Below are 115,343 nucleotides of genomic sequence, written 5' to 3'. Positions count from 1 at the left end.
GGTGTCCACGCGGGAGGAGGTGGGGCTGAACATCATGGCACCCACGGGCACCAGGACCACGATGGCGAGCAGGATCCAGAAGAACGGACCCTTGAAGAAACTGGTGGGTTTTTTTGCCGTGGCCAAGCCGATGATCCTCCCGTGGACGTGACACCTTGCCTCACGGCCCGCTCCCCTGCGGGTGGCCCTCCGGGCGGAGGGCCGGGGATCCGGCGGCCGTGGCGCGTATGGCACAATCTATCGTTTCGTGCGGCGCCTGTTCGCCTCGAGTGCGCGCCGTTTCTTTCTCAGCGCACACGGTCGGGTCACGCTACCGCGCCCGCCCCGGCGTTCACTGGGAGATCCGGGCGCACCGCCCGGCCCGCGCGCGGCGTCGTCGTCAGTGGCGTCGTCGTCGTTTCCGAGCGGGACGCCGACGCGCTCACGAGTAGACGTGCGGCGCGAGCGTGGCGATGCAGTCCAGCGTGCGGTACTGCTCCGCGAAGTCCAGGCCGTAGCCCACCACGAACTCGTTGGGGATGTCCCAGCCCATGTAGCGGACGTCGATGCTCGTCTTCATGGCCTCGGGCTTGCGCAGCAGGGTGCAGATCTCCACGGAGTTCGGGCCGCGGGACTCCAGGTTGGTGCGCAGCCACGAGAGCGTGAGACCGGAGTCGATGATGTCCTCCACGATCAGCACGTCCTTGCCGTGCAGGTCCGTGTCCAGGTCCTTGAGGATGCGCACCACGCCGGAGGACTTGGTGCCGGAGCCGTAGGAGGACACCGCCATCCAGTCCATGGGGTACTGCCCCTCGAGCTCGCGCATGAGGTCCGCCATGACCATCACCGCACCCTTGAGCACGCCCACGAGCAGGACCTCACGGCCCTCGTAGTCGCGGTCGATCTGCTGCGCGAGGTCGTGGACCTTCTGCGCGATCTGCTCCTTGGTGAACAGGATGCTGCTGAGGTCGTCGCTGACGTGTTCCGGCTTCACTGGGCACTCCCCGGGTTGTTCTGGGTGGGCGTGGTCTCGTGGGTGACGGTCCTGGACCCGCCCCGCAACTCCAGGCACCCCCGCGCGTGTGCCGCGTCCGGGCGGTGCCGCCACGCAGCCACCTTACCCGCCATCTGGACGGGTCCGGCGGCGCCGTGGCCGAGCGCGAAGTCCTCGAGGGCGGTGAGGCGCTCGAAGCTCGAGGTCTCGCCGCCGGCCAGCACGCAGGCGCGCGCGAGCACGCGGCGTCGCAGGGCCGGCGGGGTGCCCTGCACGGCCGCGGAGTCCAGCACCACGGACGACGACGCCGCGGCCGCGGCACTGCGGGTCGGCCCGGGTTCTCCCGGGGTCACCAGGGCGGCGTGAAGCGCGAGCTCCGCCTGCTCGTCCAGGTAGTCGGCGTCCGCCCCGAGCACGGACGCGGTGCGGGCCAGGGCCTTGGCCACACCCGGTCCGAGCTGCGCGTCCAGGTAGGGCAGCACCTCGTGACGGATGCGCGAGCGCGTGAGGCTGGTGTCCCGGTTGGTGGGATCCCACCACGGGTCCAGGCCCTCCGCCGCGCAGACCGTCTCCGTCTCCGCGCGCGTGAGCCACAGGAAGGGGCGCAGGTACGTCACGCCATCCAGCACGTGGTGCTCGGACATCCCGGCGAGCGAGCGTGTGCCCGAACCCCGGGTGAGGCCGAGCAGCACGGTCTCCGCCTGGTCGTCGCGCGTGTGGCCCAGGAGGACGGCCGCCGCACCGGTGTCCTGCACGGCCCGGGCGAAGGCGCCGTAGCGGGCGAGCCGGGCCGCCATCTCGGGCCCGTGGCGCTCACGGGAGACGCTCACGCGCTCCACGAGCACGGGATCCGCACCCATCGCTCGCAGCGTGGCGGCGGTCTCCCGTGCGACGTCCGCCGAGCCCTCCTGGAGCTGGTGGTCCACGACCACCGCCCCCACGCGCAGCGTCCCCCGACGCTGCAGGTGCAGGGTGGCCGCGGCGAGCGCGAGCGAGTCCGCCCCGCCGCTGCACCCCACCAGGACGAGGGGCGGCTCCCCGGCCGTCCCCTCAAGAGTGGAGACGGTCCGGCCGACCGCGCGCCGCGCACGCGCGACCACGGGATGCAGCCGACCGGAGCGTCCGTGCTGCACGGCTCAGCCCTGTGCGGGCTTGGCGCGCTGGGCGGTCTCCTCCGCCATCGCCAGCACCTTGGAGAGCACGGGGGTGTTCTCCCCGAGCATCACCAGGGCACGTTCCAGTTCCCCCACCGGAACCACGGTGGCCAGCGCGGACACGGCATCCGTGTCCGTGGCGATCCCCGTGCGGATCTGGGAGGTGGACAGCACCGGTTGCGACGCCTCCACCCTTGTCAGGACGGCTTCCCGGTCCGAGGCGCCCGCGCTGTCCTCGAGCATGACCAGGCGTTCGTAGACCGCCGGATTTCCGATTTTGATGCGTCTGCCGCTGATGAGTTGGGAGAGCATGGGCGCCGACAGACCCAGGACCTGGGCGAGTCGACGCTGAGTAATACCGTAGGCCCCCACCACGGCGCCAAAACGCTCTGACAACGGCTGACCGTACAGCCGGATCTGTTGTTCTATGTTTTCAGAGCTCACGGGGGTCATCTTGACACACCCTTCTGGATGATTCCCCGTGAGGGTCCTCTCAGGCGAGCACGCGGTCCATCCAGGCCTGGGGGTCGTGGATCTCCGCCTCCGTGGGGAGCGTCTCGGGAGAGCTCCACACCGTGTTGAAACGGTCCATGCCCGCACGCTCCACGATGTGCTCCACGAACTTCTGGCCGTTGCTGTACTGGCGCATCTTGGCGTCCATGCCCAGCACGGAGCGGATGAAGCGGTCCACCACCCCGTGGTTCGCGGAGCGGTTGTCGAAGCGGCGCCGAATGGTCTTCACCGAGGGGACGATGCTCGCGTCCACGGCGTCCATCACGGCGTTCGCGTGGCCCTCCAGCAGGGACATCACCGCCGTGACGTGGGAGACGGTGCGCCGCTCGTCCGGGGTGAGCAGGTGGGTCATGGGTCCGAGCCCGGCATCCGGGCGGGTGCCCTCCGAGCGGCCCCTGACGGAGGCGGCCATGGCACGGATGCGGTCCCACGCGGAGGCGTCCAGCGCGCCGAGCCGTGTGATCTGGGACAGCATGTGGTCTCGCAGCCACGGGGCGGCGGCGAACTGCACACGGTGGGTCTGCTCGTGCAGGCACACCCACAGCCGGAAGTCCTCCGGCGCCACGTTGAGCTCCTTCTCCGCCCACAGCACGTTGGGCGCCACGAACATCAGGCGCCCGCCGGGGTGCGAGCGTGCCGCGGCCTCGGAGACGAGCCCCGCGTACGGGTCGTACTGGCCGAGCACCTTCGCGGAGAGGAAGCCCACGAGCGCGCCCATCTCCGCGGCGGTGGCCGTGGGGGCGATGCCGCGCAGGGCGGCGTCGAACTTCTCCGGGTCCTTGGCGCGCAGCCGGTCGAAGACGGGCTGCATGAGCACGGAGAACGTCTGGGTGTTCGCCTTCGCCCAGCCCGCGCGGTCCACCACGAGGATCGTGGAGTCGCGCAGGTTCTCCGCGGCGTCCAGGCGGGTGATGGTGTGCACGTGGTGCACGGACTCGTGCGCGAAGTAGCGCAGGGATTCCACGGCCTTGGAGATCTCGCGCGGTGCCGGCGTGGGCCCCGGCGGGGTCGTCTTGGCGGCGATCTGGGCGGCGGCGTCCCAGTCCACGAGCGAACGCTGCGTCAGTTCTCGACTCATGCGCTCACTCAACCACACGGCTCCGACCGGCACGGGTGCCGCACCTGGAAACTCTCCGCATGCCCGTGCGGGGCACTCGGCCCCTGCGCCCGCGGAACGCGCTCCGCCCGGTTCAGGGCACGGCCCGGGAGACGTCCGTCCCGCGGGTTCCCTGCCGGGCACGGTTCGTCTCAGGCGGAGCGGGCCAGTGCCGCAACCGTGCGGTCCACGCGGTCCTTGGCCTCCGCCGTGTGGCCCTTCACGCCGTTGAGAACCACCGAGTAGACGAGCACGTGCCCGTCCTCGCGCTGCACGTACCCGGTCAGGGCGATGACGTCCAGCAGAGTGCCGGTCTTGGCACGGGCGACGCCGCGGGCCGCTCCCTCCTCCGCGTCGTCGAAGCGCTCGGCGAGCGTGCCGGTGCCGCCGGCCACGGGCAGGCCGCGGCCGTAGGGCCCGAAGCGGGGCTCGGAGACGAGGGTCCGGACGGTCTGCGCGAGGGTCGTGGCGGTGACGCGGTCCCCCGCGGCCATGCCGCTCGCATCCAGGACGCGCAGCCCGGCGGCATCGATCCCGTGCTCCGCCAGCGTGGCCGGGAGCAGGTCCCGCACGCCGTCCACGCTCGCCTCCCGCCCGGAACGGGCCGCCGCGACGCGGGCCAGGGTCTCCGCCAGGGAGTTGTCCGAGTGCTCCAGCATGTAGGCGCTCTGCTCGTGGACGGGCGCGGACTCCACGCGGGCGAGCTCGGCCGCTCCCTCGGGAGCCCGCGAGGCCGCCCGCACGGTGACCTCGGCGCCGTCGAGCGCGGTGCCCAGCCGCTGGGCGAACTCCGCGACCACAGCACCGGCGGGGTCCTTCGGGCGGCGGCCCGAGCCACCGGGATCGCTGCCGTCCGCGGCGGGCACGCGGTGCGAGTACAGGGCGATGGGAGCCACCCGGGTGATCTCCCCGCTCTCGAGGTCCTCCGGATCCCAGGCCGGGTTCGTGTCCGCGCCGGTGAACAGGCTCGTGTCCACGGCCACGCTCACCGGCCCGGGCACGGCCTGTGGTGAGCGCTCGCGCAGGGCCCGGGCGGTGCGCTGCGCGAGGGTCCCCAGACCGGCGTGGCCGTCGACCGCCTCCGGGTCCCCCTCCCCCCGTGCGAGCAGGGTGTCCCCTCCTGCCACGAGCGTCAGTTCCCCGCTGCCCTCTCCCGCGACCACGCGGGTGGCGAGGCGCTCGTACGGGTCCACGTGCTCGGCGATGCTCAGCGCGCTCAGCAGCTTCTGGTTGGAGGCCGGGGCCATGGGCCGCTCGGCGGACTCCCCGGCGAGCACGAAGTCCGAGCCCACCTCCGTGACGGCCGCCGCGGCGGTGCCCGGAGCGCCGTCGAGCCCGGAGTGCAGGGCACCGGCCACGGCCTCCGCAGCCACTGCCCCTGACGACGACGCTGCGGCAGCGGGCGTCTCCTCCGACACGCTGCTCCGCGGGGCCGCCAGGGCGGGGCCGACCTCCGCCACGATGCCGGGAACCACCAGCGCCAGGGCGATCCCAAGGGCCAGCGCCAGCACGGCGCAGACCAGCGGCCAGCCCGGGCGGCGCGGTGAGGAGGAGGTGGACGGGGACATGGTTCCATCCTGGTGAACCGGTCCGACATGCACAACGCGCGCACCGGGGAGCGCGGCACCGGGGCCGTGCGGTGAGGCACCGGGACGGACGCGGCCGGTATCGTGGGGGCATCTGCTCGGACGCGCGCCGTCGGGCGACGCCGCGTGCGCCGCCCCGGGGGCAGCCTCAGCACGGCGCGCACCCCTACGAACCAAGGAGTTTCACCATGGAGCTGGACGTCACCATCGAGATCCCGCGCGGCTCTCGCGTCAAGTACGAGATCGACCACGAGACCGGCCGGATCCGCCTGGACCGCGTGCTCTTCACCTCCATGCAGTACCCCACCCACTACGGCTACTTCGAGGACACGCTGGGCGAGGACGGCGATCCCCTGGACGCCATGGTGATCCTGGACGTGGACATCATGCCCGGCGTGATCGTGGAGGCGCGGCCCATCGCCGTCTTCAACATGACCGACGAGGCCGGCGGGGACGCCAAGGTGCTGTGCGTGTCCACGGACAAGCGCTACGACCACCTCCAGGGCCTCGAGGACGTCAACGAGTTCCTGCAGAAGGAGATCCAGCACTTCTTCGAGCGCTACAAGGACCTCGAGCCCAACAAGTGGGTCAAGGGCGAGGGCTGGGAGCGCAAGGAGACCGCCGAGCGCCTGATCGTCGAGGCGCAGGAGCGCTTCCGCCAGTCCCAGTACGACTCCGCCGCGGAGGCCGAGCAGGACGACTGAGTCCCTCCCGCCGCAGCCACGAGATCCCCGCCCCCGGAGCGCACGCCCCGGCGGCGGGGATCCGTCGTCCGGGACGGTCTCTTATGCCTGTCACCGGGACGTGATGGGATTGGCCCCAGCCCGCAGAACGGGCGGTGAAACCGTCACCGCCCACCCGTTCGCCCCGGAGGTGGTGCCCGTGTTCGACGCGCAGTCCAGCGACGCGCAGCGCGTGTACGTCTTCCACGGCACGGACTCCACCCAGGTGCTCGGCCCCGGGCCCCTGATGGCACGGGTGCGCGCACTGCTCACCGCGGCCGGGACCTCACCGGCACCCGAACCGCCCCTGCACCCGGACATCGCTCCCCGGCCATTCACGTCGGAATCCCTCCAGGACCCGCGCGCGGACCGCGTGGAGAGCTGGGAGCGTCAGCGCAGCACCGTTTCGGAGGTCTCCGTGGAGGCCGGGGCGCAACTGTTCTGGGACCGCGTGAACGCAGGGAGCTGGGCCACGTGGCGTGAGCAGTGGCCGGATTCCCCGGACGGCACGCTCTACCCGCCCAGCGCGCCGGACTGGCTCGTGAGCGCACCGCGCTGGGAGCTGGACCCGCTCGCGCCCGCGCTCGGCCCGGCGGCCTCCGGCGGCTGGGTCCGCAGCCCCTCGCAGGCGTGGGGCGAGCCGAAACCCCTGGCCGCCCCGGCACGGGCCGCACGCTCGGACGGCTCACCGCGGCACGCGATCGGCCTGTTCCAGCTCACCGACCTCGAGTCCTTCTGGGTCTTCGCCCCGGAGGAGGACGTTGCGGACCTCGTGGCACGCTGCGAAGCCCTGGCCGAGGACCACCCCGCCTTCTCGTGGCTCACCGGCTACTTCGACGCCCGGGACGTCGCCGGTTCCCTGCGGCTGCCCGTGGAGTGCCTGCCCCTGCTGGAGGTGGACCTCACGGCCGCCGGTTTCCCCGTGGACACGTGGTGGTGAGGCACCCTCGGACCGATCGTTCTCAGGTCGAGCGCCCTCGGGCCGGGCAGTCTCAGGTGGAGCGCTCTCAGGCCGGGAGGGCGCTGCTCTCACACAGCCGCAGCAGGGTGGCCGCGGCAGGCCGGGCCCGCCACTCCTCGTGCCACAGGGAACGCACCACGGCCTTGGACACGGCCTGCGGCGTGATGCCCAGCTGCTGCGCCACGGTCTTCTGCTGACCCCTGGCCCCGGGGACCATGAGGTCCACCACGCGCCACTCGGCCTCGCTGCGCACGCTCACGATGTGCCCCACCAGCCGCAGCACCGCTTCCGCCTGCGCAGCGGCCTCCGGGTCCGCGGCGCTGACGCGCACGGCCACGCGCTCGGAGCTGCGGGTGTGCTGGGCGGCGTCGTGCCCGAAACCCATGCCCGGCCCCTCGGCCGTGACGGCCACCCGGCCGTCCTCCTGGTCCACGCGGGTGAGGAACACGTCCCCCACCCCGATCCCCACGGCGTAGCGGTCGTTGCGCAGCGCGGTCATGGTTGCGGTCACCGCGGCGTCGGCGTCCTCGGTGAGCCCGCGCACCAGTCCGGCACCCGCGGGCTGGAAGGGAGCGCGCACGGGGAGGCCGCTCAACTGCCGACACACCTCGCGGTCCGTGGCGGGATCCGGGCGGGATGCGTCCGCCACGCGCTGGGTCAGGGTCAGGACGAACACGGTCCCAGTATCGCAGTTCGATGTGATTTCACGGGCCGTGTCCCGCGAGGGGTCCCCGCGCGGTTCAGAGCAGGGTGCGCAGAATCGCCGCCGCGCCGTCCTCGTAGACGCCGGCCGTGACCTCGTCCGCAACGTCCGCGACCTCGTCCGGTGCCTGCCCCATGGCCACGCCGCGCGCGGCCCACTGCAGCATCTCGACGTCGTTGCGCCCGTCCCCCATGGCAATCGTGTGCGCGGGGTCCACGCCCAAGTGGCGGCGGATCTGCTCCAGCGCGCTGGCCTTGGAGACGCCGTTCGCGGCCACGTCCAGCCACGAGGACCAGCCCACCGAGTAGGCCACGCCGTGCAGACCGGCCTGGTCGATGGCGTCCGCGAAGTCCTCGGGAGCGTCCGTGGCGCTGTAGACCACCAGGCGCACGGCCGGGATCTCCGCGAGCTCGTGCAGGTCCACCCCCACGGCCTCGATGCCGAAGGAGGCGTCCTGGAAGCGCTCGGTCGAGTAGAAGCGGCCGTCCGCGCCCTCCAGGGCGAACTTGGCGGCGGGCAGGGTCGAGGACAGCGCGTCGAGCGCGTGCGCCGGATCGAAGCTCACGCGGTCCGTGACATCGTAGTGCTCCGGCAGCTCGGGGTCCAGGCGCAGGGTCACGCCACCGTTGGAGCACACGGCGAACCCGGAGTCGATGTGGCCCTGGCGGATCACGGGCAGGGTCGCGCCCATGGAACGGCCGGTGGAGATCACCACGTGGTGCCCTGCAGCCACCACGGCGCGCAGGGCGTCCTTCACGCCGCGGGACATCCGGCCGTCGTGGTCCACGAGGGTGCCGTCCACGTCCAGGGCGACGAGGTAGCGCGCCCCTGGCTCCAGCGTCCAGCCGCTCGTGCGCGGGGTCTGGAGCGCCAGGGGTGCCATGGCGGCCGCGGCATTCTGCGCACGGTCATCGGTCTGCCGGTCGTCGGTGCCGGTGGGGGTCTCTGTCATGAGAGTCATGGTGTCATACGAGCACGGCCAGGTGATCGGCTGCGGACCGGGCGGTGAAGTGCAGGTGAAGACCCGCAGGGAACGACGACGCCGCCCACGCACCGTGCGAGCCCACGGCGGGCGGGCGGCGTCGGCCGGGGAAAAAGCGTCAGACGACGGGGCGCAGGACTTCCTGGCCGCGCAGGTACGGCCGCAGGATCTCGGGGACGGTCACGGAGCCGTCCGCCTGCTGGTGGGTCTCGAGCAGCGCGACGAGCCAGCGGGTCGTGGCGAGCGTGCCGTTGAGGGTGGCCACGGCGCGCGTGCCGCCCTTCCTGACCTTGCCGTTGGCGTCCGTGGTCTCGGGCAGCCGCTCGCGGATGTTGAGACGGCGCGCCTGGTAGGTGGTGCAGTTGGAGGTGGAGGTCAGCTCGCGGTACTTGCCCTGGGTGGGGATCCACGCCTCGCAGTCGAACTTGCGGGCGGCAGAGGTGCCGAGGTCCCCGGCGGCGGTGTCGATCACCCGGTAGCTCAGGCCGCACGCCTGGAGCATCTGCTCCTCCCACGCGAGCAGCCGCTCGTGCTCCGCGGCGGCGTCCTCCGGGTGGCAGTACACGAACATCTCCAGTTTGTTGAACTGGTGCACGCGGATGATGCCGCGGGTGTCCTTGCCCGCGGAACCGGCCTCGCGGCGGTAGCACGAGGACCACCCGGCGTAGCGCAGCGGACCGTCCGAGAGGTCCAGGATCTCGTCCGCGTGGTAGCCCGCCAGCGCCACCTCGGACGTGCCCACCAGGTAGAGCTCGTCCTTGGCCACACGGTAGATCTCGTCGTCGTGCTCCACGTCGAAGCCCGTGCCGTTCATGATCGCCGGGCGCACCAGGTTGGGCGTGGTCATGGGAATGAAGCCGTTGTCCAGGGCGAGGTCCTGCGCCGCCATGAGCAGCGCGGTCTCCAGCCGGGCGACGTCCCGCTTGAGGAAGTAGAAGCGGGAGCCGGAGACCTTGGCGCCGCGCTCCATGTCGATGCCGTCCAGCAGCTCGCCGAGCTCCAGGTGGTCGCGGGGCTCGAAGCCCTCCGCGGCGAAGTCCCGGGGGGTGCCCTCGGTGCGCAGCAGCACGAAATCGTCCTCGCCGCCGGCGGGGATGCCGTCCACGATCAGGTTGGGGAACTGGGCGACGAGCTGCTGCTGCACGGTCTGTGCGTCGTCCGCCGCGGCCTGGGCCGTCTTGACGTCCGCCGCGAGCTGCTTGACCTGCGCGAGCAGCTGCTGCTTCTCCTCGCCCTGCGCCTTGGCGACCTTCTTGCCGAACGCGTTCTGCTCCGCGCGCAGGGACTCGAAGTCCGTGATTGCGCTGCGGCGCCGGGAGTCCGCCTCCAGGATGCGGTCCACGAGCCCGGCGTCCGCCCCGCGGGCGGTCTGGGAGGCTCGGTAGGTGTCGGGGTCGGCGCGCAGTTCGTTGATGTCGATCACCCGTCCAGGGTATCCAACCGGGCGGTGTCCCGGGGAACGGGGAGGCCGGACCCGTAGACTTGCCGCTGTCGACAACCAGCGTGAACCGATCCCCGGAAGGGACTCAGTGCCGGACAACAAGTGGCAGCCCCAGCGAGTGGCCATGGTGGTCAACCCGATCAAGGCCCAGGCGGGAGTGGCCCGGGATGCGCTGATCGTGGCGTGCCGCAAGGCCGGCTGGGCAGACCCGGTGATCTACGAGACTGAGATCGACGACCCCGGATTCTCCATGGCGCGGCGCGCTGTGGAGTCCGGTGCCGACGTCGTGCTGGCCGCGGGCGGGGACGGCACCATTCGCGCGGTGGGCGAGTCTCTGGTGGGCGGGGAGATTCCCCTGGGTCTCGTGCCGCTCGGCACCGGCAACCTGCTGGCCCGGAACCTGCACGCGGACCTTACGGACCCGCACCACTCCGTGGACGTGGCGCTGTTCGGCTCGCAGAAGGCGATCGACTCCATCACCATGCACCTGGAGACCGAGGACGGGCGCACGGAGGACCACCGCTACCTGGTCATGGGCGGCGCGGGCTTCGACGCCCAGATCATAGCGGACACCAAGGATGACCTCAAGAACCTCGTGGGGTGGGCCGCCTACGGCGAGGCCGGGATGCGCCATCTGTTCAGCCACCCACGGTGGGCGCGCTTCAGCGTGGACGGCGGCCCGTGGGAGTCCCGCCTGGTGCGTTCCGTCATGGTGTGCAACTGCGGCGAGCTCACCGCCGGGCTGATCCTGGTGCCGAAGGCCAAGCTGGACGACGGCTACCTGGACCTCGTGGTGATGTCCCCGCGCTCGGTCCTTGGCTGGCTGGGAATGGTGGCCAAGGTGGCCTTCCGCCACCGCCACGACCTGCCGGTGATCGACTTCTACAGCGGCAAGTCCGTGCGCGTGGAGTTCCACGAGCCCATCGAGTGCGAGGTGGACGGGGACCTGCTCGGCAGCATCACCGCCCTGGAGTCCATCGTGGACCACCGCTCCCTGCGAGTCCGCGTGCCACCCTCCCAGGCAGACTGACCCAGCCCGGCTGACAGGAGGGCCCGGTTCTCCTGGGAGAGCCGGGTCCTCCTGTCAGGGGCTCGCGGGCACCGCCCGGGGACCGCGGCCGGAACGGGACGCGACGACGCGGCCGTCGTCACCCCCGCCGGGGGGCAAGGTCAGAAGGCCCCGGCCACCGCGAACAGCAGGGCCGCGAGCGCGAAGCCGAGCACGCCGATGATGGTCTCGAGCACCGTCCAGGTCTTGAACGTGGTGCGCACGTCCATCTCCAGGAAGCGGCCCACGAGCCAGAACCCGGAGTCGTTGACGTGGGAGAGCATCACGGAGCCGGCTGCCACGGCCACGACCATGGCGGCGAGCTGGATGCCGTTGAAGTCGCCGGCGAGCACCGCCGGGGAGACCAGGCCGGCCGCGGTGGTCAGTGCGACGGTCGCCGAGCCCTGGGCCACGCGCATCACGGCGGCGATCAGGAAGCCGGCCAGGATCACGGGGATGCCGAGGTCCGAGAGCACGTCCTCGAGGGCGGCACCGATCCCGGAGGTGCGCAGCACGCCACCGAACATCCCGCCGGCGCCGGTGATGAGGATGACCGAGCACACGGGACCCAGTGCGGAGTCGAACGTCTTCTCGATCGCGGTGCCGCTGAGCCCACGGGCCCGGCCGATGCACAGCGCGGCCACGATCAGTGTGATGGCCAGCGCGACGGGGGTCTCGCCGAGGGAGCGCAGCAGCTGGAACCATGTCTGGGATGCGGTCTCCTGGGACACCGCCCCGGATTTCGCGAGGGTTCCCAGACCGGTGTTGAGGAAGATCAGCACCATGGGCAGCAGCAGCATGGCCACCACGGTGCCCACCTTCGGCGGGTTCCGCACGTCCTCGGCCTCACCCAAAATCGTGGGCACGGGCAGGGAGATCCGGCGTCCGACCACCTTGCCGAAAAGGTAGGAGGACACGTACCACGCGGGGATCGCACAGATCAGGCCCACCAGGATGATGTAGCCCACGTTGGCCTCGAAGAACGTGGCCGCGGTGACGGGCCCCGGGTGCGGTGGCAGGAACACGTGCATCACGGAGAACGCGCCCACGGCGGGCAGCGCGTAGGTCAGCACGCTGCCTCCCAGGCGGCGGGCCACCGAGAAGACCACGGGAAGCATGACCACCAGGCCTGCGTCGAAGAAGATCGGGAAGCCGAACAGCAGGGAGGCCACGCCGAGCGCGAGCGGTGCGCGCTTCTCGCCGAAGGCCCGGATCAGCCGGTCCGCGAGCACCTGCGCGCCGCCGGAGGTTTCCAGCAGGCGCCCGAGCATCGCGCCGAGGCCCACGAGCAGCGCAACGCTCGCGAGCGTCTTGCCGAAGCCGTCAAGCATCACGGGGACCACCTGGTCCGTGGGGATCCCGGTGGCGAAGGCCGTGAGGGCCGAGATGATGATCAGTGCCAGGAACGCGTGCACGCGCAGCTTGATGATGAGCACCAGCAGCACGGCAATGGCCGCCGCTGCGATGAGCAGGAGGGGGCCTGCGGTGAGCGTCTGGCTCCAGCCCTCGATGTCCATGGACGTCACTGTCCTTTCAGGTTGTCGACCCACGAGCGGGCTTGGATGAACGCGGCGTCACTGTGGTGCTTCGCCACGCGGACCTCGCGCCTGTCCGCGCGGGGGTAGGAGCCGAGGAAACGGGTGCGGGGACAGATCCGGCGCACGCCCATGAGGGCGTCTGCGACGCGGTCGTCCTGGATGTGGCCGTCGATGTCCACAGAGAAGAAGTAGTCGCCCAGGTGGGTCTTGGTGGGGCGGGACTCGATACGGGTGAGGTTCACGCCGCGGGTGGCGAACTGCTCGAGGATCTCCAGCAGCGCCCCGGGGCGGTCCTCCCACAGGGGGACCACGAGCGAGCTCTTGTCCGCGCCGGTGGGGGCGGGCATGGTGGCGTCCGGGCGGGCCACGAGCACGAAGCGGGTCACGGCCTTCTCGTTGTCGCTGATGTCCTCCGCGAGCACCTGCAGCTCCGGGTGCCGCTGCACGACCACCGGCGAGCACACCCCGGCGTCGTATCCCAGGCCCTGGGTGCTGACCCCGCCGCGGCCGTCGAGCATGGCCACCGCGGAGGCCGCCGTGGACGGCGCCGGGACGTACGTGACGCCTGGCAGGTTCGTCTCGGCCCAGCCACGGATCTGCGCCCACGCGTGCGTGTGGGTCGAGACGGTGCGGACGTCTTGCAGCCTCACGCCGTCCGGTGCCACGAGCACGAAGCGGATGGGCACGAGGATCTCCTGCAAGATCCGCAGCTCGGCGCCGAAGGAGACGTCGTCGAGGGTGGCGCTCACCCCGCCCTCCACCGAGTTCTCGAGGGGCACGACGGCGGCGTCCACCGTCTCCTCGCGCACTGCGGCGAGTGCGGCCGGCACCGAGTTCATGGGGATGCACTCGGCGTCCGGCGCCCCCGGAACCTGCATCAGTGCGGCTTCGGTGAAGGTGCCCTCAGGACCGAGGAACGCGTAGCGACGGGCGCGTGGCCCCGGGTCCGAGGGACCCGGGGCCACACCGGAGACCGCCGCGTTCACAGAACGCGCGCCGTTTCCCCGGTCTCGGACACGATGGGTCTGCCTGCGTCCGCCCACGCACCCATGCCGCCCAGCACGTTCACGGGGTCGTAGCCGTACTGCGCGAGGTACGCCGTGGCGCGCAGTGACCGACCGCCGGAGCGGCAGATCACGTAGACGTCCACGTCCAGCGGCACCTCGTCGGTACGCTCGGCGAGCTGCGAGAGCGGCAGGTGCTGGGCGCCCTCGATGTGCCCGGCATCCCACTCGTCCTGCTCGCGCACGTCCAGCACGGGTGCGCCCGCGGGGATCTCGTCCACGCTCGCGGACGGCAGGTTGTTGATGTTGTCCATGTGCTCCTCCAGCCTCGGTCCCGCCGCTTTTCGCGGCGCCCCGGATTTACCAGTGCTCCACCCTAGCGGCAGGGCAACCGATTCCGGCGGGTCCGGGGGCCGTGGCGCGGCTCACGTCCACGGTCCGGGGGACGACGGTGCTCAGCGCGTGCCGGGGCCCCGCCCCTCGCCCTCGGCGGCACCGTTCCCCACGGCGTCGTGGTGCCCTGCCTCGTCGTCGTGCTCCTCGTTCGAGGGTGTGAGGTCAGGCAGGCCGTTGCGGCGCACGTGGCGTCGGGAGATCTCGTAGCCGATGTTCGTGGCCACCAGGATCAGCACACCGGCCAGGAGGCTGTAGTACCAGTGGGGGTTGCTGAAGTCGAACATGATGTAGAGGGAGAGCACCGTGAGGAACACCAGGCACACGTAGTTGGTCACGGGCGCACCGGGCATCTTGAAGTGAACGGGCGCGACCTGCCCGCGGGCGACCTGGCGCCGGTAGCCCAGGTGGGAGACGAAGATGGAGATCCAACCGAAGAGCACGAAGATTGAGCAGGCGCTGAGCACCACGGAGTTGATGGCCTTGGGCATGGACTTCTCCGGGTCCTTGGCCTCGCCCGCGGACACGCCCACGATCTCGATCGCGGAGAAGGAGAAGACCACGCCGGTCATCACGACCACCAGCACGAGCACTCCCCGTGTGGCGAAGCCGCCGCTCCACAGGTTGGTGACCGACGCCGCGGTGGGGGCGTGGAAGATGTCACCGGCGACCACCAGGATGAGGCCCGCCGCCAGGAAAAGCAGGATCGCGAGCACCTTGACCATGGCCGCCCACGTCTCGATGAACCCGTAGAGCTTCACGCTGAGCAGGTTGCAGCCCACGATCGTCATCGCCGCGACCAGGGACGGGATCCATCCCGGGATCTCTGGCCACCAGAACTGCACGTACACCGCGAGCGCGGCGATCTCGCCCACCCCGGCCACGGCGGAAAGCGCTACATAGATCCACCCCGTCATGAACGCGAAGCGGTCGCCCACGAACTCGCGCGCGTAGGAGACCCACGCGCCCGTGGTGGGGCGGTGGATCACGAGCTCCCCCAGGGCGCGCATGAGCAGGTACACCACGGCGGAGACCACAAGGTAGGAGACGACCAGCGCGGGGCCCGCCGCCGCGAGGCGCCCGCCGATGCCCAGGAACAGGCCCACGCCGATGGCACCACCGATGCCGATCATCTGGATCTGGAAGTGGCCCAGGGACTTCTTGTACCCCTGGTCCCCCCTCTCGTGGAAAACGGGCATGGGGCCGGTGGCCGGGGCCTGTGGATCGAAGGGCATGGTGTTCTCCTGCTGTGCGAGGTGGGGCACATCCGTGCGAGAGGCCAGTGGCCCGTCCACACCCCGGGGCGGGGGTAGTCGCCGCGCGGGGGCGACCCCGGTTTGCGTCAGCCCCTCCCGGACGCGGGCCGGGGGCCGCGCGTGGTCACCGGTCACGGTCGGTCGCTGCCGGGTCACGGCCCGTCATGGCCCGTGACGTCGCGTGACACGGGGCACACCCGCGCGAGACGATGGGCGGACTCGCCCGCTCGCCCGAGCACGACGTCGTGCCCGGAACCCGGTGCGCGGACCACGCACACGACCCCGAGGACGGCACCACCATGGCACTCGACGTGATCTTCACGAACGGCTCCATCCACACGCAGGACCCCGGGCACCCCCTGGTGCACGCGCTGGGGGTGCACGGCGGCAGGATCGTGAGCGTGGACGAGCAGCTGCCCCGTGAGGCCTTCGACCGAGTGGTGAACCTGCGCGGCGCCACGGTGGTCCCGGGCTTCCACGACGCGCACTGCCACCTGAGTCTGCTCGGCGAGGCGCTCGTGCAGGTGGACGTGAGCCCGCGAGCTGCGCCCACCATGGCGGAGCTGCTGGAGCGGATCGGCGCGGCCGCGCGAGACTCCGAGCCGGGCGAGTGGGTCATGGGCCAGGGCTACGACCAGAACTACCTGGACGGCCACCACCCGCTGGCTGTGGAGCTGGACGCCGTGGCCCCGCTGAACCCTGTGTGGCTGTGGCACAACTCGCGCCACATGGCGGTAGCGAACTCGGCCGCCTTCGCGGTGGCCGGCTACCCGGGGCGCGCCGGCTTCACCGTCCCGGAGGGCGGCCGCGTCCCGCTGGACGACGACGGCTCGGCACAGGGCCTGCTCGAGGAGACCGCCCGCGCGCTGGTCTCGGACCACCTCCCGGCCAAGACCACGCGCGTGGTGGCCGAGCAGATCGGGGCCGCGGGCGACGTCGCCGTGGCCGCGGGAATCACGTCCATCACCGAACCGGGGCTCGGGGCCCCCGCGCACCTGGGCCAGTCCCCCACGGACATCGCCGCCTACCAGCTCGCCCGGGACGAGGGGCTGCTGCGCGTGCGCGCCACGCTGATGCCCTACCTCACCACGCTGCACCCGATCGACCCGACCGGGTGCACGGTGGCCCAGCCCTACCCCCTGGAGGGCCAGGGCTTCGGACTGGACCTCGGCATCCGCTCCGGACTGGGGGACGAGTGGCTGCGCATCGGCGCCGTCAAGGTGCTCTCGGACGGCTCGCTGATCGGGCGCTCCGCGCTGATGACCGAGGGCTACGTGCCGGAGGAGGGGCAGGACGCCGAGAACGTGGGCTACCTGCAGTTCCCCCGGGAGTGGCTGGAGCAGCGGCTGGTCGCCGCCCACGAGAACGGCTGGCAGCTCGCCGTGCACGCGATCGGCGACGGCGCCGTGGACGTGGTCCTCGACATCCTCGAGGAGGCGCAGCGCCGCTTCCCGCGCGAGGACGCCCGGCACCGCATCGAGCACTTCGGCGTGGCCAGCGACGAGCAGGTGGCCCGGGCGGCGTCGCTCGGAGTGGTCCCGGTGCCGCAGGGGCGCTTCGTCAACGAGCTCGGGGACGGCATGGCCCGCGCCCTCGGCGAGCGCCGCACCCGGTTCTGCTACCGCATGAAGTCCCTCGTGGACGCCGGGATGGTCGTGCCCGCCTCCACGGACGCGCCCATCGTGGACTACCCGCCGCTGAGCAACATCCACGACATGGTCAACCGGCTCACCGCGTCCGGCGCACCCTTCGTGCCCGAGGAGCGCATCTCGGTGGACGAGGCCGTGCACGCCTACACGGTCGCCAGCGCCCAGGCCTCGCACCAGGAGGACGAGAAGGGCTCGCTGACCCCCGGCAAGCTCGCGGACTTCGTGGTGCTCTCCGAGGACATCTACACGGTGGACCCCACGACCATCCGGGACATCGGGATCACCGCCACGGTGATCGGCGGCGAGGTGGTCCACGGCCGCGTGTGACCGCGCCGCCCGGCGGGTAGGCTCGCGGGATCAGCGCCACGTGTGGCCCGGGTCACCCCCGGGCCGGTCAGACAGGAGACCTCATGACCGAGCAGTCCGCCGGCCACCTCATCGTCCGCTCCCTGGAGGCCCACGGGGTGGAACGGGTCTTCACCGTCCCCGGGGAGAGCTACCTGGACGTGCTGGACGGGCTCTACGACTCGGACGTGCAGAACGTGGTGTGCCGCCAGGAGGGCGGTGTGACCTACATGGCGGAGGCGTACGGCAAGCTCACGGGCCGACCGGGCGTGGCCATGGTGACCCGGGGGCCGGGCGCTTCCAACGCGTTCGTGGGCGTGCACCTGGCCTGGCAGGACTCCACTCCCCTGGTGCTCTTCGTGGGCCTGGTGCCCGTGGCGCACCGTGAGCGGGAGGCGTTCCAGGAGTTCGACCCGCACCAGTGGTTCGGCACGCAGGCCAAGCGCGTCATGGTCCTGGACGACCCGGACCGGGCCTCCGAGTACGTGGCGCAGGCGTTCTTCGCGGCCCGCTCCGGCCGCCCCGGCCCCGTGGTGGTGGGCCTGCCGGAGGACGTCATCACGCGGCTCACAGAGGCGCCCGTGGTGGCGCCGATCCCGGTGACGGACGGCGCCGTGGGCGCGGAGGACCTCGAGGACCTGCGCGCTGCGCTGGAGGGGGCGTCCCGCCCCGCGATCCTCGTGGGCGGCCCGCGCTGGACGCCGGCGGCGGCCGAACAGGTCACCGCCTTCGCCGAGCGCCACGGGATCCCCGTGGTCTCGGACTGGCGCGCGGCGGACCGCGTGCCGGGCACCTCCCCCGTCAACGCGGGCGAGACCGGCTACGGCCGCAGCAGGGGGACCGTGGACGTCCTGGAGAACGCGGACGTGCTGCTGGTGATCGGCGGGACTCTCTCGGACATCCCCACGGACGGTTTCACGGTGCGCCAGGACCCCGCCGCCGTGAACTGGCTCGTGAACATCGACCCCTCGCTGCGCCAGCACTCCGGGGCGGTGACCCGGCAGGTGCTCGCCTCTCCCGTGGCGTTCGGCCGCGCCCTGGCGCAGCTGGAGCTCGGGGCGCACCCGGACTGGTCAGCGTGGCTGGAGGCGCCCGTGGCCGCCCGCCGCAAGCGCTTCGAGATCCCGGCCACCGCGGGGAACAACGTCGCCGGCACCGCGGACATGGAGCTCGTGATGAAGGCTCTGATCCCCCACCTGCCCGCGGACACGGCCGTGGTCTACGGCTCCGGCAACCACACCGCGTGGGCGAACACGTACCTGCCCACCGGCCCGTTCCCCTCGCAGCTCTCGGTGCGCAACGGCACCATGGGCTACTCGGTGCCCGGCGCGGTCTCCGTGTCCCTGCAGCAGCCGGAACGCTTCGTGCTCTCGGTCTCCGGGGACGGCGAGTTCCTCATGAACTCCCAGGAGCTCGCGACCGCCCGGCAGTACGGTGCTCACCCGCTGATCCTCGTGGTGGACAACGGCCAGTACGGCACCATCCGCGCCCACCAGGAGAACCACTACCCGGGCAGGGTCTCCGGCACGCAGCTGTCCAACCCGGACTTCGCGACCGTGGCCCGCGGCTACGGGGCCTTCGGGGCGCGGCTCGAGCGCAACGAGGACATCGAGTCCGTGCTCGCCGAGGCCGTCCGCGCGGTCACCGAGGACCGCATTCCGGCCGTGGTGCACGTGGTCGCGGACCCCGCGAAGCTGCTGCCGGGCATGTAGCCGTCCTCGCAACGGAAGTGACCCGCGGCCCGCCGGCCCGCCGCCGCGGCGTCGTAGGGTGGTGCGTGACGATCTGCGGCTGCCGGGGCCCCACCGTGCCCGGCGCACCACGAGGAGTTCCGCCATGCACCGCCTGTTCCACAACGCCACGGTCCACGCCATGAACCCGGCCACCGGCTGGACCCCGCAGGGGCGGTGGCACTCCCACGAGATGCCCCACCCCAACACGATCCTCACCTCCGAGGACCGGATCGTGGCGGTCGGCGACTACCGGGAGCTGCGGGACCTCGCGCCGCTCGGCACGGAGCGCACCGACCTGGGCGGGACATATGTCCTGCCGGGCATGGGTGACGGGCACATCCACTCCGCCATGTACTCGCGCTCGCTGATCGAGCCGGACATGCGCCACTGCACCACCCTGGACGAGGCCATGGCCGTGCTGCGGCCCTTCGTGGAGCAGGCCCGGGCGGATCCCACCGTGACCTGGATCTTCGGCGGGCAGTGGAACATCAACGCGTGGACCACCCCCGAGCGCCCTGACCGCCGCGTGCTGGACTCGGTGGCCCCGGACATCCCCGTGGCCCTGAGCTCCCTGGACCTGCACACCCTGTGGCTGAACTCCCGCGCGCTGCAGGAGCTCGGCCTGGACCGCACCGTGAAGGACCCGGACGGCGGGGAGTTCGAGCGGGACGAGCACGGCGAGCTGACCGGAGTGCTTAAAGAGGCCGCGGCCATCCCCATCCGGGACGGGCTCATGCAGTCGGACGTCTCCGGGAGCATCGACTCCTACCTGCCGCTCGGCCAGCGCGAGCTGCTCAAGCGCGGCATCACCTCCATCCACGACATCGACGGCGTGGACTGCCTCAACGCCTACCGCAAGCTGCACGAGCGCGGGGACCTGGACATCCGCGTGCACAAGATCCTGCGGCAGGAGCAGATCCAGGACTTCATCCAGCGCGGGATCCGCACGCACTCCGGGGACGAGTGGATCTCCATGGGCCCTCTCAAGCTCTTCGCGGACGGCGCCCTGGGCTCCCACACGTGCCACATGTCCCAGGCGTGGCCGGGCACCCACGACCACGGCATGGCGGTCATGGAGCCCGAGGAGCTGGAGCACTGGATCCGCACGGCGGCCTCGGCCGGGATCGCCGCGGCGGTGCACGCCATCGGGGACCAGGCCGCCACCGAGGCGCTGGACGCGATCGCCCGCAGCCAGTCCATGGCCCGCGCGTTCGGACTGCGGCACCGGATCGAGCACGCCCAGTACCTCAAGCCCGGCGACGTCCCCCGGCTGCGGGAGCTCGGGGTCACCGCCTCCATGCAGCCCATGCACTGCACCACGGACATCCCCCTCAACGGGTTCCTGGAGGACCGCGACCTCGTGGCCTACGGGTGGAACACCCTGCGCGAGGCGGACGTGGAGACCGTCTTCGGCTCGGACGCCCCGGTGGAGGACCCCAACCCGTTCCACGGCATCCACGCCGCGATCACCCGCACCCGGGACGGTCTCCCCGTGGGCGGGTGGCAGCCGCACGAGACGGTCCCCCGGGCGGACGCGGTGCGCTGCTACACGCACGCCGTGGCCCGCGCCTCCTACGAGGAGAACCTCAAGGGCTGCCTGGCCCCCGGGATGCTCGCGGACTTCGTGAGCGTGGACCGGGACGTCTTCGCCGAGGACGCGGAGGCCGTGCGGGACACCGTGGTGGAGGCCACCGTGGTGGGCGCCCAGATCCGCTACCAGCGCGAGGACTGACGCCGCCGCGGGGGCGGCGTCCTGTCCGGGCACGACGCCGCCCCCGTACCTCGGGAGGTGCGGGGGCGGCGGTCACGGCGCGGCGAGCGCGGTGGCTACTTCTTCTTGGCCGTGTGGATCAGCTTCTTGTTGGCGAACTCCTCGATGCCGAACGGGCCCAGCTCGCGGCCCACACCGGAGCGCTTGACGCCGCCGAAGGGCAGGTCAGGGGCCGTGGTGGCCGGGGAGTTGACGAAGACCATGCCGGAGTCCACGCGCTGCGCGATCTCCGTGGCGGCGTCCTCGTCCGCGCCGAACACGGCACCGCCCAGGCCGAAGGACGAGGAGTTGGCGAGCTCCACGGCCTCGTCCGCGTCCTTGACCTTGTAGACCACGGCCACGGGGCCGAAGATCTCCTCCGCGTAGGCGCGCATCTCCGGGGTGACGTCCGCGAGCACGGTGGGCTCCATCCAGGCGCCGGGCTGATCGAGCTTCTTGCCGCCCGCCAGGACGGTGGCACCCTTGTCCACGGCGTCCTGGACCTGCTCCATGATCTCGTCACGGGCGCCCACGGAGCTCAGCGGCCCCACGTAGGTCTTCTCGTTCGTGGGATCGCCCGGGGCGAGGCCACGGACGGCCTGCGCGAAGTTCTCCAGGAAGGAGTCGTAGGCCTCCTCCAGCACGATGAAGCGCTTGGAGTTGGTGCACGCCTGGCCGCTGTTGCCCATGCGACCGGCCACCGCGTTCTTGACGGTGCGCTCCAGGTTCTGGTCGTCCAGCACGATGAACGGGTCCGAGCCGCCCAGCTCCAGCACGACCTTCTTGAGGTTCTTGCCGGCGGTGGCCGCCACGGAGGCGCCCGCGCGCTCGGAGCCGGTCAGGGAGACGCCCTGCACGGCGGGGTCCGGGATCACGATCTCCGCGATCTGGTCGCTCGAGGCGAAGAGGTTGATGTAGACGTCCTCAGGGAAGCCCGCGTCCCGGAAGAGCTGCTCCTGCACGAGCGCGGACTGCGGCACGCTGCCGGCGTGCTTGAGCAGGATCGTGTTGCCCAGCATCACGTTCGGGGCCGCGAAACGGGCCACCTGGTAGTACGGGAAGTTCCACGGCATGATCCCGAGCAGCACGCCCGTGGAGTCCAGGACCACGCGTGCCTCGCCCCCGGTGGACGGGGTGAGGGCACGGCCCTTCATGAACTCCTCCGCGTTGTCCGCGTAGTAGTCGTAGATCGAGGCCACGAGCTGCACCTCGCCGACGGCCTGCTTGGCGGGCTTGCCCATCTCCAGCGTGATCAGCGCGGCCAGCTCGTCCTGCCGCTCGCGGTAGAGCTCGGCCATCCTGTGCATCAGCGCGGCGCGCTCGGTCACGGGCACGTTGCGCCAGCTCTTGTACTCCTGGGCGGAGCGGGCCACGGCGTCGCGCACCTCCTGGTCCGAGGCGGTCTCGAATTCCTTGACGGTTTCACCCGTTGCCGGGTTGATCGTTGCGTAAGCCATGCCTTCAGGATAAGGCGCGTCACACGCGGCCGGCAGAGGGGTTCGCCCTCGGCGAGAGGGACGGCCGCCCGGGCTCCCGCCCCGCGGCGGTTCCGACGACGCCGCCCCGCCGCCTCGGGGCTGCCGGGCGCGCGAGCCGCGCGGCGGCGTCGTCGCCCCCTCGGGGCCGCGCGTGCACGGAAGTCACGGAGCGACCGAGACCTGTGTGCGCCGTGCCCACGGGCATACGATGGACCAAAACCACTGTGCTCTCGATGCACGAGACTGCACGCCGTCACTGCGGTGTGCAGTCCCAGAAAGGAACAGGAGTGAGCATCAAAGACAAGGTGTCGGAGGTCCTCGAGGCGACCCCCAAGGGTCTGCTGATCAACGGCGAGTGGCGGGACGCCTCGGACGGCGGCACGTTCGACGTCGAGAACCCGGCGACCGGCGAGGTGCTCGCCACGCTTGCCTCGGCGACCGAGGACGACTCCCGCGCGGCCATGGACGCCGCCGCGGACGCCCAGGAGTCGTGGGCCCGCACGAGCACCCGCGAGCGCTCGGACATCCTGCGCCGCGCCTTCGACCTCGTGCAGGAGCACAAGGACGACCTCGCCCTGCTGATGACGCTCGAGATGGGCAAGCCCTTCAAGGAGGCCCAGGGAGAGGTTGTCTACGGCGGCGAGTTCCTGCGCTGGTTCTCGGAGGAGGCCGTGCGCCACTACGGCCGCTACGCGAGCACCCCCGAGGGCAACCTCAAGATGATCGTGACCCACAAGCCCGTGGGCCCGTGCCTGCTGATCACCCCGTGGAATTTCCCGCTGGCCATGGCCACGCGCAAGGTCGCGCCCGCCGTGGCCGCCGGGTGCACCATGATCCTCAAGCCCGCGCGCCTGACCCCGCTGACCTCACAGTTCTTCGCGAAGCTCCTGGTCGAGGCCGGGCTGCCCGCGGGCGTGCTCAACGTGGTCTCCTCCGCGTCCGCGTCCAACGTGTCCGGGCCCATCATGGAGGACCCGCGCCTGCGCAAGGTTTCCTTCACGGGCTCCACCCCGGTGGGCAAGCAGCTCATGAAGACCGCCACGGACCACGTGCTGCGCACCTCCATGGAGCTGGGCGGCAACGGGCCGTTCATCGTCTTCGAGGACGCGGACCTGGACAAGGCCGTGGACGGCGCGATGGCCGCGAAGATGCGCAACATGGGCGAGGCCTGCACCGCGGCCAACCGCTTCCTGGTGCACGAGTCCGTGGCTGAGGAGTTCTCGCAGAAGTTCGCCGCAAAGCTCGCCGCGCTCAAGCCCGGCAACGGCCTGGACGAGGACTCGACCGTGGGCCCCCTGGTGGAGAAGAAGGCCCGCGACAGCGTGGCCGAGTTCGTGCAGGACGCCCTGGACAAGGGTGCCCGCGCGGTGGTGGGCGGCAAGGCCGTGGACGGCCCCGGCTACTTCTTCGAGCCCACCCTGCTCACCGGCGTGACCGAGGAGTGCCGCGTGTTCACCGAGGAGATCTTCGGTCCCGTGGCTCCCGTCATCACGTTCACGGACGAGGACGACGCCGTGCGCCTGGCCAACAAGACCGAGTACGGCCTGGCCTCTTACGTCTTCACGGAGGACATCTCCCGCGCGCTGCGCATCGGCGAACGCATCGAGTACGGCCTGCTGGGCCTGAACGTGGGCGTCATCTCCAACGCGGCCGCGCCGTTCGGCGGCGTGAAGGAGTCCGGCCTGGGCCGGGAGGGCGGCGCCGAGGGCATCGAGGAGTACACCACAATCCAGTACATGGGCCTGCCCTCTCCCTGGGCCTGATCCGCCCTCTCCGCACGAGCACCCTGCACGAAAGGAACACCCACATGGCAGACATCGAGTACCGGCTCCCTCAGAAGCGCGAGCTCAAGACCAGCATCCCCGGCCCCAAGTCCCAGGCGCTGACGGAACGCCGCAAGAAGGCCGTCTCGGCTGGCGTCGCCTCCTCCCTGCCCGTCTTCGCGGACGAGCTGGACGGCGGCGTGATCCGGGACGTGGACGGCAACCAGCTCGTGGACCTCGGCTCCGGCATCGCCGTGACCTCCGTGGGTGCCTCCGCACCCAAGGTGGTCTCGCGCGTGCAGGACGCCGTGGCCAAGTTCACGCACACGTGCTTCATGGTCACCCCGTACGAGGACTACGTGAGCGTGGGCGAGAAGATCGCCGAGCTGACCCCCGGCTCGTTCGAAAAGCGCACCGCGCTGTTCACCTCCGGCTCCGAAGCCGTGGAGAACGCCGTGAAGATCGCGCGGGTGCACACGAAGCGTCAGGCAGTGGTCGTCTTCGACCACGCCTACCACGGCCGCACGAACCTCACGATGGCCATGACCGCCAAGGTGATGCCCTACAAGCAGGGCTTCGGACCGTTCGCCAACGAGGTCTACCGCGTTCCCATGTCCTACCCGTTCCGGGCTCCGGAGGGCATGACGGGCGAGGAGGCCGCCCGCCGCGCGCTGGGCATCGTGGAGAAACAGGTGGGCGCGGAGAACGTGGCCGCCGTGGTCATTGAGCCCATACAGGGTGAGGGCGGCTTCATCGTCCCCGCCGAGGGCTTCCTGCCCGCGCTGTCCTCCTGGTGCCGGGACAACGGCGCCGTGTTCGTGGCGGACGAGGTGCAGGCCGGCGTGGCCCGCGCGGGCCGCTGGTTCGCGTCCGAGTACGAGGGCGTGGAGCCGGACCTGGTGACCTTCGCCAAGGGCATCGCCGGCGGCATGCCGCTGTCCGGCGTGGTGGGCCGTGCCGAGATCATGGACGCCGTGCACGGCGGTGGCCTGGGCGGCACCTACGGCGGCAACCCCGTGGCCTGCGCGGCCGCGCTGGGCGCCCTGGAGACCATCGAGGAGTGGGACCTCGTGGACCGCGCGCTCGAGATCGAGTCGATCATCAAGGAGGAGCTCGGCTCCCTCGCCGAGTCCTCCCCGATCGTGGGCGAGCTGCGCGGACGCGGCGCGATGATTGCGCTGGAGTTCGTGGAGCCCGGTTCCAAGGACCCGAACCCGGAGGCGGCCAAGCAGATCGCGGCCACCTGCCTCGAGAAGGGTGTAGCCATTCTGACCTGCGGCACCTACGGCAACATTGTGCGCCTGCTGCCCCCGCTGGTCATCGACTTCGACCTGTTGCGCGACGGCCTGCGCGTCTTCGCCAAGGCCATCGAGGATGCCGGCGCCTGATCCCGAGGATCTGACGCCACGCGTTCCACGAGGAGCGTCCCCAGCGGGCGGGCGGTGACCGGTTCTCCGGTTGCTGCCCGCCCGTTCGTCCTCCGCCCGCTCTTCCTCGGTTCCGACGACGACGCCGCGCCTTTGCTGCCTCGGCTCCGCAGCACGCAGTACGGGGATGTCGAGGCGCGGAGGCCGCGCACGAAACACCCCTGTCACACCGTCTGTGGTAGAACTCACCTGTCCCACCCGGAACCCGCCGCCCGCACTCAGCATCCGGCACCGGCCCGTTCCACCCTGCACCCGGCCCACGGCCGAAAGGAACTCTGATGAGCAACGACGGCGCACCGCACGGTGGCGCACCCTCCGGCAGCTCCACGGCCACTGCGGCCGGCGGAGACTCCCCCGAGATCACCCACAAGGCCCTGCGATCACGCCACGTCACCATGATCACGCTGGGCGGGATCATCGGCGCGAGCCTGTTCGTGGGCTCCGGCAACGTGATCCGCATGGTCGGACCGGCCGCAGTGCTGTCCTACCTGCTGGGCGGGCTGCTCGTGTTCCTGGCCATGCGGATGCTCGGCGAGATGGCCGCCGCCCGGCCGGCCGTGGGCTCCTTCATGGAGTACGCGCGCGTGGGCCTCGGGGAATGGGCCGGCTACTTCGTGGGATGGCTCTACTGGTACTTCTGGGTGGGTGTGATCGCGTTCGAGGCCGTGGTGGGTGGATCGCTGCTCGCGGGGTGGTTCCCAGCCATGCCCGTGTGGCTGGGCTCCGTGATCCTGCTGCTGATCTTCACGGGCACCAACCTGATCTCCGTGCGCTCGTTCGGGGAAGTGGAGTTCTGGCTCGCGAGCGTCAAGGTGGCGGTGATCGTCGCGTTCCTCGCCGTGGGAACCCTCTTCGCGTTCGGGCTGTGGCCCGGCGCCAGCTTCTCGATCCCCAACCTGTGGCAGCACGGCGGCTTCGCACCTGAGGGTGGCTGGGCCGTAGTCTCAGGCGTGGCCGTGGTGATCTTCTCCTACTTCGGCACGGAGATCGCCGTGATGGCCGCCGCGGAGTCAGAGGACCCCGCCAAGGGCATCCGCCAGGCCACCGTGACCGTGGTGTGGCGCATCCTGATCTTCTTCGTGGGCTCCATCCTGCTGATCGTGACCATCGTGCCGTGGAACCAGCTTCCGGACCCGGACGAGCAGGCACCGTTCGTGTACGTCTTCGACCTCTTCGGGGTGCCCGGCGCGGAGATGATCATGAGCATCGTCATCTTCACCGCAGTGTGCTCCGTGCTGAACTCCGGGCTGTATTCCGCAGCGCGCATGTTCTCCGCTCTCGCGGCGGAAGGACTGGCTCCGCGCATCGTGGCACGGAAGTCCAAGAACGGCGTTCCCGTGGTCGCCGTGATTGCCTCCACCCTGGGCGGCTATGCGGCGGTGTTCGTGAACTTCCTGGCCCCGGGGTCCGGGATCTTCGACTTCATCATGAACTCTGCGGGTCTCGTGGCTCTGTTTGTGTACGTGTTCGTGGCGATCACCCAGATGAAGCTGCGCTCGCGGATGAGCCCCGAGGAGCGCGCCAACCTCAAGCTGAAGATATGGCTGCACCCGTGGCTCGGCATCCTGGTGATCGTGGCCGTCGCGGGGATCGTGGTGGTCATGCTGGTCTCGGACGACGCGAGCCGCACCCAGGTGTGGACGAGCCTCGTGGCCGTCGGCGTGCTGGCCGTGTTCTGGCCGCTCGTGCGCCGCAACCTGCGACGCCGCCAGACACCCAGAGCCGCGGCTCCCGCCACGACGCCCACGGCCTGACCCACCACCGTCCACCGGCCGTGCACGAGAGGATCCCATGGAGCACTTCCCCACCCTGACCGAGACCGTGGCGGCGCTGCGCCGCGGTGAGACGACCAGCGAGGCGCTCACCTCGGACGCCCTGGACCGCATCGACGCGCTGAACGGGCATCTGGGGGCGTTCGTCCACGTGGCGCGGGATGCGGCACTGGCCAGCGCCCGCGCCGCGGACGAGAGGCTGTCCGCGGGCCAGCGCCCGGCCGACGCAGTCCGAGGCGGGACCGGCCGTGCCTCGGACGCCCCCGGTGGGTTGACCACCCTGCCCGCGCTGCTGGGGGTTCCCACCGCGCTCAAGGACGGGCACGACGTCGCCGGGATGCCCACCTCCTGGGGCAGCCTCGCATCGCGGGACGAGCACGGTGATCTGGCCCGCGCTCAGCGTTCCGACGAGCTCTCCGGGACGCTCGAGGCCGCCGGGGCCGTGATCCTGGGCAAGACGCAGGTGCCAGAGTTCCTGCTCAACAGCTATTCCGAGAACCGCATGTACCCGGCGGCACGCAACCCGTTCGCCCTGGACTGCTCCCCCGGTGGATCGTCCGGGGGTCAGGCCGCGGCGGTCGCGGCGGGGATCCTGCCGGGCGCGATCGGCTCGGACGGCGGTGGCTCCGTGCGCATCCCCGCCGCGGCGTGCGGTCTCATCGGGCTGAAGCCCAACCGCGGTCGGGTCCCCAGCAGCGACGCGCTCTCCAACGTGGGGCAGCTGGGCGTGAACGGGCCGATTGCCCGCACCGCTGAGGACGCCGCCCTGCTCATGGACGTGCTGTGCCGCACCCCCGGCCACGACCGGATCCCGCGGCCCGTGGCGGCAGCACCTGAGAACTCCTTCCGCGACGTCGTCCGCGCCGCCCACCGCGGAGACACGCTCTGGGGCGAGCGGCCCCTGCGGATCGGCGTGACCACGCAGTCCCCGTTCGACGGCACCTACGACGTGCAGGTCTCCCCCGAGGCGCGCACCGCCCTGGAGCGGGGCGTGCGGCAGCTCGAGGATCTCGGGCACACGGTGGAGGCCGTGGACCTCGGATTCGATCCCGCCTACCCCGAGGCTTTTTCCGCCCTGTGGACCACCGCCACGGGCCAGCTGCCCCTGGACGGCCGGGAGCACCTGCTCACCGGACTCGCGCGCACGTTCCGCGCCCGCTCCCTGCAGCGAGGGGCCGTGGAGCTCGCGGACGCCGTGGCCGTGCTGCGCGGCATCGAGGCGGACGTGATCCGGCGGTTCGCGGACCTGGACATGGTCCTGACGCCCGCGCTGGCCATGCCGCCCCGGCCCGTGGGGTGGTTCCACGAGGGGTACGACATCGCGGACCCCGCTGGGGCGGACCAGGACTACGAGCGTCAGTGCCAGTACACGCCGTGGACGTCCGTGGTGAACGTGGTGGGACTGCCTGCCATCACGTACCCCACCACGTGGGCCGTTCCCGCCACGGGCGACTACCCGGGCCCCGTGCCCATGGGCGTCCAGCTGATCGGCGGACCGTCCTCGGAGGCCCGGCTGCTCGCGCTCGTCGCCCAGCTGGACCCGGCGACGACGCCGCGCGCGCACCTCGTCGCCTGACCCGCCGTCTCGCCGCGCCCCCTCCCCCGGACCGCAGTGCCCGATTCCGCGGGACGGCCACGTGCCGCCGTCGAGTCCCCGTGACCGTGACGAAGGCATCCCACCCGCGCGGCGTCGCCATCCCTGGCAGGATCCGGCACGCACGGAACTGGATGTGCCGCCTGACGGGACGCGGATTCGGGACTAGGTTGGTGACATGACCAACCGTGCGGGCACCGTCGCCCAACCCAGTGACCTCGTGGACATCGACCAGCTCCTGGCCGCGTACTTCGACCGCGTACCGGACGCGGACGATCCTGACCAGCGCGTGGTGTTCGGCACCTCCGGGCACCGCGGGTCCTCACTGAAGACCTCGTTCAACGAGAACCACATTGCGGCGATCACCCAGGCGATCGTGGAGTACCGCACGGCGCAGGGCATCACCGGCCCCCTGTTCATGGGTAAGGACACGCACGCGCTGTCCGGACCCGCGCAGGACACCGCGCTGCAGGTGCTCGCGGCCAACGGCGTGCGCACCCTGCTGGACTCCCGGGACGGCTTCACGCCCACCCCGGCGCTGTCCCACGCAATCCTCACGTACAACGCCTCCGAGCACGAGGACCGCGCGGATGGCATCGTGATCACCCCGTCCCACAACCCGCCCACGGACGGCGGCTTCAAGTACAACCCCCCGCACGGCGGTCCCGCGGACACGGACGCCACCGAGTGGATCGCGAACCGCGCCAACGACCTCATCGCGGCGGGCCTCGATGGCGTGGAGCGGGTGCCCCTAAAGGAGGCCGCCGCCGCGGAGACCACCGGGACCTTCGACTTCCTGGACAGCTACGTGTCCGCGCTGCCGCAGATCATCGACCTCGACGCCATCCGGGAGTCCGGGCTGCACATCGGCGCGGACCCCATGGGTTCCGCCTCGGTCGCGTACTGGGAGGAGATCGGCCGGCGCTTCGGGCTGAACCTCGACGTCGTGAACCCCACCGTGGACCCGCAGTGGGCGTTCATGACCCTGGACTGGGACGAGAAGATCCGCATGGACTGCTCCTCCCCGTTCGCCATGGCATCCCTGATCGGTAACAGAGACCGCTACGACATCGCCACGGGCAACGACGCCGACAGCGACCGCCACGGCATCGTCACCCCGGACGCCGGGCTCATGAACCCCAACCACTACCTCGCCGTGGCCATCGACTACCTCTACCGCAACCGCGAGGGCTGGCGGGCGGACGCCGGGGTGGGCAAGACCCTGGTCTCCTCCTCGATCATCGACCGCGTGGCGAACTCCCTCGGACGCCGCCTGGACGAGGTGCCCGTGGGCTTCAAGTGGTTCGTGCCCGGCCTGCTGGACGGCTCCATCGGCTTCGGCGGCGAGGAATCCGCCGGCGCCTCGTTCCTGCGCAAGGACGGCTCCGTGTGGACCACGGACAAGGACGGCATCATCATGGCGCTGCTCGCGGCGGAGATCACCGCGCGCACCGGCAAGACGCCCTCCCAGCGCCACCGTGAGCTCACCGAGCAGTTCGGCGATCCCGTGTACCAGCGCATCGACGCACCGGCCACCCGGGAGCAGAAGGCGGCGCTGAAGCAGCTGTCCCCCGAGCAGGTCACCGCGGACACTCTCGCCGGTGAACCCATTACCGCCAAGCTCACCCGGGCCCCGGGCAACGACGCACCCCTCGGCGGGCTCAAGGTCACCACGGAGAACGCGTGGTTCGCCGCGCGCCCGTCCGGCACCGAGGACGTCTACAAGATCTACGCGGAGTCCTTCAAGGGCGAGGAGCACCTGAAGCAGGTCCAGCAGGAGGCCAAGGCGCTCGTGGACTCGGTCATCGGCTGAGCCGTCCGGGCCACGCCCTTGCTGGTGTGGCTCGCGGTGACCCAGGGGTCGTCGCGCGGTGCGGGAGCGTTCCCGCGCCGCGCGGCGGCCCCTTTGCGCTACGCCGTCGCCCGACGACGACGCCGCGGCGCCCGCCTGCCCGTTGCCCGTTGCCCGTGCGGCACCTGCCGCTCGCCCTGCCTGACGGCCACCTCCCCGCGCTGCCGTTTGTGCGTGTCTGAGCCCCGTGGTGTCCTGTTACCGGATCAAGAAGTCCGACCACTGAGCCCTCCGGCCGGTCGGCTGGCAACCGGTTGTTCGCACCCGGTGCCCCCGGAGGAAGATCTGCCGCGTGGCGACCGCCGCGCGGAAGACTGCGAAAGGGCACCGTCATGAGCTCGTCAGCTTTGACACCCACCCACCCCTGCACCCACGGTGGCGACAACCCCGCGTGCAGGAGCTACCACCCCGGGCACAACGTGCACTACATCCAGGCCCGGCTCGCCTCCGAGCACCGGGGCCGCTGGGTCCGGGTCCGGCTCGCCGCACCTCGCGGGAACACCGCGGTGGTCACCTTCCCGGACGGCACCTCGCGCACGTGGTGGTCCCACGATCCCGAGAGGTTGGACCTGTTCCACACCCTGAGCAGCGCCGGTGCGGCCGTGGCCTACGACCCTGGGGTCTCCCTCGCACTCGTGGAGAGCGGGGACGGCGCCCATCCGCTGCTGTACCCTGCGGACGTCACGGGCGAGCCGCCCGCCGCGCTCCATGCGGACTTCCTCGCGGAGTTCCCCGAGCGGTGATCCTGCCCACGGCCACAGGGGCCGGTGCGCCGCCCCCTGTGGCCGCCGAGGTGGCGGGGAAGCCCTGCTCACGGCTCCGGGTGCCGGTGTGCTGAGACCCCGGGGTCTTCTGTAGCGTGAACGGCCGGTGGGGTGTGCCGCGTGCGCACCCCACCGGCTGTTCACGGCGGTCGCACCGGACCGCCACCACCACGAAAGGACCCGCGTGACCCCCTCGTCCCACGACACGTCCAGCCCCCGAACCGTCGAGCCTGCGCAACGCACCTCCGGACCTGCCGCCGTCGACTCCGAGCCGTCGTCCCCGGCCCCGTCGGTGGCCCGGTCCCGCGCCGAGCGGCCCGTGGAGGTCCACGCCGGGCACCACGAGGTGGTCATCCGCGGCCGCTACGAGACGCTGTCGATCGCCAACGACATCCTGATCGGCCTGATCTTCCTGGCGGGATCGTTCCTGTTCTTCGGCGACGACTCCACGGTGTACGCGGGCACGTGGCTGTTCGTGGTGGGCAGCGTGCTCATGCTGATCCGCCCGTCCATCCGCATCACGCGCCACGTGCACCTGCAGCGGCTCGCCCCGGGCAGCTCCCCCGAGGCCGCACGGGACTTCTGAGCGGCGACCACCCGGCGTCGTCGTGCTCCGATCCTCAGCCCGTGGGCTCGGGCTGGTTCCACGCGCGGGCGTAGAAGCGCGGTGACAGGGAGGCCAGCAGCTCGCTGTAGTCGGCCGGATCGAGGCTCTGGGCCGCGCCCTCGGGAATGTCCTCGCGGCGCACCGAGACCCCCAGCCCGGCGCGGCCGTCGTGCGGGGGCAGTCCCGCGGCCTCGAGGAGCGTGGGGTACATGTCGAGCTGGTTGGAACCGGCCCGCAGCGTGGTGCCCGAGGTCTCGCCGGGGATCCAGATCCGGTTGAAGATCGAGCGGTCCGGGTTGTCGTCCAGCTGCTCGTGGAAGGCGTCCCCCGCGCTCATGTGCTTGAGGTGGTCGCCCATGATGACCACGGAGGTGTCCTGCAGGTACCCCCGGTCCTTCATGTGCTGCACGAAGCCCGCCACCTGGGCCATGGAGCACGCGAACACGGAGGTCACCTGGTTCTGGGTGTCCACAGAGCACGAGTCGTACACGTGCACGGGCTCGTGGGTGTCCAGTGTGAGCATGGAGAGGTTGAACGGCTGGCCGGTGCGCTGGGCCTCCGCTTGCAGACGATCCACCTCGTCCTTGGCGTGGGCCATGAGGCGCTCGTCGCTCAGGCCCCAGTCCCCGCGGAAGTTCTCCGCAGGCTCCCCCGCCGCGCGCCAGTCCTGCAGACCCTTGTCCTCGGTGTAGCCGTGCGTGCGCAGGAAAACGTCCTTGGCCGCGAAGGAGGAGTTGGCGCCACCCAGGAACACGTTCTTGTACCCGTGGTCCTGCAGGACGTCGCCCAGGCACGTGACGCCGCCCAGGTACTCGCCCATGCCGCCGCCGATGTCGTTCTCGCCGACGCCCGCCCCGGCGCCCTTGAGCGGGATGCCGCACTGCGTGGAGGCGAGACCGGCCATGGTCCAGCCACCGCCCTGGTACTGCTGGAAGTCGGAGACGCTGCTCCACCCCTGCTCGGACGTGGTGACGTCCTCCAGGGGCGCGAATGCGTTCTTCTCGAAGAGCTGGTCGTCCGCGAGCGTCTGCTCGCCGGACTCCAGGTAGATGACGACCACGTTGCGCCGCCCGGAGGCGTCCGTGACCGCCGGGTCCGCGTAGTACTCGCCGATGTCCGAGGAGGACTTCGCCGCCTTCACGTACTGCTTCAGCCCCACCGCGGACGCGAAGGTCGCCGAGCCGCCCAGCACCACCGCGGCCACCGCGAGCGCCGACGCCGAACGGGCCGTCACGCGGGCCCGGCGGGACAGCCGCGGGGCCGGGGAGCGACGTCGCCACAGGTGCAGGCCCACGGCCAGCGCCAGGGTGAGGACCACCGGCAGCACCCCGATCACCACGACCGCGACCCACACGATGGACCCGCCCCCGCCGTCCGTCTGCACGGACATCAGGTTCATCCGCATCTGCCCCACGGAGATGGGACCCCAGTAGTGGCGGATCACGCCGGCGGCCGCGAGCAGGACCAGCCCGGCCCAGATCAGCAGGTAGCTCGCACTCCTCGCGAGCAGCGCAAGGGCCCGCCGGATCGTGTGCACAGTCTGCCCGGACATGTCAGTACCTCGTGTTCCACATCAGAAGGGTGCTGGCCAGCACCGCGGACTCCGTCGACGTCTCAGGACGCGGGAGCGACGGTCCGTTCACCCGTTGTTCAAGGGTAGGACATTCCGCGGAAAGGTCGTGAGGCGGGGGCGGCGTGGTTCTTCCTGCCCTTCGCGAGGCGCGAGGTGGGGGCGGTGTGGGGGCGGTGTGGGGGCGAAACGGGTGAGGGTGGCGGCGTAGGCGCGGTGCCGGGTCGCGGGGCGATCACCTGTCCGCGCAGCGGTCCGGCTGCCGAGTCACACGCGCGGCCGAACCTAGATCAACCGCTGGCGTCAGGAGGTCTGCTGAGCGGGGCGGACCCGCACCGCCTCTGCGTGGAGGATCCCCAGGGTGATCTCGGGCTCGCCGTCGCGCTCCGCGTCCGCTGACTCCGGGAAGCTCACGCGCAGGGCCCCGGCCTCCGTGGGGTGGGCCCGCACGGACAGCGTGACTCCGGGGCGCACGCCCAGCTCCCCGAGGGCCCGCAGCCTCTCCGGGTCCTCGTCCGAGACACGGGTCACCCGCACGAGCGCGGGGCCGAGCACGTCCGCCAGCGGGATGGCGCTCGGGGCGTCGACCGCGCCATCCTTCGACGGGATCGCGTCCCCGTGCGGATCCGCGCGCGGGTGGCCGAGCTTCTCGTCCAGGCTGTCGATGAACCGGTCCGTGACGGCGTGCTCCAGCACCTCGGCCTCGTCGTGGACCTCGTCCCACGGGTAACCCAGTTCGGTGGCCAGGAACATCTCCAGGATGCGGTGGCGCCGCACCATATGCACCGCCACCTGGCGACCCTGCTCGGTGAGCTGCACGGCCCCGTACGACGGGCGGGTCACCAGTCCCTGCGCCGTGAGCTTCTTCAGCGCCTCCGACACCGTGGACGCCGCCAGCCCCATGCGCGCGGCCAGCACCGTGGTGGTCACGCGCTCCGGCTCCCACTCCCCCAGGCGCCAGATGGTCTTGAGGTAGTCCTGGGAGGCTGCGCTGAGCTCGGCGGGATACACGGGTTCAGGGTAGCCCCCGCCCCGACGACGACGCCGGGCGGCCGAGTTGGCTGCCGATCGTCAGACGGGTACGGGGGTGGGGATGACCGTCAGCTGCCTCGCGCGGCGGGACGCCGCGGGGCTCGTCAACCGCGCCGCCTCCAGCCCGCCCCGTCAGTCGTGCAGGTCGGACCGTGACTGCGCGGTCTCCGCCGCGGGGCTGGCCGTTGCGGCGTCCTCGGTAGTGGTGTCTCCGCCCACGGAGGTGAGGGCGGGGCCGGAAGTCGCGGTGGCGGCGTCGTCGTCCTCGGTGCCCTTGCGCAGCGCGACGTACTCGTCGCGGGGCTGCAGGCCCTGGCGCACCTCGTCGAGCGCGGGCTCCAGGAACGTGGTCCGATAGGTGGGGTCCGTGCCGATGCTCACGATGAAGTTCAGGGCGCTGAACGCCGCGAGCACCATGCACACCTGCACCAGCGGCTGCGAGACGGGCAGGCCGGAGAGCACGCCGCCGAACTCGGCCGGGGGGGCTGCCGATCCACTGCGTGGCCGTGACCTTGGAGACGGAGAGAACGCCGAAGATCACGTAGAACACGAAGACGACGACGCCCAACAGCGTGACCTGGATCAGGCTGATCATCACGCACATGGTGGTGATGTTGGCGCGTTCGAGGCGGCGCAGGTCTCGGCTCGTGCGGTCGTCCTAGCTGCGCACGATCTGGGAGATCTCGTCGCGCGCGTTGAGGGTGGCCAGGGCGATGCCCAGCAGGCCCATGACCCCCACGATCACCCACGTGCGCGCCATGGACAGCTGCGCCACGACCTGCCAGATCTCCGCGTTGAAGAACGAGAACAGCAGCGCGAGCATCAGGATGGGCAGCACCCGGCCGACCATGGACCCCAGGTGGTTCATCTCCCGCGCCGCACGCCGGGACGCCCACGCCGTCACCGCACCCACCCCCCAGTAGGTGGCGAGCAGGACCACGACCAGGACGACGACCACGTCCGACAGACCGACCCCAGCTCGGGCGAGGAGAACAGCGGCAGAACCAGCAGGGCCACGACCACGGCGATCCCGATGTCCGCCGCCACCTTCCGGTTCACGTGGCGCAGGAGCACCCGCAGCAGCCACCACCCCAGCGGGAAGCTCGCCATGATCAGCAGGCCGGAACCCGCCGTCACCAGCTCCTCCTCCGTCAGAGAGGTCAGCTCGCTGTCCATGATGTCGTCGGTGGATCGCCCGAACTGGATGAACCCCGCCAGCACGATGAACGCCGCGAACAGGGCCGGCGCGCTGCGGGGGAGAAGGCCCCCGGACCGGTCCTTCGGCCCCAGGACGAGGGGCAGACCCCGCTGCAGCAGATCCTGCCGGAGGGAGTCCAGGCGGGGCTTGCGGGTCCGTACGTGGTTGGGCATGGGTTCATCTTGACGGACAAACGGGGTGGGCACCACTTGCCGGGGTGCCGCGGGGACCTCGGTGGTGCAGGCGGCAGAGGTGGCGTGCGTACCGCGCGGGCCCTCACTCGTACGTGTAGAACCCCCGGCCGGTGTCGCGGCCCTTGTAGCCCTTGTCGATGTACTCGGTCTTGATGCGCTCGGCCACGCGGCGGGACTCGTCCGTCCCGGTGTTGAGGTTGATCTGGTAGAGCGTCTCCATGCCCACGACGTCCAGAATCTGGAAGGGGCCCAGCGGGGAGCCGGTGGCGGTCCGCCAGGTGCGGTCGATGTCCTCGACGCTGGCGACGTCGTTGACCCACAGGTGCGTGGCCGCGCCGAGCAGGGGGACGAGCAGGGTGTTGAGGATGTACCCGGGCTGCTCCTTCTCCACGTGGATGGGGACCATGCCGATCTGCTCCGCGAAGCCCAGCACGGCCTGCACGGCGGCGGGGTCGGTGCCGGCGTGGCCCATGACCTCGCCGGTGTTGTTGCGCCAGACCTCGTTGGCGAAGTGCAGCGCCAGGAACCGTTCGGGGTGCCCCGTGGACTGCGCGATGTCGCTGGGCAGCAGGGTGGACGAGTTGGTGCAGAAGATGGTCGACGACGGCGCCGCCGCCCCGATCTGCGCCCACACCTTCCGCTTGAGCTCCAGGTTCTCCGGAACGGCCTCGATCACGATGTCCGCGTTCGCGAGCGCCGCGGTGACGTCCGTGGTGCCGGTGATGCGCGCCGTCGTCGCCTCGAGCTGCTCCGGAGTGGCGGCCATGTCCCTCGCGTAGAACTCGGAGAGCTTCTGCCACTTCGCGGGCAGCCCGGCCACGATCTCGTCGCTGATGTCGTACACGGTGACGGTCTTGCCGAAGTACGCGGCCTGGAACGCGATCTGCGATCCGAGCACCCCGGACCCGATGACGGTGAGGTTCTGCAGCTCAGCCATGATGTTGTCTCCCACTCCCTCGTGAGTCGCACCCACGGGAGGTGTTCCCCCGCGGGCCCCGGAGCCACGGGCATGGCCCCTGCAACTCACCCTACTCGTCCGTAGCTTTCGCCCCGGGGCCGACGACGCCGCCCGTGCCGGGGCCGGGAGCTTGCCGGCACCCTGCCGAGGGACCGCGCGCCCACCCCACCCGCGATGCTGGTCCCCTCCCGTGCGCTCCACCGGCCGGACACTAGAATTCCGGGGGCGGCACCTCCGGCTCGCCCAGGACAAGGAGCACCCATGAGCACCCCGGTTTCCCCCGCACAGACCCCGCCGCCGGACGGGGAGCGGCACGGGCCGCGGGCCGAGAACCGGCCCCGCGGCGTCGTCGACCGGCTGGGCCTGAACTGGCGCCTGCACGGGGACGGCCGGCACGTGGCCCCCGGGGACGTGGTGACCCCGCGCGAGCGGCTCTCGTGGCCGCGGACCATCTCGATCGGCGCGCAGCACGTGGTGGCGATGTTCGGCGCCACGTTCCTGGTGCCCCTGCTCACGGGCTTCCCGCCGGCGACCACCCTGTTCTTCTCGGGCATCGGCACAGTGCTGTTCCTGGTCATCACGGCCGGGCGGGTGCCGAGCTACCTGGGGTCCTCGTTCGCGTTCATCGCGCCGATCACCGCGTCCGTGAACCAGTACGGTCCGGGCGGCGCGCTGGGCGGTGTGATCATGGCCGGCGCCGCGCTGTTCCTGATCGGTGTGATCGTGCAGGTGGCCGGCACCGGGTGGCTGCAGAAGCTCATGCCGCCGGCGGTCACGGGCACCATCGTGGCGCTGATCGGGTTCAACCTGGCGCCGTCCGCCAAGGAGAACTTCACGGCCGCGCCCGTCACCGCGCTGGTCACGCTCGGCTCGATCATCCTGATCTCTGTGCTCTTCCGCGGGCTGCTGGGACGCCTGTCCATCCTGCTGGGCGTGGTGATCGGCTACCTGACCGCCGTGCTGCGCGGCGAGGTGGACTTCACCTCCATCCAGGCTGCATGGGACCAGCAGGGGCTCTTCGGCCTCCCCCACTTCCAGTCCCCGGAGTTCCACCTCAACCTCGCCGGGTTGTTCATCCCCGTGATCCTGGTGCTCGTCGCGGAGAACATCGGGCACGTGAAGTCCGTGGCCCTGATGACCGGCGACAACCTGGACCCCTACACCGGCCGCGCCATCATGTCCGACGGCCTGGCCACCATGATCGCGGGCTCCGGCGGCGGCTCGGGCACCACCACCTACGCGGAGAACATCGGCGTCATGGCGGCCACACGTGTCTACTCGACCGCCGCGTACTGGGTGGCCGCGCTCGTCGCGATCCTGCTCAGCGTCACCCCCGTGTTCGGGGCGGCGGTGGCCACGGTGCCGAAGGGCGTGCTGGGCGGAGCGGCCACGGTGCTGTACGGCATGATCGGCATGCTCGGCGTGCGGATCTGGGTGCAGAACCGCGTGGACTTCTCCAACCCGGTCAACCTCACCACCGCGGCGATCGCCATGATCGTGGGCATCGGCGACTACACCTGGTCCGTGTTCGGCCTGGACTTCGCGGGCATCGCCCTGGGAACCGCGGCGGCCCTGGTGGTCTACCACCTGATGGCGGCCATCGCGCGCGCCCGCGGCTCGGTGGGCTCGGACCCCCTCACGCCGGACACCTCGCAGAGCCCGTCCCCGCTGGGCTGAGGCCCCGCCCTTCCCGACGACGACGCCGCGCCGCCGGCTCCCAGCCCTGGCGCGGCCGGGTGCGGAGCAATGAGAGCACCCGGCCCGAGTCCCTCGGGACCGTGGACGCGAAGAACCGCCCCTCACACAGGTGCGGGGCGGTTCTTCAAAGGGGAGCGCCTCGTCCCGGGGCATCTCACCCGGGCGGCCCCTCACTCCCCAGCGCTCACCGGGATGAGCGGATCAGACCGTGATGGGCAGCTCCGACTTCTCGTCCGCCACGGTGCGGATACGTTCCTGGTCCACTCCCGCCACGGTGGCGGGCTCCCACTGCGGGGTCTTGTCCTTGTCCACGACCATCGCGCGCACGCCCTCGATGAAGTCGTGGCCCACGGCGGTGTCCTCCGCCATGCGCAGCTCGCGCTCCAGGCAGGAGAGCACGGTGCTGTCCTCGGAACCGCGGTTCAGCAGCTCGAACACGCGGGACAGGGACGTGGGGCTCATGCCCTCCAGTTCCGCACCGGCCGACGCCACGACCTCTTCCAGGGTCTCTCCCGAGTAGCGCTGCACGATCTCGTCCCACCGCCCGAGCAGCTCGGACTCGGGGGCGTCCTTGCCGAACGCGGAGACGGCCGCATCCACACCCTCCGTGAGCACGGTGTTCACGAACGCGTCCACGTCCGAGGAGTCGATGTACGTGTCCGCGAGTCCCAGGGCAATGGCGTCCGCCCCGTTGAGGCGCACCCCACCCAGCCCCAGGTACCGGGCGACGGCGAGGGATGCGCGGCGGGCGGCGTCGTCGTCGATCGTGGCCCCGGCACCGCGGGTGACACGCGGCAGGAACCAGCTCGCCCCCACGTCCGTAAAGAAGCCGATGGCCGTCTCCGGCATGGCCAGCTGCGAGGTCTCCGTGACGATCCGGTGCGAGCCGTGGACCGAGAGCCCCATGCCGCCGCCCATCACGATCCCGTTCATCACGGCCACGTACGGCTTCGGGTAGTCCGCGATGATCGCGTTCATGGCGTACTCGGTGCCGAACGCGTCCCGGATCTCGTCCTCGTGACCGTCCAGCGCCGCCTGCCGCACCTCCTTGATGTCCCCGCCCGCGCACAGCGCCTTGGGCAGCTCCGAGCGGACGACCACCTCGGCGATGGCGGGGTCCTCGCGCCACATCAGCAGCGCGTCGACCAGCTGGTGGTACATGCTGCGGTTCAGCGCGTTCAACGCCTTCCCGCGCGTGAGGGTCAGCACCCCGGTGTGGCCCGTGATCTCGGCCCGGACGAACGATTCTTCGGTAGCCTTCATGCTCCCCATGCTAACCAGCGGCCTGTCGCGCGCGTCACGCCCGGCGACGACGACGCCGCGTGGCCGCCCGCGCAAGGCGCGCGACCGGCGTCGTCCCCGCTGCTCACCGGCCCGTGGCCGCACCCCTCTGCCCGCCCCCAGCCCTCACGGTCGCGACGGCGCACAGTGTCCACGTGCCCAGCAGCACCAGGCAGGCTGCGCCGGAGGCGAGACCGAACGCGCGGATCCCCGTGCCGCCCTCCAGGTTGTGGAGGCCGAGGCACACGGTGCCGATGGGGAAGGTCAGGGCCCACCAGCCCGGCGAGAACGGCATGCCGCCGCGGAACCCCCGGACCGTCATCACGGTGGCCCACGCGATCAGGGGCACGCCGCACGCGAGCATCAGGATGCCGTAGACGTTGGCCACCTGGGTGAGCGTGGCGGTGTCCTCCGGGAGCACGAAGCGCTGCGCCTGCACGGCGATCGCCTGCGCGGCCGCGGTGGACTGGCCGACGACGCCCAGCGGGATCCACGCGCTCGTCGACGCCGCGAGGGGCAGCTCGGCCACCCGCCAGTGGTGGTGGTAGGCGACCGCGAAGACGACGAGCCCCAGCACGAGCGCAAGAAAGAAGCACGCGACCGTGACGATCACCAGCAGCAGCTGCCCGTGACGCGTCTGCAGGTGCGGGACGAGCGCGGCACCGGTGGTCGCGGAGACCATGGGCGGCACGATGGGCAGCCCCCAGGTGGTGGTGGGTGCCCCCACGTCACGCCCGATCAGCCGGACCGCGAAGCCGAGCGCCGTGAGCACGCCCAGGACGGTCCCGACCGTCCAGAGCACCTCGTCAGCGAGCCACGCCGCGGGGGCCAGCGCGGGCCAGTGGGCCGGGACCACCGTGGCGGTTGCCGAGCCGACGGAGAGCACGCCCATGGACACCATGCCCCACGCGGCCAGCACGGGAATGTCCCGGATCGTCTCCGCGAACAGCGCCGGGCGCCGCACCACGCGCACGGTGAACCCCGCGGTCAGCCCCGCGAGGAGCAGCCACCCGACCACGAGCAGCAGCACCGCGAGGACCGCTCCCCCGGGCAGGTCCCCGGCGAGCATCTGGGTGAGCGTCGAGAGAATGCCCGTGCCCATCACCGAGCCGTACCACTGCGGGCCGGGCGGAGGGACGGTCGCTGCGGCAGGGCGCGGGGCCGGGGTGGCTGGTGATTCTGCACGCGGGGTGACCTTCGCGGCGGGGCGCGACGCGGTCCGGGACACGGCGGCATCGTCGGGGCCCGCGGGTCCCGGCCGGGTGGCGGGGCGGACGTCGGTGCGGGTGGGCTGCTCGGGGGTCGCCCGGCGGGGAAGTGCGGTCATGGCCCCAGCATCCCGCGGTCACGTGGCGGTCGGTAGCCCGCGGTTCGGCATGTGGGATATATCCTCTGGATGTGTCCACCTGGCCGGATGTCGTCGCACTCGAGCTGCTGGTCGCCGTCGCGGACCACGGCAGCCTGGCGGCGGGTGCGCGCGCCGTCGGCATGGCGCAACCGAACGCGAGCCGTTCCATGGCCCGCCTGGAGCGCACCCTCGGGGTCACGCTGCTGCACCGCTCCACCCGCGGGTCCACGCTCACGCCGGACGGTCTGGTGGTCACGGAGTGGGCGCGCGCCGTCGTCGACGCCGCGCAGCGCCTCGCCGACGGCGTCTCCCTCCTCGCCCACGACGCCTCCCGCAGCGCACCCCTCAGGGTCTCCGCGAGCCAGACGGTCGCGGAGCACCTGCTCCCCCGCTGGCTCGCCGACCTGCGCCGCGAGCACCCCGAGTCCCGCGTGCAGGTGACGGTGCACAACTCGCACGACGTGGTGCAGGACGTCCGCGCGGGCACGGCGAACGTGGGGTTCATCGAAAGCCCGGGCTCCCCCGCCGGACTGCACCACGCGGTGGTCGCCCGCGACGAGCTGGTGCTCGTGGTGCCTCCGCAGCACCCGTGGGCCGGGCGCCGCGACCCCGTGACGACGGCGGAGCTCGCCACCACCGCGCTCGTGACCCGGGAGGAGGGTTCCGGGACCCGCACCGCCCTGGACCTGGCGCTGGGCCGACCGGCGATGTCCCTGCTGGAGCTTCCGAGCAACGCGGCGGTGCGGGTGAGCGTGCAGTCCGGGGCGGCGCCGGCGGTGCTGAGCCGTCTCGCCGTGGACGAGGCCGTCGCGGCGGGGACGCTCGTGAAGGTTCGTACGCAGCGGCACCTCGCGCGTGAGCTGCGGGCGCTGTGGGGTGGTCCGCGCAGGACGCAGGGCCTGGCGGCGGACCTCATCGCGGTGGCGCAGCGGTCTGCACCGGCAACGGCGGCGGCCCTGTGACGCACATCTAAGGCAGGAATTGGCCACGGGGACATTTGAGGCGCGACATGCCCGCGATTCGCCGCCGCAGACGGTCACATCGCGCCCCAGATGTTCAGGCGGCCGGACCGAGCGAAGGATGCGGCTGAGGTGTAGAAGTGCCCGCCCAGCGTTAGTTTTTCGTGGCACTTCTACACCTCAGAGTGGGGCGGGCAACGGCGGGGGCACCGGGGAGCGGGTGCCCCCGGGCCGGACCGCCCCCACCCCTCAGCCCACACCCTCCAGCGTGGGGACGTGCTCCAGCAGCGAGCGTGTATAGGCGTGCTGCGGGTTGCGCAGGACCGTGTCCGTGGGGCCGTAGTCCACGAGCTTCCCGCGTTCCAGTACGGCGAGCTTGTGCGAGATGTGCCGGGCGAGCGCGATGTTGTGGGTCACGAACAGCATCGCCAGGTTCCGCTCGTGCTGCAGTTCGCGCAGCAGCTCGATCACCGAGGCCTGCACGGAGACGTCCAGCGCGGAGGTGATCTCGTCGCACACGAGCACCGACGGCGCGTTCACCAGCGCACGCGCCACCGCCGCACGCTGCCGCTCGCCGCCGGAGAGCTCACCGGGTCTGCGGTCGATGTAGCTGCGCCCCAGCCGCACGGCGTCCAGCGCGTCCGCGACCGCCGCCCGACGCTGCGCCCGGTTGAGCTCGCCGCTCATCTCCAGGGGCACCTGCAGCGAGTCGCCGATGCTGCGCCGCGGGTTCAGCGACGAGAACGGCGACTGGAACACGTACTGGATCCTGCGCCGCTGCTCGTTGTCGCGCTTGCGGGTGCTGCGCGCGAGCACCGTGCCGTCCAGCAGCACCTCGCCGGTGTACTCGTCGATCAGCCCCGCCACGGTCCGCGAGAGCGTGGTCTTGCCGGAGCCGGACTCTCCCAGCAGCATGGTCGTCTGCCCCGCCGCGAGGTCCAGGTTCACGCCGTCGAGGATCACCGCGGGCCCGTAGGCCAGCCGCACGTTGCGCACGGCCACCACGGGTTCGTCCGTGGACCGCCCGCCGACGACGACGCCGCCCGCGCCCGTTCCCTGCCGCTCCTCACCGCGGTCGCGGGCGGAGACCGCGAACCCCGCGGCACCACCCTCGGCCGGTGTCGGCCCTGCCCCATCCGGCGCCGGCTCCGTCCCGGTCCGCTCTGCACCGGGTCCACCCCGGCCGTCGTCCCACGGCGCTCGGACGCCCACCACGGGGCTGACCGCGGGCCCGCCACCCATGCTGCGGGCACCCTGCATGTCCGGAACAGCGGCGAGCAACGAGCGCGTGTAGGGGTGCTCGGGTCGGGTGAGCACCTGCTCGGCGGGGCCGTCCTCGACGATCCGCCCGTGCAGCATCACGGCGACGTCGTTGGCGACCTGCGCGACCACGGCGAGGTCGTGGGTGATGTAGAGCCCGGCGACGTCGTGCTTGGTGGTCAGCTGGTAGATGGTCTTGAGCACGAGGTCCTGGGTGGCCACGTCCAGCCCGGTGGTGGGCTCGTCCAGGATGATGACGGCGGGGCGGCACGCGAAGGCCATGGCGATGCCGATGCGCTGCTGCTGCCCGCCCGAGAGCTGGTGGGGGAAGCGGCGCTGGTACTCGCGGTCGCTGGGCAGCCCGACCTCGGTGAGAACCTCCGCGACGCGGGCGTCCCGGTCCCTGGCGTTGCGCCCGAACTCGTGGGCGCGCAGCACCTCGGCGATCTGCTCGCCCACGCGCAGCGACCCGTTGAGGGACAGCGCCGGGTCCTGGGGCACGTACGCGATGGTGCCGCCGCGCAGCCGGCGCATCTGCCTCTCGGAGAGCGTGAGCAGGTCCACCGCGTTGCGGTGGAAGCGCGAGGCCCCCTCCTGGAGCTCCGCCGTGCCGCCGCGCAGCTCCAGTCCGGAGCGCAGGTGGTTCATGCACGCCAGCGCCGCGGTGGTCTTGCCGGACCCGGACTCCCCCACGAGCGCGAGGATCCGCCCGGGGCGCAGCTGGAAGCTGACCTCGTCGAGGATCAGGTCCCCGCCCACGACGCCCAGGCTCAGGTGCTCGACCGAGATGGCGGTCTCCACGGTGGCGCGCGGGACGGCGGCCGCCCGGCTCTGTGCGCGGGCCTTCTGCTCCGACTTCCTCATCAGGACCCCTTCTCCGAGCGCTTCCGGGACGTCTTCTTGGTGGTGCGCACCCGACCGGCGGAGGCACCGGCCACGGCGTCCGCGATCAGGTTGGTGCCCACGGTCAGCACCGCGATCGCGATGACGGGCAGGATCACACCCCACGGCTGCAGTGCCAGGGCGATCCGGTTCTCGTTGATCATCAGGCCCCAGTCCGGGGTGGGCGGCTGCATGCCGAGCCCCAGGAAGGACAGCGAGGCCACGGCGCCGATGGAGTACGTGAGCCGCAGCCCGACCTCCACCATGAGCGGACCCATGATGTTCGGGACCACGTCCCGGGCGAGGATCTTCCACTGCGGCACGGCGTACATCTGGGACGCGAGCACGAAGTCCTCCGCGACCACCCCCGCGGTGGCGGCACGGATCACGCGGGCCACGCGCGGTGCATGCGTCACGCCAATCACCATCACGAGCACCCAGCCCTGCGGACCGAGCACGGTCACCGCGAGCAGCGCGAATACGAGCTGAGGGATCGCGAGCAGCACGTCGCCGCAGCGCATGATCAGGGCGTCGAGCCAGCCGCCGCGGAACGCCGCGAGCATGCCGAGCACCGCGCCGAGCCCCACACCCAGCACCGTGGCGAGCGCCGAGTACATCAGCAGCCGCCAGCCGCCCTCGAGGAAGCGCGAGAGCACGTCCCGGCCCAGGTTGTCGGTGCCGAAGATCCCGGTCTGGAACGGTTTGCCCGCGAACGAGTTGGGACCGTAGCCGGTCCAGGCGGGCACCACGAAGGGCCCGATCAGCGCGAGCACGAGCACGATGCCCGTGAGCAGGAACCCGAGCTTCGCGGCCGGCTGGGCCAGCACGCGCCTGCCGAAGGACACAGGGCGGGCGTCCCCGCGGGATGCGGAGTGCGCGAAGTCCGGGTCCGCGCCGTCGACGCCGCCCGCCCCCGGCTCGCGGGAGGCGGGGTCCGCGCCCGCGGCCACGGCGACGTCGTCGGCGGCCGTGGTCCCGCCGGTCTCGTGGGGCGTGGTCTCCGCCCTGTCCTGCGCGTTCATGAGCGGGACTCCGTCCGCAGCTTGGGGTTGGCAAGGATTCCGATCACGTCCGCGATCAGGTTCACGACCACGTAGAACGCGGCGATGATCATCGACAGGGCCTGCACCACCTGGACGTCACGGTTGTTCACGGCGTCCACCATGGCCTGGCCGAGGCCGGGGAAGCGGAAGAGGAACTCCACCACCACGATGCCGCCGGCGAGCCACGCGAGCTGCATGGCCACCACCTGGGCCACGGGCCCGATGGCGTGGGGCAGCGCGTGCTTGAAGATCACCTGCCGCTCGGGCAGCCCCTTGAGCCGGGCCATCTCCACGTAGCCGGAGTCGAGCACGTCGATCATGGTGGTGCGCGTCATCCGGATCATGTAGGGCACCACCACGAGCACCAGTGTCAGGCACGGCAGGATCAGCTGCAGCGGGTAGTCCCACACCTTCATGCCGGGCGCCGCCATCGTCACGGAGGGCAGCAGCTTGAAGACCGTGGTGGACAGCAGCGTGGTCAGCACCACGCCGATCACGAACTCGGGCAGCGCGGCGAGCACCAGGGAGAAGCCCGTGAGCGCCTGGTCCGACGCCCTGCCCTGACGCATCGCGGACCACGTGCCGAGCAGCAGCCCTACCGGGATGGCGATCACCGCGGCGATCACCATGAGCACCATGGACGCCGAGACCTTGCTGGCCAGCAGGGCGTTCACGGAACCGCCCGTGGCCGCGGACGTTCCGAGGTCTCCCACGAACAGCCCCCCCGAGCCACGAGACGTAGCGCGTGTACCAGGGGTCGTTGAGCTGCAGCTGCTCCCGCAGCGCGGCCAGCCGCTCCGGGGTGGCCTGCTGGCCCAGGATCGCCTGGGCGGGATCGCCCGGGAGCAGCAGCGTGAAGACGAAGACCAGCAGGGACACGGCCAGCAGCACGAAGACCGAGACGCCCAGCCGTTTGAGGATCATGGCAGCCACGCGATCACTTCCCTTCCTGGGCGAGCCACAGCGAGCGCAGCTGGAAACCGCTCACCGGCATTCCGGAGCGGTGCGTGAACGCGCCGCCCACGTACTTCTGGTAGGCGTCCGCCTGGTCGAAGAACCCCCAGGCGATGTACCCGCCCTTCTCGTGCAGCAGCTTCTGGGCCTGGGCCACCACCTCGTTGCGCTTGCCGGGGTCGAGGGTCGCGCGGGCTTTCTTGTACAGCGCCAGGAACTCGGGGTCCGCCCAGTGGGTCTCGTTGAACGGCGCCTTGGGCAGTGAGCCCTGCGCGCTCTGGGGGAGGAAGCTGCGGGTGTACCAGAAGTCCTGCGCGAAGGGGTACTTGAGGTAGCCGTCCCCGAAGAACGTGGTGGCGTCCACGCGGCGCAGCTTCACGGTGATCCCGGCCTCGGAGGCCTGCTCGGCGAAGACCTGCGCGGCTTCCACGGCTCCGGTCTGGATGGGAGCCGTCACCAGCTCCACCTCCAGTCCGTTGGGGTGCCCGGCCTGCGCGAGCAGCTCCTTGGCCCGGGCGATGTCCCGCGTGCGCTGCGGGAGCTTCGGCGTGCCCGGGTCGAAGGGCGCGTACATGTCGTTGCCCACCGTGCCGTGGCCCGAGAAGACCTGTTCCACCATCTGCTCGCGGTCCACCACGAGCCGGAACGCCTGGCGCACCCGGACGTCGTCGAACGGGGCGGTGTCCACGCGCATGGTGAACGGCAGCCAGTTGCCGGTCTGGGAGACCACGGTGCGCAGGCGGGGATCGGTGTTGACGACGTCGATCATCGCCAGGGGCAGCTGCCCGGCCACGTCCACCTGGGTGGAGAGCAGCGCGTTGACGAGCGCGTCCTGGTCGTTGAAGTTCAGCAGGTGGACCTCGTCCAGGTACGCCTTCTGCCCCCAGTAGTCCGGGTTGGACTTCAGCACCGTGAGCTGCCCGGGCTCGAAGGACCCGAAGCGGAACGGGCCGGTGCCCACGGGCTTCTTGGGGTCGTAGTCCGTGGGGACGATGCCCATGGAGTTCTGCGCCGTGGAGTCCACGAACATCGCGTCCGGCTCCTCGAGCTCGAAGCGCACCGTGTGCTCGTCCACCGCCACGGAGCGCTTGAGCAGCGCCAGCCCGGCCGCCCCGGTCTTGGGGTCCTTCGGGTCCGTCACGCGCTGGTAGGTGTGGACGACCTCGCGGGAGGTGAGCGGGCGCCCGTCGTGGAACGTGACCCCCTTGCGCAGCCGGAACACCCACGCGCGGCCGCCGTCCTCGGACTTCACGGACTCCGCGAGCCCTGGGGTGAGCTTGTACTCGGGGTCGAACTCGTAGAGGCGGTCGTAGAGGTTCATCACCCGGCCGCCGTCCGCGGTGCCCACCGGTGCGTTGGCGTCCATCGTGTCGGAGGCGCCACCACCGGTGGTGCCGATCCGCAGGATCCCGCCGCGCTGCGGCTCCCCCGAGGCCTCCACGGTCACGGTGGCGGGCTGCCCGCCGGCTCCGCACCCCGCGAGGGCCAACGACGCCGCCGCGGCACCCAGTCCCATGAACCCGCGGCGGCTGAACTCGGCGCGGCAGGCAGCGCCCGGCGTTCCGTGCAGGGCCGAGCCGCGGCGGCGTGGAGCGTCCCCGGACCGGGGCGGCTGGATGGGCGGTGGCACAGTGTTCATGGTTCCTCGCAGGCAGGACGGTCGCGGGCATGAAGACCGGCGGACGGGACGTCGGGGACGGCCGGGGCGCACCACGGAGGGGGTGCGCGGCGGGGCGCGGTGAAGCCTGCTACGGGATCTTGCTGAGGCGTGCGGCGACCACACGGTGACCGCGCAGGGGAACCTGGGCGGTGAGGCGGCGGTGGTAGATCGCCGACCGGGGCGGCAGGATGGCCGGCAACGCGAGGGGCGCAACGACGGTGTGCACCGGTGCCGACCGGACGGGAGCGAGGGCAGGGACCACGGACGTGCAGTGCATGCGACCTCCCTGGGCTCGTCGGACACCGTTCGTCGCCGGGGCGAGTGAGCCAGAGCGCACCCGTGGCCCCGATCACGTCCAAGCTACCCCGATGTGGTGCCCGATGGGGTGAGGCGGGGGAGATTCACTCCCCGCGTCGAGGGCCGCGGGAAAGGTGTGCCGGGTCAGTCCTGGGCGTCCGGGGGCCACTGCTCCCGGGCCACCAGCACGTCCCGCAGCAGGTCCGCGCGGTCCGTGATGAGCCCGTCCACCCCGAGCTCCAGCAGCCGGTGCATGTCCGCGGGGTCGTTGACGGTCCAGACCTGCACCGCCAGCCCCTCCCGGTGCGCGAGGTCCAGGAACTGCCGTGTCACGATCCGCACGGTGAGGCTGCGCCCGAGGGGCAGCTGCAGCGTGTGCCGCTCCGGCAGCTGGAGGGTGTCGAAGGGCGCCACCACGCGGGACCACGCCGCGCGGTGGGCGGCCCACAGGGCGTGGGCGATCCGCGGGGAGATCCTGTCGGTCACCGGTGCCACGGTCGCGACCGCGAGGAACCCCGCGGTGCCGAGCGTGCCGGCGGAGGTCCGCACGCGCCGCCCGGTGAGCCTCGCGATGGCGGCGAGCGTGCGGCGTCGCCGTGACTCGGAGAAGGAGGTGACACGCACGCGGTCCGCGGCGTCCTCGTGCGCGAGCACCTCGGGCAGTGCGGCCACGGAGGCCTCGTCCTTGACGTCGATGTTCAGCCGCGTCTGCGGCAGCTCCCGCAGCAGCTCGGCGAGCGCCGGGATGCCGTGCTCACCACCGATCCGCAGGGTCCGCAGCTGCTCCCACGTGAGGTCGTTGACGTTGCCGCTCTCCCCCGTGACCCGTTCCAGGGAGGGGTCGTGGAAGGCGACCACGACGCCGTCCCTGGTGGTGTGCACGTCCGTCTCGAGCCACACGAAGCCGAGATCCGCGGCGGCCCGGAACGCCGCCAGGGTGTTCTCGTGGCCGTCCGGGGAGAATCCCCGGTGCGCGAGTGCCGCGGGGTGTTTCGGTGCTGCGCCGGCGGGGTCTGTGGGGGTCGGTTCAGCCATGACGGTCCTTCCGGGTCGTGTCCGCGACGGCGCCACCGGGGATCTCGCGGGGCGCGACGGCGTGCGACGGTGCCGCGTGGGGAGGCGCCGCATCCTCCCGGGTACGGGTGGACCCGCCGGATGGAGCGGCGCGGAGTGCGGCGTCGTGCTCGTGGGCCAGGTAGTGCTCGATCACCTGCGCCACGCCGTCCTGCGAGAACGCCGGCGCGGTGCGCTCCACGGCCGCGACCACGCCGGGGTGGCCGTCCGCCATGGCATAGCCGCGCCCGGCCCACGTGAGCATCTCGAGGTCGTTCGGCATGTCCCCGAACGCCATCACCTCGCTGCGGTCGATGACCAGCTCCGCGGTGAAGCGTTCGAGCGTTCTGGCCTTGGTCAGTCCTCGCTGGCCCATCTCCACGAGCGGCGCGGCGGCCACCGAGTGGGTCGCGGACAGCCGGTCCCCCACGATCCGCCGGACCCGCTCGAAGTAGTCACCGGGGTCGGCGCCGTCGAGCTTGGCGAGCAGCTTGACCACCTCGGTGCCCGGTATCAGGGAACCGGTGACCGGGGCCTCGGTGACGTCGCGGATCTCCATGCGGTCCGTCCGCGACCACCCCGGGTCCGTGTGCACGCGCTGCAGGGTCTCCGCGGCAAAGAGGGTTCCGGGCAGCGCGCGGGTGATGTCCTCGATCACGGGCAGGGCGTCCTCCAGTCCGAACACGCTGGCCTCCAGGACGCGGTCCGTGGCGGGGTTGTAGACCACCGCCCCGTTGGAGCAGATCACCACGCCGGCGTCCCCGATCTGCTCGCGCAGCGGGTCAAGCCACCGGGAGGGGCGCCCGGTCACGAACACCACCCGGATCCCGACGTCCCGAGCCGCGGCGAGGGCCGCCACGGTGCGCTCCCGGAACCGGAAGTCGTGGCCGAGGACCGTGCCGTCCAGGTCGCTCGCGATCAGTCGGACGGGCGGCCGGTTCACGACCCCCGCGGCTTCCGGCACGTGCGGTCACTCCACTTCGTAGACGGGCGTGAGGAACGCGCGCCCCAGGGCGTGCGAGAAGAGGTTGAAGTTCACCACGGCGGGGCTGGAGCTCTCGTCCACCTCGAGCGCGGGGACGTCCACCGCCGTCACGCAGACGATGTAGCGGTGCGGGCCGTGCCCGGCGGGCGGGGCCGCGCCCAGGTACTCGTCCGTGCCGCCGTCGTTGCGCTGCTTCACGGCGCCCTGCGGCGGGTTCGACGCCGCCCCGGTCGCCAGCTCGGTCACGTCCGCCGGGATGTTGGACAGGCACCAGTGCCAGAAGCCGCTGGGCGTGGGGGCGTCCGGGTCGAACACGGTGACCACGTAGGACTGCGTGCCCTCGGGGGCGCCGCTCCAGGACAGCTGCGGGGACACGTCCTGCCCCCCGGCGCCCATGATCCCGGAGACCTGCGGGGTCGCGAGGCTCTCGCCGTCGCGCACGTCCGTGGAGGTCAGGGTGAACTCGGGCAGCTCGGGCAGGTCCGCGTAGGGGTGACGGTCGTACATGGCGCTGTTCCTCTCGTCGGGGTTGGTGGTGCCGCGGCGCGGCAGAAGGTTCAGGAGACCGTGGGCAGGTCCTCGCGCGTGGGCAGGTCCGCGCCGGAGCGCGAGACGGTGACGCCGGAGGCCGCGGCCGCGTAGAGCAGCAGCTCGCGCACCTCGTCCGCACCCAGCTCCTCGATGGAGGTCGCGGCGGAGGCGCCCAGGATCTCGCGGTCCGCGAGCGCGGAAAGCAGGGCGGCCATGAAGGAGTCCCCGGCACCCACGGTGTCCGCCACGGTGACGTGCGCGGCCGGCACCGGACACGCCGTCGCGCCCGGTGCCCCGGCTGAGCGCCCACGGGCCCATGGCACCGCGGGTGACCACGACGAGCCGCGCGCCGGCCTTGAGCCACGCGCGGGCGGTGTCCTCCACGGTGCGGTGGGGGTAGAGCCACAGCAGGTCCTCGTCCGAGGCCTTGATCACGTGGGACAACCCCACGATCTGCTCCGCACGGGCGCGGGCGTCCGAGGAGTCCGGGATGATCGACGGGCGGCAGTTGGGGTCGTAGGAGATCAGGGCGGTGCGCCGTGCGCGCTCCACGGCGTCCACCACCACGGACGCGCCCGGTTCGAGCATCGCGCCGATCGAGCCCACGTGCAGCAGGGTGGTGCCGTCCAGCAGCTCGTCGATCCGCTCGGGCGTCACGTCCAGGGACCAGTCCAGCTGGAAGTCGTAGGTGGCCGAGCCGTCCTCTCCCACGGTGGCCTGAGCCACGGAGGTGGGGCGGGTGTCCGGCTCGAAGGGCAGGGCCACGCCGTTGCCGCGCAGGTGCTCCACCACGCGGTGGCCGTAGTCGTCCTGCCCGTAGCGGCCCAGGAACTGGACGTCCTGGCCCAGCCTGGCCAGTCCCACGGCCACGTTCATGGGGCTTCCGCCCACGTGGGCCCGGGGTTCCGCCCCGTTGCGGGACACGACGTCCACGAGCGCTTCACCGATCACGGTCAACATGGCACCACGGTAGCAAAGCAGCCCCCGCGCGCCCCGGCGCCGCGGGCCTCACAAGAGGACCGTCGTCCCCGGGATCCCTGTGGCCGCCGGAGCGCGAACGACGCCGCGCGGAGACCCGCGCTGCCAGGCCCCCACGGCGGCGTCGTCATGCGGTGGCACAGGTCCCGGGCGCGGCGGGCGGACACGTAAACTGTGCTCTCGACGAGCAGCGCCGCTCACGAGGCGCGCCATCCCGCCAGTCCGCGCACCGTCGCGCGACTCCAAGACGGTTCGGACGACGACGTCCGGGCCGAGGAAGAAGGTTGCTCATGAGCGCCACGTGGTCAGAACGAGAAGCCCTCGCCGAGCAGCTGGTCCCCCTGGTGGGACAGCTGCACCGGGAGAACAAGGTGGTCACCACGGCCTTCGGCCGGTCCCTGGTGCACAAGTCTGTCACGGACATCATCAAGGTCCACCGCTTCACGCGGCGCATCCTGGGCGAGGAGCTGCCGATCGACCGCACCCTGGAGATCCTCCGGGCCCTGGGCCCGCTGAACCTGGGCGTGTGCAACGTGGACGTCGCCAAGCTGCACCAGGGCTTCGTGGAGTCCGGTGCCACGGACCTTGACACCTATCTGCGCGAGGCGCTCGCCCCGGCCGTGGACCAGCACGGCAGCAACGAGGCCGAGACCCGGGACGTGGTGCTCTACGGCTTCGGTCGCATCGGCCGCCTGCTCGCGCGCATCCTGCTCAACCGCAACGACGGCACCGGCCTGAACCTGCGCGCCGTGGTGGTGCGCAAGAAGCCCGGCAACGACCTCGTCAAGCGCGCATCCCTGCTGCGGCGGGACTCCGTGCACGGCTCCTTCGACGGCACCATCACGGTGGACGAGGAGCACAACGTAATCACCGCCAACGGGGTGCCCATCCAGTTCATCTACGCCAACTCGCCCTCGGAGATCGACTACACCGAGTACGGCATCCAGGACGCCCTGGTGGTGGACAACACCGGCGTGTGGCGTGACGAGGAGGGCCTCTCCCAGCACCTGCAGGCCAAGGGTGTGGGCAAGGTGCTGCTCACCGCCCCGGGCAAGGGCGAGATGAAGAACATCGTCTGCGGCGTCAACGACTCCGACATCACCCCGGAAGACACCATCCTCTCCGCGGCCTCCTGCACGACCAACGCGATCACCCCGGTGATCAAGGTCCTGGACGACGAGTACGGGATCGTGCAGGGCCACGTGGAGACCGTGCACTCCTACACGAACGACCAGAACCTGATCGACAACTGGCACAAGGGCGACCGCCGCGGCCGCTCCGCCGCGCTGAACATGGTCATCACGGAGACCGGGGCCGCCAAGGCCGTGGCCGAGGCGCTGCCCGTGATGCAGGGCAAGCTCACCGGCAACGCCATCCGCGTGCCCACCCCGGACGTCTCCATGGCGATCCTGAACCTCCAGCTGGAGAACGCTCCGCGGGACAAGGACCAGATCAATGCGTTCCTCAAGGACATCTCCCTGAACTCGCCGCTGCGCAAGCAGATCGACTACGTGGACTCCCCGGACGTGGTCTCCACGGACCTCGTGGGCTCCCGCCGCGCCGGCGTGGTGGACGGCCTCGCGACCATCGTGAACAACAACTCCGTGGTGCTCTACGTCTGGTACGACAACGAGTTCGGCTACTCCTGCCAGGTGGTGCGCGTGATGGCCCGCATGGCGGACATCTCCATGCTGCAGCTGCCGTAGCCCCACCCCTCTCGGGGGACGCTTCCGCTCCCCGACGACGACGCCGCCCGGTGGCCTTCTGCGCGAAGGTCGCCGGGCGGCGTCGTCGGCTTCTCGGGGTGGCCGCGTCCGGCACCCGGCCGGCCGGGGTCAGGACGCGGTGCGGCGCACGTCCCCGATGGCGTTGAGCCCGAACATGGGCGTGCCGTTGACGCGGTGGTCGCCCACGATGCGCGCCTTGTAGACCACCGGGTTGTGCGTGGCAATGGTGCGGGCGTTGCGCCAGTGCCGGTCCAGCGCCTTGGAACGGGAGACCGCTGAGGCGCCCAGGACGTCGAAGATCCCGTCCGTGACGTCCTTGACGAGGCCCGGGACCACCACGTGGGCCTGCGCCACGGCGAGCTCGCACGCGTTGGTCAGGGCCTCGGGGTCCGCGATCAGCGGGTCCTGGCCGAGCACGCCCACGGCGGCGTCCACCTCGCGGGCGGCCTGCAGCACGATGGCCCGGGCGGCGGCCGCCTGGGCGCTGAGCTCGCCCACGCGCTGCAGGATCTGCGGGTCCTCGGCCGGCGCGGCGCCGTTGCCGGTGTTGAAGCCGCGGGTCCGGGCACGGACCAGGTCTGCGGCGTCGCGCGCGGCGGCCCTCGCGATCCCCGCCTCCACGGAGAGCAGCACGAGCTGGAAGACCGCAACCTCCTGGGTGCTGCGGCCGTCCCGGTTGCGCACGTTCTCCGCGGGCACCCGCACCCCGCGCAGGTGCGTGGTGCCAGTGCCGGTGAGCTGCTGGCCGAAGCCGTCCCAGTCGTCGATCATCTCCACACCGTCCCAGTCGCTGCCCACGAGCGCGTGGGAGCGGGCCTCCTGGCCGGGGATCTGCGCGGTGACCTGGATCCAGTCCGAGAAGATCGACCCGGTCGAGTAGTACTTGGTGCCCTCGAGCAGCCACGAGCCGTCCCCGTCCGAGCGGGTCAGGGTCGTGGTGGCCGTACCCAGTGCCACGCCGGAGCGCTCGGTGGCGGCGTTGCCCACGGTCTGCCCCGCGGCCACGCGCGGGAACCACACGTCCGCCTCGTCCGCGCCCAGGCTCGCGAGGAAGCCCAGGTGCGAGCGGTACACGTGGGCCACGCTGGAGTCGGCCGCGGCCAGCTCGATCAGCAGCTCCACGGCCTGCTCGAGGCTCGCCCCGTAGCCACCCCTCTCCAGTGGCAGGGTCAGGGCACCGAAGCGCAGCTCGTTGAGCCACGCGAAGCACTCGAACGGCAGCTCGTGCTCCTGCTCGCGAGCCACGGTGCGCTCGGCGATCCGGTCGAAGACGGGACGGAAGACCCGCTGCAGCTCGGCCGTGGAGATCGGCCCCGCCGCGCCTTCACGCAGCGCACGCGCGGCGGCCGCCTCCGGTGCGACGTCCTGCGCGGCGGCCTCACGGGCCCGGACTCTCGGGGATTCGGTGATCTGGATGGTGCTCATGCGCTGACGGCTCCCTGCGTCGGACCCGCACCCCGGACCGTCCCCGCCGGCCGGGACGCGCACGAGGACCGCGCGGTGCTCCGCGCTCCCCCGCGGCGTCGTCCGGGCGCGTGGTGCGCGGACGCGGCCGTCACGGGCGGGCGACGGTCACCGAACCGGTCAGCGGAGCAGAACACTGTCCATCGGCCGTGGCGGGAGCACCGGCCCGTGACACGGGTGGTTGCTGCGGCGTCGACGAGCCACGTCTCTCGGCCGCTCTGGATGGCATTACGTTCCACAATCCATCACGCGGCGCGCGGGGGTGTCAACGCACGTGTCGCCGCGTGACCGGCGACGACGCCGCGGCGCCCGGCGGCTCAGCCGCGCCAGAAGCTCGTGACCGCGGCGTTCAGCGCGAGCAGGTCCCCGGTGTGCACGAGCTCCCGCGCCGAGTGCATGGACAGCAGCCCCACGCCCACGTCCAGCGTGCGGATGCCGAGCCGGGTGGCCGTGATGGGTCCGATGGTCGAGCCGCACGGCACCGTGTTGTTGGAGACGAACTCCTGGTAGCCGATCCCGGCGTCCTCGCAGATCCCCGCCCACAGCGCGGCACCCACGGCGTCCGTGGTGTAGCGCTGCTTGGCGTTGATCTTCAGCAGGGGGCCGAGCCCGGGCTCCGGGGTGTTCACCGGGTCGTGGTGGCCCTGGTAGTTTGGGTGCACCAGGTGCCCGGCGTCCGAGGACAGGCACACCGAGCCCGCGATCTCCCGCAGGTGCTCGTCCCGCGAGTGCCCGCGCGCGGCGCCGATGCGCTCCAGGATGTCCTCCAGGAAGGGACCGGCGGCACCGGAGCGGGTGGCCGAGCCGACCTCCTCGTGGTCGAACGCGGCGAACACGCTCACGTGCCGGGCGGCGTCGAGCTCGTCCGCGTGCTCGGTCATGGACCGCAGCCCCGCGAACACCGAGGTCAGGTTGTCCAGGCGGCCACTCGCGAGCAGGGTGGACTGCGCGCCGATCAGCTCGGGGGCCTGGGTGTCCGCCACGCAGATGTCGTAGCCCAGCACGTCCGCGGGGTCCAGGCCGTCCACGGCCGAGCCGTCGGCATCCGACGCCGCGGCGGCGAGCACCGCGAGGACGTCAGCGTCCTGCGCGTCCCCCACGCCCCACACGGGCTGGGTGTGGCGCTGCTTGTCGAGCGTGAGCGCCTCGTTCGCGGTGCGGTCCAGGTGCACGGCCAGCTGCGGGATCCGGGCGACGGGCCCGGTGGCGGTCAGCACCTCGCGGGGCGCACCGTCCACGCCACGCACCACCAGGCGCCCGGCGAAGCGCAGGTCCCGGTCCAGCCACGAGTTCAGCAGCGGCCCGCCGTAGATCTCCACGCCCGCCTGGTACCAGCGGTGGGAGACGGTCGTGGGGCGGGGCTTGAGCTTGAAACCCGGGGAGTCGGTGTGGACGCCCAGCACGCGGTAGCCCGCGCCCGGTGCGGCACCGGACGGCAGCACCCAGGTGATCAGTGCACCGTCGCGCACTGTGTACCAGCGCCCCGCGGACAGCTCCGGCCAGGTCTGCGTCTCGTCGAGCCGGGTGAAGCCGGCGGCGTCGAGCTCGGCGGCGGCCGTGGCCACCGCGTGGTAGGAGCTCGGGGAGGCCGTGACGAACTCGCCGAGCTGTCCGGCGAACCGGCCCTCGGGTGTGGCCCGGGCGGCGTCGTCGGAACCGGTGGAGGGCACGTGCGAACTATGCGTCATGCCGCCCAGTGTACGAACCGCCCACGGCCCGACTCGCCCCGTGACCCTGCCCGGCCTCCGCAGGCAGGCCAGGAGCCCGCCCCCGCGCGGGCACCTGACCGACCCCGCCGGAGCGCGTGTCCAGCACGCCCACGTAGCGACCCTCGGCGTCGCGCACCGAGTACGGACCGTACTGCGGCGGCAGGATCATGTAGGTCTGGGTGACCGGATTGAGCACGTACGCGGCCAGCCCGGAGCCGTCCGCGGTGAGCGCGGCGGGGCGCGCCTCGAGCGCCGGCATGCGCGGGGGCTGCGGCGGCGGGGGCAGCACCACGGTGCGCGTGACGGCCACCGAGGGGTTGCGGCGCACGAGCCAGAACACGAGCGCCAGGTAGGCCCCGTTGAGGATCACCTCTGTGACCAGGTCGGACGGGCTGCCGGAGGTCTCGTTCATGTCCGCGAGCCCCACCATGCCCATGAGTGTGACCACCATGTTGTTGACCACGTGCAGCGCGATCCCGGCCTCCAGGCCGCCGGTGCGCCACGTGACCAGACCCATGGTCACGGCCATGATGCCCACGGAGGCCAGGCCCCAGACGTCGTAGTCGTGACCCAGGACGAACAGGGGCACGGGCAGCAGGATGGCCCACGCCGGGTGCTTGAGCCAGCGCCCGACCATCTGGGCCAGGTAGCCACGGAAGACCACTTCCTCCGCGGTGCACTGCAGCGGGACGACGACGAGCCACAGCAGCACGAGCCACCCGATCCCGGGTGCCAGGGCGAACTCCAGCGTTCCCCCGCCGGTGGCCAGGTCCAGGCCGATCCCCGCGAGGTTGACCACCACGTAGACCGCCGCGGCCACGCCCAGGCACGTGAGCAGCCACCGCCAGCGGATCCGCCCGGCCACCGAGAAGATCAGCCCGAGCGGGCGCGGCCCCAGCGCCAGGCGGGCGATCAGTGCGCTCGGAAGCATCAGCGCCACCGAGCCGAAGAGGAGCAGGAAGACCGCCGGGTCCATCTGGTCCATCGCCAGGATGTCCCCTGTGATGATCTCGGGCACCGCCAGTGCCATGACGATCCCGAACGCGATGCTCAGGACCACGTAGACGGCGAGCGCGAGCACCCCTTCCACGAGCGGCATCCACCAGCGGTGGTTGCGGTCCGCGAGCGCGAGCCGGTGGTAGAAGAGCGTGCGGGTGCCGCCTGCGGAGATGGGCCCGGGGGCCTGCACGGGGGCGGGCATCCCCGGGCCGCCGACGCCGCGGTTTCCCGGGCCCGCGGGCGTGGCGCCGGGGGTGCCGGTCACTCCGCCGCGGGGCGGCTCACCGTGCGGTGAGGGCGTCGGGTGGGACCACGGGGCGCTGGGCTGACTCATGTCTCCACGGTAACCGTTCCGGAGTGCCGCGGCCGGTGGACGGGAACACGGTGGAGGGCGGGGGGGCTCAGCAGCGGTAGCGCTCCACGAACGCGCGCAGGATCTTCGGGGCCTGCTCCACCGCGGGCCCGTTGACCGCCCGATCGACCACCGTCTCGGTGTCCTGGGGCTGGAAGTAGCCGAGGTCCTTGTACGCCATGATCCGGCTCACCAGACCCGGGGCGTCCAGCTCCGGGTGGAACTGGGTGGCGTAGAGATTGTTCTTGATCCGGTACATCTGCACGCGGCAGACCTCGCCGGTGGCGAGCAGCACGGCGTTCGGGGGCATCACCCGGGTGCCCTCCTTGTGCCCCACGTAGGCGCTGAACTCGCGGGGGATGCCCTGGAGCAGGGGGTCCTTCTGCCCCTCCTCCGTGAGGGTCACCGTGATGGGCCCGACATCCTCGTGGCACGTGTGGTCCACGGTCGCACCCTGGTGGATCCCCAGGGTGCCCACGCCGTAGCACGCGCCCAGGAACGGGAAGTCGCGGGCCACGACCTCGTCCAACAGCGAGCTGATCCACGTCTCCGCGGTCCGCTGGGCCTTGGACTTCTCCTCCGCCGGGTCCGAGGAGTTGAACGGGGAACCACCCACGATGATCCCGCTGTACTCGTCCAGGTCCAGGGCGGGCCACTGCCCGGACTCCAGGCGGATGCGCTTCAGCTCGGACTCCTCGAGCCCTCCCAAGCGGGCAACAGCCTGGTATTCCTCGTCCGCGAGGGTGTCGTCGGCGCGTGTGGCCAGGAGCACGAAGGGTTTCATGCCCTCATGCTAGCCACCCCGGCAGGTCCTCTTGACTCGTGGGCTGTGATCCCGTTCACTGAGTTTCGGTGAAATTAAGTTTTCATATCTCGAAATTTCTGGGAGGACGCCCGTGGAGCTCACCGAGTTCAACACCCTCGACCGTGCGTCCGCCGCGGCGGCCCTGCGGCCCGCGCTGGAGGTTCGCCGGTGGGTGGACGGCCTCGTGGAGCACCGCCCATACGCGTCCACCGCGCAGCTGCTGGAAACCGCGCGCAGCACGGCCGATCCGTTCACGGACGAGGAGATCGACCGCGCCCTGTCCCACCACCCGATGATCGGGCGCCGCGCGGAGGGCGACTCCGCGGAGGCCGAGCTCTCCCGCGGCGAGCAGGCCTCCCTGGGGGACGCGGACGAGACCGTGCGCGCCGAGCTGGAGCGCGCCAACCTCGAGTACCAGGAACGCTTCGGCCACGTGTTCCTCATCCGCGCCGCCGGGCGCAGCCTGTCGGAGATCCTCTCCGAGGCGCGCCGCCGCCTGACCAACCCGCCCGAGGACGAGCGCCGCGAGGTTGCGGAGCAGCTGCGCCAGATCGCCGTCCTGCGTCTCGAAGGGATGCTCGCATGAGCTTCGTCTCCGCCCACGTCCTGGACTCCGTGCACGGCTGCCCCGCGCGCGGGATCCGCGTCACTCTTCTCACCGGTGAGGGTCGCGAGCTCGCGAGCGCCACCACCGACGACGACGGCCGGGTCACCGACCTCGGCCCACAGACCCTGGAGTCCGGCCACTACCGGATCATCTTCGCGACCGAGCCGTACTTCGCCGGCCACGACCTGGAGACGTTCTACCCGTTCGTCGGCGTGGACTTCACCGTGCGGCAGGAGCAGGGGCACTACCACGTGCCGCTGCTGCTGAGCCCGTTCGCGTACTCCACCTACCGCGGCAGCTGACCCAGGAGCCGACACAGCGTCGACGGCCGCCGCAGCACGCAGGACACCCGACTTCCCACAGAGGAGCAGAAGACGATGACCGAAGTAGTCCTGGGAAAGAACCAGTACGGCAAGGCGCAGAACCACGTGGTGCGCATCCACCGCGACACGGACCGGCACGTGATCCGGGACCTGGTGGTGACCTCCCAGCTGCGCGGCGACTTCGAGGCCGTGCACACACAGGGTGACAACGGCCACTGCGTGCCCACGGACACCCAGAAGAACACGGTCTTCGCGTTTGCCCAGAAGTACGGCATCACCTCCCCGGAGGAGCTGCTGCTGAAGCTCTCGGAGCACTTCACGAGCGACTTCGACTGGGTCACCGGCGGGCGATGGGCGGCGGACGAGCACGCGTGGGACCGCATCAACGACAGCAACCACTGCTTCGTGCAGAACCAGCAGGAGGTCCGCACCGCGGTGCTCGTGACCGACGGCGAGCAGCAGACCGTGATCTCGGGGTTCAAGGACCTCACGGTGCTGAAGTCCACGGAGTCCGGGTTCGAGGGCTACCCCAAGGACCAGTACACGACGCTGCCGGAGACCACCGACCGCATCATGTCCACGGACGTGGCCACCCGGTGGCGCTACAACACCACGGACGTGGACTACGACGCCGTCTACGCGGACGTGAAGCGGATCATCCTGGACAAGTTCACGGACCACTACTCCCGTGCCCTGCAGGAGACCCTGTACCTCATGGGCAAGGCCGTGATCGAGGCTCACCCGGAGATCGACGAGATCAAGTTCTCGTGCCCCAACAAGCACCACTTCGTGTACGACCTGGGCTTCTGCGACCTGGAGAACACGAACGAGACGCACTACGCCGCGGACCGCCCCTTCGGCCTGATCGAGGCGACCGTCCAGCGCAAGGACGCCCAGGACGCCGAGCAGGCGTGGCTGGGCATCGCCGGCTTCTGCTGAGCCGCGGTCCCACCGCACGAGATCTTCCCGCCCCCGCCGTCCACCGGCGGGGGCGGACCACGCGTCCCTTCCCAGAAAGGCACCCCATGTCGTCAACCACCGCGGCGTCCCGACCCGCGCGGCGCTCCCGGTCCACGCGGCCCGAGGACGAGTACCTCGGCGCGGGACCCAGCTTCGGCTACGGGTTCCAGCACGTGCTCACGATGTACGGCGGGATCATCGCGCCGCCGCTGATCGTGGGGGCCGCCGGGCTGTCCTCCGGGGACCAGGCGCTGCTCGTCGCGTGCTGCCTGTTCGTGGGCGGTCTGGCAACCGTCCTGCAGTCCTTCGGCGTCAAGTTCTTCGGCTCGCAGCTGCCCCTCGTGCAGGGGACGTCCTTCGCGGGCGTGGCCACCATGACGGCCATCGTCCACGGCGGGGGTGGCATCCAGGCGGTCTTCGGCTCGGTCATGGCGTCCGCGGTGATCGGGTTCCTGGTGGCGCCGTTCTTCGCGCGCATCATCCGCTTCTTCCCGCCGGTGGTCACGGGCGTGGTGATCACGACCATCGGCCTGACCCTGTTCCCCGTCTCGGCCCAGTGGGCCATGGGCGGCGCCGCGGTGGCGGCCAAGGGGGACGAGCACACCATCTTCAAGAACGTGTGCCTGGCCGGTGCCACCCTGCTGATCATCATGCTGCTGTCCAAGGTGCGCAGCGCGATCGTCTCGCGGCTGTCGATCCTGCTGGGCATCGTGCTGGGCACGGTGCTCGCGTTCCTCCTGGGCATGGCGGACTTCTCGAAGGTGGGCGACGGCGCCGTGTTCGCCTTCCCGCAGCCGTTCGCCTTCGGCCCGCCCACCTTCGAGCCCGCCGCAATCATCTCCATGACGATCGTGGTGCTCGTGATCCTCACCGAGACCACCGCGGACATCATCGCCGTGGGCGAGATCGTGGGCACGGACGTGGACCGCCGGCGGATCGCGGACGGGCTGCGCGCGGACATGGGCGCCTCGTTCATCTCCCCGATCTTCAACGGCTTCACGCAGTCCGCGTTCGCGCAGAACGTGGGGCTCGTGGCGATCACCGGGGTGCGCAGCCGCTTCGTGGTGACCGCCGGCGGTGTGATCATGCTGCTGCTGGGCCTGCTGCCCGGGCTCGGCCGCGTGGTCGCCGCGGTGCCCGTGCCCGTGCTGGGCGGCGCGGGGATCGTGCTGTTCGGGACCGTGGCGGCGTCCGGCATCCGCACGCTCGGCAAGGTGAAGTACGCGGGCACGCCCAACCTGATCATCGTGGCCACGTCCATCGGCATCGGCATGCTGCCCATCGTGGCACCCACCATCTACGCGGGCTTCCCCGGCTGGTTCGAGACCATCTTCCACTCCGGCATCAGCTCCGCTGCCGTGGCCGCCGTGGTGCTGAACATCCTGTCCAACGAGATCCGCATCGGCAACCCGCCGGAGGGCAGCGGCTCCGTGTTCGCGGAGGCGCCCGTGCGCTACGTGCCCGTCGAGGCGCTCGAGCACCTGCAGAGCCACCTGCAGGAGGGCGACACCGTCAAGGACGGCAAGCTCCTGGACGCGGAGGGCAACGAGGTCCCGGTCATCACCGCCGCCGGCGAGGTGGTCCCCGCCCCGCTGACCCAGGAGATCCCGCAGGTGAAGAAGGACCAGGGAGAGCACTGACGGTCCGCTCCCGACGACGACACCGCCCGCCCCGGTTCCGGGGCGGGCGGCGTCGTCGTCGGTGAATCCGCATGGTCCCCCTGCCACAATGGGGACATGAAGGGCATCATCCTGGCGGGCGGCACCGGCTCGCGCCTGCACCCCGTGACCGTGGGCGTGAGCAAGCAGCTGGTGCCGGTCTACGACAAGCCGATGATCTACTACCCGCTGTCCACGCTGCTGCTGGCGGGGGTGCGGGACGTCCTGGTGATCACCACCCCGCACGACGCCGAGCAGTTCGAGCGCCTGCTCGGGGACGGCTCGCGCTTTGGTGTGCGCATCAGCTACGCGCAGCAGGAGCGCCCGAACGGGCTCGCCCAGGCGTTCATGCTGGGCGCCGAGCACATCGGGGACGACAGCGTGTGCCTGGTGCTCGGGGACAACATCTTCCACGGGCCCGGGCTGGGCACGCAGCTGCGCCGCTTCCAGGACCTGCGCGGCGCGGCGATCTTCGGGTACCGGGTCGCGGATCCGGGGGCGTACGGCGTCGTGGAGTTCGACGCCGCCGGGCGGGCCGTGTCCATCGAGGAGAAGCCGGAGCGCCCCCGCAGCCACTACGCCGTGCCGGGTCTCTACTTCTACGACCACCGCGCGGTGGAGTTCGCCCGCGCGCTCACGCCGTCCGCGCGCGGGGAGCTGGAGATCACGGACCTGAACCGCGAGGACATGCGCCGCGGCGAGCTCGCCGTGCACGTACTGCCCCGCGGCACCGCGTGGCTCGACACCGGCACGTTCGACTCCCTCGCGGACGCCACCAACTACATCCGCACGGTGCAGGCGCGCCAGGGCACCTCCATCGGCAGCCCGGAGGAGGTCGCGTGGCGCCTGGGCCTGCTCACGGAGGACGGGGCAGGGCGGGCGGCGAGGCGTCGTCGTCCCGGCACGCCGGAACCGCGCCGGGAGCCTCCGTTGAGGGCTCAGCCCGCGGGGTTGAGCTGCACCGAGAGCTGCAGGGCGGCCTCGCGCAGCAGCGGGACGGCGCGCTCGCCGAACTCCCAGTCCACGCGGGACGTGGGCCCCGAGACGGAGATGGCCGTGGGGGTGGGGGCGTCCGGAACCACCATGGAGAAGCAGCGCACGCCGATCTCCTGCTCCTCGTCGTCCACGGCGTAGCCGCGCTCGCGGATCTGCTCGAGGTCCGCGAGCAGGGACTCCACGGTGCCGTGGCTCTTGGCCGTGGGGGTGGGCATGCCCATGGAGGAGACGATGCCCACCACCTGCTGCTCCGGCAGAGTTGCCAGGATGGCCTTGCCCACGCCGGTGTCGTGCACGTGCGCCCGCCTGCCGACCTCCGTGAACATGCGCATGGACTGGGAGGACTGCGCCTGGCCCACGTAGACGACCATGTGACCGTCCAGCACGGCCATGTTCGCGGACTCCCCCAGCTCCCGGACCAGCCCCTGCAGCACGGGCTGCGCGGACGTGCCCAGCTGCAGCCCGGCCGCGTTGCCGAGCCGGATCAGCCCGGGACCGAGCGCGTAGCTGCGGTTGGGCAGCTGGCGCACGTATCCCAGCGGGATCAGCGTGCGCAGCAGCCGGTGGATGGTGGGCAGGGGCAGCTGGGCCCTGGAGGCGAGCTCACTGAGGGAGGACTCGCCGCCGGACGCGGTGATGATGCTGAGCAGGTCGAAGACCCGCTCCACGGACTGCACCCCGCCCGCGCTCTTGCCGTCAGCCATGCGTGTGCCCTCTCCACGTGCTCCCTCGACGTCGACGCGCTCCCGCGCACCGGATGCCCTCTCGAAAACGGCGTGACCGCGGCGGTGCCGGTAGCACGCGTCCGCCTGGGTAGTGTCGTGTGAGCCACGCCTCACGAAGACCTTGTCACGCACCCCAGTGTATGCCTAGGATTCAGTAAATGGAATTAAATTTCCACAATGCGGATACAAAAGACGGTGATCGGGCGCACCTCGCGCCACCGACCCCGTGCCACTGACCGCACGACACCAGGAGGCCACCATGAGCATCAGCCACACCACACCGGAGAACGTGCCCGCCGCCACCGAGATCCTCTCCGAGGAGGCCCTCGCGTTCGTCGAGGCGCTGCACCAGAAGTTCGCGCAGCGCCGCGAGGAGCTGCTCGGCAAGCGCGAGACCGCCCGCAAGGAGGCCGCCGAGAGCCGCTCCCTGGACTTCCTGCCGGAGACCCGCGAGGTCCGCGAGGGCGACTGGAAGGTCGCACCCGCACCGCAGGCGCTGCAGGACCGCCGCGTGGAGATGACCGGGCCCGCGACCCCCGCGAAGATGGCCATCAACGCCCTGAACTCCGGGGCCAAGGTGTGGCTCGCGGACCTCGAGGACGCCGCCTCCCCCAGCTGGGCCAACCAGGTGGACGCGATCGCCCACCTGCGGGACGCCGCCCGGGGCACCCTGGGCTTCACCTCCCCGGAGGGCAAGACCTACGCGCTGCGCGAGGACGCCCCGCTGGCCGTGGTGGTCATGCGCCCGCGCGGCTGGCACCTTCCCGAGTACAACATCACCGTGGACGGCAAGACCGGTTCCGGCTCCCTCACGGACTTCGGGCTGCACTTCTTCCACACCGCCAAGCAGCTGATCGAGAACGGTCAGGGGCCGTACTACTACCTGCCCAAGATGGAGTCCTACCTGGAGGCGCGGCTGTGGGACGACGTCTTCACGTTCGCGGAGGAGTACCTGGGCATCGAGCACGGCACCGTCCGTGCCACCGTGCTGATCGAGACCATCCCCGCCGCGTTCCAGATGGACGAGATCCTCTACGAGCTGCGCGACCACGCCTCCGGCCTCAACGCCGGGCGCTGGGACTACCTGTTCTCCATCATCAAGTACTTCCGGGACGCCGGTGAGAAGTTCATCCTCGCTGACCGCTCCTCCGTGACCATGACCGCTCCCCTGATGCGCGCCTACACGGACCTGCTCGTGCAGACGTGCCACAAGCGCGGTGCCTTCGCCATGGGCGGCATGGCCGCGTTCATCCCCTCCCGCAAGGACGAGGAGATCAACAAGGCGGCCTTCGAGAAGGTCCGCAACGACAAGACCCGCGAGGCCGGGGACGGCTTCGACGGCTCCTGGGTGGCCCACCCGGACCTCGTGCCCGTGTGCCGGGAGGTCTTCGACGAGGTGCTGGGTGAGAACCCCAACCAGGTGGACCGTCAGCGCCCGGAGGTGGAGGTCACCGCGGAGATGCTCCTGGACGTGCCCTCCGCCGGGGACCAGCGCACGGAGAAGGAGCTCAACGCGAACCTCTACGTGGCGATCCGCTACATGGCCGTGTGGCTGTCCGGCAACGGTGCGGTGGCCATCCACAACCTCATGGAGGACGCCGCCACCGCGGAGATCTCCCGCTCGCAGATCTGGCAGCAGATCAAGAACGGCGTGGTCTACACGGACACCGGCAACACCGCGACCCGCGAGATCGTCTCGGACGCGCTCGACAAGCAGCTCGAGGTGCTGCGCGAGGAGATCGACCCGGAGAACTTCGAGAAGTGGTTCGTGCCGGCTGGCAAGCTGATCTCGGCGATGGTCCTGAAGGAGGACTACCCGAACTTCCTCACGCTGCCCGCCTACGACCTCATGGAGGGCGGCAAGTGAGCCGAGCCGAGCGCTCCGCCCACCAGGCCCCCGTCGTCACCGGTTCCGGTGCGGCGGGGGCCGCCCCCGTGCTGCCGCCGGACTTCGCGCGCCGCGCGGACCTGCTGCTCGCCGCCACGGACGCGGACCTCGCCCGGTTCTACCCCGGCGAGAACCCCGCCCGGCAGCCCGTGCACACGTGCTACGTCCCGGCGGACCTGGTCACCGAGGACACCCCCGCACAGTGGGGTACCGCCGCGCTCGCGGCCGCGGAGGAGGCGGGCGGGCTTCCCGAGCTCGCCCGGCTCGCCGGGATCGACGACGACGCCGCGCCGGACCTCGTGGAGCGCGTGGCCCGCAAGCTGCGCACCGAGCCCGTGGAGGACCTGCGCCTGGACCTGGAGGACGGCTACGGCGTGCGCCCGGACGCCGAGGAGGACGCCGACGCCGTCGCCGCCGCCCGCACGGTGGCCACGTTCGCGCGGCACCGCGCCTCGGGGGACACCCCCGCCCCGGCGTTCGCGGGCATCCGCTTCAAGTGCTTCGAGGCCGCCACACGCGCCCGCGGGCTGCGCACCCTGGACCTGTTCCTGAGCACGCTGGTGCGCGAGGGCGGGCTGCGGGAGGCGGGGATCAGCGAGGACGGCCTGCCCGCCGGTCTGGTGCTCACGCTGCCGAAGGTCTCCGCGGTGGAGCAGGTGCGCGTGATGGTCGAGGCGTGCGCCGCGTTCGAGGACGCGCTGGACCTGCCCGCCGGGCGGCTGCGCTTCGAGATCCAGATGGAGACCCCGCCCATGATCCTGGGCCTGGACGGCACCTGCCCCATCCCCGCGATGCTGGGTGCGGCGGAGGTGCGCGTCTCGGCCCTGCACTACGGCACGTACGACTACTCGGTCTCGCTCGGTATCTCGGGGCAGTTCCAGTCCCTGGAGCACCCGGCCGCGGACCACGCCAAGAACGTGATGCAGGTGGCCGTGGCCGGCACGGGCGTGAACCTCTCGGACGGCTCCACCAACAGGCTGCCCGTGGGCGATCCCGCCCAACGCCGTGAGAGTTGGCAGCTGCACGCGCGCCTGGTGCGGCGCAGCCTGGAGCGCGGCATCTACCAGGGCTGGGACCTGCACGCCCACCAGCTGCCCACGCGCTTCCTCACCAACTACGCCTTCTACCGCGGGGCGTTCGACGACGCCGCCCGCCGCCTCGTCGCGTACGCCGGGCGCTCCGTGCCGGGCATCGAGGCCGCGGACGTGGCGGACGAGCCCGCCACCGCCCGGGCGCTGGCCCGCTACGTGGTGCGCGGGTTGCTCTGCGGTGCGGTCACCGAGGACGAGCTGCACGCGGCAGGCCTGGACCCCGCCACGGTGCGGTCCGTGGCGAACCCGGGCGCGGCGGCGTCGTCGTCATCGTCCGAAGAATCCGCCTGAATTTCTCACATTTGAACTTCCACACAGGAGAGACCCGATGACCGAGAACCGCACGTACTGGGCCACGCACGGCGGCCACCCGCCGCAGACGGACCTGCTCACGGACCGCGCGATGTTCCGCGAGGCGTACGCGGTGATCCCGCGGGGCACGCAGCGGGACATCGTGACCTCGTACCTGCCGTTCTGGGAGGACACGCGGCTGTGGGTGCTCGCGCGCCCCATGACCGGTTTCGCGGAGACGTTCTCGCAGTACCTCGTGGAGGTCGCCCCCGGCGGCGGCTCCGACAAGCCGGAAGACGATCCGGACGCGGAGGCCGTGCTGTTCGTGATGGAGGGCTCCCTGGAGATCACGCTCGGCGACGAGCCCGGGGACGGCGACACCCACATCCTGGAGCCCGGCGGGTACGCGTTCATCGCCCCCGGGGAGACGTGGACCGCGCACAACACCGGCACGCAGGACACCCGGTTCATGTGGATCCGCAAGCGGTACCAGAAGGTCGCCGGCGTGGAGAAGCCCGAGTCCTTCGTGACCAACGAGCAGGAGATCGAGCCCACCCCCATGCCGGGGACCGAGGGCCGCTGGGCCACCACCCGCTTCGTGGACCAGAGGGACCTGCGCCACGACATGCACGTGACCATCGTGACGTTCCTGCCCGGCGGGATCATCCCCTTCGCGGAGACCCACGTGATGGAGCACGGGCTCTACGTCCTGGAGGGCCAGGCCGTGTACCGGCTCAACGAGGACTGGGTGGAGGTGCAGGAGGGGGACTTCATGTGGCTGCGCGCCTTCTGCCCCCAGGCCTGCTACGCCGGCGGCCCCAAGCCGTTCCGGTACCTGCTCTACAAGGACGTCAACCGGCACGCGCCCCTGGGGCTGGGAGGGCATGCGGGGCGGTGATTGCACGCGGCGGTGCTGCCCGCCGCTTACCGTGCCCAGCCCCTGGCCGAACGGCCACCGACATCCTGGCCATTCGGCAGTAGTGCGCCGCCCTCCCCCGTGCCTACGGTCGATGTGCCAGAAGATGCACATCGCGTGAGAAGGGACGGGACGATGGCAGGGTCACGAAAAATCGCCGCCACCTCCGCCGGGACAGCTTTCCTCGTCGCGGCGGTCGTCGCGGGAGTCACCGCAGGGCTGAACGGGGTCTCACCGGAAGGCCCCGGAGAGATCGCCCAACTGGTGCTGCTGCTCCTGCTGACCTCGGCCGCCGCGGCGTCCCTCGTCTACTGCGGGGTGGTCCTGGCAACGAAAAACCGGGCGGGGGCGTCCGAGCGGCCACGCCCATAGGGCCGAGGCGACGGCGCCGGGGCCGGTTTTCCGGAACCCGGCCGCCCGCGGTGGTGCGGCCGCAGACCGATGACGAGTGCGGCGTCGTCGGCCGTGCAACCCCGACCTCAGAGGGAGGCGACGTCGATCACGAAGCGGTAGCGCACGTGCGAGTCGACCACGCGGTCGTAGGCCTCGTTGACGTCCTCCGCCTTGATGAGCTCGATCTCCGCGGTGATGCCGTGCTCCGCGCAGAAGTCCAGCATCTCCTGGGTCTCCCGGATGCCGCCGATGTTGGAACCGGTGAGGGACTTGCGGCCGCTGATGACCGCGCCGGCTTTCACCTCGAGCGCCTCGGTGGGCAGGCCCAGCAGCACCATGGCGCCGTGGGGGCGCAGGGTGGCCATGAACTCCTGGACGTCGATGTGGGCGGAGACGGTGTTGATGATGACGTCGAACTCGCCCTTGTGCTCCTTCAGCGCCTCGGGGTCCTCCGCCCGGGCGATCCAGTGGGAGGCGCCGTAGCGGCGGCCGTCCTCCTCCTTGGACCGGGTCTGGCTGATCACGGTGACCTCCGCGCCCATGGCGGCGGCGAGCTTCACGGCCACGTGGCCGAGACCTCCCATGCCCACCACGGCGACCTTCGAGCCCTCCGTGACGCCCCACGTGCGCAGCGGCGAGTAGGTGGTGATGCCCGCGCACAGCAGGGGCGTCACCGCGGCAGGGTCGAGGTTCTCGGGGATGTGCAGCGCGAACGCCTCGGACACCACGATCTGGGTGGAGTAGCCGCCCTGCGTGGGGGTGCCGTCGAAACGGTCCTTGCCGTTGTAGGTGCCCACGGAGTGCGGGCAGTTGTTCTCCTCGCCCTTCAGACACCACTCGCACTCGCGGCACGAGTCCACCAGGCAGCCCACCCCGGCGCGCTCCCCCACGGAGAACTGGGTGACCTCGGAACCGACCTCGGTCACCCGGCCGACGATCTCGTGGCCCGGGACCATGGGGAACTCGATCTCGCCCCACTCCTCACGGACGGTGTGGATGTCCGAGTGGCAGATCCCGGCGAACTCGATCTCGATGCGGATGTCGTCCGGGCGCAGGTCCCGGCGTTCGATGGTGCCCTTCTCGAGCGGAGCTCCGGAGGCAACGGCCTGGTATGCGGCAACGTTAGTGGTCATGGACCGTGACTCTAGACCTGCGCGGCGGGGTGCGTCATGTCGGGAGGTGCGGGCGCTGGGTGGCATCGCACGGGCCCGCGTCGCGCCTGGTCGGGAGCGGGCGCACCGGGTGGGTCCGCGTGGCGTCAGGAACGGGCGCGGAGCTCCTCCGTCAGCGCGGCGTAGGTGAGGCCGTCGTGCCACGTGCCGTCCCGGTGCAGCGACTCCTTCACGGTGTGGGACTCCCGGCGCATGCCCACCTTCTCCATGACCCGCCATGACACCGCGTTCTCGATGAAGCAGCTCGCCTCCACCCGGTGCACGCCCATCTCGGAGGCGATGGCCAGCCCCTCCCGGGCCAGCTCCGTGGCGAGTCCCCGACCCTGCGCCCAGGTGGCGACGCGCCACCCCAGCTCCACCAGCTGCCCCTTCGCCTGCTCGGACACCTCGGCCTGGGACCAGGCGTCCTTCTGGGCCACCATCAGCACTCCGGCGAACCGTCCGTCCCAGTAGGCCACCAGGTCCGACGCCGCGCGGGCCCCGCGGTCCGCGTCGAACGCAGCCCGGTCCTCGTAGACGCGCGTGGTCCAGCGGTTCTGAGCGGCGTCGCCCTCGATCTCCCACAGGGCATCCGCGTCGGCGGGCTCCTGCTTCCGCAGCGTCAGCCGCTCGGTGTGGCGGGGCCAGGCGAGGTCGTCCAGGGTCTTCGGCATGGGCCCAGGCTAGCGGCCGGGCGCGTGCGCGCTCACCGCTCGAACGGGAAGCCCTGGAGCTCCTTCAGCAGCGGCTCAGGACTCCGAAGGAATAACGCGCCCGTCGACGGCGGTTATTACTCACGAGTATCCGCCCGGACTGCCAAAGGAGACCCGTTGTCCCTCACCACAACGCTGAAGTCGCTGACCAAGCCCGCTCCGACGCCGACGCCTGCCCAGACCGCCGCCCGGCTGGGTCTCGGCGGGCTCATGTCCACCGCCGGGATCTCCCACCTCACGTTTGCCCGCAAGGACTTCCAGGCCCAGGTGCCGAACTGGTTCCCCGTGGACAAGGACGCGGTGGTTCTGGCCTCCGGCGTGGCGGAGATCGCGTTCGGAGCCGCGCTCCTCGCCCTGCCCAAGCGCCGCGCCGCCGTAGGGGTTGGGCTTGCCGCGTTCTACACGGCGATCTTCCCGGGGAACATCAGCCAGTACGCCGAGCGCCACGACGCCTTCCACCTGGACACCGACGGCAAGCGGCTGGCACGACTCTTCGGGCAGCCCGCGCTGATTGCCGCGGCACTGCTGGCCGGGGGCTTTCCCCGGAAGTAGGGTCCTGCGCGACCCTGATCCCGTTCACCGAGAGAAGGGGAACCCCTTGAGCTCCTTCGGCAGCGGCTTCGCGTAGGTGCGGGACTTCGACGTCGTCAGCCCCAGCCGCACGAGGGACTGCGCCACCGTCACTGCGGCAGCCACGCCGTCCACCACGGGCACCCCGCAGCGTTCGCGCACGGCCGCCTCGAGCGCCGCCATGCCGCTGCACCCGAGCACGATCACCTCTGCGCGATCCTCGGCGACGGCGCGCTGCGCCTCGTCGACGATCGATCGGATCGCTGCGCCCTCATCCCTTTCTAGATCCAGCACGGAGGTGTTCGACGCCCGCACGGACGCGCAGCGCTCCATGAGCCCGGCCAGCCGCAGCCGGTCCTCGATGAGCGGCACGGTACGGTCCAGCGTGGTCACCACGGAGTAGGTGCGGCCCACGAACGTGGCCATGGAGGCGGCGGCCTCCGTGATGTCCACGACCGGCTGCTCCAACAGCTCCTGCAGCCCCTCGCGCCCGTGCTCACCGAACCCCGCCTGGATCACGGCGTCGAAGGGCTGGTCGTACGCCAGCACAGCGTCCATCACCCCTACCGCAGCCAGGTAGGACTCCATGTTGCCCTCGCACGACGGCGCCCCGAACCTTGGCGTCAGCCCCACGATCTCCGCCCCGGGCTCGACCACGGCGCGGGCGGCCTCGGCGATCGAATCGGTCATGGACTGCGTGGTGTTCACGTTGACGGTCAGGATGCGCACGGCGGGGTTCTCCTTGGGCTTGTGGGATCGGGGTGACGGGGTCAGTGGGCGGTGGCGACGGCGATGGCCTCCCCGTGCTGGTCCGTGTAGTCGAGCTTGCGCCTGGCGGTGACCAGGTAGCACAGGGCCCCCAGACCGGCACCGATGAACCACGAGAACTCGCTGGCGCCCTGGAACACCGGCAGCAGAGCCACCGCGAGAGAGGCGAGAGCCGCGGGAACGAACGCGGCGATCGCGCGCGGGTTCACCCCGCGGCGGTAGAAGTACTCGCCGTCGTGGGCCTCCACGTAGAGCTGGGGGACGTCCACCCTGGCGCGGCGGATGATCCAGTAGTCCACCATAATGATCCCGAACAGGGGCCCGAGAAGCGCACCCAGACCACCCAGGAAGTACACGATCACCACGGGCGAGTTGTAGAGGTTCCACGGCAGGATCAGCAGGCCGATCACTGCGGAGAGGATCGCCGCCTTCTGGAAATTGAGCCTGCGCGGAAACATGTTGGTCAGGGCGTACGTGGGAGCCACGAAGTTGGCCATGAGGTTCACGGCCACCGTGAGGATCAGCAGAGCCAGGGACGCCAGTACCAGCAGGGGCGTGGAGGGAATGGTCTGCACGATGTCCGCCGGGGACGTGATCACGGTGCCGTCCAGTTTGAACTGGGCTCCGGCCAGGGACACCACGATCAGCCCGAACAGCAGCATGTTGATGGGGATGCCCCAGAAGTTTCCGCGCACGATTGCCCCCCGGCTCTTCGCAGAACGGGTGAAGTCGCAGAAGTTCAGCACGAAGGTCCCGTAGATGGACACCCACAGTGCTCCACCGCCCAGGATGTGCAGCCACATCTCGCCCCCGGTCAGCGGGTTGTCGATGCTCCAGGCGATCGAGAAGTTCACTCGGGCGAGCATCCACACCGCGAGCGCCACCATGGTGACGAGGATGACCGGCCCGGCGAAGGCCTCGTACTTGCGGATCATCTCCATGCCGTAGCAGACGATGACCACCTGGACGAGCCACAGCACCAGGAAGCTGATCCAGCCGAGGGTCGAGAGCCCCAGGACGCTGTTCTCGTCCAGTGGCGCCAGAGCGGGCACGAGGGCGATGAGCATGACCCGCAGCACCACGGAGGCCAGGTAGGTCTGGATCCCGAACCAGGCGATGGCGACGATTCCGCGGATCGCGGCGGGCAGCTGCGCGCCGTGCACGCCGAAGGAGATCCGGCTCATCACGGGGTACGGCACACCTGTCTTGAATCCCATGAACCCCGAGAGGCACAGCAGCACGAACAGCAGCAGCGCGCCCACGCCGAGGGCGGTCAGCACCTGCCAGGCTCCGAGCCCCAGGGCGAAGAGCCCGATCGCGAAGCCGTAGTTGCCCAGCGAGTGCACGTCGTTGGCCCACAGCGTGAAGATGCTGTAGGCGCTCCACGTCCGACCGTGACGGCTCGTGGGCGCGAGATCCACGTTGTAGAGCTTGTCGCTGGTGTCCGGGCGGGGCTCGTGGGCGACGCCGCGTGGCCCGTAGACGCGCCCCGGAGCCGGGCGGCCGGCCGCCTGCTCCGTGGTGCGGGGGACATCCTGTCCGGGCATGTCTTCTCCTTGCTGTGGTCCGTCCCTCGCGGCCGAGGGCTCCGTGTGAGGCCTCGGCCGTGACACGCAGTCGCATCGTCTTCCCCACAAGCTCTCACACGACGCGGTTGATCTGGATCACACACGCCGGATATTCTTTCGTAAAAAAAATCGTGCTTCCGTATCATGGAACAACCGCGCACCTGCGCCCCGGTAGCGTCCCCGTTTCAGCGCCCCCACGAGGAGCCCCCATGACCTACACCGTCAACGCCTCGATCCTGCTGACGGACCTGCCCCTCACGGAACGGCCCGCCGCGGTGGCGACCCACGGATTCACGCGCGCCGAGTTCTGGTGGCCCTTCGCCGGACCCGTTCCGGAGCATGGGGAGGCGGCCGCGTTCGTCGCCGCCCTTCATGATGCCGGGGTGCAGCTGACCGGCCTGAACTTCTACGCCGGGGACATGCCCGCCGGCGAGCGCGGGGCGCTCTCCCAGCCGGAGCGCACGGAGGAGTTCCGCGCGAACGTGGCCGCCGTCGTCGAGATCGCCCGTGAGACCGGGTGCCGCGCGTTCAACGCCCTCTACGGCAACCGCGTGCCGGGCGTCCCGGAGGCGGAGCAGGACACCGTGGCGGTCGAGAACTTGCGGTGGGCGGCGGATGCGGTGGCGCCGTTCGGCGGCGTCGTGCTGGTCGAGCCCGTGTCCGAGGCCCCGGACTACCCGCTGAAGACGGCTGCGGACGCCCTGGCCGTGATCGACGCCGTGGGCCGGGAGAACGTGAAGCTGCTCGCCGACTTCTACCACCTGGCGGTCAACGGGGACGACGTCGCGGCGGTCGTCGAGGAGCACGCGGCGGACTTCGGGCACGTCCAGATCGCGGACGCCCCCGGGCGCCACGAACCCGGCACCGGGGACCTCCCGGTGGGGCAGTGGGTCCGCCGCGCCCGCGAGCTCGGCTACGAGGGTCTCGTGAGCCTCGAGTACGTGCAGAGCGCGCCGGACCCTTTCGCGTGGCTGCCGCGTGAGCAGCGCGCGTGAACCCGTGGCGCGGCCGGCACAGGGCGCGGGCCACACGGGGCACGGAACTGCGGCCCGGCACCGTGGGCAGCGGCGTCGTCGCCGGCACGCAGTGACAACCGCCGCTCTCCCAGGCCCCCCGCACCCCGATCCGCAAGGATGAGGACGGGCCCTCACCGACAACCCCAGGAGGTTTCCGTGCGCGTGGTCGTGGCACCGGACAAGTTCAAGGGTTCCGTCACCGCTCACCGGGCGGCGGCGGAGCTCGCGACCGGCATCACCGAGGCGCGCCCGGACGCGACCGTGGCCGTGCTGCCCGTCGCGGACGGCGGGGAGGGCACGCTCGACGCCGCCCTGGAGGCCGGTTTCGAGCGTCACGACCTCACGGTGACGGGTCCCGCCGGAACGCCGGTGCGTGCCGCGTGGGGGCGCCGCGGGGACGAGGCCGTGGTAGAGATGTCCCTCGCCTCGGGCCTTGCCGCCCTCCCCCAGCGCGACGGCCGCCCCGACCTCGCACCCCGCACGGCCACGAGCTTCGGTACCGGTGAGCTGATCGCCACCGCGCTGGACGCCGGGTGCACGCGCGTGGTCCTGGGTGTGGGCGGCAGCGCCTCCACGGACGGCGGCGCGGGCATGCTCTCCGCGCTCGGGCTGCGCCTGCTCGACGACGCCGGCGCGCCCCTCTCCCTCGGCGGCGGCGCGCTGGCCCGGCTGCACTCCGTGGACGCCTCCGCCCTGCACCCCCGCCTCCGGGACACCGGGTTCGTACTCGCGGCGGACGTGGACAACCCCCTGCTCGGCGCGCGCGGTGCCGCTGCGGTCTTCGGCCCGCAGAAGGGCGCCTCCCCGGACGACGTGACCGAGCTCGACGCCGCACTGGCCGTGTTCCGCGACCGCCTCGCGGAGGCGCTCGGCGAACCCGCCCGCACTGCCGCCGACGCCCCCGGCGCGGGGGCGGCCGGCGGCGTCGGCTACGCGGCACTCGCGGTGCTGGGCGCCGAGCGCAGGGCGGGGATCGACGTCGTCCTCGACCTCGTGGGGCTCGACGCCGCCGTGGTGGGTGCGGACCTGCTGGTCACCGGCGAGGGCAGCCTGGACGAGCAGAGCCTCGGGGGCAAGACACCCCTGGGCGTGCTGCGGGTGGGCCGGCGCCACGGCGTGCCCGTGGTCGCGGTCTGCGGACGCACCACCCTGGACGCCGAGACCCTACGGGAGGCGGGCTTCGCCGCCGTCCACGAGCTGAGGGCCCTCGCCCCGGACGCCGACACCTCCATGCGGGAGGCCCCCAGACTGCTCCGTGAGGTCGGCCACCGCATAGCCTCGCAGTGACACCACCTGACCGGCAGAGCCTCTCACACAGGGGCCTCGGACACGACTGACCAGACACGACCAACCACGCCCGGCGCGCTCACCGGCGAGCGCGCCCGGCACCCCGGCCGCGGACCGTCCCGGACGGCCGGAACGCACCAGCGAAAGGATCCCTCCGCCATGAACGACGCATCCCAGCACGGTCCCCGCGAGACCACACCCGACCAGGCGCCGTCGACCCCCGCGGCAGAGAAGCAGGGAGCAAACCGGGGAGCCACGACCCCAGAGGCCACCGCGGATCCCGCGGTGAACGAGGAGCACGCGACCGAGCGGGTGCGCGCGAAGGTGGAGCAGGCGGCGTCGAACCCGGAACGCGACGAGACGCCGCGGGGGATCGCGCAGGAGAACTCGCAGCTGGCCGTCACCGAGCAGCACCGGGCGGAGGTCGAAGCCGCGCGCGCCGCGCAGATCGAGCTCGCGAACGAGGTCAACGACGCCGCCCGCGTGCGCGAACTGATCCGCCGGTACAAGGAGGAGAACCGCCTGGCCGAGACGGACGAGCCCTCCGAGGAGCGGCTCACCTGGCGGCAGGAGGGCGAGTACGACCTCGTGGTGCGCGGGCGCAACGTGTCCTGCGGCGACACCTTCGCCCCGCGGGAGGTGGGCGTGCGGGACGGGAAGATCGCGGCCGTCGAACCGCTCGGAACGGGCCTGCGCGGGGCGAGGGTCGTGGAGCTCGCGGAGGACGAGACCCTGATCCCCGGTCTCGTGGACACCCACGTGCACGTCAACGAGCCCGGGCGCACCGAGTGGGAGGGCTTCGCCACGGCCACCCGTGCCGCTGCGGCCGGTGGCGTGACCACCATCGTGGACATGCCCCTGAACTCGGTGCCCGCCACCGTCAACGTGGCCGCGCTGGAGTACAAGCGGCTGTTCGCGCGGCAGAACGCGTTCGTGGACATCGGATTCTGGGGCGGCGCCGTCCCCGGCAACAAGGCCGATCTCCGCCCGCTGCACGACGACGGCGTGTTCGGCTTCAAGTGCTTCCTGCTGCACTCCGGCGTGGACGAGTTCCCGCACCTGGAGGCGGACGAGATGGAGGAGGCCCTCGCGGAGCTGAAGACCTTCAACTCGCTGCTGATCGTGCACGCGGAGGACTCCCGCACCATCGACCGCGCCCCGCAGCCCAACGGCGCCGTGTACGAGAACTTCCTGAAGTCGCGCCCGCGCGGTGCGGAGAACATCGCGATCGCGGAGGTCATCGAGCGCACCCGCTGGACCGGCGCGCGCTCGCACATCCTGCACCTGTCCTCCTCGGACGCGATCCCCATGATCCGCTCCGCGAAGAACGACGGCCTGGACATCACCGTGGAGACCTGCCCGCACTACCTCACGCTGCTCTCGGAGGAGATCCCGGACGGCGCCACCGCCTTCAAGTGCTGCCCGCCCGTGCGGGAGGTCTCCAACCGGGAGAAGCTGTGGGAGGGGCTGATCGACGGCACCATCGACTACATCGTCTCGGACCACTCCCCCTCCACCCTGGACCTCAAGGACCTGGGCAACGGGGACTTCGGCGTGGCGTGGGGCGGGGTCTCCTCGCTGCAGCTGGGCCTGTCCCTGATCTGGACGGAGGCACGACGCCGCGGGGTGGGCCTGGAGCGCGTGCTGCAGTGGATGTCCACGCGGCCCGCGGAGCGCGTGGGGCTGCGGAACAAGGGCAGGCTGGCCCTGGGCTACGACGCGGACATGGCCGTCTTCGCCCAGGACGAGAGCTACGTGGTGGACGCCCAGCGCCTCAACCACAAGAACCCCATCACCCCGTACCAGGGCAAGGTGCTCTCCGGGAAGGTCCGCAAGACCTTCGTGGGCGGCCGGGAGGTGGACTACGAGACCCCCACCGGGCGCCTCCTGAGCCGCGGCCAGGCCTGACGACGACGCCGCGGCCCCGCCTTCGCAGCGGGGGGGGCGTGGCGTTCCCACGCGCCATGATGCCCCCAGACGGCATCGTCCCCTGACGACCCGGTACAGAGGCGTCCGCTCCCCCGAAGGGGGCGGGCGCCTCTGTCACGCACTACCGGAGCAGCCCGGAAACAGGTGCCTCAGGACTCGCAGCACGGGGCGGCGTCGTTCTCGCCCTCGCAGCAGTGGCCCTTCTTCGGCGCGGGGACGTCCAGGACCGGGGAGCGGTCGAAGAAGCCCTCGGGGCGCAGCTTGAAGCCCACGGTGTCCACGGGCATGATCGGCCAGTCCTCCACGCGGGGGAAGTGGGTCAGCCCGAAGGTGTGCCACACGACGATGTCCTTGCCGTCCACGGAGCGGTCCTGGGCGGTCCACTCGGGAAGGCCGCCGTTGCCCGCGTGCTGGTTGGGGAAGTCGCCGGTGGGGTACCGCTCGGCCTCCTCGTAGGGCGTGACCCACAGGGCCTAGGTGGCGAACGTGGCGCGGCGGTGGATCGAGGAGTCCTCGGAGGCGAGCATGGTGGGCCCGCCCTCCGGGTGCAGCTTGTAGGCCACCGGGTGACCGAGCCGGTTCGTGTGCTCGGAACTCGAGACGACCCAGGTGCGGCCCACGGCGGCGTCGGCGTCCCGCATGGCCTCCTTCTCCGTGGCGAGCACGGTGCGCTTGCGCGTGAACGCGTTGCCGCGGGGGCTCACGTCCGAGGAGAGGGGCACGCGCACGGCGTCCTCCTCCTCCACGCGGCAGGGCCCGCCGTCGAGCGCGAAGTCCAGGCGCGCGGAGAACAGGTGCTGGTGGAACGGTGCACCCAGCCCCGGGGCGATCTCGGACGCGAAGTCCGTGGAGCCGTTGGGCAGTGCGGAGGTGAAGACCACGCCGGTGGCCTTGGCCTCGAACTCGATGGTGCCGTCCAGGTAGAGGTACCAGTAGAACCCGTAGTCGTAGTTGCCCACGGTGGTGAAGAAGGAGATCACCAGGCGGCGGTTGCGGCGCGTGTAGGCCACCCCGCTCCACAGGTCCGTGTGCTTGGAGAGGATGGACCAGTCCTCCTCGTGCATGCAGATGCCGTTGGTGATCTCGCGCGGCTCGCCGCGGCCGGTGACGACCACCGGGGACAGTTAGGTGATGTCGCCCAGGCAGTCGCAGCCGAGCTCCAGGGAGTTCGCCCACTGCCCCACCAGGTACTCGCCGGTGTCGAAGTAGTTCTGCCACGAGCGCACCGGCGAGGGGTCCCCGTAGGGCACCATCATCTCGGCGATCGCCGCGCGGTCCAGGATCCGGCGCTTCTCGCCCTTGTCCTCGAACGAGATGTTGTGCAGCACGAGCCCCTCGCGCATGTCGAAGCCCATGTCCAGGCTCCACTTCTCCCACTCCACGTGGTTGCCGCCGGTCACGGTGAAGGACGGGCCCTCCGGCTGCGTGATCTCGATGGGCTTCTGGGTGGTGCGGAGGGGCCCGGTGACCGCGGGGTCCACGTAGTCGCCGTCCTCCTCCGGGACGGGCACGAGCTCGATGTCGAGCACCTGGTCCACCGCGTGGTTGGTGACGTCCACGTAGGCCACGAGACCGTCGATGGGGTGCGCCCAGGCCGGCTTGTCCTCCCCCTTCTGCAGGAAGGCGAGCCCGCGCAGCATGCGCCGCCCCTTCTCCTCCGGGTACTCGAACACGCTGGCGGACAGCGGTGCCACGCGGACCTTCTCCACGGGCAGGCCGCGCCGTTCGAGGGCGGCGAGCCAGCGCTCGTCGGTTGAGAGGATCTGCTCGACCATCTCGAACTCCTCCTCGAGCACGGGCAGCTCGCCGGTCTCGGTGGTGTCCAGCTCCACGGCGCTGACCACCGCGCGGTTCGTGGCGGAGACGACGACGTCGTGTGCCGGGCCGCCGTCGACGTCCAGCAGGAAGACGCGGAACCTGCGGTCCGCGGGGGCGTCCGCGGGCGTGCCGCGGGCCGGTTCCACCAGGCCGAGGTACGCCATGCGGGCCGTCTCGGGAAAGTGCCCGGCCTGCTCCAGGACCTCGCGCACCACCCGGATCCCCTCGGGGCTCTGCAGTGCGTAGGGGCTCTGGGCGTCAGAGGTCAGGGTGTCGGTGGTGCTCTTGCCGTGGGGCATGGTGGATCCTTTCGTGGCGCCGGGAACCCGGCCGGACGCGACCGTCAGGTGTGTGATCTAGAACACGCTGTGACTCTACAGTTGTAGAGATTAGGCTCGCGGCCGCGCCACGACAACCCTTCCCGCCCCGCAGAGCACCCGGCGCACCGATACCCCGGAAGAATGGCAGTCTCACCCCAGACCGCCCTCGACCCAGGAGCACCCCCATGCCCAAGCTGGTGGACCACGCGTCCCGCAGGGAAGAACTCGTGCACGCCGTGTGGCGCATTCTCGCCCGGGACGGCGCCGCGGCCATGACCATGCGGCAGGTGGCGGCCGAGGCCGGCTACGCCAACGGCGCACTCAAGCCGTACTTCGCCACCAAGGCGGACCTGGTGGAGGCCACCTACACCCACGTGTTCGAGCAGACGAACGGCCGCGTGGCCGGTGCCGTCACGGGGCTGCGCGGCCTCGCCGCCGTGGAGGTGTTCAGCCGCGAGGTCATGCCGCTGGACGGCGAGCGCCTAGACGAGGCCCGTGTGGTCCTCGCCTTCTGGCAGGAGGCCGCCCACGACGCCACCCTCGCCGCGCACAACCGGCGCTTCATGGCACAGTGGCGGGACTGCCTGCTGGCCTGGTTGGACGAGGCCCGCGCGGACGGCGAGCTCGCCACCCCCGCGGACCCCGCCACGTGGACCGACGGTTTCCTCACGTTCCTGCTGGGCACCCAGGTGACGGCCGCGCTGGGTCTCCAGGCGGCGTCGCCCGCACACCTGGAACGCCAGCTGCAGGCCCAGCTGGAGCCTCTCCGGGCCTGATGCACGCCGCCGCGCGGGGCACAAGGCGGCGCTCGCGTACCCTGCTGGGATGCGTTCCCCTCGCCCGCTTCCCGCCCGCCCCGATGACCACGACGACGGGCCACCGCCCGAGAGCCGCTACCAGCACCTGGACGACCAGGCCGTGCGCGCATCCGCGGCCGCCCTGCAGCGCAGGATCTACTCCCGCTTCCCCCAGCGCAGCCTGTGGGAGGTCTGCGGTTAGCTGATCGCTCTGGTGGACGAGGTCACCGAGGGTGGTGGCATCAGCCGGCGCCGGATCCGCACCGCCCGCGCCCTGTCCCGGCTGGGCGTCCTGGTGGTGCTGCTCGTCTTCGGCACCGCCATCACCCTGGCGGCGCTGAGCATCTGGGCGGACCCGGACGCCCTCGGCCCGGTGGACTGGCTGCCCCTGCTGGAGACGGTGGTCAACGACCTCGTCTTCGCGGGGATCGCCGTCTTCTTCCTCCTGGCCGTGCCCCTGCGGATGGAGCGCGCCCGCGTGCTGCGCGTGGTGCACCGGTTGCGCTCGCTCGCCCACGTGATCGACATGCACCAGCTCGTGAAGGTCCCGGAGCGCCTGCCCGCCGCCAGGGTCTACACCGAGGACGCGCGGGAGGACGAACCGGCACTGACGCGCGCGCAGATGACCCAGTACCTGGACTACTGCACGGAGATGCTCTCGCTCGTGGGCAAGACCGCCGCACTGTTCGCAGAGGACACCACGGACGGAGACGTTCTGGACGCCGTGGAGGGCATCGAGGCCCTCACGTCGGACATGGCGCGGAAGGTGTGGCAGAAGATCGCGATCATCCAGGAGCAGGGCGGCTGACCACCCACCGCGGGGGTTCCCGCCCCACGGTGAAGACCCGTAGAGCCGGGAGCACCGCACAGGCCACGAGGCCCGCGACCGAGGAGCGGACCCCGAAGCCCGGGACGCACGCCAGCAGCACCATCAGACCGATGGCGGGTGCCCCCTCGCCGATGCCCGCGGCCACAAGCGCGGGACGCCCAGGTGCTGCCCGCAGGCGGCGAGGAACTGCTCGGGGTACCGGTCCAGAAACTCCCCCACGGGTCTGCCCCCCCTTTCTGCTCGACACACCCAGACCCGTCGACCAGGGCTCGGCCGAGTGGTCAGGTTCGGTTGGCCGCCCGAGGGGCGACGTGGTGATTGCTCATTACAAGGTGGCTGCTTGTTGACCTTGCGTCCATGTTTCTGTCCGGATCTACTTGCGGCAGTAACTATTTCTTAGGTAATATTTTGAGTATTCCGGCGGCCTCCTGGGCCGTTCCCCGACAAGGAAGTGGTTCCCGTGTCCCTGCTCACCCAGCGCCCCGATCCCTGCAGCCTGCGCCGCCGCCCGGCGGACGACCTGCTCTCCGACGGCACCACCATGGGCGCCGTGGAGCTGCTCGTGAAGGACCTGGACGGGATGATCGCCTACTACGCCACCGGCGTGACCCTGGACGTGCTGCAGCACTCTGGGGAGACCGCCGTACTGGGCCACGACGGCCGCGTGGTCGTGCGCCTGCGCCGCGTCACGGACCTGCCGTCCTGGCGCCCGAACCAGGCGGGCCTGTTCCACACCGCCGTGCTCTTCGACGACGACGCCGCCCTGGCCCGCGCGCTGGCCTCAATGGCCCGTTTCGCACCGGGCACTTTCACGGGCTCCGCGGACCACCTCTACAGCCAGGCGTTCTACTTCACGGATCCCGAGGGCAACGGCGTGGAGCTCTACGCGGACCGCCCCCGGGAGACCTGGCAGCGCGAGGCGAACGGCCTGCTCAGCCTGGCCTCCAACTATCTGGACCCGAACGAGTTCCTGCGCACGAATTTGTCCCTGGAGGCGCCACAGCCGACCACGGCACCGGCCTCCACGCTGGGTCACGTCCACCTGCAGGTGGGCGACATTCCCACCGGGCGCGAGTTCTACGTGGACACGCTCGGCTTCGAGGTGATGAGCGATGCCGGGTCCGCCCTGTTCATCTCCGCCGGCGGCTACCACCACCACATCGCTCTGAACACGTGGAACAGCGCGGGCGCCGGTCCGCGCGCCGCGTCCCTGGGCCTGGGCCAGGTCAACATCGACCTCCCCACCGGCGAGGACATCGCCGCGCTGGAGGAGCGCCTCACGGACCACCGCGTGGCCACCCGCCACGACGGCGCCGTGCTGCGCTTCGAGGACCCCTGGGGCACTCTCATCCAGGTCGCGCAGGCCCCCGCGCCGGGCGTCGTCTGACACTACCCGCCCCGTAATGTCGGCTTGCTACAGTCGCCGGGGAAAAGGCCCCGACCGGCCACCACACCACCGCAGGAGGTTCTCATGAGCCAGCACGCACCCACCACCGCACGGATCGCCGGGATCGAGCAGGAGATCTTCCGGCTGAACCTGGGCGGGAATACGTTCGGGTGGACGAGCGACGAGCAGCAGTCCTTCGATGTCCTGGACACCTTCGTGGCCGCGGGCGGAAACTTCGTGGACACCGCGGACATGTACTCCGTGTGGGCCAAGGGCCACGAGGGCGGGGAGTCCGAGACGGTCCTGGGACGCTGGTTCGCGGCGCGCGGCAACCGTGACTCCGTGGTGCTCGCAACCAAGACAGGTGCGCACCCGCAGTTCCGCGGCCTGGCCCACGACACCGTGGTGGCTTCTCTCGAGGCGTCCCTCGACCGGTTGCAGACCGGCTACGTGGACCTCTACTACGCGCACTACGACGATGCGGACACGCCCATCGAGCAGCAAGTGGAAACCTTTCACGAGCTCGTGGACTCCGGGCGCGTGCACGCGGTAGGGCTGTCCAACTACTCGCCGCAGCGCATGCGCGAGTTCTTCACGGTGGCCCGCGAGCGCGGCATGGCGGTGCCCGCGGCCATCCAGCCGCACTACAACCTGGTGCACCGCCGCGATTTCGAGCGGGACTACGCCGCGATCGCCCAGGAGTACGACGCTGCCGTGTTCCCCTACTTCGCCCTGGCCTCCGGCTTCCTCACGGGCAAGTACCGCACCACCGAGGACCTCGAAGGAGCGGCCCGCGAGCAGATGGCCCGGGAGTACGTCTCCCCCGAGGGTTTCGCGGTTGTGGAGGAACTGGTCTCCGTGGCGGACAGGCACCGCGCCGAGCCGGCCACCGTGGCCCTCGCATGGCTGCTCGCCAAGGGCGTCACCGCACCCATTGCTTCCGCATCCTCCGCCGCGCAGCTGTCCTCGCTGGTGGCGGCGCCCGCACTGCACCTGGGCGCGGACGACATCGCCGCACTGGACCGGGCGTCGCACCCCTTCGCGTGAGGGGGACACTGGGTGCACGCAGCACACGCCGCGCGGCGGCGTCGTGATCGTGTCGCTGACAGCGGAACCAGCGGGGGCGCCCTTGCCAGGGAAAGTGCCGCGGCGCCACAGTGGAACCACGACCCAAGAGAAAGGACTCTCGACAATGGCTGAACTATCCGGCAAGAAGATTCTCGTTCTGGTGACCAACCAGGGCGTGGAGCAGGACGAATTGAAGGTCCCCCTGGAGAAGTTGCGGGCTGACGGGGCGGAGGTTACGGTGGCCGCCCCCGAGACCGGCGAGGTGAAGTCCCTCGTGGGCGACTGGGACCGGGGAGAGACCTTCCCCGTAGACCAGACCATCTCCTGCGTCAACGAGTCCGAGTACGACCTGCTGCTGCTGCCCGGCGGGACTCTCAACGCAGACGCCCTGCGCTTGGACCAGGACGCACAGGAGACCGCCAAGGCCTTCGCGTCCTCCGGCCGCCCAGTGGCCGCCTTGTGCCACGGCCCGTGGCTGCTCGTGGAGACCGGCCTGGTGGACGGAAAGACCTTGACGTCCTACCCGTCAGTGAAGACCGACATCGTCAACGCTGGCGGCAACTGGGTGGACCAGGAGGTCAAGGTGTGCCCCGCCAAGGAGTGGACCTTGATCACTTCCCGCGACCCCGGTGACCTGGAGGCCTTCGTGGGTGCGATCAAGGAGCAATTGAGCATCTGATCCCCTCTTTGCACAGATGCACAGTGGGCCTCGCCGGATCCGGCGGGGCCCACTGTGTCGTTGGGGGCCGTGTGCGGTGGACCGCTGTCCGTGGGGGTGGTGTCGGACCGGCGAGGGTGCCTGCGGATGAGAGCGTCGGCGGGTGCGCACACCACTTATGCTGCGCCGCGCACACCAGAGCCCCGATTTCGCCTCTTATCGCAGCACAGATGCCCCCCTTGTCCAGCGCGGGTAGCGCCCGTTACCGGCCCAGCACCTCCCGCAGCGCACCCAGGATCAGTGTGACCGACTCCGGGGCAGCATTCGGACCCATGAGCCCGATGCGCCACACCGTGTTCGCGTATTCCTTCACACCGGCGCCGACCTCGATGTCGTACTTCTCGAGCAGTTCCCTGCGCACCGCGGCCGAGTCCACGCCCTCTGGCACCTTGACCGTGGTCAGTTCCGGCAAGCGGTGTCCCTGCGCCGCGAACAGTTCCAGGCCCATGGCCTCCAAACCGTCCTGCAGCGCGCGGCCGGCGGCCTCGTGACGCTCGCGAACGGCGTCGAGCCCCTCGTCGAGGACTCGGCGCAGACCCGCCTCGAGGGATGCGACCATCGCCACGGGCGCGGTGTGGTGGTAGGTGCGGCTGGAACCGGAGGCCTCCCCCACGTAACCGCCCAGCATGCCGAGGTCCAGGTACCACGAGCGCGGCTTCTCGACCCGGCGCTGCCACGCGCGCTCGGACACCGTGAACGGCGCGAGCCCCGGAGCCACACCCAGGCATTTCTGGGTCCCGGCGTAGCCGATGTCGATGCCCCACTCGTCTGCCTTGAGCTCTATGCCGCCGATCGAGGTCACGGCGTCCACGAGCAGCAGGGCGTCACCCTTGATCCGGCCCAGGGCGGCGATGTCCGAGCGCACGCCCGTGGAAGTCTCCGCGTGCACCGCCGCGATGATCTTGGGCGAGGGGTGGGCCGCGGCGACCTTCTCGGGGTCCACCGGTTCACCGAACGGGAAGTCCACGCGGGTGACCTCGGCACCGCACCGCTCGGCGACGTCGCACATGCGCTCCCCGAACAGGCCGTTGACCGCGATCACCACGGGGTCCCCCGGGTTCACGAAGTTCACGAACGCCGCTTCCATCCCGGCCGAACCGGTCGCGGAGAGCGGAAGCGTACGGCGGTTCTCGGTGCCCCACACCGCGCGCAGACCGTCGCATGCACTGTCCATGATCTCCAGGAACTGCGGATCGAGGTGGCCCAGCAGCGGCCGTGCCAGCGCCTCGGTGGCTTCCGGATACGGGTTGGTGGGGCCGGGTCCGAAGAGGTGACGGATGAGGATCTGGCTCATGACTGGGTCTCCTTGCTGGCACCGCCGCGGCGGACCGGGGTTCGCCCGCGGAACGTGCGGGCCCATCGGACGTGTTCCGGGTTACGTCCAGCGTAGGCCCAGGGCCCCGGGCCGCGCGATTCACCACCCGGTGGGTATCACACGACGACGCTGCTCGGGTTCCGTCGTACGTTACCCGGCGGCATACCTCAGTTCCCGCTGGGTACCACCGGGCGGCGTGGCAGGAAGATGGCGGCCAGGACGATCGCGATCACGATCAACGCACCGATGCACAGGGCCGCCCCGCCCCAGCCCGCGCCCGTGAACGCGATGCCGGCGGCGTACCCCAGCGCGGAGGAGCCGCCGTAGTAGAAGAGCGTGTAGAGGGAGGACGCCTGGGCCCGCCCCTCGGTGGCCATGGCGGGAACCCATCCGTTGGCCACGGAGTGCGCCGCGAAGAATCCGGCGGTGAACACCAGCAGCCCCGCGACGATCACCGGCAGCCACGGGACGACCGTGAGCAGCAGACCGCCCAGCATGATCAGGGCCGCGGCGATCAACACGGGGCGGCGGCCGAAGCGATCGGCGAGGCTTCCCGCCCGCGCGGAGGACCACGTCCCGGAGAGATAGGCCAGGAACAGCAGGGACACCACGCTCTGGGGCACGTTGAACGGTTCATCCCCCAGGTGGAAACCGATGTAGTTGTACACCGCCACGAAACCACCCATGAGCAGGAACCCCTGCAGGTAGAGGGTTACCAGGCGCACGTCCTTGAGGTTGACCCACAGGTGCGCGATCATCCCCTGCTCCCCCGTGAGCCGCACGGGCTGGGGCGTGAAACCGCGCTGACGCGGGATCAACAGGATGAAAGTCACGGCCGCGGCGGCGGCGATCAGCGCGACGACGCTCGTCCCCACGCGCCAACCGAAGAAGTCCGCGAGCGGGGCGGCCACGATGCGCCCGGAGAGCCCTCCCAGACTCGTCCCGGAGATGTAGGTCCCGGCTGCCACGGCCCCGTAGCGCGGATTGACCTCTTCCGCGAGGTACGCCATGGCCACCGCGGGAATCCCGCCCAGAGCCACGCCCTCCAGGAACCGTAGGCCCACGAGGGATTCGAACGTGGGCATGAAGTTGATGAGCACGCCCAGGACGGCGGCGCAGCTGATCGCGGCGACCATGGCGCAGCGTCGTCCCCAGCGGTCCGAGACGAGCGACCACGGGATCACCCCCACGGCGAGACCCAGCGTGGCGGTGGAGACGGCGAGCGCAGCCTGGGCGGCGTCGATGTCGAGGTCCTGGGCCATGATGGGCAGTACGCCCTGCACGGAGTAGAGCTGGGCGAACGTGGCCACGCCGGCGCACAACAGGGCCACGAGGATCCGCTTGTATCCCGGACTGCCCCTGTCGTACCCCTCCCACACCCTGCGTGACGATCCCATACCCGGGTGCACCTCCTGCTGCGACTGTCCTGCCTGGGCAGCTGCGTCTTCCCAGGCCCGGCCGTACCATGCGTGCACGACCTCGGCCAGGGTACGCCCGGTGCGCGCCCGGGCCCGGGCCGCTCCCGCGCGAGGTTTCCGTGCGGCGTCGTGCGGGAGTCACGCGGAAGCGGCGGCACCGTACCCGGACACGACGACGCCCGCGTCCTCCCTCGGGAGGACGCGGGCGAACGGTCATTCTGGCGCGGGGCGCACCGCTCCGTGGGGTGTCAGGAGCCGGCGACGGTGGAGGCGAGCCGCTCGAGGGACTCCTCCAGAACCTTCTCGCCGAAGAGCGGGAAGCTGATCTTCTTCGTCACCTTGGGGTTGGCGTGCTCCCACGAGTAGGTGAGGGTCACGGTGGTGGAGTCCGAGCCCTCGGGCTGCAGCTCGTACACCCATTCCCAGCCGTTGTCCTCCACGGAGGTGCCCTCGGGGCAGGGCTTCCACGCGATGAGCTTGTTGGGGTCCAGACCGGTGATGTGGTTCTCCGTCTTGTAGTCCCCGCCCATCATCTCGGCGTTCATGTTCATCACGAAGACGTCGCCGACGTTCTGGATGCGCTGGTCCGTGCCAGAGATGACGGTCCCGGAGGCGTCCAGGCTGGGGTGTTTGGCGGGCAGTGTCAAGATCTCGAAGATCTCCTCCGCCGGGGCGTCGATGAGACGGCTGACGGTGATGGACTTCTCACTCATGGCATACCTCCTGATTGACGATGCTGATGGTTTCTACGTTAGCCACGGGAGAGGGAGGCCCTTCAAGCGTTTTTGCGATGGGCGAAGCGGGCGCGCGCCACTCCGATTCCTCCCGCGGCAGTGAGAGCGTCCGCAGGTGATGCGCGAACCCGAGCTCCGCACGTCCTTCGAGCCGCCCCGACGTCACCGCACGGATCCGGTCCGTGGCCTCGACCCGTGCGCCCACTCGATGCAGTGCAGCCAGCAGGGCTTCGTCCTCGCTGCACGCCAGGGGCGGGAAACCGCCCGTGTGCTCGTAGAACGAGGCGCGCACACCCATGTTCGCCGCGTGGATGTGCGGGTGGCTCTCTACCAGCGTGTGTTCGCGCTGCCACAGCTCGTACACGTGTGGCGGGCACTCCGTCGGGTCCGGTTCCACGGTCCCGAGAATCCCATCCACACCGGCGCCCGCGCGCTGCACCTGGTAGCGCAGCCAGTTCTCGGGCACCATCGTGTCCGCGTCCGTGGAGGCGATCCACTCCGGGTCCGACGCCGCGAGCGCCTGCCGGGCTGCCGCGGCGCGCGTTCCCCCGGCGCTGTGCCATTGCCCCGAAACGATCTCCAGTCGGGCTCGGCCACCGTCCCGGTTCGACACCGCCCACGCCTGGCGCGCGCGTTCCACCGTCCGGTCCGTGCAGCCGTCCGCGGCGAGCACGACCGTGACCTCGACGTCGCCCGTCCCCACACCGCGCGGCGCCCCCCGCAAGGGCGGCATGGCATCGATTCGGGACGTGCCGGGAGCGGGCCCGGCGACGTCGTCGGCGGACGCCCACTCGGACCGTGCGAACGACGGATCATGACCCAGCCCCGCGATCGCACCGGCGACCGACTCGAGGCACCGGCCCACGCGGTCCTCTTCGTTGCACGCCGGGATGATCACGGCGATCCGGCGGATCATGTGTCCCCCGCGGGAACGGGCGCGAAGACCTCGATCACGAAATCGGTTTCGCGGTGGCTCAGCACCCCGCGCAGCCCGGGAGTGCGCCGAGCCTCGCGGTGGACGTCCGCGCCGTCGAGCGGCCAATCCGCGATCGGGTGCCGCCAGTGGCACAGCACGAGGTGCCCGCCGTCCGCGAGCGCCGCCACGCAGCGCCGCAACAGCTCGCGCCATTGCTCGGGCGAGCAGAAGTACCCCATTTCGCTCACCACGATTAGCTCTCGCGGGGACCAGTCCTCGTCCCAGTCGCGCGGCAGCACGGCGCTGACGAGTTCCACGTTCGGCACGCCCTTCCGTTCGAGCCGGGTGCGGGCGGCGCTCAGGGCGACGTCGCTTGCGTCCACCGCGGTCACGGAACGCGCGCGCCGGGCCAGTTCCACCGTGAGGGCGCCCGTGGAGCACCCCAGATCCAGGACGCTGCCGTAATGCTCTCGCGGCAGGCACGCGAGTAGCACGTCCCGCTTGCGCTGCTCGTACCACGAGGTGTCCACGGCCCAGGGGTCCGCGCTCGCGGTGTGCACACGGTCGAACACGGTCCGCTGATCGGGCGTGCCGAGCACGAAGAACTCGACCGAACGATCGAAGTGTTCGAGCACGTGGGGGCCTAGGAGCACTTCGTCCCCCCGCCGGTCGGACAGCGGCTGCACCTGGGTCACGTGGTGGGCCAGGGCAGAGCGCTTGGCGGCGCGAGCGGCGTCGTCGAGTGGGACCCGCACGAGCCCGCGCGGCAGGCGCGTGGGGGAACCCCAGTGCCAGAACCACACGGGGTACTGCAGGCAGCGCACCCCCCACGCGCCGGCGGCCGCGACGACCGTGCGGGCCAGGACCTCGTGGTCGGTGTGCCCGTCTTCCTCCCACGTGACGATCACCAACGGCTGCTCCCCCTGCTCGAGCCATTCGAGATGACGGGCCACCGGCTCGGACAGTTCATCCTCGGTCAGGTCGCCGTCGGGCAGCTCGAGGTACTCCGGCGCGGTGTCCGTGCTGGTCAGGGTGTGCACCGCGGCGGCGAGCTCTTCGTGGCGCAATGCGGCCAATCGTTCGGGCGTGTGGGTCGGTGAATCCGGGTGGGAGTTCTCCCCCAGGGTCGCCACGACCACCCGCACATCCGCTCCCGCGTCCGCGAGCCGGTGCACGGTGCCGCCGGCCCCCAGGGTCTCGTCGTCCGGGTGGGCCGCGAACACGACGACCCGGTCCACGCCGGTCAGGTCCACCTCGGGGGCGCGGTGCAGAGCGCCGCAGCGGGCCCAGTCGGCCTCGGGCGTGCCCGGATCACGGTGGTCGAAGCTCACCACGGGGTCTCCTCCGACCCATCCTGGACCAGCTCTAGCAGGGTGCGTCCGAGGACGGCGGTGTCCCGCTCGGCGTGGTCCTGGCGGATGTAGACCTGCAGGGACTCGACCCGCCGCACGTGTGCGGGGTCCCCCGTGAGCGGACCGGGCCCGGTGGCGCGGGAGACCACGCGGATCACGGTGTCGGCGGCGTCGGCCACCGTGCGGCGCACGCGCAACGCCCATGCGGCGCCGTGCTCACCCGTGGCCTCGCCGCGGTCCACCGCCGCGGCCGCACGGTCCAGGACGGCCTGAGCCGCGCCGAGCGTGAGGTCGAGCTGCCCGAGGGCGGTGCGAGCGGCGTCGTCGACGGGGCGTGCGGGGCGCACGAGTTTGCACCACAGCAGATCCGCGACGGACTGTGCGCCGCCGAGCCACACGGCCGCCACGCCCATCCCGCCCCACGCGAAGCCCGGGCGGGTCAGGTACCACTCGTCCGCGCCGAGCGGTTGCGCCGGAACGCCCTCGAAACGGACGGGTACCGTGACGACCTCGGCGAGACCGCGGGACGTCCACCCCGCGGCGGCTTCGGGCCGGAATCCCGGGTGGTCCGTGGCCACGACGAACGCCCGACGGTGTCCCGTGGGTTCCCCGACCTCGTCGGTGACGTGCGCGGTCACGACGGCGCGTGAGACGGAACCCGCGAGCGAGCACCAGGGCTTGGTCCCGGTCAGGGTCCAGTGCGGACCGTCGGCGGCGTCGTCATCGGCTGCGCGCGCAGCGGCCGACGGCGTGGCCAGCAACGGCTCGCCCGACCCCTCCGCGGCCCACACGCCCCACGTGTCGCGGTCGGTGATCAGGTCGGTGCGGCCCGCCTGGCGCAGGATGGCCAGAGCGTCCAGGTGGGGTTCGATGATCCTCGCGTACGCGAGGTCCATGCGGCCCAGTGCGCTCAGCTCGCGCCACAGTTCACGCGTGGCGCCCTCACCCGGGGCGGGCAGGTCGCGTCCGAGTACGCGCGCCCGGCCCAGGGCGTGATCGACGAAGCGTTGCACGGCCCGGGGATCGGCCGGAGCCGCGGCGGGGACGGGAAGTTCTGGGTGCTCGGACACCCCATCATCCTACGTGTCGGGGCGGACACCCATCCCACCTTTTTCAGCGGTAGGCCACCTACCATGAGGGGAGTCGATCGAAGGGGACAAGGCATGTTCACGGTGGATCCCGCCGCTTCCACACCGGTGTACGAACAGCTCGTGGAATGCGTCCTGCGGGACGTCTCCTCCGGGGAACTCATGGTGGGTGACCGCATCCCACCGGTGCGCGCGCTCGCGTCCGAGCTGGGGCTGTCCGCGGGCACCGTGGCCAAGGCCTACCGGGAGATGGAGACCCACGGCGTGATCGAGACACGCGGGCGCAAGGGCACGTTCATCGCGCAGGGCCGGGACGACCGCGACGCCGCCGCGGCACGCGCCGCCGCCCGGTACCTCGACGAGGTGGCCGGGCAGCTGCACTACTCCCCCGAGGAGTGCATGGCGCTCGTGCAGCACGCGCTACGCGCCCGTTCGGAGGGGTGACAGCGGCGTCGTCGTCCATGCCTCGGACGACGACGCCGCCAACCTCACTTCTCGGCCTTGCGCCCCCCGTGCCGGACCACCAGTGCCAGCAGGAACGCGGCAAGGCAGAACACCGCGAGCAGGGTGAGCCCCACGAAGTAGGAGTTGCTCTCGGGGTCGTAGGTGGCACCCATGACCAGGGGCGGGAAGTAGCCGCCCAGACCGCCGGCCGCGGCGATGATCCCGCCCACGGTGCCCACGTTCTTGGCGGGGGTCGCCCGACCCACCCAGCCGAACACACCGCCGGTGCCGAGGCCCAGGAACAGGGCCATGAGCAGGAACAGCGGACCGTAGACGTGTTCACCGCTGGGCTGGAGGGCCACGAGCATCGCGAGCACGATCGTGGCGCCGAACGAGAGCAGGGTGATGATCTTGGGACCGAAGCGGTCCGCGAGGGTACCGCCCACGGGGCGTGCGATCACGGCGGCGAGCGCAAAGCCCGCGGTGCGCGTGCCGGCCGCGGTGGGATCGTACGAGTACACGTTGGCCAGGTACGTGGGCAGGTAGTTGGAGAAGGCCACGAACGCACCGAAGACCACCGCGTAGAGGAAGCACAGCTGCCACGTGACCTTGAGCTTGAACGCGGCCTTGAGCTTGGGCATGGCCGGTTCCGCCACGACCCCGGCGCGGGCGGGCGAGTCGCGCAGCAGCAACCAGCACAGCAGGGCGCTCACGGCCACGATGACGGCCACGATCACGTGGGTCAGGAAGTACCCGGTCGCGGCGACCAGGCGCGGGGTGAAGAACGCGGAGACCGCAGTACCCACCATGCCCGCACCGAACACGCCCGTGGCGAAGCCCTTGCGGTGGGACTCGTACCACGCGGAACAGAACGGGATACCGATCGCGAACACGGTGCCCGCGATCCCCAGGAAGAACGCCACGACCACTAGCAGCGGGAAGTTGTTGAGCTGACCCACCACACCCGTGAGCAGCACGAGCGGTGCGGTGATCCCCAGGATGACGGTGAACATGAGCCGCCCGCCGAACTTGTCGGTGAGCGCACCCACGGGAACCCGGGCGATCGAGCCCACGAAGATCGGCATGGCCACGAGGATCGCGGTCTGCCCGGGGCTCAGGTGCATGTCGTTCGCGTAGCGCTTGGACAGGGGCCCCACGATGGTCCACGCCCAGAAACCCACGGTGGACGCCAACGTGGCCAGGATGAGGTTCCTGAACTGGCCCTGTTTCAGGTTCGGTGCGGCCTCAGCGGCGGGGACGGCGGACATGACTCTCCTCAGGGGTGGGGCGGGAAGGGGCCGGGTTACTTGACGCGCGTGGAACCGGAGCGTTCGCGCGGGGGCCGCGTGCGGCGTCGTGAACTGGCGCGGTCCTGGGTGCTGATGGGCTCCCAACCGCGGCGGTAGTTCACGGAACCGGCACGCGGAGCGTTACCCCGCGAGCGGTAGACGATGTACGGGCGGAAGAGGTAGTGCAGCGGCGCCGTGAAGGCGTGGACCAGGCGGGTGAACGGCCACACCGCGAACAGAGCCATGCCCCACAGCACGTGCACGTGGAAGCTCGTGGAGGCGGCGGCCATGGCCCCCACGTCCGGTTGCAGGATCCACAGGGACCGGAACCACGGCGACACCGTTTCGCGGTAGTCCACGGTGGCCGGGTCGAACACGGACAGCACCGTGGTGGCCAGACCGGCCAGGATCGCGCCGAGCAGCATCACGTACATGAACTTGTCGTTCGCCGTGGTGGCCATGAACACGGGCCCGGTCCGGCGGCGGCGCACGATGAGCATCACGATGCCCACGAGCGTTCCCACACCGGCGACCGAACCGATGGACAGCGCCAGGAAGTGGTAGGCGTGCTGGGACAGACCCGCCGCCTCCGTCCACGACTTGGGGATCACGAGCCCCATGATGTGCCCCACGAGCACGGCCAGGATGCCGAAGTGGAACAGCGGCGAGGCGATGCGCAGCAACCGGGACTCGTAGAGCTGGGACGAGCGCGTGGTCCACCCGAACTGGTCGTACTTGTACCGCCAGATCAGCCCTCCCACGAGGGTCAGCATGACCATGTACGGCAGGATCCCCCACAAGAGGGTGTCGATCACGTTCACTGGTTTCCTCCGGTCATGGTCAGCAGGCGGGGGTCGTAGGCGTCCAGGCCCACGGCCTCGGTAGGCGGTCCGTAACCGGCCATCCGGGCCACGGCGGACTCGTCCTCGGGCGACGGCCCGGGAAGCGTGGAGCACACGAGTTCCACGGCGCACGCCTGGGGCAGGTCGTCCCGGATCAACGCCAGGCGCAACAGCTCCAGGGACGGGCGGTAGCGCTGCAACAGCTCGAAACCGTCCTTGCCGGAGACCCGCGCGGCGAATTCGAGCACCACAGGCAAGTGGTCCGGCAGTTCCTCGTCCCCGAACTCGCACCCGTGCGCGCGGTAGACCTGTTTGAACGCGGACAGGGCCTCACCGCGACGGCGCGTGTCACCGTCCGTCCAATAGGTCAGGTGCAGGCTGTGGCGCCGGGACAGGTCGAACTCCTGGACGTAGTCGCCCTGGATCTCCCGCAGGTCCGATTCCCGCAGCCACCGGATCAGGGGCGCCACCTGCTCGGGGTCCACGCCCACCTCGGTCAGCGCCCGTTCCACGAGGGGCAGCTGCTCGATCACCTCGGGGCGCGGGTAGCTCAGCAGCAGGGCCGCCGATTGGCGGATCACCGCGGAACGCTGCGGGCTGCGGTCCCGGTACCCGGGCACCTCCACGGTCCCCTTCCCGGCCCTGCCCAGAAGGCTCGACAGCAGCCCCATCACCGGCCCCCGCTCGCCCCGGCGGTGCCCTGGTCCGGTCGCGAACCCGGGTTGTCAGAGGTCGCCGCGAGCGACGCCGCATCTCGCTCCGGTTGCGCCGGGAACAATCCCGCGGGGGTGCCGTTGCCGTCCCAGTTGAGCAGGTTCACGCGACCGGCCAACTGGTCATTGCCCGTGGGGTCCTCGCCCGTCTGCCGTGCCCGCAAGGCTGCGAAGTTCTCGACGGCGACCGGCATGGGTCGGCCGGAGGCCTCACCGAACACGCCGGTCTGACCCATGCCCGGGCCGCCGTCCACGTCCAGGGAACACCCGATCTCCTCGAGGTTGTGGGCGTCCTCCACGTGGGCGGCGGGGATCACGTAGCGCTCGTCGTACTTGGCGATCGCCATGAGCCGGTACATCTGGCGGATCTCGGAACCCGTCATCCCCACGGCCTGGGCGATCGACTCGTCCGGTTCGTCCCCGAGCGTGACGTTGCGCATGTAGGCGCGCATCGCGGCGAGCTTGCGCAGCACGTGGGTGACCAGCTCGGTGTCCCCCGCGGTGAACAGTTCTGCGAGGTACTCCACCGGGATCCGCAGGGACTCGATGGCGCCGAACAGGTTGTCCGGGTCCTCGCCGTCGTGGCCCTGTTCCTTGAGCAGGTCCACGATGGGCGACAGCGGCGGGACGTACCAGACCATGGGCATGGTGCGGTACTCGGGGTGCAGCGGCAGGGCCACGCGCAGGGTCTTGGCGAGTGCGTACACAGGCGACTTGCGGGCCGCCTCGAGCCAGTCCTCGGGAATCCCGTCCCGGCGAGCGGCGTCGATCACCTCGGGGTCGCTGGGGTCCAGCATGAGGTCCAATTGGGCCTCGTAGAGGTCCTGCTCGTTGGGCCTCGCGGCCGCCTGGGTGACCTTGTCGGCGTCGTACAGGAAGATGCCGATGTAGCGCATGCGCCCTACGCACGTCTCCGCGCACACCGTGGGGATGCCTACCTCGATGCGGGGGTAGCAGAACGTGCACTTCTCGGCCTTGCCGGACTTGTGGTTGTAGTAGATCTTCTTGTACGGGCACCCGGTCACGCACTGGCGCCACCCGCGGCACCGGTCCTGGTCCACGAGCACGATCCCGTCCTCGGTGCGCTTGTAGATGGCGCCGGACGGGCACGAGGCCATGCAGGACGGGTTGAGGCAGTGCTCGCACAACCGCGGCAGGTAGAACATGAACGTCTGCTCGTACTCGAACTTGATGCGCTCGTTCGCCTCGCTGCGCAGCTTCTCGACCACCGGGTCCAGGTGACCCATCTCCGTGGCGCCACCGAGGTCATCGTCCCAGTTCGCGGACCACTCGATCTTGGTGTCCTTGCCCGTGATCAGGGACTTGGGACGGGCCACCGGGAAGTCGTCACCGGCCGGGGCGTTGACCAGGTTCTGGTAGTCGTACGTCCACGGCTCGTAGTAGTCCTTCAGCTCCGGCTGCACCGGGGACGCGAAGAGCTGGGCGAGCTTCTTCAGCCGCCCGCCGGACTTCAGCTTCAGGTTGCCGCGCCGGTTCAGCTCCCAGCCGCCCTTCCAGCGGTCCTGGTCCTCGTAGCGGCGCGGGTAGCCCTGCCCGGGGCGGGTCTCCACGTTGTTGAACCACGCGTACTCGGTGCCGGCCCTGTTGGTCCACGCCTGCTTGCACGTGACCGAGCACGTGTGGCAGCCGATGCACTTGTCCAGCGTCATCACCATGGCGACTTGCGACATCACACGCATCAGTACTGAACCTCCTGCGAACGCTTGCGGACCACGGACACGATGTCCCGCTGGTTTCCGGTGGGCCCCATGTAGTTGAAGGCCCAGGACAGGTGGGCGTAGCCACCGATCATGTGGGTGGGTTTCACGAGGATGCGGGTGACGGAGTTGTGGATGCCGCCGCGCTTTCCCGTGGTCTCGGACTTGGGGACGTCGATCGTGCGCTCCTGCGCGTGGTGCACGTACACCACCCCCGCGGGCATGCGGTGGGAGACGATCGCGCGGCCCACGAAGACCCCGTTGGTGTTGACGCACTCGACCCAGTCGTTGTCCTTGACCTCGATGGCCTGGGCGTCCTGGGGCGCCATCCACACGTTCGTGCCGCCGCGGGAGAGCGAGAGCATGAACAGGTTGTCCTGGTACTCCGAGTGGATGGACCACTTGTTGTGGGGTGTGAGGTAGCGCACCGCGATGGACAGCTCCCCCTTGTCCCCGAGCTGCGGCTCCCCGAACAGCCGGTGCATGTCCAGCGGCGGGCGGTAGACGGGCAGCATCTCGCCCATGTCCTTGAGCCAGTCGTGGTCCAGGAAGAAGTGCATGCGCCCGGTCAGCGTGTGGAACGGCTTGAGCCGCTCGATGTTGACCGTGAACGGCGCGTACCGGCGCCCACCGGTCTCGGACCCGGACCACTCCGGGGAGGTGATCACCGGCACCGGGCCCTGCTGGGTCTCCTTGAAGGAGATGATCTTCTCCTCGGAGCCGCGGGAGAGGTCCGAGAGCGGCTTGCCCACGCGCTTCTCAAGGGTTTCGAAGCCCTGGGTCGCGAGCGATCCGTTGGTGGTCCCGGACAGCGTGAGGATCGCCTCGGCCATGCGGGCGTCCGAGTCCAGCGCGGGCCTGCCCTCGGCGGGCCCTGAGTCGTACACGCCGTGCAGACGCCCGAGCCGGTCCACGGCCTCGGAGACGTCGAACGTGACGTTCTTGGTGGTCAGCCCGAGCGTGTCCGCGAGCGGGCCGAGGGCCACGAACTTGTCCCCGATGGCCGTGTAGTCGCGCTCCACGATCTTCATGGGCGGCAGGTTCTTCCCCGGCACCGCGGGCACGTCCGTGCCCTTCCACTCGGGCACGTGCCCGCCCGGCTGGGCGATCTCACCGGGGGTGTCGTGCTGCAGGGCGGTGGCGACGACGTCCCGCCGGGTGTCCAGGTGGCCCGCCGAGAGCCGGGAGACCTCGTCCGCGAGCAGCTGGAACATCTTCCAGTCCGTCTTGGCCTCCCACGGCGGGGTGATGGCCGGGGTGAAGGCGTGCACGAAGGGGTGCATGTCCGTGGAGGAGAGGTCGTACTTCTCGTACCACGTGGCGGCAGGGAAGACGACGTCGCTGAGCAGCGTGGAGGACGTCATGCGGAAGTCCGCGGAGACCAACAGGTCCAGCTTCCCCTCCGGCGCCTCGTCCCGCCAGCGCACGTCCCGCGGGCGGGCGTCCGTGTGGTCCTCACCGCGCACGCTGTTGTGGGTGCCCAGCAGGTGCTTGAGGAAGTACTCCTCGCCCTTCGCGGAGGAGCCGAAGAGGTTGGAGCGCCACAGCACGAGCGTGCGCGGCCAGTTCTCCGGCGCGTCCGGGTCCTCCACGGCGAAGTTCAGTTCCCCGGACTTCAGCTTCTGCGCGATCCACTCGGGTTCCGACGCCGCCTCGCCGCGTTCCACACCGGCGATCGCGGCGTCCGCGACGTCCAGCGAGTTCTCGTGGAACTGCGGGTAGAACGGCATCCACCCCAGGCGCGTGGACTGCGCCACGACGTCCGCGGTGTGCATGTTCTTCAGGTGCCCGTCCGCGAGCGGGGACTGCAGCGAGTCGGAGGAGTAGCCGTCCGAGCGCCACTGGTCCGTGTGCATGTACCAGAACGCGGTGCCGATCATGAAGCGCGGCGGGCGGACCCAGTCGTTGGCCGAGGCCATGGCGGCCCAGCCGGTGATGGGCCGCGCCTTCTCCTGCCCCACGTAGTGCGCCCAGCCGCCACCGTTGCGGCCCTGGCAGCCGCACAGCATGAGCATGGCCAGGATCGCCCGGTAGGTGGTGTCCCCGTGGTACCACTGGCAGATGCCCGCGCCCAGGATGATCATGGAGCGGCCGTGGGACTTCTCCGCGTTCGCCGCGAACTCGCGCGCCGTGCGGATCACGGCCTCCGCCGGGACGGAGGTGACCTCCTCCTGCCACGCCGGTGTGTAGGGCGTGAGGGCGTCGTCGAGCCCCGCGGACCACTGCCCCGGCAGCCCGTCCCGGCCCACGCCGTACTGCGCGAGCATGATGTCGAAGACCGTGGTCACGGTGCGCCCGGCCACCGTGGTGACGGGAACGCCGCGGTGGATCACGGAGCCCACGCCCGTGGGGTCCGTGAACGCGGGCAGCTCCAGGGTGGACGTGCCGCCCTCGTAGCCCGCCGAGTCCGCGACGGACAGTGCCGGCAGCGTGTCCCCCAGGTCCAGGTTCCAGCGGCCCTCGTCCTGCTCGTTGTAGCGGAAGCCCATGGAGCCGTTCGGCACCACCGCGCGGTGGGTGTGCCGGTCCAGCAGCACCGTCTTGAAGCCGGGATCGGCCTGCGCCGCGGCGTCGTCGTCCCCCGCGGCCGCGAGGTCCTGCGCCGTGACGAACTTGTCCGGGACCACCGTGCCGTCCGCGCGCTGCTCGAGCGAGACCAGGAACGGGAGGTCCGTGTACTGCAGGACGTACTCCTCGAAGAACCGCACCCGGCGGTCCACGAAGTTCTCCTTGAGGATCACGTGGCCCATGGCCATGGCGAGCGCGGCGTCCGTGCCGGCCTGCGCGGGCAGCCACTCGTCCGCGAACTTGGTGTTGTCCGCGTAGTCCGGGCTCACCGAGACCACCTTGGTGCCCCGGTAGCGCACCTCCGAGAGCCAGTGGGCGTCCGGCGTGCGGGTCACCGGGATGTTGGAGCCCCACATCATCAGGTACGTGGCGTCCCACCAGTCGCCGGACTCGGGCACGTCCGTCTGGTCCCCGAAGACCTGGGGGGAGGCCACGGGAAGGTCCGCGTACCAGTCGTAGAAGCTGTTCATCACCCCGCCGATGAGGTTGATGAAGCGCGCCCCGGCGGCGTGGGAGACCATGGACATCGCCGGGATCGGGGAGAAGCCGGTGCAGCGGTCCGGACCGTACTTCTCAATGGTGTGCACGTGCGCGGCCGCGGTCATCTCCACGGCCTCCTGCCACGAGGCGCGCACCAGACCGCCCTTGCCGCGGGCCTGCTGGAACTCCCGGCGCTTCACGGGGTCGTTGACGATCGACTCCCACGCCTTCACGGGATCCTCGTGGATCCGCTTGGCCTCGCGGTACATCTCCAGCAGCACGCCGCGCACGTACGGGTAGCGCACCCGGGTGGGCGAGTACGTGTACCAGGAGAACGCCGCACCGCGCGGGCAGCCCCGGGGCTCGTACTCCGGGCGGTCCGGGCCCACCGTGGGGTAGTCCGTCTCCTGCGCCTCCCACGTGATGATGCCGTCCTTGACGTACACCTTCCACGAGCACGAGCCCGTGCAGTTCACGCCGTGGGTCGAGCGGACCACCTTGTCGTGGCTCCAGCGGTTGCGGTAGAACGCGTCCCCCGCGCGGCCACCCTCGCGGAACACGGCGCGACCGTCCGGGGTCTCGTCCCAGCGGGAGAAGAACCGGCCCATCTTCAGGAGTGCCTCGGACGCCGGACCGTCGATCCCGGCGGGTGTCTGGGTGGTAGCCATACCCGAATCCTAGGGCAATCTGGTATCGAGGTTGCGGATTTGGGTGGCTGTGGCGCATGTCGCAGAACCCCACCCTGACCTGCGGAAATACAGCATGCTTCTGTGACCTAATGGATTCTCGGCACGGTGTTGTCCAACGTCCCGGGCGGTTTGGTGGGCCTTCTCCGCGCCTCCCGGAGCCCCGCCGTGACCCGCGGTCGCGCCCTCCCCGGCGGCGTCGCCCGCGGCGCGCCACGCCTAGACTGGTGTGTCATGAAGTCGATCGTCGCCCCGCTCCTGCTCGTGGTCACCGCGGCCGTCCAGGCCATGGGGATCTACCCCTACGTCCAGGACGGCATCACGCTCACCGGGCAGCTGCTGTTCCCCATCCTCTTCGCCCTGGGCGCCGCCTACCTGGCGCGCAAGGGCCGCCCCGGGGCCTTCGGCACGGCGCACATGGTGGTGCTGATCGCCTCGGTCATCCTGGTGGTGCTCTCCCTGGTGGGCATGAGCCAGCGCCTGCCCGCGCTCTACCCCACGCTGATCCTGTACTACATCGCGTTCCTGCTGCTCGTGGTCGAGTGCGCCCTGCGGATCGCGGGTCTGCCCAAGAAGCCCCGCCCCGCGGACGTGGACCCCGAGTTCGACGACGCCGAGTCCACCCTCTGAGCGGTGGTCACCTCCTCCGCGGCGCCGGGTGAGCCGGGCCTGACGGGCTTCGACACCGTCGTGGTAGCCGGTGGGCGCTCCTCCCGGCTGGGCGGCACCCCCAAGGCGGGCCTGCCCCTGGGCGGATCCACCCTCCTGGCGCACACGGTGGCGGCCGCGCGGCCCTTCGGCACGGTGGTGGTCGTGGGGCCGGAGGACCAGGAGCTTCCGGCGGACGTGCTGCGCACCCGCGAGGACCCGCCCTTCTCCGGGCCGGCCGCGGCGATCGCAGCTGGCACCGTCGCCCTCCGTGGGCTCCCCGTCCGCCGGGCGTGGACCGCCGTGCTCGCGTGCGACATGCCCGCGGTGGACCGTGCGCTCCCGGCGCTCGTCGAGGCGGCGGCGCGGGCGGAGGCGGCGGCGCGGGCGGAGGAGGCGGCGCGGGCGGCGTCGTCGTCATCTTCTTCCTCGCCTGCGTCCTCGGAGGTGGACGGCGTGGTCGCGGTCTCCACCGAGGGCCGGCTCGAGCACCTGGCCGTGCTGCTGCGCACCGGGGCCCTGGAGCGCGCCCTCGAGGCCGCTCCCACGACCGATGCCTCCGTGCGCTCGGTGTGGCGGCACCTGCGGTGGCGCGAGACCCCGGTGCCGGAGGGCAGCACCGCGGACGTGGACACGTGGGATGATGTCCGTAGGCTCGATCTGTACTGAATCAGCACGCTGAGGAGACATCATGCCCGGACTTCCGCACCCGCACGATCCCGCCGCCCGCGAGGACCACGAGCAGCACGGGACCCGTCAGGACGGCCAGCAGCCCACGGTGCAGTGGGCGCAGTGGGACGAGGCCCGGCGGATCGCGTACGGACTCCCGCAGCCCCTCCCGAACATCCTGCTGCCGCTCGCGCAGTGCCAGGACGAGGTGCTCGCGGAGGCCGTCACCGCGGAGATGCCGGTGCCGCACTACGCCTCCGCCGCTGCGGACGGCTGGGCCGTGGCCGGTGACGGACCGTGGCGCATCCGGGTCCCGCAGCCCACGGAGACGGACGAGCGACTGCTGCTGACGCTGCCGCCGGAGAAGCGGATGCTGCCGGTCGTGGAGCTCACCGCCGGTGAGGCCACGCACGTGAACACCGGGGACGCCGTCCCGTTCGGCACCACCGCGGTACTCGAGGCCCACCGCGGCCACGTGGTCCCGGCGGACCCCACCGCGCAGATCCCCGAGGACACCGAGCACGGCCGCAAGCCGGAGGAGGGCGACACCCTCGAGGACGCCACCCCGGCGGCACCGCTCGTGAAGAACCAGGACGTCCGCGCGGTGGGCGAGGAGATCGAGCAGGGCGACCTGCTGCTGCGCGCCGGGCGCAAGCTCAACCCCGTGCACCTGGGACTCGCGGCAAGCGCCGGTCACGACATGCTCCCGGTACGACGCCGCCCGCGCGTCACGGTGCTGCTGGGCTTCGCCAACGTGGTCGAGGACGGCATCCCCGGACCCGGCGAGGTGCGCGACTCCCTCAGCCTGCAGCTGCCGGCCGTGCTGCACGAGCTCGGGGCGAACGTGGACCAGGTGCGGCGTGTGGCGGACGGCGCCCAGGGCACGGTCTCCGCACTGACGGAGTCCCCCATGGGTGCGAACTCGCTGCTGGACGCCCGCGCGGAGATCGTGGTCACCACCGGAGGCACCGGCCACGGCGAGGACGACCACGTCCGCCAGGCCCTCGAGGAGCTGGACGCCCACCTGATCATCGACGGCGTGGCCCAGGAACCCGCCCACGGCGTGATCCTCGCGAAGCTGCCCGAGGACGGTCCCGTGGTGCTCGCGCTGCCCGGCTCACCGCTGTCCGCCATGACCGGTCTGCTCACCGTGGGCCACGCGCTGATCGCCGGCGCCACCGGGGAGGGAATGCCCGTCACGCGGCGCATCACGGCCGGGCAGGGCCTCGACCCCGCCGGCGTCACCCGGATCATCCCCGCCTACCTCCAGGACGGCCGGGTGGTCCCCGAGCCCGCCACCGGACCGGCCATGCTCTCGGGACTGGCCCACGCGGACGTGCTGCTGGTCGTCCCGGAGGACGGGATGAAGCCCGGCCAGGACATGGAGGTCGTCCCGCTCCCCTGGCGGGTGTGAGCGGATGGGACGGTCGCCGCGCGGGGCAACCTGGACCGGCGCGCACCAGGCGGGACGGCGGCGTCGTCCTCCGTGCCACCCGCGCGTGCTGTGAAGTGGAGCAAATGCAGCCCGGAACCGCTCAGACTGCATTTACTCCGCCAGGCAGGACCTCGCCCCGCCGTCTCCGAAGATTAAGTGCAGCTTCTGCCGCTGGAAGAGCCCCCGGCGGCAGAAGCTGCACTTAATCCTGTAATCCCGGCCTGACCCGGTCCGGGGCGCTGCCTCACCGCCGCCTGTTCACCGCCACTTGGGCGCGGGCGGCTGCCAGTCCGTCAGCAGCGGGAGGACGTCCTCCGGGCCGTCCGCGCGTACTCGTGTGAGGCGCCGTCCTTCGCGCCGGTGAACACGGCCACGGAGCGGATGCGAGGAGTCTGAGTCGTCATGCCCCCGACTCTAACGAGACGCGGCGGGAGCGCAGCCCCGTCACGCCGTCACGCCGTCACGCCGTCACGAAGAAGATGATCGCCCCCACGATGAACGTCAAGGACGCCAGCAGCGCGCACGAGAGCTCCACGAGCATGCCCAGCCCCATGGCCTTCGCCGCAACCCAGGAGGTCTCCAGCGCCGTGGTGAGGTTCCTGTTCCGCACGGTCTCGGAGAGCAGCAGGCCCACCACGAACCCGATCAGCAGCCCCACCACGGGGATCACGAACATGCCGACCACAGCCCCGGCCACCCCGAAGAGCAGCGTCCGGTTGGGGATCGCCCGGCGTTTGAGGGTGCTGCCGGTGAGCACCAGGCTGGACGACATCCCGGCCACCAGCAGCGTCCCGCCGAGCGCGAGCACCACCCAGCCCTCCGGTGCGCGCACCACGAACGCCCAGATGAGCAGCCCCACCAGGCCGGTGATGGATCCGGGAAGCACCGGGATCACGATGCCCACGCACCCCACGATGAGCAGCAGGGCGGTCACGACGGTGGCGATGATGTCTGCGGTCACCGTGCCATCGTACGGGCGGGACCGACCGACGGGGCTCGCCAGCACCCGACCCGCAGAGGAGGCGCGTGGGCAGCTCCGAACGACTCCGGCGCCCAGGCCCGCACCCGTCGGCGCTGTTCCGGGCGGGCGCGCCCAGGGACACCGCGCCCCGGAGCGGCCTAACATGGCATGTGAGAAGCCAGATAAGAGATCGGATGCACCGTGCCCACCCCCACCGCCGTTGAGCGTCCCTCCCCCGTGAAGGGCCGGCGTCGCCGCTCGTGGCACCGCACCGCCGGGCGGCCCGTGAGGTGGTGGCTGGTGGCCCTGGTGGTGGTGATCGGGGTGCACCGCTGGATCCCGGAGACCCGGTGGCTGATGGTGCACATGGTCACGCTGGGTCTGATCACCACGTCCATCATGGTGTGGTCCCAGCACTTCACGGAGGCGCTGCTGCACCACAAGTTCCCGGACTCCGCGCGCCCGCGCCAGGTGGTGCGCATCTACGGTGTCACGGCGGGCACGGTGCTGCTGATCGTGGGGATGCTCGCCGGCTGGTGGTGGCTGACGGTCGTGGCGGCCGCTGTGATCGGTGGGATGCTCACCTGGCACGGCCTGTCCCTGCTGCGGCAGCTGCGCCAGGCGCTGCCCGCGCGGTTCGGGATCACCGTGCGGTGGTACGCGACCGCCGCGTTCTTCCTGCCCGTGGGAGCGGTCCTCGGCGCGATCCTGGCCAGGGACCTGCCCGAGACGTGGCACGCCCGCCTGCTCCTCGCGCACCAGTCCGTGAACGTGCTGGGCTTCGTGGGCCTGACCGTCAGCGCCACGCTGATCAGCCTGTGGCCCACGGTCCTGCGCACCCGCATGCACGACCACGCCGTCCGGCTCTCCCGGATCGCCCTGCCCCTGATGGCCGCGGGCAGTCTGCTGAGCGCGCTGTTCGCGCTGACCGGTGTGCCCGCGCTGACCGCGGCCGGTCTCGCGCTCTACGCCGCCGGAGCCGCGCTGGTCGGGTTCGTCATGCTGCGCACCGCCCGACGACGCCGCCCCGAGGGCTACATGGGCTGGTCCCTCGCCTCGGGCGTCGCCTGGCTCGTGGTCACCTCCGTGCTCGCGGCGTGGCTCGTGGCGACCCGCGGCCTGGAGACCTCGGTCGCGCAGACCCTGACCGTGCCGTTCGTCGCGGGCTTCCTGGTGCAGACGCTGTTCGGTGCCATGAGCTACATCCTGCCGTCCACCATGGGCGGCGGCCCCGCGACGGTCCGCGCGTCTCTGGCCGCCATGAACCGCGCCGGGGTCTACCGCGCGACCGTCGCGAACCTCTGCATCGCCCTGTTCGCCCTGCCCGCCGGCGTGCTGCCCTCGTGGGTGCGCGCGCTCGTGTCCATCGTGGGCGCGGTGGTGCTCGCCGCGTTCATCCCGCTGATGATCTCCTCCGCCAAGGTCTCGGTCGCCGCGCGACGCCGCCTCGCCGCCGAACGTGCCGCCCGCACGACCTCCGACGACGCCGCCGCCGCTCCGGCCCGCACCCCGGACGACGGTCACGACGGATCCCGCCCCCGGGCCACCGGCGGAGGGGCCGCGCGGACGTCGGGCGGCGCGGCGTCGTCGAGCCCGGGGGTGTCTCCGCTCACCCAGTTCCTGGCGGGCGTGCTGACCGTGGTGCTCGCGGTCGCGGCGGGGATCGCGGTCGCGCCGCAGTCCGCGGGGTTCTCGCTCAGCGGCGGCCCCGCCTCCTCCGAGGGCACGGGGGAAACCACCGAGGTCACGATACATGCCCGCGAGGACATGCGTTTCGACCCCTCCCAGATCCGTGTGCCGCGGGGCAACCGGCTTGTGGTCACTCTGGTCAACGACGATCCGGCGATGGTGCACGACCTCGTGTTCGCCAACGGTGCGACCTCCGGGCGCCTGGATCCGGGGGCCACGACGACCGTGGACGTGGGCGTGGTCACCGACCCGCTGGAGGGGTGGTGCTCCGTGATCGGCCACCGTTCCATGGGCATGACCGTGAACGTGGTCCCCGTGGACGAGAACGGCGCCGCGGTGGGCGACACCGCCCACGACCACTCCGGGGCCGCGGCGTCGACCGGCGATGATCCCGCGGCGCACGCGGACCTCTCCGCTGCGCCGGGCAAAGACGCGCAGACCCGCTCCCCCGTGCTGGCACCGGCATCGGACGAGACCGTGCACCGCATGACCCTCGATGTCCAGGAGGTCGCGCGCGAGGTCGCCCCGGGCGTGACCATGGACGCCTGGACCTATAACGGCCAGTACATGGGACCCACGCTGCGCGGGAAGGTGGGCGACACGTTCGAGATCACGCTGGAGAACCACGGCTCCATGGGCCACTCGGTGGACTTCCACGCGGGAACCGTCTCCCCGGACCAGACCATGCGCACCATCGCCCCGGGTGAGTCGCTCGTGTACCGGTTCACGGCAGACCGTTCGGGCATCTGGCTCTACCACTGCTCGAGCATGCCCATGAGCACGCACGTGGCGGCGGGCATGTTCGGCGCCGTGATCATCGACCCGCCGGACCTGCCCGCCGTGGACCGCGAGTACCTGCTCGTGCAGAACGAGACCTACCTCTCCGCCCCGGCGGAAACCCAGCCGGACCTGCCGGAGGGGGTGGACGCCGTCGTGGACCCGGAGAAGATCGCGGCCGGGCGCCCTAGCTTCACGATGTTCAACGGCCACGCCACCCAGTACATGCACGCCCCGCTGACCGCCCGCCCGGACGAGCGCGTGCGGATCTGGGTGCTCGCCACAGGGCCCTCCAAGGGGCTGAGCTTCCACGTGGTGGGCGGCCAGTTCGACACCGTGTACAAGGAGGGCGCCTACCAGCTCACCCCCACCGCGGCGTCCAACCCCGGCGGCACGGGCGGCGCCCAGGCACTGGACCTCAGTGCCGCACAGGGCGGTTTCGTGGAGCTGGCATTCCCCGAGCCGGGGACCTACACGTTCGTGAACCACTCCTTCGCCGAGGCGGAGCGCGGCGCGAAGGGCCTCATCAAGGTCGAGAGATGACCGACGGGGCGCGGACCGTCCCGGGTCACTGAGGCCCGGGGCTCGACGCCGCGATCACCCGGGCACGCGCTGCGTCGCGAGAGGCTTGCCGGAGCGGGTGCTCGCACACCCCTGCCGCGTTCGCTCGGGTGAGCGGCGGAGGGCCGGTCGACGGCGCGTGGGCCATCCCGGGGCCCGACGCCGCAGTCACCCGCGTGGGGCCGGAAAGCGAACCGCCCAGCGCAGCGGCCCCCGGCCTCGCATCCTCGGAGGCAGGCCCGGGGGCCGTTGCGGTCCGCCGACGTACGGCGTCCGCAGAGTCGATCTCACATCTGCGGGATCGTGATGACCTGTCCCACGCGGATGGTGTGCATCGTGATGCGGTCGCGGTTGGCCTGGTAGAGCTTCGCCACCGGAACGCCGGAGCGCTGCGCGATGGAGCCGAGGGTGTCCCCGGCCTGCACCACGTACTGGCCCGCGCCGATGGTCCCGGTGCCGCTGTCGATCGGCGCGTAGCCGGAGCCGCCCGCACCCTTGACACCGCTGTTCGTGCCACCAGCCCCACCACCGGACGCACCGCCGTTCACACCGGAACCGCCAGCAGCGCCACCGGCACCGGCCGAGCCACCCGCGGCACCTCCCGAGGTCCCGGAACCGGCCGCACCACCACCAGCTGCGCCGCCGGCGGCCGCACCACCCTCCGCGGAGCCGGCCTGCGCCCCGCCCTGGCCCGCACCGTCGCCCGAGGAGCCGGAGCCACCCGGACCGCCCGAGCCACCCTGGGAACCGTCACCGGAGGCCCCCGCCTGGCCGGACGCACCACCCGAGGCACCGTCCGACGCGCCGTCGGAAGCCCCCGCAGACGCTCCCGACGACGCCCCGTCCGAGGCCTGCCCGCTCGCGGCACCGGAGGCCGCGGACTGCGAGGACGAGGCGGCGTCGTCCGTGTCACCGCCCTGGCTGCACCCGGTGAGCAGCAGAGCCCCCGCCACGGCGAGCGGTGCGAGTCCCTTGAAGATCTTCTGGTTCATGTTCTCTCCCAACGCGGCGGGCGGCCCGGGTGGCCACTCTGTGTGATGCCAGTCACACTACCGCACGGCGACGACGACGCCCGGGTGGCGTTCCGTGGGAACCGCCACCCGGGCGTCGTCAGGAGAGCCGGCCTCTGCCACCGGTCGCCGCCGCATCCCCCGTACAGGGGTGCTCGCACGGCGGGCTCGGGCCCCGGGACGTGCCTCAGTCCGCCAGCGCACCCCGCAGGGTCCGCAGGGCGACCGAGAGCGCGGCGAGCTCGGAGCCGAAGTCCTCCGAGCGCGTCATGGACTCGATCTCCTCGAGCACCTCGCGCAGCCGCTCGAGCCGGTCCGCGTTCTCCTGCTCCCACGCCTCGACCTTCTCCGCGGCGTCGGCCCCGGGGACCTGCAGCACCTGCGCGGCGATGGCGACAAGCGTGGCGTAGAGGTCCTCGCGCATCGCGATCCGCGCCATGTTCTCCCACCGCGTGGTCTGCGGCAGCGCCGAGATCCGGTTGAGCAGGTTCTCGAGTCCGTAGCGGTCGTAGAGCGCGAAGTAGACGCGCGCGACCATCTGCACGCTCACACCGTCCGCGTTGGTCGCGGCCGCGGTCTCCTCGGAGGACGACGCCGCGGCGTCGGCTTCCCCGCTCTCCTCGCCCTCGGGGCCGGCGAGGCCCTGGGACTCGGCGAGCCGGGCGACGTCGAGCAGCGAGTAGGCGTCGAGCAGCTCGGCCCACTCCACGGCGAGGTCCTCGGCCACGCCGTGGCGCTCGGCGAGCTCCGCCTCAGCGCGCGTGCGCTCCTGGGACTCCGCGCTCATGAGCTGCTTGGTCCCGAAGCGCAGGCGCGCGATGGGCCGGTAGGTGTTCACGAGCTCCTGGATGTCCGAGTCCCCGATCTGGCGGTGCAGGAACCAGCGCACCACCCGGTCGAGCAGCCGGCGCATCCGCAGGGACATCCGGTTCCACAGCTCCAGGGGCACCTCGGTGCCCAGGTGCGCGTGCCGGTCCGCGTAGTCCTGCAGCTCGAAGATCTCCATGGCCGCCACGAACGCGCGCGCCATGTCCGCGAGGTCCGCGCCGGAGCCGACCACCACGCGGTACGCGAAGGCGATCCCGCCGTAGTTGACGATCCGGTTGGCCACCACGGTGGAGATGATCTCCTTGCGCAGCGGGTGGGTGTCCAGCTCGTCCCCGAAGCGCTCCCGGATCTGCGCCGGGAAGTACTGCGAGAGCGTCCCGTGGAACCAGGGGTCCTCCGCGAGGTCGCTGTCCACGAGCGCCTTGGTGAGCTGGATCTTGGAGTACGCCGTGAGCACGGACAGCTCCGGGCTCGTGAGCGGCTGGTCCTGCGTGGCACGTTCGCGCAGCTGCTCGTCCGAGGGCAGGAACTCGAGCTCGCGGTTGAGGTCCGCGTTCTCCTCGAGCCAGTGCATGAGCCGGATGAACGTCTCCGTGAACTCGACGCCGCGGGCGCGCTCGGTGGTCAGCAGCACGTTCTGCGCCACGTTGGTGCGCAGCACGAGCTCGGCCACCTCGTCCGTCATGGACTCGATGAACTCGGCGCGCTCCTCCTGCTCCAGCAGACCGGCCTGGACCATGCCGTCCACGAGGATCTTGATGTTCACCTCGCGGTCGGAGGACTCCACGCCGCCGGAGTTGTCGATCGCGTCCGTGTTGACCAGGACACCGTTCAGCGCGGCCTCGATGCGGCCGAGCTGCGTGGCGCCCAGGTTGCCGCCCTCGCCGATGACCCGCACGCGCAGGTCCTCGCCGTTGACGCGGATGGCGTCGTTCGCCTTGTCCCCGACCTCCTGGTTCGTCTCCGAGGCGGCCTTCACGTAGGTGCCGATGCCGCCGTTGTAGAGCAGGTCCGCCGGGGCCAGCAGCACGCGGCGCACGAGCTCCTGCGGGCTTAGCGAGGTGACGCCGTCCTCGATCCCGAGCGCCTCGCGCACCTGCGGGGTGATCGGAATCGACTTCTCCTGACGCGAGTACACGCCGCCACCCTCGGAGATCACGCTGCGGTCGAAGTCCTGCCACGAGGTGCGCCCCGCGTTGAACAGCCGCTCGCGCTCCCTGTAGGAGGCGGCGGCGTCCGGCGTGGGGTCCAGGAACACGTCCCGGTGGTCGAACGCCGCGATCAGGTGGATGTGCTCGGAGAGCAGCATGCCGTTGCCGAACACGTCCCCGGACATGTCTCCCACGCCCACCACGGTGAACGCCTCGGACTGGGTGTCCAGGCCGAGCTCGAAGAAGTGGCGCTTCACGGACTCCCACGCGCCGCGGGCGGTGATGCCCATGGCCTTGTGGTCGTAGCCCACGGACCCGCCGGACGCGAAGGCGTCCCCGAGCCAGAAGCCGCGCTCCAGGGAGATCGCGTTCGCGGTGTCCGAGAACGCGGCGGTGCCCTTGTCCGCGGCGACCACCAGGTAGGAGTCGTCGCCGTCGCGGCGCACCACGTTCTCCGGGTGCACCACGGTGTCGCCGGCCTCGCCGGAGGTCTCGGCGGGCTCCACCGCGCCGGCACCCGGGGTGGCGTCCTCGGCGGACGACGACGCCGCAGTCTGCCCGGTCGCGTCCGTCCCGTCCTGCGCGGCCTCGGCCTCGGCCTCGCGCACGATGTTGTCGGTGACGTCCAGCAGGGACGCGATGAACAGCTTGTAGGCCTCCCGGCCCTCCGTCAGCCAGCCCTCGCGGTCCGTCTGCGGGTCCGGGAGCTGCTTGGGGAAGAACCCGCCCTTCGCGCCGGTGGGCACGATCACGGCGTTCTTGACCATCTGCGCCTTGACCAGCCCGAGCACCTCCGTGCGGAAGTCCTCGCGGCGGTCGGACCAGCGCAGGCCGCCACGGGCCACCTCGCCGAAGCGCAGGTGCGTGCCCTCCACGCGCGGGGACCAGACCCAGATCTCGTACGCCGGGCGCGGCTGCGGTGCAGCCGGGATCGCGGCGGGGTCCAGCTTGAACGCCATCGTGGGGCGGTGCTGGAACACGTTGGTGCGCAGGGTCGCGGAGACCACGTCCGCGAGCGCCCGGAAGAGCCGGTCCGCGTCCAGGCTGGGGACCTCGTCCAGCACGGCGCCCAGGCGCTCGAGGGCGGCGTCGCGCGCGGTCTCGCGGGCGGCGTCGTCGTCCCCGAAGCGCTCGGGGTCGAAGCTCGCCGAGAACAGCTCGGAGATCTCCGCCGTGGCCTGCGGGTACGCCACGAGGGTGTCCGCGATGTACTCGAAGGAGTTGGGGTAGCCCAGCTGCAGCAGGTACCGCACGTACGCGCGCAGCACGGCCACCGAGCGCCAGCTCATGCGCTCGGTGAGCACCAGGCGGTCCAGGCTGTCCGAATCGGAGCGCCCGGAGAGCACCGCGCACAGGGTGTCCTCGATGATGTCCTCGGTCTTGGCCTCGTCCGGGCCCGTGGGGTCCACACCGGCCGGCAGCTCCACGCCGAAGTCGTAGAGCTGGAACTCGCGGCCGTCCGCCGGGGTGACCGTGTAGGGGCGCTGGTCCAGGACACGCAGCCCCAGGTTGTGCAGCAGCGGCAGCAGCTCCGTGAGGGACAGGGCCTGCGTGAGGTAGATGTTCAGGCGCACCTGGCCATCCGTCTCGGCCACGCGGACCTCGGCGGGCAGGTTCGGGTCGCGGCCCCACAGCTCCTCGCAGCGCTTGAGGTCCTGGATGGCCTCCTCGATCTCGTAGTCCTCGCGGTAGGAGCCGGGAAAGGCGTCCGCCCAGAGGGAACCCAGGGTGGAAGCCTGCTCGTCGTCGAACTCCAGGCCGATCGCCCGCCCCAGGGACTCGGGCCACGAGCGCACGGCGGCACGCAGCCGGGCCTCCAACTCCTCGTGGTCGAACTCGCGCACCTGGCCCGTGTAGGGCAGACGGATGCGGAAGAAGAGGCGGGCCAGGGAGGAGGACGTTAGGCGAACCTCGAAGTCGATGGCCTCGGCGGCGAAGACGTCGTAGAGCTGCGTCTCGATGCGCTGGCGCACGGAGGTGTTGTAGCGGTCGCGCGGCAGGTAGACCACGGCAGATATGAAGCGGCCGAACGTGTCCTGACGCAGGAACACGCGGGTCTGACGGCGCTCGTTGAGCGCCAGCACCGCACCGGCGGTCTCGCTGAGCTCCGCGGCGGACATGTGGAACAGCTCGTCGCGGGGGTAGTCCTCGATGATGCCCATCAGGTCGCGGGCGGAGTGCGAGTCCGGGAGGAACCCGAAGTCCCGGACCACCCGCTGCACCTTCTCCCGGACCATGGGGGTCTGCTGGGCGGGCACGGAGTACGCGTGGCGGGAGAACAGGCCCAGGAGCAGGTACTCGCCGTCCACCTCACCGTCCGCCGTGAACGTGCGCACCCCGATGTAGTCCAGGTACTCCCGGCGGTGGATCGAGGAGCGGCGGTTCGCCTTAGTCACGAAGACCACCTGGTGGTCACGGGCGTGCACGCTGCCCAGTCCGGTGAGCCGCTGGGCATGGCCCTGCGTGCCACGCTCGCGCAGCAGGCCCAGGCCGGTGTCCGGGCGGGAGTGCAGCACGGCGTCCTCGCCGTCCGACTCGAGGTCGTAGCGCTTGATGCCCATGAACACGAAGTTGCCGTCCCGCAGCCACTCCAGGAAGTCCTTGGCGGCACGAACGTCCGGCAGGTGGGAGCCGTCCGGGAACGTGATGTTCTCCAGGGGGTCCAGCGACTGCGCGATCACCCCGGCCTCGCGCAGCATGGCCTCCTGGTCGTCGGACACGCGCACCACGTCCGCCACGAGCTTCTCGACGCGCTCGCGCAACTGCTGCCGCTCGGCCTCGTCCAGGGAACCGTGCAGCTCCACCCGGATCCAGGACTCCACCGCGGTGCGGGTGGAGCTGTCCGACGCCGCGTCCCCGATGATGTCGCGGGTCAGCGGGATGGAAGTGGTGTCCCCGGACGAGACGGACGAGATCTCCGGCAGCCGGTCCAGGGCGGTGAGCTCGTGCGAGGCGGCGTCACGCGTGGCCAGCAGCAGCGGGTGCAGCACGAGCTCCGCGCCGCCCCAGTTCGCGGCGATCTCCGTGGTCAGCGTGGAGACCAGGAACGGCATGTCCGTGGTGACCATGTACAGCACGGTCCGGCCGTGGTCCTCGAGGACGTCCACGCACAGCTCGCGCTCGTCCCGGACCCGCCCCACCCCGCGGTGCGTCTCGGCACGCTCGGTGAGGACCTGCTCGTCCGTGGCCGCCATGTCCGCGTCCGGAGCGGAGCGGTAGTACTCGTTGAGCCACGACTGCGCGCCGCGCCACTGCGGTCGCTGCCACACTGCGGGGATTGCCTGTGTGGTGTCCGGAGGAGGGGTCACTGCTGCATCACGCCTTCGTTCGTCGAGTTCGGTGGTAACTCCACGGCGTGGCACGTGACGCCCGATCGGGCACGGCACGCGAACCCACGGGGCCTCCTTCGACCCTGGCGTCCGCACCGTTCACGGCCACACTGCCGCATACCTCCCCAACCCTAGGGCTCCGGACTCACGCGGACCAGACGGGAGCGCGGTTCTGTCCTCCTGTTGCCGGGTTCTACACTCGTCCGGGCATCGATTTTCGGCTTCCCCCCTCGCGGACTCCCACCCCACGGGATCCGCCGCGCCCCCGTCACCCACCGGGGCCCCACGACGAGAGAGAGTTGACCCCGTGAGCAACGTGTCACCCACGGAGGTGGTGGCCGCGGCCATCAGCTCCGGCCAGGCCAAGGCCACCACCCCGTCCGGGACGCTCCTCCTGCGCGCGGTCCTCGGCGGCGCCGTCCTCGGAGCCACCACGTCCTTCGCGGTCTCGGCCGCCGTCAGCTCCGGATCACCCGTGGTCGGTGCGCTGCTGTTCCCCGCGGGGATCACCATCGTGATCCTAATGGGCATGGAGCTGCTCACCGGCGGCTTCGCCACGACCCCCATGGCGGCCCTGCGGGGCCTCGTCCCGTGGTCCGCCGTGGGCCGCTACGTCCTGGTGGTCGCGATCGGCCACCTGATCGGCGCGGGTGTCTTCGCCCTGGTGTACGCGGGCGTCCTCACGGGCTTCGGCTCGCACGACGCCGCCGAGCTCGGCCGGCGCTTCGTCGAGACCGCCCAGGCCAAGACCACGGCCTACCAGGCCCTCGGCTGGGCGGGGATGGCCACGGTGTTCGTCAAGGCCGTGCTGTGCAACTGGCTCGTGTGCCTGGGCGTGTTCATGGGGCTGACCTCCAAGGACACCATCGGCAAGATCGCCGCCATCTGGCTGCCCGTCATGGCGTTCTACGGGCTGGGCTTCGAGCACGCCGTGGTCAACTTCTTCATGGTCCCCATGGGCATGCTGCTGGGCGCGGACGTCACCGTGGCCGACTGGTGGCTCTGGAACCAGCTCCCCGTGCTGCTCGGCAACGCCGTGGGCGGCTTCGTCTGCACGGGTCTGGCGATGCTCTACGCGCACCGGCCCGCCGCTCCGGCCGTGCCCTCCGCCCCGGAGCAGTCCCGGTCTCCGCTCTCGTAGCGCCGGCACCACTCCTCAGGTGCCGAGGTGTAGAAGTGCCCGGATCCTTTCACCGGATCCGGGCACTTCTACACGTCAGGGGCACTGTGGCCCTCCCGCGGGCCGTTCAGGGGCGGGGTTCGGACGCGCTGGCCGCGCAGACCTCCGCGGCGGTCACGTCCAGGACCTCGCCGTTCGCGAGGCTGTGCAGCTTCGTGCCGCGGATGCGGTCCACGGTCAGGCGGATGATGGTCCCGTGCGCCACGACCATGACGTCCTGGTCCGGGTGGTCCGCGACGATGCGCTGCAGCACCGCGATGCCGCGCCGGATCACGTCCTCGGTGGTCTCGCCGTGCTCCTCCATGAAGGCGTGGCGCTGCTCGTCCGACTTGCCGGTGCAGTCGTAGCCCTCGGCGTCCCCGAAGGAGCGCTCCACGAGGTCCTCGTAGGTCCCGGAGAGCGTCAGCCCGATCTGCTCGCCGATCAGCTCCGCGGTCTCCCGGGCGCGCTGCAGCGGCGAGGAGACGAGGGCGTCCCAGTGGCGGCCGGAGGCGGCCAGCTCGCGGCCCACCTCCCGGGCCTGCTCGCGGCCGGTCTCGTTGAGGGGGATGTCCGAGCGGCCCTGCAACCGTCCCTGCAGGTTCCAGTCGGTCTGGCCGTGGCGGATGAGGGTCAGGGTCGTGTCAGTCACGCGTCCAACCTACCCCCGGCCGCCGACACGCTCCGCCCGGGGGACGACGGCGGGCCGGCACCCCGCAACCAGGGTGCCGGCCC

The 115,343-nt window shown here is 71.1% G+C and carries 91 protein-coding genes, 4 pseudogenes and 2 riboswitches (1 of these 97 running past the window's edge); of the genes and pseudogenes, 40 read left to right on the top strand and 55 right to left on the bottom strand.

The features are described 5' to 3' along the window. The 6 genes from ftsH to dacB all read right to left on the bottom strand — a co-directional run. Window positions 1-126 carry the beginning of an ATP-dependent zinc metalloprotease FtsH gene (gene ftsH / locus KVA01_RS04795; protein WP_068471099.1) on the bottom strand. 1,989 nt of this gene lie to the left of the window's left edge, so only the first 126 of its 2,115 coding nucleotides appear in the window; its start codon is at window positions 124-126; the stop codon falls past the left edge of the window. Between the two features lie 295 nt (window positions 127-421). Beyond that, window positions 422-973 carry a hypoxanthine phosphoribosyltransferase gene (gene hpt / locus KVA01_RS04790; protein ID WP_141269134.1) on the bottom strand — a complete coding sequence of 184 codons (552 nt, stop codon included), beginning with the start codon at window positions 971-973 and terminating at the stop codon, window positions 422-424. Next, complete coding sequence (gene tilS / locus KVA01_RS04785) at window positions 970-2,073, bottom strand: tRNA lysidine(34) synthetase TilS (RefSeq protein ID WP_233438761.1); 1,104 nt, start codon at window positions 2,071-2,073, stop codon at window positions 970-972. Before tilS ends, hpt begins: the two co-directional genes overlap by 4 nt. A 36-nt stretch (window positions 2,074-2,109) precedes the next feature. Next, window positions 2,110-2,523: a DNA-binding protein gene (locus tag KVA01_RS04780; RefSeq protein WP_231860712.1), complete on the bottom strand. Its 414-nt coding sequence runs from the start codon at window positions 2,521-2,523 to the stop codon at window positions 2,110-2,112. A 97-nt stretch (window positions 2,524-2,620) separates the two neighbouring features. After that, window positions 2,621-3,718, bottom strand: a complete 1,098-nt coding sequence (locus KVA01_RS04775) for an Rv3626c family coenzyme F420 biosynthesis-associated protein (protein WP_068471093.1) — start codon at window positions 3,716-3,718, stop codon at window positions 2,621-2,623. 170 nt (window positions 3,719-3,888) lie between these two features. Continuing rightward, a complete protein-coding gene (gene dacB / locus KVA01_RS04770; protein WP_141269130.1) occupies window positions 3,889-5,304 on the bottom strand; it encodes a D-alanyl-D-alanine carboxypeptidase/D-alanyl-D-alanine endopeptidase in 1,416 nt (471 codons plus the stop codon). Between the two features lie 206 nt (window positions 5,305-5,510). Here dacB and KVA01_RS04765 point away from each other — a divergent pair, with 206 nt between their 5' ends. Together KVA01_RS04765 and KVA01_RS04760 are read left to right on the top strand one after the other, a co-directional pair. Next, a complete protein-coding gene (locus KVA01_RS04765; RefSeq protein ID WP_068471088.1) occupies window positions 5,511-6,026 on the top strand; it encodes an inorganic diphosphatase in 516 nt (171 codons plus the stop codon). Between the two features lie 178 nt (window positions 6,027-6,204). Then, window positions 6,205-6,984 carry a hypothetical protein gene (locus tag KVA01_RS04760; protein ID WP_233438760.1) on the top strand — a complete coding sequence of 260 codons (780 nt, stop codon included), beginning with the start codon at window positions 6,205-6,207 and terminating at the stop codon, window positions 6,982-6,984. Between the two features lie 67 nt (window positions 6,985-7,051). On the opposite strand, the gene KVA01_RS04755 is transcribed toward KVA01_RS04760, so the two are convergent. From KVA01_RS04755 to serS, 3 genes are all read right to left on the bottom strand, one after another. After that, window positions 7,052-7,681 (bottom strand): hypothetical protein, encoded by a 630-nt coding sequence (locus KVA01_RS04755; RefSeq protein ID WP_068471084.1) that lies wholly within the window; start codon window positions 7,679-7,681, stop codon window positions 7,052-7,054. Window positions 7,682-7,745: 64 nt separating this feature from the next. Further along, entirely contained in the window at window positions 7,746-8,660 is a 915-nt protein-coding gene (locus KVA01_RS04750; protein ID WP_141269128.1) for an HAD family hydrolase, read from the bottom strand. 148 nt (window positions 8,661-8,808) lie between these two features. Then, window positions 8,809-10,113: a serine--tRNA ligase gene (gene serS / locus KVA01_RS04745; protein WP_068471081.1), complete on the bottom strand. Its 1,305-nt coding sequence runs from the start codon at window positions 10,111-10,113 to the stop codon at window positions 8,809-8,811. Window positions 10,114-10,219: 106 nt separating this feature from the next. Here serS and KVA01_RS04740 point away from each other — a divergent pair, with 106 nt between their 5' ends. Continuing rightward, window positions 10,220-11,161 carry a diacylglycerol/lipid kinase family protein gene (locus tag KVA01_RS04740; RefSeq protein WP_233438759.1) on the top strand — a complete coding sequence of 314 codons (942 nt, stop codon included), beginning with the start codon at window positions 10,220-10,222 and terminating at the stop codon, window positions 11,159-11,161. Between the two features lie 140 nt (window positions 11,162-11,301). Here KVA01_RS04740 and KVA01_RS04735 read toward each other — a convergent pair whose 3' ends face one another. The 4 genes from KVA01_RS04735 to KVA01_RS04720 all read right to left on the bottom strand — a co-directional run bounded on the left by KVA01_RS04735 (window position 11,302) and on the right by KVA01_RS04720 (window position 15,349). Further along, complete coding sequence (locus KVA01_RS04735) at window positions 11,302-12,696, bottom strand: GntP family permease (protein WP_141269126.1); 1,395 nt, start codon at window positions 12,694-12,696, stop codon at window positions 11,302-11,304. 5 nt (window positions 12,697-12,701) lie between these two features. Then, window positions 12,702-13,703 carry a prephenate dehydratase gene (pheA, locus tag KVA01_RS04730; protein ID WP_068471079.1) on the bottom strand — a complete coding sequence of 334 codons (1,002 nt, stop codon included), beginning with the start codon at window positions 13,701-13,703 and terminating at the stop codon, window positions 12,702-12,704. Beyond that, window positions 13,700-14,035 (bottom strand): rhodanese-like domain-containing protein, encoded by a 336-nt coding sequence (locus KVA01_RS04725; RefSeq protein WP_068471077.1) that lies wholly within the window; start codon window positions 14,033-14,035, stop codon window positions 13,700-13,702. Before KVA01_RS04725 ends, pheA begins: the two co-directional genes overlap by 4 nt. A gap of 141 nt (window positions 14,036-14,176) precedes the next feature. After that, the gene (locus KVA01_RS04720) at window positions 14,177-15,349 is read right to left on the bottom strand and encodes an amino acid permease (protein WP_231860710.1); all 1,173 of its coding nucleotides are present in this window, start codon (window positions 15,347-15,349) and stop codon (window positions 14,177-14,179) included. A 320-nt stretch (window positions 15,350-15,669) separates the two neighbouring features. Between KVA01_RS04720 and KVA01_RS04715 the strand changes: the two genes are divergently transcribed. The 3 genes from KVA01_RS04715 to KVA01_RS04705 all read left to right on the top strand — a co-directional run bounded on the left by KVA01_RS04715 (window position 15,670) and on the right by KVA01_RS04705 (window position 20,829). Next, window positions 15,670-17,346, top strand: coding sequence for an amidohydrolase (locus tag KVA01_RS04715; RefSeq protein ID WP_068471142.1), 1,677 nt, complete (start codon window positions 15,670-15,672; stop codon window positions 17,344-17,346). 83 nt (window positions 17,347-17,429) lie between these two features. Further along, complete coding sequence (locus KVA01_RS04710) at window positions 17,430-19,076, top strand: thiamine pyrophosphate-dependent enzyme (RefSeq protein ID WP_141269123.1); 1,647 nt, start codon at window positions 17,430-17,432, stop codon at window positions 19,074-19,076. Window positions 19,077-19,200: 124 nt separating this feature from the next. Beyond that, window positions 19,201-20,829 (top strand): amidohydrolase, encoded by a 1,629-nt coding sequence (locus KVA01_RS04705; protein ID WP_068471073.1) that lies wholly within the window; start codon window positions 19,201-19,203, stop codon window positions 20,827-20,829. Window positions 20,830-20,924: 95 nt separating this feature from the next. Here KVA01_RS04705 and KVA01_RS04700 read toward each other — a convergent pair whose 3' ends face one another. Further along, the gene (locus KVA01_RS04700) at window positions 20,925-22,304 is read right to left on the bottom strand and encodes an NAD-dependent succinate-semialdehyde dehydrogenase (RefSeq protein ID WP_068471071.1); all 1,380 of its coding nucleotides are present in this window, start codon (window positions 22,302-22,304) and stop codon (window positions 20,925-20,927) included. Window positions 22,305-22,612: 308 nt separating this feature from the next. Here KVA01_RS04700 and KVA01_RS04695 point away from each other — a divergent pair, with 308 nt between their 5' ends. From KVA01_RS04695 to KVA01_RS04665, 7 genes are all read left to right on the top strand, one after another. Further along, window positions 22,613-24,088, top strand: coding sequence for an NAD-dependent succinate-semialdehyde dehydrogenase (locus KVA01_RS04695; protein ID WP_068471068.1), 1,476 nt, complete (start codon window positions 22,613-22,615; stop codon window positions 24,086-24,088). Between the two features lie 44 nt (window positions 24,089-24,132). Beyond that, window positions 24,133-25,476, top strand: coding sequence for a 4-aminobutyrate--2-oxoglutarate transaminase (gene gabT, locus KVA01_RS04690; RefSeq protein ID WP_141269121.1), 1,344 nt, complete (start codon window positions 24,133-24,135; stop codon window positions 25,474-25,476). Between the two features lie 317 nt (window positions 25,477-25,793). Then, window positions 25,794-27,269 carry an amino acid permease gene (locus tag KVA01_RS04685; RefSeq protein ID WP_068471064.1) on the top strand — a complete coding sequence of 492 codons (1,476 nt, stop codon included), beginning with the start codon at window positions 25,794-25,796 and terminating at the stop codon, window positions 27,267-27,269. A gap of 37 nt (window positions 27,270-27,306) precedes the next feature. Next, a complete protein-coding gene (locus KVA01_RS04680; protein WP_068471062.1) occupies window positions 27,307-28,863 on the top strand; it encodes an amidase in 1,557 nt (518 codons plus the stop codon). A 196-nt stretch (window positions 28,864-29,059) separates the two neighbouring features. Beyond that, complete coding sequence (gene pgm, locus KVA01_RS04675; protein ID WP_068471061.1) at window positions 29,060-30,694, top strand: phosphoglucomutase (alpha-D-glucose-1,6-bisphosphate-dependent); 1,635 nt, start codon at window positions 29,060-29,062, stop codon at window positions 30,692-30,694. A 243-nt stretch (window positions 30,695-30,937) separates the two neighbouring features. Next, window positions 30,938-31,054, top strand: a riboswitch (SAM riboswitch). 11 nt (window positions 31,055-31,065) lie between these two features. Then, the gene (locus KVA01_RS04670) at window positions 31,066-31,476 is read left to right on the top strand and encodes a hypothetical protein (protein ID WP_141269119.1); all 411 of its coding nucleotides are present in this window, start codon (window positions 31,066-31,068) and stop codon (window positions 31,474-31,476) included. Window positions 31,477-31,681: 205 nt separating this feature from the next. Next, a complete protein-coding gene (locus KVA01_RS04665) occupies window positions 31,682-32,083 on the top strand; it encodes a YrhK family protein (protein ID WP_307723014.1) in 402 nt (133 codons plus the stop codon). Between the two features lie 34 nt (window positions 32,084-32,117). Here the strand turns inward: KVA01_RS04665 and KVA01_RS04660 are convergent, their stop codons facing one another. From KVA01_RS04660 to KVA01_RS04635, 6 genes are all read right to left on the bottom strand, one after another. After that, complete coding sequence (locus KVA01_RS04660) at window positions 32,118-33,656, bottom strand: LTA synthase family protein (protein ID WP_068471056.1); 1,539 nt, start codon at window positions 33,654-33,656, stop codon at window positions 32,118-32,120. Between the two features lie 321 nt (window positions 33,657-33,977). Then, window positions 33,978-34,685: a metal-dependent transcriptional regulator gene (locus KVA01_RS13155; protein WP_068468367.1), complete on the bottom strand. Its 708-nt coding sequence runs from the start codon at window positions 34,683-34,685 to the stop codon at window positions 33,978-33,980. A 153-nt stretch (window positions 34,686-34,838) separates the two neighbouring features. After that, entirely contained in the window at window positions 34,839-35,168 is a 330-nt protein-coding gene (locus KVA01_RS04650; RefSeq protein WP_068468365.1) for a hypothetical protein, read from the bottom strand. A 196-nt stretch (window positions 35,169-35,364) separates the two neighbouring features. Continuing rightward, a complete protein-coding gene (locus KVA01_RS04645) occupies window positions 35,365-35,610 on the bottom strand; it encodes a hypothetical protein (RefSeq protein ID WP_141269117.1) in 246 nt (81 codons plus the stop codon). After that, window positions 35,607-36,077, bottom strand: a complete 471-nt coding sequence (locus KVA01_RS04640) for a hypothetical protein (protein WP_068468360.1) — start codon at window positions 36,075-36,077, stop codon at window positions 35,607-35,609. The genes KVA01_RS04645 and KVA01_RS04640 overlap by 4 nt, the downstream gene beginning before the upstream one ends. A gap of 103 nt (window positions 36,078-36,180) precedes the next feature. Continuing rightward, window positions 36,181-37,035 carry a 3-hydroxyacyl-CoA dehydrogenase gene (locus tag KVA01_RS04635; RefSeq protein WP_068468409.1) on the bottom strand — a complete coding sequence of 285 codons (855 nt, stop codon included), beginning with the start codon at window positions 37,033-37,035 and terminating at the stop codon, window positions 36,181-36,183. A gap of 282 nt (window positions 37,036-37,317) precedes the next feature. On the opposite strand from KVA01_RS04635, the gene KVA01_RS04630 reads away from it, so the two are divergent. Beyond that, the gene (locus KVA01_RS04630) at window positions 37,318-38,733 is read left to right on the top strand and encodes a uracil-xanthine permease family protein (protein ID WP_141269115.1); all 1,416 of its coding nucleotides are present in this window, start codon (window positions 37,318-37,320) and stop codon (window positions 38,731-38,733) included. Between the two features lie 222 nt (window positions 38,734-38,955). Here KVA01_RS04630 and KVA01_RS04625 read toward each other — a convergent pair whose 3' ends face one another. Together KVA01_RS04625 and KVA01_RS04620 are read right to left on the bottom strand one after the other, a co-directional pair. Further along, window positions 38,956-40,017 carry an enoyl-CoA hydratase/isomerase family protein gene (locus tag KVA01_RS04625; RefSeq protein WP_231860590.1) on the bottom strand — a complete coding sequence of 354 codons (1,062 nt, stop codon included), beginning with the start codon at window positions 40,015-40,017 and terminating at the stop codon, window positions 38,956-38,958. 103 nt (window positions 40,018-40,120) lie between these two features. Then, complete coding sequence (locus KVA01_RS04620) at window positions 40,121-41,362, bottom strand: TDT family transporter (RefSeq protein WP_082810274.1); 1,242 nt, start codon at window positions 41,360-41,362, stop codon at window positions 40,121-40,123. 71 nt (window positions 41,363-41,433) lie between these two features. Between KVA01_RS04620 and KVA01_RS04615 the strand changes: the two genes are divergently transcribed. Beyond that, on the top strand, window positions 41,434-42,345 hold the full coding sequence (locus KVA01_RS04615; RefSeq protein WP_174805701.1) for a LysR family transcriptional regulator: 912 nt from the start codon (window positions 41,434-41,436) through the stop codon (window positions 42,343-42,345). Window positions 42,346-42,591: 246 nt separating this feature from the next. On the opposite strand, the gene KVA01_RS04610 is transcribed toward KVA01_RS04615, so the two are convergent. The 8 genes and pseudogenes from KVA01_RS04610 to KVA01_RS04575 all read right to left on the bottom strand — a co-directional run bounded on the left by KVA01_RS04610 (window position 42,592) and on the right by KVA01_RS04575 (window position 51,967). Continuing rightward, on the bottom strand, window positions 42,592-44,466 hold the full coding sequence (locus KVA01_RS04610; RefSeq protein ID WP_068468355.1) for an ATP-binding cassette domain-containing protein: 1,875 nt from the start codon (window positions 44,464-44,466) through the stop codon (window positions 42,592-42,594). Further along, complete coding sequence (locus KVA01_RS04605; RefSeq protein WP_231860589.1) at window positions 44,466-45,506, bottom strand: ABC transporter permease; 1,041 nt, start codon at window positions 45,504-45,506, stop codon at window positions 44,466-44,468. Before KVA01_RS04605 ends, KVA01_RS04610 begins: the two co-directional genes overlap by 1 nt. Beyond that, window positions 45,503-46,460 (bottom strand): annotated as a pseudogene (locus tag KVA01_RS04600) (ABC transporter permease). Before KVA01_RS04600 ends, KVA01_RS04605 begins: the two are co-directional and overlap by 4 nt. A 4-nt stretch (window positions 46,461-46,464) precedes the next feature. Then, complete coding sequence (locus KVA01_RS04595; RefSeq protein ID WP_082810272.1) at window positions 46,465-48,120, bottom strand: ABC transporter substrate-binding protein; 1,656 nt, start codon at window positions 48,118-48,120, stop codon at window positions 46,465-46,467. 462 nt (window positions 48,121-48,582) lie between these two features. After that, window positions 48,583-49,473, bottom strand: coding sequence for a glycerophosphodiester phosphodiesterase family protein (locus KVA01_RS04590; RefSeq protein WP_068468348.1), 891 nt, complete (start codon window positions 49,471-49,473; stop codon window positions 48,583-48,585). Then, on the bottom strand, window positions 49,466-50,455 hold the full coding sequence (locus KVA01_RS04585) for an HAD family hydrolase (RefSeq protein ID WP_231860588.1): 990 nt from the start codon (window positions 50,453-50,455) through the stop codon (window positions 49,466-49,468). Before KVA01_RS04585 ends, KVA01_RS04590 begins: the two co-directional genes overlap by 8 nt. 6 nt (window positions 50,456-50,461) lie before the next feature. Continuing rightward, the gene (locus KVA01_RS04580; RefSeq protein WP_068468347.1) at window positions 50,462-50,983 is read right to left on the bottom strand and encodes a YbhB/YbcL family Raf kinase inhibitor-like protein; all 522 of its coding nucleotides are present in this window, start codon (window positions 50,981-50,983) and stop codon (window positions 50,462-50,464) included. A gap of 50 nt (window positions 50,984-51,033) precedes the next feature. Continuing rightward, a pseudogene (locus tag KVA01_RS04575) lies at window positions 51,034-51,967 on the bottom strand (carbohydrate kinase family protein). Window positions 51,968-52,275: 308 nt separating this feature from the next. Between KVA01_RS04575 and KVA01_RS04570 the strand changes: the two are divergent. Further along, window positions 52,276-53,691 carry a glyceraldehyde-3-phosphate dehydrogenase gene (locus KVA01_RS04570; protein WP_141269113.1) on the top strand — a complete coding sequence of 472 codons (1,416 nt, stop codon included), beginning with the start codon at window positions 52,276-52,278 and terminating at the stop codon, window positions 53,689-53,691. A 129-nt stretch (window positions 53,692-53,820) separates the two neighbouring features. Here KVA01_RS04570 and KVA01_RS04565 read toward each other — a convergent pair whose 3' ends face one another. The 4 genes from KVA01_RS04565 to KVA01_RS04550 all read right to left on the bottom strand — a co-directional run bounded on the left by KVA01_RS04565 (window position 53,821) and on the right by KVA01_RS04550 (window position 59,020). Then, window positions 53,821-55,137: an acyl-CoA dehydrogenase family protein gene (locus KVA01_RS04565; protein ID WP_082810271.1), complete on the bottom strand. Its 1,317-nt coding sequence runs from the start codon at window positions 55,135-55,137 to the stop codon at window positions 53,821-53,823. A 176-nt stretch (window positions 55,138-55,313) separates the two neighbouring features. Further along, window positions 55,314-55,405, bottom strand: a riboswitch (SAM riboswitch). 88 nt (window positions 55,406-55,493) lie between these two features. After that, window positions 55,494-56,864 (bottom strand): M18 family aminopeptidase, encoded by a 1,371-nt coding sequence (locus KVA01_RS04560; protein WP_141269111.1) that lies wholly within the window; start codon window positions 56,862-56,864, stop codon window positions 55,494-55,496. Next, on the bottom strand, window positions 56,854-58,218 hold the full coding sequence (locus tag KVA01_RS04555; protein WP_231860587.1) for a type II CAAX endopeptidase family protein: 1,365 nt from the start codon (window positions 58,216-58,218) through the stop codon (window positions 56,854-56,856). The genes KVA01_RS04560 and KVA01_RS04555 overlap by 11 nt, the downstream gene beginning before the upstream one ends. Before the next feature lie 67 nt (window positions 58,219-58,285). Continuing rightward, a complete protein-coding gene (locus KVA01_RS04550) occupies window positions 58,286-59,020 on the bottom strand; it encodes a glutamine amidotransferase (RefSeq protein WP_068468338.1) in 735 nt (244 codons plus the stop codon). Between the two features lie 112 nt (window positions 59,021-59,132). Here KVA01_RS04550 and uraD point away from each other — a divergent pair, with 112 nt between their 5' ends. From uraD to rfbA, 5 genes and pseudogenes are all read left to right on the top strand, one after another. Next, a complete protein-coding gene (gene uraD, locus KVA01_RS04545) occupies window positions 59,133-59,627 on the top strand; it encodes a 2-oxo-4-hydroxy-4-carboxy-5-ureidoimidazoline decarboxylase (RefSeq protein ID WP_068468336.1) in 495 nt (164 codons plus the stop codon). After that, window positions 59,624-59,950: a hydroxyisourate hydrolase gene (gene uraH / locus KVA01_RS04540; RefSeq protein WP_068468334.1), complete on the top strand. Its 327-nt coding sequence runs from the start codon at window positions 59,624-59,626 to the stop codon at window positions 59,948-59,950. Before uraD ends, uraH begins: the two co-directional genes overlap by 4 nt. Before the next feature lie 75 nt (window positions 59,951-60,025). After that, window positions 60,026-60,910 carry a factor-independent urate hydroxylase gene (gene pucL / locus KVA01_RS04535; RefSeq protein ID WP_068468332.1) on the top strand — a complete coding sequence of 295 codons (885 nt, stop codon included), beginning with the start codon at window positions 60,026-60,028 and terminating at the stop codon, window positions 60,908-60,910. Window positions 60,911-60,996: 86 nt separating this feature from the next. Beyond that, window positions 60,997-62,571 (top strand): nucleobase:cation symporter-2 family protein, encoded by a 1,575-nt coding sequence (locus tag KVA01_RS04530; RefSeq protein WP_141269109.1) that lies wholly within the window; start codon window positions 60,997-60,999, stop codon window positions 62,569-62,571. 96 nt (window positions 62,572-62,667) lie between these two features. Beyond that, window positions 62,668-63,480: pseudogene (rfbA, locus tag KVA01_RS04525) on the top strand (glucose-1-phosphate thymidylyltransferase RfbA); the annotation flags it as partial. Window positions 63,481-63,527: 47 nt separating this feature from the next. On the opposite strand, the gene KVA01_RS04520 reads toward rfbA, so the two are convergent. Next, window positions 63,528-64,289 (bottom strand): IclR family transcriptional regulator, encoded by a 762-nt coding sequence (locus tag KVA01_RS04520; RefSeq protein ID WP_068468326.1) that lies wholly within the window; start codon window positions 64,287-64,289, stop codon window positions 63,528-63,530. Between the two features lie 280 nt (window positions 64,290-64,569). Here KVA01_RS04520 and aceB point away from each other — a divergent pair, with 280 nt between their 5' ends. The 3 genes from aceB (at window position 64,570) to KVA01_RS04505 (ending at window position 68,478) form a co-directional block, all read left to right on the top strand. Next, entirely contained in the window at window positions 64,570-66,177 is a 1,608-nt protein-coding gene (gene aceB, locus KVA01_RS04515; protein ID WP_141269107.1) for a malate synthase A, read from the top strand. A 68-nt stretch (window positions 66,178-66,245) separates the two neighbouring features. Next, window positions 66,246-67,580: a DUF6986 family protein gene (locus tag KVA01_RS04510; protein ID WP_170221120.1), complete on the top strand. Its 1,335-nt coding sequence runs from the start codon at window positions 66,246-66,248 to the stop codon at window positions 67,578-67,580. A 37-nt stretch (window positions 67,581-67,617) separates the two neighbouring features. Further along, a complete protein-coding gene (locus tag KVA01_RS04505) occupies window positions 67,618-68,478 on the top strand; it encodes a bifunctional allantoicase/(S)-ureidoglycine aminohydrolase (protein WP_068468320.1) in 861 nt (286 codons plus the stop codon). A 497-nt stretch (window positions 68,479-68,975) separates the two neighbouring features. On the opposite strand, the gene KVA01_RS04500 is transcribed toward KVA01_RS04505, so the two are convergent. Both KVA01_RS04500 and KVA01_RS04495 read right to left on the bottom strand, forming a co-directional pair. After that, entirely contained in the window at window positions 68,976-70,022 is a 1,047-nt protein-coding gene (locus KVA01_RS04500) for an NAD(P)-dependent alcohol dehydrogenase (RefSeq protein ID WP_068468318.1), read from the bottom strand. A gap of 125 nt (window positions 70,023-70,147) precedes the next feature. Further along, window positions 70,148-70,714: a GNAT family N-acetyltransferase gene (locus KVA01_RS04495; RefSeq protein ID WP_068468316.1), complete on the bottom strand. Its 567-nt coding sequence runs from the start codon at window positions 70,712-70,714 to the stop codon at window positions 70,148-70,150. Window positions 70,715-70,870: 156 nt separating this feature from the next. Here KVA01_RS04495 and KVA01_RS04490 point away from each other — a divergent pair, with 156 nt between their 5' ends. After that, window positions 70,871-71,305, top strand: coding sequence for a DoxX family protein (locus KVA01_RS04490; RefSeq protein WP_231860585.1), 435 nt, complete (start codon window positions 70,871-70,873; stop codon window positions 71,303-71,305). Between the two features lie 24 nt (window positions 71,306-71,329). Here KVA01_RS04490 and KVA01_RS04485 read toward each other — a convergent pair whose 3' ends face one another. Continuing rightward, a complete protein-coding gene (locus tag KVA01_RS04485; RefSeq protein WP_068468314.1) occupies window positions 71,330-72,052 on the bottom strand; it encodes an aspartate/glutamate racemase family protein in 723 nt (240 codons plus the stop codon). A 41-nt stretch (window positions 72,053-72,093) separates the two neighbouring features. Then, window positions 72,094-73,638 (bottom strand): NCS1 family nucleobase:cation symporter-1, encoded by a 1,545-nt coding sequence (locus KVA01_RS04480; protein ID WP_141269103.1) that lies wholly within the window; start codon window positions 73,636-73,638, stop codon window positions 72,094-72,096. Between the two features lie 230 nt (window positions 73,639-73,868). On the opposite strand from KVA01_RS04480, the gene KVA01_RS04475 reads away from it, so the two are divergent. The 3 genes from KVA01_RS04475 to allB all read left to right on the top strand — a co-directional run bounded on the left by KVA01_RS04475 (window position 73,869) and on the right by allB (window position 77,870). Continuing rightward, window positions 73,869-74,654 carry a hydroxypyruvate isomerase family protein gene (locus KVA01_RS04475; protein ID WP_141269101.1) on the top strand — a complete coding sequence of 262 codons (786 nt, stop codon included), beginning with the start codon at window positions 73,869-73,871 and terminating at the stop codon, window positions 74,652-74,654. 177 nt (window positions 74,655-74,831) lie between these two features. Further along, complete coding sequence (locus tag KVA01_RS04470) at window positions 74,832-75,962, top strand: glycerate kinase (protein ID WP_141269099.1); 1,131 nt, start codon at window positions 74,832-74,834, stop codon at window positions 75,960-75,962. A 522-nt stretch (window positions 75,963-76,484) separates the two neighbouring features. Further along, on the top strand, window positions 76,485-77,870 hold the full coding sequence (gene allB, locus KVA01_RS04465) for an allantoinase AllB (RefSeq protein WP_068468392.1): 1,386 nt from the start codon (window positions 76,485-76,487) through the stop codon (window positions 77,868-77,870). Window positions 77,871-78,040: 170 nt separating this feature from the next. Here allB and KVA01_RS04460 read toward each other — a convergent pair. Then, a pseudogene (locus KVA01_RS04460) lies at window positions 78,041-80,008 on the bottom strand (primary-amine oxidase). 206 nt (window positions 80,009-80,214) lie between these two features. Here KVA01_RS04460 and KVA01_RS04455 point away from each other — a divergent pair. The 6 genes from KVA01_RS04455 (at window position 80,215) to KVA01_RS04435 (ending at window position 84,789) form a co-directional block, all read left to right on the top strand. Further along, a complete protein-coding gene (locus KVA01_RS04455) occupies window positions 80,215-80,805 on the top strand; it encodes a TetR/AcrR family transcriptional regulator (RefSeq protein ID WP_068468306.1) in 591 nt (196 codons plus the stop codon). 49 nt (window positions 80,806-80,854) lie between these two features. Then, a complete protein-coding gene (locus KVA01_RS12870; protein WP_233438758.1) occupies window positions 80,855-81,028 on the top strand; it encodes a hypothetical protein in 174 nt (57 codons plus the stop codon). Between the two features lie 12 nt (window positions 81,029-81,040). Next, the gene (locus tag KVA01_RS04450; protein WP_233438757.1) at window positions 81,041-81,634 is read left to right on the top strand and encodes a hypothetical protein; all 594 of its coding nucleotides are present in this window, start codon (window positions 81,041-81,043) and stop codon (window positions 81,632-81,634) included. A gap of 472 nt (window positions 81,635-82,106) precedes the next feature. Next, entirely contained in the window at window positions 82,107-83,042 is a 936-nt protein-coding gene (locus tag KVA01_RS04445) for a VOC family protein (RefSeq protein ID WP_082810270.1), read from the top strand. Window positions 83,043-83,126: 84 nt separating this feature from the next. Next, complete coding sequence (locus tag KVA01_RS04440) at window positions 83,127-84,089, top strand: aldo/keto reductase (RefSeq protein WP_068468302.1); 963 nt, start codon at window positions 83,127-83,129, stop codon at window positions 84,087-84,089. Window positions 84,090-84,234: 145 nt separating this feature from the next. Then, on the top strand, window positions 84,235-84,789 hold the full coding sequence (locus KVA01_RS04435) for a type 1 glutamine amidotransferase domain-containing protein (RefSeq protein WP_141269097.1): 555 nt from the start codon (window positions 84,235-84,237) through the stop codon (window positions 84,787-84,789). 241 nt (window positions 84,790-85,030) lie between these two features. Here KVA01_RS04435 and KVA01_RS04430 read toward each other — a convergent pair whose 3' ends face one another. From KVA01_RS04430 to KVA01_RS04405, 6 genes are all read right to left on the bottom strand, one after another. Next, window positions 85,031-86,122, bottom strand: a complete 1,092-nt coding sequence (locus tag KVA01_RS04430) for a pyridoxal-phosphate-dependent aminotransferase family protein (RefSeq protein WP_068468299.1) — start codon at window positions 86,120-86,122, stop codon at window positions 85,031-85,033. 188 nt (window positions 86,123-86,310) lie between these two features. Further along, window positions 86,311-87,540 carry an MFS transporter gene (locus KVA01_RS04425; protein WP_068468297.1) on the bottom strand — a complete coding sequence of 410 codons (1,230 nt, stop codon included), beginning with the start codon at window positions 87,538-87,540 and terminating at the stop codon, window positions 86,311-86,313. A gap of 269 nt (window positions 87,541-87,809) precedes the next feature. Continuing rightward, on the bottom strand, window positions 87,810-88,274 hold the full coding sequence (locus KVA01_RS04420) for an SRPBCC domain-containing protein (RefSeq protein ID WP_068468295.1): 465 nt from the start codon (window positions 88,272-88,274) through the stop codon (window positions 87,810-87,812). Further along, window positions 88,267-89,211 (bottom strand): glycosyltransferase family 2 protein, encoded by a 945-nt coding sequence (locus KVA01_RS04415; protein WP_068468293.1) that lies wholly within the window; start codon window positions 89,209-89,211, stop codon window positions 88,267-88,269. Before KVA01_RS04415 ends, KVA01_RS04420 begins: the two co-directional genes overlap by 8 nt. Then, window positions 89,208-90,542, bottom strand: coding sequence for a PIG-L family deacetylase (locus KVA01_RS04410; protein WP_082810278.1), 1,335 nt, complete (start codon window positions 90,540-90,542; stop codon window positions 89,208-89,210). The genes KVA01_RS04415 and KVA01_RS04410 overlap by 4 nt, the downstream gene beginning before the upstream one ends. Then, entirely contained in the window at window positions 90,539-91,633 is a 1,095-nt protein-coding gene (locus tag KVA01_RS04405) for an acyl-CoA dehydrogenase family protein (protein ID WP_231860584.1), read from the bottom strand. Before KVA01_RS04405 ends, KVA01_RS04410 begins: the two co-directional genes overlap by 4 nt. 93 nt (window positions 91,634-91,726) lie before the next feature. On the opposite strand from KVA01_RS04405, the gene KVA01_RS04400 reads away from it, so the two are divergent. Beyond that, complete coding sequence (locus KVA01_RS04400; RefSeq protein WP_068468289.1) at window positions 91,727-92,095, top strand: GntR family transcriptional regulator; 369 nt, start codon at window positions 91,727-91,729, stop codon at window positions 92,093-92,095. Between the two features lie 44 nt (window positions 92,096-92,139). On the opposite strand, the gene KVA01_RS04395 is transcribed toward KVA01_RS04400, so the two are convergent. Genes KVA01_RS04395 through KVA01_RS04375 form a run of 5 tightly spaced genes read right to left on the bottom strand, consistent with a single transcriptional unit; the run spans window position 92,140 to window position 100,373 of the window. Beyond that, on the bottom strand, window positions 92,140-93,363 hold the full coding sequence (locus KVA01_RS04395; protein WP_068468286.1) for an MFS transporter: 1,224 nt from the start codon (window positions 93,361-93,363) through the stop codon (window positions 92,140-92,142). 35 nt (window positions 93,364-93,398) lie between these two features. Continuing rightward, window positions 93,399-94,205, bottom strand: a complete 807-nt coding sequence (narI, locus tag KVA01_RS04390; protein WP_068468284.1) for a respiratory nitrate reductase subunit gamma — start codon at window positions 94,203-94,205, stop codon at window positions 93,399-93,401. After that, on the bottom strand, window positions 94,202-94,897 hold the full coding sequence (gene narJ, locus KVA01_RS04385) for a nitrate reductase molybdenum cofactor assembly chaperone (RefSeq protein ID WP_068468283.1): 696 nt from the start codon (window positions 94,895-94,897) through the stop codon (window positions 94,202-94,204). Before narJ ends, narI begins: the two co-directional genes overlap by 4 nt. Continuing rightward, a complete protein-coding gene (narH, locus tag KVA01_RS04380) occupies window positions 94,897-96,639 on the bottom strand; it encodes a nitrate reductase subunit beta (RefSeq protein WP_068468281.1) in 1,743 nt (580 codons plus the stop codon). The genes narJ and narH overlap by 1 nt, the downstream gene beginning before the upstream one ends. Then, a complete protein-coding gene (locus tag KVA01_RS04375; protein WP_141269095.1) occupies window positions 96,639-100,373 on the bottom strand; it encodes a nitrate reductase subunit alpha in 3,735 nt (1,244 codons plus the stop codon). The genes narH and KVA01_RS04375 overlap by 1 nt, the downstream gene beginning before the upstream one ends. Window positions 100,374-100,625: 252 nt before the next feature. Here KVA01_RS04375 and KVA01_RS04370 point away from each other — a divergent pair, with 252 nt between their 5' ends. The 3 genes from KVA01_RS04370 to KVA01_RS04360 are packed head-to-tail and all read left to right on the top strand — an operon-like array spanning window position 100,626 to window position 103,122. Next, window positions 100,626-101,021, top strand: a complete 396-nt coding sequence (locus KVA01_RS04370) for a hypothetical protein (RefSeq protein WP_141269093.1) — start codon at window positions 100,626-100,628, stop codon at window positions 101,019-101,021. Window positions 101,022-101,024: 3 nt separating this feature from the next. Further along, window positions 101,025-101,708, top strand: a complete 684-nt coding sequence (gene mobA / locus KVA01_RS04365; protein ID WP_141269091.1) for a molybdenum cofactor guanylyltransferase — start codon at window positions 101,025-101,027, stop codon at window positions 101,706-101,708. A gap of 22 nt (window positions 101,709-101,730) precedes the next feature. Then, window positions 101,731-103,122 (top strand): molybdopterin molybdotransferase MoeA, encoded by a 1,392-nt coding sequence (locus KVA01_RS04360; RefSeq protein WP_141269089.1) that lies wholly within the window; start codon window positions 101,731-101,733, stop codon window positions 103,120-103,122. A gap of 481 nt (window positions 103,123-103,603) precedes the next feature. Here KVA01_RS04360 and KVA01_RS04355 read toward each other — a convergent pair whose 3' ends face one another. Beyond that, complete coding sequence (locus KVA01_RS04355) at window positions 103,604-104,104, bottom strand: DUF456 domain-containing protein (RefSeq protein WP_141269087.1); 501 nt, start codon at window positions 104,102-104,104, stop codon at window positions 103,604-103,606. Window positions 104,105-104,305: 201 nt separating this feature from the next. Between KVA01_RS04355 and KVA01_RS04350 the strand changes: the two genes are divergently transcribed. Next, window positions 104,306-107,113, top strand: coding sequence for a multicopper oxidase domain-containing protein (locus KVA01_RS04350; protein ID WP_233438756.1), 2,808 nt, complete (start codon window positions 104,306-104,308; stop codon window positions 107,111-107,113). Window positions 107,114-107,418: 305 nt separating this feature from the next. Here KVA01_RS04350 and KVA01_RS04345 read toward each other — a convergent pair whose 3' ends face one another. Together KVA01_RS04345 and KVA01_RS04340 are read right to left on the bottom strand one after the other, a co-directional pair. Then, on the bottom strand, window positions 107,419-108,123 hold the full coding sequence (locus KVA01_RS04345; RefSeq protein WP_141269085.1) for a LysM peptidoglycan-binding domain-containing protein: 705 nt from the start codon (window positions 108,121-108,123) through the stop codon (window positions 107,419-107,421). Window positions 108,124-108,328: 205 nt separating this feature from the next. Then, window positions 108,329-113,428 (bottom strand): NAD-glutamate dehydrogenase, encoded by a 5,100-nt coding sequence (locus KVA01_RS04340; protein WP_141269083.1) that lies wholly within the window; start codon window positions 113,426-113,428, stop codon window positions 108,329-108,331. A gap of 328 nt (window positions 113,429-113,756) precedes the next feature. Here KVA01_RS04340 and KVA01_RS04335 point away from each other — a divergent pair, with 328 nt between their 5' ends. Then, the gene (locus tag KVA01_RS04335) at window positions 113,757-114,590 is read left to right on the top strand and encodes a formate/nitrite transporter family protein (protein ID WP_068468268.1); all 834 of its coding nucleotides are present in this window, start codon (window positions 113,757-113,759) and stop codon (window positions 114,588-114,590) included. A gap of 106 nt (window positions 114,591-114,696) precedes the next feature. On the opposite strand, the gene KVA01_RS04330 is transcribed toward KVA01_RS04335, so the two are convergent. Further along, window positions 114,697-115,260 (bottom strand): histidine phosphatase family protein, encoded by a 564-nt coding sequence (locus tag KVA01_RS04330; RefSeq protein ID WP_141269081.1) that lies wholly within the window; start codon window positions 115,258-115,260, stop codon window positions 114,697-114,699. Window positions 115,261-115,343 lie beyond the last annotated feature (83 nt).

Origin of the sequence: Kocuria varians, from assembly GCF_006539885.1 — a bacterium.
In the GTDB taxonomy this organism is placed as follows: domain Bacteria; phylum Actinomycetota; class Actinomycetes; order Actinomycetales; family Micrococcaceae; genus Kocuria; species Kocuria varians.
The sequence above is the reverse complement of the archived record's forward strand: the minus strand, read 5'-3'. Positions and strand labels throughout refer to the sequence as shown.

What these genes read in the sequence shown, in the direction of transcription:
- KVA01_RS04630 (WP_141269115.1), top strand. Translation starts at nt 37,318, where the DNA reads ATGAGCACCCCGGTTTCCCCCGCACAGACCCCGCCGCCGGACGGGGAG.
- dacB (WP_141269130.1), bottom strand. Translation starts at nt 5,304, where the DNA reads ATGTCCCCGTCCACCTCCTCCTCACCGCGCCGCCCGGGCTGGCCGCTG.
- KVA01_RS04670 (WP_141269119.1), top strand. Translation starts at nt 31,066, where the DNA reads ATGAGCTCGTCAGCTTTGACACCCACCCACCCCTGCACCCACGGTGGC.
- KVA01_RS04370 (WP_141269093.1), top strand. Translation starts at nt 100,626, where the DNA reads ATGAAGTCGATCGTCGCCCCGCTCCTGCTCGTGGTCACCGCGGCCGTC.
- KVA01_RS04605 (WP_231860589.1), bottom strand. Translation starts at nt 45,506, where the DNA reads ATGAACGCGCAGGACAGGGCGGAGACCACGCCCCACGAGACCGGCGGG.
- KVA01_RS04570 (WP_141269113.1), top strand. Translation starts at nt 52,276, where the DNA reads ATGAGCGCCACGTGGTCAGAACGAGAAGCCCTCGCCGAGCAGCTGGTC.
- aceB (WP_141269107.1), top strand. Translation starts at nt 64,570, where the DNA reads ATGAGCATCAGCCACACCACACCGGAGAACGTGCCCGCCGCCACCGAG.
- pucL (WP_068468332.1), top strand. Translation starts at nt 60,026, where the DNA reads ATGACCGAAGTAGTCCTGGGAAAGAACCAGTACGGCAAGGCGCAGAAC.
- KVA01_RS04420 (WP_068468295.1), bottom strand. Translation starts at nt 88,274, where the DNA reads ATGAGTGAGAAGTCCATCACCGTCAGCCGTCTCATCGACGCCCCGGCG.
- KVA01_RS04720 (WP_231860710.1), bottom strand. Translation starts at nt 15,349, where the DNA reads ATGCCCTTCGATCCACAGGCCCCGGCCACCGGCCCCATGCCCGTTTTC.
- KVA01_RS04560 (WP_141269111.1), bottom strand. Translation starts at nt 56,864, where the DNA reads ATGACGCATAGTTCGCACGTGCCCTCCACCGGTTCCGACGACGCCGCC.
- KVA01_RS04480 (WP_141269103.1), bottom strand. Translation starts at nt 73,638, where the DNA reads ATGCCCGGACAGGATGTCCCCCGCACCACGGAGCAGGCGGCCGGCCGC.
- narJ (WP_068468283.1), bottom strand. Translation starts at nt 94,897, where the DNA reads ATGGGGCTGCTGTCGAGCCTTCTGGGCAGGGCCGGGAAGGGGACCGTG.
- KVA01_RS04435 (WP_141269097.1), top strand. Translation starts at nt 84,235, where the DNA reads ATGGCTGAACTATCCGGCAAGAAGATTCTCGTTCTGGTGACCAACCAG.
- KVA01_RS04425 (WP_068468297.1), bottom strand. Translation starts at nt 87,540, where the DNA reads ATGGGATCGTCACGCAGGGTGTGGGAGGGGTACGACAGGGGCAGTCCG.
- KVA01_RS04595 (WP_082810272.1), bottom strand. Translation starts at nt 48,120, where the DNA reads ATGAACACTGTGCCACCGCCCATCCAGCCGCCCCGGTCCGGGGACGCT.
- KVA01_RS04400 (WP_068468289.1), top strand. Translation starts at nt 91,727, where the DNA reads ATGTTCACGGTGGATCCCGCCGCTTCCACACCGGTGTACGAACAGCTC.
- KVA01_RS04360 (WP_141269089.1), top strand. Translation starts at nt 101,731, where the DNA reads ATGCCCGGACTTCCGCACCCGCACGATCCCGCCGCCCGCGAGGACCAC.
- uraH (WP_068468334.1), top strand. Translation starts at nt 59,624, where the DNA reads ATGAGCTTCGTCTCCGCCCACGTCCTGGACTCCGTGCACGGCTGCCCC.
- KVA01_RS04475 (WP_141269101.1), top strand. Translation starts at nt 73,869, where the DNA reads ATGACCTACACCGTCAACGCCTCGATCCTGCTGACGGACCTGCCCCTC.
- KVA01_RS04735 (WP_141269126.1), bottom strand. Translation starts at nt 12,696, where the DNA reads ATGGACATCGAGGGCTGGAGCCAGACGCTCACCGCAGGCCCCCTCCTG.
- KVA01_RS04415 (WP_068468293.1), bottom strand. Translation starts at nt 89,211, where the DNA reads ATGATCCGCCGGATCGCCGTGATCATCCCGGCGTGCAACGAAGAGGAC.
- KVA01_RS04345 (WP_141269085.1), bottom strand. Translation starts at nt 108,123, where the DNA reads ATGAACCAGAAGATCTTCAAGGGACTCGCACCGCTCGCCGTGGCGGGG.
- gabT (WP_141269121.1), top strand. Translation starts at nt 24,133, where the DNA reads ATGGCAGACATCGAGTACCGGCTCCCTCAGAAGCGCGAGCTCAAGACC.
- pgm (WP_068471061.1), top strand. Translation starts at nt 29,060, where the DNA reads ATGACCAACCGTGCGGGCACCGTCGCCCAACCCAGTGACCTCGTGGAC.
- KVA01_RS04700 (WP_068471071.1), bottom strand. Translation starts at nt 22,304, where the DNA reads ATGGCTTACGCAACGATCAACCCGGCAACGGGTGAAACCGTCAAGGAA.
- KVA01_RS04555 (WP_231860587.1), bottom strand. Translation starts at nt 58,218, where the DNA reads ATGAGTCAGCCCAGCGCCCCGTGGTCCCACCCGACGCCCTCACCGCAC.
- KVA01_RS04505 (WP_068468320.1), top strand. Translation starts at nt 67,618, where the DNA reads ATGACCGAGAACCGCACGTACTGGGCCACGCACGGCGGCCACCCGCCG.
- KVA01_RS04750 (WP_141269128.1), bottom strand. Translation starts at nt 8,660, where the DNA reads ATGACAGAGACCCCCACCGGCACCGACGACCGGCAGACCGATGACCGT.
- KVA01_RS04500 (WP_068468318.1), bottom strand. Translation starts at nt 70,022, where the DNA reads ATGACCACTAACGTTGCCGCATACCAGGCCGTTGCCTCCGGAGCTCCG.
- KVA01_RS04680 (WP_068471062.1), top strand. Translation starts at nt 27,307, where the DNA reads ATGGAGCACTTCCCCACCCTGACCGAGACCGTGGCGGCGCTGCGCCGC.
- KVA01_RS04715 (WP_068471142.1), top strand. Translation starts at nt 15,670, where the DNA reads ATGGCACTCGACGTGATCTTCACGAACGGCTCCATCCACACGCAGGAC.
- KVA01_RS04395 (WP_068468286.1), bottom strand. Translation starts at nt 93,363, where the DNA reads ATGTCCGCCGTCCCCGCCGCTGAGGCCGCACCGAACCTGAAACAGGGC.
- KVA01_RS04640 (WP_068468360.1), bottom strand. Translation starts at nt 36,077, where the DNA reads ATGCCCAACCACGTACGGACCCGCAAGCCCCGCCTGGACTCCCTCCGG.
- KVA01_RS04580 (WP_068468347.1), bottom strand. Translation starts at nt 50,983, where the DNA reads ATGTACGACCGTCACCCCTACGCGGACCTGCCCGAGCTGCCCGAGTTC.
- KVA01_RS12870 (WP_233438758.1), top strand. Translation starts at nt 80,855, where the DNA reads ATGCGTTCCCCTCGCCCGCTTCCCGCCCGCCCCGATGACCACGACGAC.
- KVA01_RS04725 (WP_068471077.1), bottom strand. Translation starts at nt 14,035, where the DNA reads ATGGACAACATCAACAACCTGCCGTCCGCGAGCGTGGACGAGATCCCC.
- KVA01_RS04660 (WP_068471056.1), bottom strand. Translation starts at nt 33,656, where the DNA reads ATGTCCGGGCAGACTGTGCACACGATCCGGCGGGCCCTTGCGCTGCTC.
- KVA01_RS04710 (WP_141269123.1), top strand. Translation starts at nt 17,430, where the DNA reads ATGACCGAGCAGTCCGCCGGCCACCTCATCGTCCGCTCCCTGGAGGCC.
- KVA01_RS04520 (WP_068468326.1), bottom strand. Translation starts at nt 64,289, where the DNA reads ATGGCTGACGGCAAGAGCGCGGGCGGGGTGCAGTCCGTGGAGCGGGTC.
- KVA01_RS04775 (WP_068471093.1), bottom strand. Translation starts at nt 3,718, where the DNA reads ATGAGTCGAGAACTGACGCAGCGTTCGCTCGTGGACTGGGACGCCGCC.
- KVA01_RS04625 (WP_231860590.1), bottom strand. Translation starts at nt 40,017, where the DNA reads ATGAAGGCTACCGAAGAATCGTTCGTCCGGGCCGAGATCACGGGCCAC.
- KVA01_RS04620 (WP_082810274.1), bottom strand. Translation starts at nt 41,362, where the DNA reads ATGACCGCACTTCCCCGCCGGGCGACCCCCGAGCAGCCCACCCGCACC.
- KVA01_RS04610 (WP_068468355.1), bottom strand. Translation starts at nt 44,466, where the DNA reads ATGAGGAAGTCGGAGCAGAAGGCCCGCGCACAGAGCCGGGCGGCCGCC.
- KVA01_RS04765 (WP_068471088.1), top strand. Translation starts at nt 5,511, where the DNA reads ATGGAGCTGGACGTCACCATCGAGATCCCGCGCGGCTCTCGCGTCAAG.
- KVA01_RS04530 (WP_141269109.1), top strand. Translation starts at nt 60,997, where the DNA reads ATGTCGTCAACCACCGCGGCGTCCCGACCCGCGCGGCGCTCCCGGTCC.
- KVA01_RS04590 (WP_068468348.1), bottom strand. Translation starts at nt 49,473, where the DNA reads ATGGCTGAACCGACCCCCACAGACCCCGCCGGCGCAGCACCGAAACAC.
- KVA01_RS04565 (WP_082810271.1), bottom strand. Translation starts at nt 55,137, where the DNA reads ATGAGCACCATCCAGATCACCGAATCCCCGAGAGTCCGGGCCCGTGAG.
- KVA01_RS04455 (WP_068468306.1), top strand. Translation starts at nt 80,215, where the DNA reads ATGCCCAAGCTGGTGGACCACGCGTCCCGCAGGGAAGAACTCGTGCAC.
- KVA01_RS04685 (WP_068471064.1), top strand. Translation starts at nt 25,794, where the DNA reads ATGAGCAACGACGGCGCACCGCACGGTGGCGCACCCTCCGGCAGCTCC.
- KVA01_RS04705 (WP_068471073.1), top strand. Translation starts at nt 19,201, where the DNA reads ATGCACCGCCTGTTCCACAACGCCACGGTCCACGCCATGAACCCGGCC.
- KVA01_RS04375 (WP_141269095.1), bottom strand. Translation starts at nt 100,373, where the DNA reads ATGGCTACCACCCAGACACCCGCCGGGATCGACGGTCCGGCGTCCGAG.
- KVA01_RS04440 (WP_068468302.1), top strand. Translation starts at nt 83,127, where the DNA reads ATGAGCCAGCACGCACCCACCACCGCACGGATCGCCGGGATCGAGCAG.
- KVA01_RS04430 (WP_068468299.1), bottom strand. Translation starts at nt 86,122, where the DNA reads ATGAGCCAGATCCTCATCCGTCACCTCTTCGGACCCGGCCCCACCAAC.
- KVA01_RS04635 (WP_068468409.1), bottom strand. Translation starts at nt 37,035, where the DNA reads ATGGCTGAGCTGCAGAACCTCACCGTCATCGGGTCCGGGGTGCTCGGA.
- narH (WP_068468281.1), bottom strand. Translation starts at nt 96,639, where the DNA reads ATGCGTGTGATGTCGCAAGTCGCCATGGTGATGACGCTGGACAAGTGC.
- KVA01_RS04550 (WP_068468338.1), bottom strand. Translation starts at nt 59,020, where the DNA reads ATGAAACCCTTCGTGCTCCTGGCCACACGCGCCGACGACACCCTCGCG.
- KVA01_RS04495 (WP_068468316.1), bottom strand. Translation starts at nt 70,714, where the DNA reads ATGCCGAAGACCCTGGACGACCTCGCCTGGCCCCGCCACACCGAGCGG.